Source organism: Xanthomonas cannabis (assembly GCF_040616535.1).
Classification (GTDB): Bacteria; Pseudomonadota; Gammaproteobacteria; order Xanthomonadales; family Xanthomonadaceae; genus Xanthomonas; species Xanthomonas cannabis.
On sequence record NZ_CP136580.1, the window covers coordinates 576,716 to 691,434 of the forward strand.

At 66.2% G+C, this 114,719-nt stretch carries 97 protein-coding genes, 2 tRNA genes, 1 other RNA gene and 2 pseudogenes (2 of these 102 running past the window's edge); 63 read left to right on the plus strand and 39 right to left on the minus strand.

The genetic code is table 11. The features are described from left to right. The 8 genes from trpE to RZV17_RS02470 all read left to right on the plus strand — a co-directional run. Positions 1-502: the final stretch of an anthranilate synthase component I gene (trpE, locus tag RZV17_RS02435; protein WP_184553271.1), read on the plus strand. Its footprint begins 974 nt before the window's first position; the window shows 502 of its 1,476 coding nt (coding positions 975-1,476); its start codon lies beyond the left edge, outside the window; the stop codon is at positions 500-502. Beyond that, entirely contained in the window at positions 502-1,578 is a 1,077-nt protein-coding gene (locus RZV17_RS02440) for a beta-eliminating lyase-related protein (RefSeq protein WP_355606951.1), read from the plus strand. Before trpE ends, RZV17_RS02440 begins: the two co-directional genes overlap by 1 nt. An 18-nt stretch (positions 1,579-1,596) precedes the next feature. Beyond that, positions 1,597-2,379: an SIMPL domain-containing protein gene (locus tag RZV17_RS02445; protein ID WP_184553267.1), complete on the plus strand. Its 783-nt coding sequence runs from the start codon at positions 1,597-1,599 to the stop codon at positions 2,377-2,379. Positions 2,380-2,389: 10 nt separating this feature from the next. Continuing rightward, positions 2,390-2,968: an aminodeoxychorismate/anthranilate synthase component II gene (locus RZV17_RS02450; protein WP_039413282.1), complete on the plus strand. Its 579-nt coding sequence runs from the start codon at positions 2,390-2,392 to the stop codon at positions 2,966-2,968. Between the two features lie 190 nt (positions 2,969-3,158). Further along, positions 3,159-3,791, plus strand: a complete 633-nt coding sequence (locus RZV17_RS02455) for a flavin reductase family protein (protein WP_355606955.1) — start codon at positions 3,159-3,161, stop codon at positions 3,789-3,791. A 122-nt stretch (positions 3,792-3,913) separates the two neighbouring features. Then, positions 3,914-4,951: an anthranilate phosphoribosyltransferase gene (gene trpD / locus RZV17_RS02460; RefSeq protein WP_184553261.1), complete on the plus strand. Its 1,038-nt coding sequence runs from the start codon at positions 3,914-3,916 to the stop codon at positions 4,949-4,951. A gap of 141 nt (positions 4,952-5,092) precedes the next feature. Then, positions 5,093-5,890: an indole-3-glycerol phosphate synthase TrpC gene (gene trpC, locus RZV17_RS02465; RefSeq protein ID WP_047693413.1), complete on the plus strand. Its 798-nt coding sequence runs from the start codon at positions 5,093-5,095 to the stop codon at positions 5,888-5,890. Then, positions 5,883-6,599, plus strand: coding sequence for a haloacid dehalogenase-like hydrolase (locus tag RZV17_RS02470; protein WP_047693412.1), 717 nt, complete (start codon positions 5,883-5,885; stop codon positions 6,597-6,599). The genes trpC and RZV17_RS02470 overlap by 8 nt, the downstream gene beginning before the upstream one ends. A gap of 401 nt (positions 6,600-7,000) precedes the next feature. On the opposite strand, the gene crp is transcribed toward RZV17_RS02470, so the two are convergent. Continuing rightward, a complete protein-coding gene (gene crp / locus RZV17_RS02475) occupies positions 7,001-7,693 on the minus strand; it encodes a cAMP-activated global transcriptional regulator CRP (protein ID WP_029218612.1) in 693 nt (230 codons plus the stop codon). Between the two features lie 137 nt (positions 7,694-7,830). Between crp and speD the strand changes: the two genes are divergently transcribed. Together speD and RZV17_RS02485 are read left to right on the plus strand one after the other, a co-directional pair. Further along, positions 7,831-8,625 (plus strand): adenosylmethionine decarboxylase, encoded by a 795-nt coding sequence (gene speD / locus RZV17_RS02480; protein ID WP_005990692.1) that lies wholly within the window; start codon positions 7,831-7,833, stop codon positions 8,623-8,625. A 162-nt stretch (positions 8,626-8,787) separates the two neighbouring features. After that, positions 8,788-9,102: a multidrug efflux SMR transporter gene (locus RZV17_RS02485; RefSeq protein WP_166743688.1), complete on the plus strand. Its 315-nt coding sequence runs from the start codon at positions 8,788-8,790 to the stop codon at positions 9,100-9,102. 50 nt (positions 9,103-9,152) lie between these two features. On the opposite strand, the gene coq7 is transcribed toward RZV17_RS02485, so the two are convergent. Continuing rightward, positions 9,153-9,806, minus strand: coding sequence for a 2-polyprenyl-3-methyl-6-methoxy-1,4-benzoquinone monooxygenase (gene coq7, locus RZV17_RS02490; RefSeq protein WP_355606960.1), 654 nt, complete (start codon positions 9,804-9,806; stop codon positions 9,153-9,155). 182 nt (positions 9,807-9,988) lie between these two features. Here coq7 and rplM point away from each other — a divergent pair, with 182 nt between their 5' ends. Together rplM and rpsI are read left to right on the plus strand one after the other, a co-directional pair. Then, entirely contained in the window at positions 9,989-10,417 is a 429-nt protein-coding gene (gene rplM, locus RZV17_RS02495; protein WP_003483082.1) for a 50S ribosomal protein L13, read from the plus strand. Positions 10,418-10,419: 2 nt separating this feature from the next. Beyond that, positions 10,420-10,812 (plus strand): 30S ribosomal protein S9, encoded by a 393-nt coding sequence (rpsI, locus tag RZV17_RS02500; protein ID WP_005990700.1) that lies wholly within the window; start codon positions 10,420-10,422, stop codon positions 10,810-10,812. Between the two features lie 452 nt (positions 10,813-11,264). On the opposite strand, the gene RZV17_RS02505 is transcribed toward rpsI, so the two are convergent. Together RZV17_RS02505 and RZV17_RS02510 are read right to left on the minus strand one after the other, a co-directional pair. Next, positions 11,265-11,339 (minus strand) — tRNA-Gln (locus RZV17_RS02505). A gap of 52 nt (positions 11,340-11,391) precedes the next feature. Then, a tRNA-Met gene (locus tag RZV17_RS02510) sits at positions 11,392-11,468 on the minus strand. A gap of 118 nt (positions 11,469-11,586) precedes the next feature. Between RZV17_RS02510 and RZV17_RS02515 the strand changes: the two genes are divergently transcribed. The 3 genes from RZV17_RS02515 (at position 11,587) to bfr (ending at position 13,348) form a co-directional block, all read left to right on the plus strand. Next, positions 11,587-12,204, plus strand: coding sequence for an RNA pyrophosphohydrolase (locus tag RZV17_RS02515; RefSeq protein ID WP_047693410.1), 618 nt, complete (start codon positions 11,587-11,589; stop codon positions 12,202-12,204). An 80-nt stretch (positions 12,205-12,284) separates the two neighbouring features. Beyond that, positions 12,285-12,494 carry a bacterioferritin-associated ferredoxin gene (locus RZV17_RS02520; RefSeq protein ID WP_039408037.1) on the plus strand — a complete coding sequence of 70 codons (210 nt, stop codon included), beginning with the start codon at positions 12,285-12,287 and terminating at the stop codon, positions 12,492-12,494. 383 nt (positions 12,495-12,877) lie between these two features. Continuing rightward, a complete protein-coding gene (bfr, locus tag RZV17_RS02525) occupies positions 12,878-13,348 on the plus strand; it encodes a bacterioferritin (protein WP_039408039.1) in 471 nt (156 codons plus the stop codon). A gap of 531 nt (positions 13,349-13,879) precedes the next feature. Here the strand turns inward: bfr and RZV17_RS02530 are convergent. From RZV17_RS02530 to RZV17_RS02540, 3 genes are read right to left on the minus strand one after another with little or no spacing between them, the layout of a single operon-like run. Beyond that, on the minus strand, positions 13,880-16,144 hold the full coding sequence (locus tag RZV17_RS02530) for an ATP-binding protein (protein ID WP_355609123.1): 2,265 nt from the start codon (positions 16,142-16,144) through the stop codon (positions 13,880-13,882). Between the two features lie 39 nt (positions 16,145-16,183). Then, positions 16,184-18,148, minus strand: coding sequence for an EAL domain-containing protein (locus RZV17_RS02535; RefSeq protein WP_355606965.1), 1,965 nt, complete (start codon positions 18,146-18,148; stop codon positions 16,184-16,186). 38 nt (positions 18,149-18,186) lie between these two features. Continuing rightward, positions 18,187-18,813 carry a DUF4126 domain-containing protein gene (locus RZV17_RS02540; RefSeq protein ID WP_039408048.1) on the minus strand — a complete coding sequence of 209 codons (627 nt, stop codon included), beginning with the start codon at positions 18,811-18,813 and terminating at the stop codon, positions 18,187-18,189. 128 nt (positions 18,814-18,941) lie between these two features. Between RZV17_RS02540 and RZV17_RS02545 the strand changes: the two genes are divergently transcribed. The 5 genes from RZV17_RS02545 (at position 18,942) to ampE (ending at position 22,854) form a co-directional block, all read left to right on the plus strand. Continuing rightward, complete coding sequence (locus RZV17_RS02545; protein WP_355606969.1) at positions 18,942-19,679, plus strand: DUF6776 family protein; 738 nt, start codon at positions 18,942-18,944, stop codon at positions 19,677-19,679. 3 nt (positions 19,680-19,682) lie between these two features. After that, positions 19,683-20,135 (plus strand): polymer-forming cytoskeletal protein, encoded by a 453-nt coding sequence (locus RZV17_RS02550; RefSeq protein WP_039408055.1) that lies wholly within the window; start codon positions 19,683-19,685, stop codon positions 20,133-20,135. 80 nt (positions 20,136-20,215) lie between these two features. Beyond that, a complete protein-coding gene (gene erpA, locus RZV17_RS02555) occupies positions 20,216-20,602 on the plus strand; it encodes an iron-sulfur cluster insertion protein ErpA (protein WP_039408059.1) in 387 nt (128 codons plus the stop codon). A gap of 319 nt (positions 20,603-20,921) precedes the next feature. After that, a complete protein-coding gene (nudC, locus tag RZV17_RS02560) occupies positions 20,922-21,821 on the plus strand; it encodes an NAD(+) diphosphatase (RefSeq protein WP_355606973.1) in 900 nt (299 codons plus the stop codon). 139 nt (positions 21,822-21,960) lie between these two features. Beyond that, positions 21,961-22,854, plus strand: a complete 894-nt coding sequence (ampE, locus tag RZV17_RS02565; RefSeq protein ID WP_039408063.1) for a cobalamin biosynthesis protein — start codon at positions 21,961-21,963, stop codon at positions 22,852-22,854. 206 nt (positions 22,855-23,060) lie between these two features. Here the strand turns inward: ampE and RZV17_RS02570 are convergent, their stop codons facing one another. From RZV17_RS02570 to RZV17_RS02585, 4 genes are all read right to left on the minus strand, one after another. Further along, positions 23,061-23,471, minus strand: coding sequence for a DUF2752 domain-containing protein (locus RZV17_RS02570; RefSeq protein ID WP_355606977.1), 411 nt, complete (start codon positions 23,469-23,471; stop codon positions 23,061-23,063). After that, positions 23,471-23,815 carry a CD225/dispanin family protein gene (locus tag RZV17_RS02575; protein ID WP_006450995.1) on the minus strand — a complete coding sequence of 115 codons (345 nt, stop codon included), beginning with the start codon at positions 23,813-23,815 and terminating at the stop codon, positions 23,471-23,473. The genes RZV17_RS02570 and RZV17_RS02575 overlap by 1 nt, the downstream gene beginning before the upstream one ends. A gap of 287 nt (positions 23,816-24,102) precedes the next feature. Then, on the minus strand, positions 24,103-26,025 hold the full coding sequence (locus RZV17_RS02580; protein WP_355606981.1) for an MFS transporter: 1,923 nt from the start codon (positions 26,023-26,025) through the stop codon (positions 24,103-24,105). 67 nt (positions 26,026-26,092) lie between these two features. Continuing rightward, positions 26,093-26,995 (minus strand): LysR family transcriptional regulator, encoded by a 903-nt coding sequence (locus tag RZV17_RS02585; RefSeq protein WP_166749690.1) that lies wholly within the window; start codon positions 26,993-26,995, stop codon positions 26,093-26,095. A gap of 97 nt (positions 26,996-27,092) precedes the next feature. Between RZV17_RS02585 and RZV17_RS02590 the strand changes: the two genes are divergently transcribed. Then, the gene (locus tag RZV17_RS02590; protein WP_355606984.1) at positions 27,093-28,283 is read left to right on the plus strand and encodes an MFS transporter; all 1,191 of its coding nucleotides are present in this window, start codon (positions 27,093-27,095) and stop codon (positions 28,281-28,283) included. Between the two features lie 131 nt (positions 28,284-28,414). On the opposite strand, the gene yccS is transcribed toward RZV17_RS02590, so the two are convergent. From yccS to purH, 3 genes are all read right to left on the minus strand, one after another. Then, positions 28,415-30,628 (minus strand): YccS family putative transporter, encoded by a 2,214-nt coding sequence (yccS, locus tag RZV17_RS02595; protein ID WP_166751865.1) that lies wholly within the window; start codon positions 30,626-30,628, stop codon positions 28,415-28,417. 303 nt (positions 30,629-30,931) lie between these two features. Continuing rightward, positions 30,932-32,227 carry a phosphoribosylamine--glycine ligase gene (gene purD / locus RZV17_RS02600; RefSeq protein WP_355606987.1) on the minus strand — a complete coding sequence of 432 codons (1,296 nt, stop codon included), beginning with the start codon at positions 32,225-32,227 and terminating at the stop codon, positions 30,932-30,934. A gap of 135 nt (positions 32,228-32,362) precedes the next feature. Continuing rightward, positions 32,363-33,946 carry a bifunctional phosphoribosylaminoimidazolecarboxamide formyltransferase/IMP cyclohydrolase gene (purH, locus tag RZV17_RS02605; protein WP_104579274.1) on the minus strand — a complete coding sequence of 528 codons (1,584 nt, stop codon included), beginning with the start codon at positions 33,944-33,946 and terminating at the stop codon, positions 32,363-32,365. A 73-nt stretch (positions 33,947-34,019) separates the two neighbouring features. Between purH and RZV17_RS02610 the strand changes: the two genes are divergently transcribed. The 6 genes from RZV17_RS02610 (at position 34,020) to RZV17_RS02635 (ending at position 40,063) form a co-directional block, all read left to right on the plus strand. Next, complete coding sequence (locus RZV17_RS02610; RefSeq protein ID WP_047693389.1) at positions 34,020-34,634, plus strand: CDP-alcohol phosphatidyltransferase family protein; 615 nt, start codon at positions 34,020-34,022, stop codon at positions 34,632-34,634. Between the two features lie 76 nt (positions 34,635-34,710). After that, positions 34,711-36,465 (plus strand): bifunctional alpha/beta hydrolase/class I SAM-dependent methyltransferase, encoded by a 1,755-nt coding sequence (locus RZV17_RS02615; RefSeq protein ID WP_355606992.1) that lies wholly within the window; start codon positions 34,711-34,713, stop codon positions 36,463-36,465. Continuing rightward, complete coding sequence (locus RZV17_RS02620; protein WP_355606995.1) at positions 36,462-37,796, plus strand: phosphatase PAP2/dual specificity phosphatase family protein; 1,335 nt, start codon at positions 36,462-36,464, stop codon at positions 37,794-37,796. The genes RZV17_RS02615 and RZV17_RS02620 overlap by 4 nt, the downstream gene beginning before the upstream one ends. After that, a complete protein-coding gene (locus tag RZV17_RS02625) occupies positions 37,793-38,236 on the plus strand; it encodes a hypothetical protein (protein WP_355606998.1) in 444 nt (147 codons plus the stop codon). Before RZV17_RS02620 ends, RZV17_RS02625 begins: the two co-directional genes overlap by 4 nt. Before the next feature lie 223 nt (positions 38,237-38,459). Beyond that, on the plus strand, positions 38,460-39,092 hold the full coding sequence (locus RZV17_RS02630) for a 1-acyl-sn-glycerol-3-phosphate acyltransferase (RefSeq protein ID WP_104579268.1): 633 nt from the start codon (positions 38,460-38,462) through the stop codon (positions 39,090-39,092). Then, positions 39,089-40,063 (plus strand): phosphatidate cytidylyltransferase, encoded by a 975-nt coding sequence (locus RZV17_RS02635; protein WP_047693384.1) that lies wholly within the window; start codon positions 39,089-39,091, stop codon positions 40,061-40,063. The genes RZV17_RS02630 and RZV17_RS02635 overlap by 4 nt, the downstream gene beginning before the upstream one ends. Positions 40,064-40,149: 86 nt before the next feature. On the opposite strand, the gene fis is transcribed toward RZV17_RS02635, so the two are convergent. From fis to RZV17_RS02650, 3 genes are all read right to left on the minus strand, one after another. After that, on the minus strand, positions 40,150-40,422 hold the full coding sequence (gene fis / locus RZV17_RS02640) for a DNA-binding transcriptional regulator Fis (RefSeq protein WP_047693382.1): 273 nt from the start codon (positions 40,420-40,422) through the stop codon (positions 40,150-40,152). Between the two features lie 116 nt (positions 40,423-40,538). After that, on the minus strand, positions 40,539-41,555 hold the full coding sequence (locus RZV17_RS02645; RefSeq protein WP_166743701.1) for a DUF3426 domain-containing protein: 1,017 nt from the start codon (positions 41,553-41,555) through the stop codon (positions 40,539-40,541). A gap of 326 nt (positions 41,556-41,881) precedes the next feature. Beyond that, on the minus strand, positions 41,882-42,259 hold the full coding sequence (locus tag RZV17_RS02650) for a helix-turn-helix transcriptional regulator (RefSeq protein ID WP_039564907.1): 378 nt from the start codon (positions 42,257-42,259) through the stop codon (positions 41,882-41,884). 149 nt (positions 42,260-42,408) lie between these two features. Between RZV17_RS02650 and RZV17_RS02655 the strand changes: the two genes are divergently transcribed. Next, the gene (locus RZV17_RS02655) at positions 42,409-42,900 is read left to right on the plus strand and encodes a hypothetical protein (protein WP_355607003.1); all 492 of its coding nucleotides are present in this window, start codon (positions 42,409-42,411) and stop codon (positions 42,898-42,900) included. A gap of 15 nt (positions 42,901-42,915) precedes the next feature. Here the strand turns inward: RZV17_RS02655 and prmA are convergent, their stop codons facing one another. After that, positions 42,916-43,836 (minus strand): 50S ribosomal protein L11 methyltransferase, encoded by a 921-nt coding sequence (prmA, locus tag RZV17_RS02660; RefSeq protein WP_355607006.1) that lies wholly within the window; start codon positions 43,834-43,836, stop codon positions 42,916-42,918. 323 nt (positions 43,837-44,159) lie between these two features. Between prmA and RZV17_RS02665 the strand changes: the two genes are divergently transcribed. After that, on the plus strand, positions 44,160-45,086 hold the full coding sequence (locus RZV17_RS02665) for a hypothetical protein (RefSeq protein ID WP_184441102.1): 927 nt from the start codon (positions 44,160-44,162) through the stop codon (positions 45,084-45,086). Further along, complete coding sequence (locus RZV17_RS02670; RefSeq protein ID WP_039405049.1) at positions 45,083-45,448, plus strand: hypothetical protein; 366 nt, start codon at positions 45,083-45,085, stop codon at positions 45,446-45,448. The genes RZV17_RS02665 and RZV17_RS02670 overlap by 4 nt, the downstream gene beginning before the upstream one ends. Positions 45,449-45,693: 245 nt before the next feature. Here the strand turns inward: RZV17_RS02670 and accC are convergent, their stop codons facing one another. The 8 genes and pseudogenes from accC to RZV17_RS02710 form a co-directional block, all read right to left on the minus strand. Further along, a complete protein-coding gene (gene accC, locus RZV17_RS02675) occupies positions 45,694-47,061 on the minus strand; it encodes an acetyl-CoA carboxylase biotin carboxylase subunit (protein WP_039405052.1) in 1,368 nt (455 codons plus the stop codon). Next, complete coding sequence (locus tag RZV17_RS02680) at positions 47,051-47,428, minus strand: four helix bundle protein (RefSeq protein WP_236726975.1); 378 nt, start codon at positions 47,426-47,428, stop codon at positions 47,051-47,053. The genes accC and RZV17_RS02680 overlap by 11 nt, the downstream gene beginning before the upstream one ends. Positions 47,429-47,505: 77 nt before the next feature. Continuing rightward, the gene (accB, locus tag RZV17_RS02685) at positions 47,506-47,988 is read right to left on the minus strand and encodes an acetyl-CoA carboxylase biotin carboxyl carrier protein (protein ID WP_047693373.1); all 483 of its coding nucleotides are present in this window, start codon (positions 47,986-47,988) and stop codon (positions 47,506-47,508) included. Between the two features lie 97 nt (positions 47,989-48,085). Further along, entirely contained in the window at positions 48,086-48,532 is a 447-nt protein-coding gene (gene aroQ, locus RZV17_RS02690) for a type II 3-dehydroquinate dehydratase (RefSeq protein ID WP_184441107.1), read from the minus strand. Between the two features lie 476 nt (positions 48,533-49,008). Further along, positions 49,009-51,054 (minus strand): annotated as a pseudogene (locus RZV17_RS02695) (prolyl oligopeptidase family serine peptidase); the annotation flags it as partial. Positions 51,055-51,509: 455 nt separating this feature from the next. Further along, a complete protein-coding gene (locus RZV17_RS02700) occupies positions 51,510-53,834 on the minus strand; it encodes a protein-disulfide reductase DsbD (protein ID WP_355607012.1) in 2,325 nt (774 codons plus the stop codon). Positions 53,835-53,839: 5 nt separating this feature from the next. Continuing rightward, complete coding sequence (gene cutA, locus RZV17_RS02705; protein ID WP_039405072.1) at positions 53,840-54,172, minus strand: divalent-cation tolerance protein CutA; 333 nt, start codon at positions 54,170-54,172, stop codon at positions 53,840-53,842. 491 nt (positions 54,173-54,663) lie between these two features. Continuing rightward, a complete protein-coding gene (locus RZV17_RS02710; protein ID WP_184441111.1) occupies positions 54,664-56,457 on the minus strand; it encodes an endonuclease in 1,794 nt (597 codons plus the stop codon). A 452-nt stretch (positions 56,458-56,909) separates the two neighbouring features. On the opposite strand from RZV17_RS02710, the gene RZV17_RS02715 reads away from it, so the two are divergent. The 3 genes from RZV17_RS02715 to RZV17_RS02725 all read left to right on the plus strand — a co-directional run bounded on the left by RZV17_RS02715 (position 56,910) and on the right by RZV17_RS02725 (position 62,823). Continuing rightward, on the plus strand, positions 56,910-57,197 hold the full coding sequence (locus RZV17_RS02715) for a co-chaperone GroES (RefSeq protein WP_003483210.1): 288 nt from the start codon (positions 56,910-56,912) through the stop codon (positions 57,195-57,197). A gap of 134 nt (positions 57,198-57,331) precedes the next feature. Further along, on the plus strand, positions 57,332-58,972 hold the full coding sequence (gene groL / locus RZV17_RS02720; RefSeq protein WP_039405128.1) for a chaperonin GroEL: 1,641 nt from the start codon (positions 57,332-57,334) through the stop codon (positions 58,970-58,972). A 1,037-nt stretch (positions 58,973-60,009) separates the two neighbouring features. Continuing rightward, positions 60,010-62,823: a TonB-dependent receptor domain-containing protein gene (locus RZV17_RS02725; RefSeq protein ID WP_355607015.1), complete on the plus strand. Its 2,814-nt coding sequence runs from the start codon at positions 60,010-60,012 to the stop codon at positions 62,821-62,823. Between the two features lie 87 nt (positions 62,824-62,910). On the opposite strand, the gene yjjJ is transcribed toward RZV17_RS02725, so the two are convergent. Beyond that, positions 62,911-64,296 (minus strand): type II toxin-antitoxin system HipA family toxin YjjJ, encoded by a 1,386-nt coding sequence (gene yjjJ, locus RZV17_RS02730; RefSeq protein WP_355609128.1) that lies wholly within the window; start codon positions 64,294-64,296, stop codon positions 62,911-62,913. Between the two features lie 771 nt (positions 64,297-65,067). On the opposite strand from yjjJ, the gene RZV17_RS02735 reads away from it, so the two are divergent. Then, on the plus strand, positions 65,068-66,141 hold the full coding sequence (locus RZV17_RS02735; RefSeq protein WP_039405138.1) for a 3-deoxy-7-phosphoheptulonate synthase: 1,074 nt from the start codon (positions 65,068-65,070) through the stop codon (positions 66,139-66,141). 503 nt (positions 66,142-66,644) lie between these two features. Here RZV17_RS02735 and RZV17_RS02740 read toward each other — a convergent pair. Beyond that, positions 66,645-68,159 (minus strand): acetyl-CoA hydrolase/transferase family protein, encoded by a 1,515-nt coding sequence (locus RZV17_RS02740; protein ID WP_104579254.1) that lies wholly within the window; start codon positions 68,157-68,159, stop codon positions 66,645-66,647. A gap of 283 nt (positions 68,160-68,442) precedes the next feature. Here RZV17_RS02740 and RZV17_RS02745 point away from each other — a divergent pair, with 283 nt between their 5' ends. Further along, positions 68,443-70,632, plus strand: a complete 2,190-nt coding sequence (locus RZV17_RS02745) for a hypothetical protein (RefSeq protein ID WP_355607020.1) — start codon at positions 68,443-68,445, stop codon at positions 70,630-70,632. Positions 70,633-70,971: 339 nt separating this feature from the next. Further along, positions 70,972-73,443 (plus strand): hypothetical protein, encoded by a 2,472-nt coding sequence (locus RZV17_RS02750; RefSeq protein WP_355607023.1) that lies wholly within the window; start codon positions 70,972-70,974, stop codon positions 73,441-73,443. A 285-nt stretch (positions 73,444-73,728) separates the two neighbouring features. On the opposite strand, the gene RZV17_RS02755 is transcribed toward RZV17_RS02750, so the two are convergent. After that, positions 73,729-74,649, minus strand: a complete 921-nt coding sequence (locus RZV17_RS02755; RefSeq protein WP_355607026.1) for an SMP-30/gluconolactonase/LRE family protein — start codon at positions 74,647-74,649, stop codon at positions 73,729-73,731. Further along, positions 74,649-75,167 carry a hypothetical protein gene (locus tag RZV17_RS02760; RefSeq protein WP_355607029.1) on the minus strand — a complete coding sequence of 173 codons (519 nt, stop codon included), beginning with the start codon at positions 75,165-75,167 and terminating at the stop codon, positions 74,649-74,651. Before RZV17_RS02760 ends, RZV17_RS02755 begins: the two co-directional genes overlap by 1 nt. 210 nt (positions 75,168-75,377) lie before the next feature. Between RZV17_RS02760 and RZV17_RS02765 the strand changes: the two genes are divergently transcribed. The 7 genes from RZV17_RS02765 to glnE all read left to right on the plus strand — a co-directional run bounded on the left by RZV17_RS02765 (position 75,378) and on the right by glnE (position 84,989). Further along, complete coding sequence (locus RZV17_RS02765) at positions 75,378-75,887, plus strand: sigma-70 family RNA polymerase sigma factor (RefSeq protein ID WP_184390890.1); 510 nt, start codon at positions 75,378-75,380, stop codon at positions 75,885-75,887. Positions 75,888-75,896: 9 nt separating this feature from the next. Further along, a complete protein-coding gene (locus RZV17_RS02770; RefSeq protein WP_355607032.1) occupies positions 75,897-76,940 on the plus strand; it encodes a FecR domain-containing protein in 1,044 nt (347 codons plus the stop codon). A 223-nt stretch (positions 76,941-77,163) separates the two neighbouring features. Next, a complete protein-coding gene (locus tag RZV17_RS02775) occupies positions 77,164-79,692 on the plus strand; it encodes a TonB-dependent siderophore receptor (RefSeq protein WP_355607035.1) in 2,529 nt (842 codons plus the stop codon). Between the two features lie 124 nt (positions 79,693-79,816). Continuing rightward, a complete protein-coding gene (locus tag RZV17_RS02780; RefSeq protein ID WP_355607038.1) occupies positions 79,817-81,352 on the plus strand; it encodes a PepSY-associated TM helix domain-containing protein in 1,536 nt (511 codons plus the stop codon). Next, complete coding sequence (locus RZV17_RS02785) at positions 81,349-81,672, plus strand: hypothetical protein (RefSeq protein ID WP_355607041.1); 324 nt, start codon at positions 81,349-81,351, stop codon at positions 81,670-81,672. The genes RZV17_RS02780 and RZV17_RS02785 overlap by 4 nt, the downstream gene beginning before the upstream one ends. Continuing rightward, on the plus strand, positions 81,672-82,016 hold the full coding sequence (locus tag RZV17_RS02790; protein WP_355607044.1) for a DUF3325 domain-containing protein: 345 nt from the start codon (positions 81,672-81,674) through the stop codon (positions 82,014-82,016). The genes RZV17_RS02785 and RZV17_RS02790 overlap by 1 nt, the downstream gene beginning before the upstream one ends. Positions 82,017-82,163: 147 nt before the next feature. Then, entirely contained in the window at positions 82,164-84,989 is a 2,826-nt protein-coding gene (gene glnE / locus RZV17_RS02795) for a bifunctional [glutamate--ammonia ligase]-adenylyl-L-tyrosine phosphorylase/[glutamate--ammonia-ligase] adenylyltransferase (RefSeq protein WP_355607047.1), read from the plus strand. A 195-nt stretch (positions 84,990-85,184) separates the two neighbouring features. Here glnE and RZV17_RS02800 read toward each other — a convergent pair whose 3' ends face one another. Both RZV17_RS02800 and RZV17_RS02805 read right to left on the minus strand, forming a co-directional pair. Then, positions 85,185-85,742 (minus strand): VUT family protein, encoded by a 558-nt coding sequence (locus RZV17_RS02800; protein WP_184553183.1) that lies wholly within the window; start codon positions 85,740-85,742, stop codon positions 85,185-85,187. A gap of 305 nt (positions 85,743-86,047) precedes the next feature. Beyond that, positions 86,048-86,995 (minus strand): mitochondrial fission ELM1 family protein, encoded by a 948-nt coding sequence (locus RZV17_RS02805; protein ID WP_355607051.1) that lies wholly within the window; start codon positions 86,993-86,995, stop codon positions 86,048-86,050. A 132-nt stretch (positions 86,996-87,127) separates the two neighbouring features. Here RZV17_RS02805 and RZV17_RS02810 point away from each other — a divergent pair, with 132 nt between their 5' ends. The 3 genes from RZV17_RS02810 to RZV17_RS02820 all read left to right on the plus strand — a co-directional run bounded on the left by RZV17_RS02810 (position 87,128) and on the right by RZV17_RS02820 (position 88,928). Beyond that, complete coding sequence (locus RZV17_RS02810) at positions 87,128-87,718, plus strand: malonic semialdehyde reductase (RefSeq protein ID WP_355607054.1); 591 nt, start codon at positions 87,128-87,130, stop codon at positions 87,716-87,718. A 341-nt stretch (positions 87,719-88,059) separates the two neighbouring features. Beyond that, positions 88,060-88,791: a YceI family protein gene (locus RZV17_RS02815; protein ID WP_081422286.1), complete on the plus strand. Its 732-nt coding sequence runs from the start codon at positions 88,060-88,062 to the stop codon at positions 88,789-88,791. 61 nt (positions 88,792-88,852) lie between these two features. After that, positions 88,853-88,928, plus strand: a non-coding RNA gene (locus tag RZV17_RS02820) — sX9 sRNA. A gap of 383 nt (positions 88,929-89,311) precedes the next feature. Here RZV17_RS02820 and RZV17_RS02825 read toward each other — a convergent pair. Together RZV17_RS02825 and RZV17_RS02830 are read right to left on the minus strand one after the other, a co-directional pair. Then, positions 89,312-90,100: a siderophore-interacting protein gene (locus RZV17_RS02825; protein ID WP_355607058.1), complete on the minus strand. Its 789-nt coding sequence runs from the start codon at positions 90,098-90,100 to the stop codon at positions 89,312-89,314. A gap of 434 nt (positions 90,101-90,534) precedes the next feature. Continuing rightward, complete coding sequence (locus RZV17_RS02830) at positions 90,535-91,068, minus strand: PadR family transcriptional regulator (protein WP_355607061.1); 534 nt, start codon at positions 91,066-91,068, stop codon at positions 90,535-90,537. Between the two features lie 198 nt (positions 91,069-91,266). Between RZV17_RS02830 and mdcA the strand changes: the two genes are divergently transcribed. The 10 genes from mdcA (at position 91,267) to RZV17_RS02880 (ending at position 100,245) form a co-directional block, all read left to right on the plus strand. Beyond that, complete coding sequence (gene mdcA / locus RZV17_RS02835; protein ID WP_047693341.1) at positions 91,267-92,913, plus strand: malonate decarboxylase subunit alpha; 1,647 nt, start codon at positions 91,267-91,269, stop codon at positions 92,911-92,913. 9 nt (positions 92,914-92,922) lie between these two features. Next, a complete protein-coding gene (mdcC, locus tag RZV17_RS02840) occupies positions 92,923-93,240 on the plus strand; it encodes a malonate decarboxylase acyl carrier protein (protein WP_104579238.1) in 318 nt (105 codons plus the stop codon). A gap of 268 nt (positions 93,241-93,508) precedes the next feature. Then, a complete protein-coding gene (locus tag RZV17_RS02845; protein WP_355609130.1) occupies positions 93,509-94,414 on the plus strand; it encodes a biotin-independent malonate decarboxylase subunit beta in 906 nt (301 codons plus the stop codon). Next, the gene (mdcE, locus tag RZV17_RS02850) at positions 94,405-95,109 is read left to right on the plus strand and encodes a biotin-independent malonate decarboxylase subunit gamma (protein WP_355607066.1); all 705 of its coding nucleotides are present in this window, start codon (positions 94,405-94,407) and stop codon (positions 95,107-95,109) included. Before RZV17_RS02845 ends, mdcE begins: the two co-directional genes overlap by 10 nt. 2 nt (positions 95,110-95,111) lie before the next feature. After that, positions 95,112-95,753, plus strand: a complete 642-nt coding sequence (mdcG, locus tag RZV17_RS02855) for a malonate decarboxylase holo-[acyl-carrier-protein] synthase (protein WP_355607069.1) — start codon at positions 95,112-95,114, stop codon at positions 95,751-95,753. 251 nt (positions 95,754-96,004) lie between these two features. Then, positions 96,005-96,904, plus strand: coding sequence for a triphosphoribosyl-dephospho-CoA synthase MdcB (gene mdcB, locus RZV17_RS02860; RefSeq protein ID WP_355607072.1), 900 nt, complete (start codon positions 96,005-96,007; stop codon positions 96,902-96,904). Beyond that, positions 96,901-97,086: a hypothetical protein gene (locus RZV17_RS02865; RefSeq protein ID WP_184374650.1), complete on the plus strand. Its 186-nt coding sequence runs from the start codon at positions 96,901-96,903 to the stop codon at positions 97,084-97,086. The genes mdcB and RZV17_RS02865 overlap by 4 nt, the downstream gene beginning before the upstream one ends. After that, positions 97,083-98,003 carry a malonate decarboxylase subunit epsilon gene (gene mdcH / locus RZV17_RS02870; RefSeq protein ID WP_355607076.1) on the plus strand — a complete coding sequence of 307 codons (921 nt, stop codon included), beginning with the start codon at positions 97,083-97,085 and terminating at the stop codon, positions 98,001-98,003. The genes RZV17_RS02865 and mdcH overlap by 4 nt, the downstream gene beginning before the upstream one ends. An 87-nt stretch (positions 98,004-98,090) precedes the next feature. Continuing rightward, positions 98,091-99,446 (plus strand): SLC13 family permease, encoded by a 1,356-nt coding sequence (locus RZV17_RS02875; protein WP_047693332.1) that lies wholly within the window; start codon positions 98,091-98,093, stop codon positions 99,444-99,446. A gap of 79 nt (positions 99,447-99,525) precedes the next feature. After that, positions 99,526-100,245: a GntR family transcriptional regulator gene (locus tag RZV17_RS02880; RefSeq protein WP_184374652.1), complete on the plus strand. Its 720-nt coding sequence runs from the start codon at positions 99,526-99,528 to the stop codon at positions 100,243-100,245. 305 nt (positions 100,246-100,550) lie between these two features. On the opposite strand, the gene RZV17_RS02885 is transcribed toward RZV17_RS02880, so the two are convergent. The 4 genes from RZV17_RS02885 to RZV17_RS02900 all read right to left on the minus strand — a co-directional run bounded on the left by RZV17_RS02885 (position 100,551) and on the right by RZV17_RS02900 (position 104,064). Then, positions 100,551-101,174 (minus strand): HAD hydrolase-like protein, encoded by a 624-nt coding sequence (locus RZV17_RS02885; RefSeq protein WP_184390858.1) that lies wholly within the window; start codon positions 101,172-101,174, stop codon positions 100,551-100,553. A gap of 93 nt (positions 101,175-101,267) precedes the next feature. After that, positions 101,268-101,687 carry an STAS domain-containing protein gene (locus RZV17_RS02890; protein WP_104579229.1) on the minus strand — a complete coding sequence of 140 codons (420 nt, stop codon included), beginning with the start codon at positions 101,685-101,687 and terminating at the stop codon, positions 101,268-101,270. Then, positions 101,684-102,115, minus strand: a complete 432-nt coding sequence (locus RZV17_RS02895) for an ATP-binding protein (RefSeq protein ID WP_047693326.1) — start codon at positions 102,113-102,115, stop codon at positions 101,684-101,686. Before RZV17_RS02895 ends, RZV17_RS02890 begins: the two co-directional genes overlap by 4 nt. Beyond that, entirely contained in the window at positions 102,112-104,064 is a 1,953-nt protein-coding gene (locus RZV17_RS02900) for a SpoIIE family protein phosphatase (protein WP_355609132.1), read from the minus strand. The genes RZV17_RS02895 and RZV17_RS02900 overlap by 4 nt, the downstream gene beginning before the upstream one ends. A 296-nt stretch (positions 104,065-104,360) precedes the next feature. On the opposite strand from RZV17_RS02900, the gene RZV17_RS02905 reads away from it, so the two are divergent. The 7 genes and pseudogenes from RZV17_RS02905 to RZV17_RS02935 form a co-directional block, all read left to right on the plus strand. Then, positions 104,361-104,960 carry a hypothetical protein gene (locus RZV17_RS02905; protein WP_355607080.1) on the plus strand — a complete coding sequence of 200 codons (600 nt, stop codon included), beginning with the start codon at positions 104,361-104,363 and terminating at the stop codon, positions 104,958-104,960. Further along, the gene (locus tag RZV17_RS02910) at positions 104,957-106,282 is read left to right on the plus strand and encodes an XVIPCD domain-containing protein (RefSeq protein WP_184374654.1); all 1,326 of its coding nucleotides are present in this window, start codon (positions 104,957-104,959) and stop codon (positions 106,280-106,282) included. Before RZV17_RS02905 ends, RZV17_RS02910 begins: the two co-directional genes overlap by 4 nt. A gap of 421 nt (positions 106,283-106,703) precedes the next feature. Then, positions 106,704-107,717, plus strand: a complete 1,014-nt coding sequence (locus RZV17_RS02915; protein ID WP_228313448.1) for an arabinogalactan endo-1,4-beta-galactosidase — start codon at positions 106,704-106,706, stop codon at positions 107,715-107,717. A gap of 400 nt (positions 107,718-108,117) precedes the next feature. Continuing rightward, on the plus strand, positions 108,118-110,805 hold the full coding sequence (gene aceE / locus RZV17_RS02920; protein ID WP_355607084.1) for a pyruvate dehydrogenase (acetyl-transferring), homodimeric type: 2,688 nt from the start codon (positions 108,118-108,120) through the stop codon (positions 110,803-110,805). 216 nt (positions 110,806-111,021) lie between these two features. Further along, positions 111,022-112,944: a DUF3696 domain-containing protein gene (locus RZV17_RS02925; RefSeq protein ID WP_355607087.1), complete on the plus strand. Its 1,923-nt coding sequence runs from the start codon at positions 111,022-111,024 to the stop codon at positions 112,942-112,944. After that, positions 112,941-113,957, plus strand: coding sequence for a hypothetical protein (locus tag RZV17_RS02930; protein WP_355607090.1), 1,017 nt, complete (start codon positions 112,941-112,943; stop codon positions 113,955-113,957). Before RZV17_RS02925 ends, RZV17_RS02930 begins: the two co-directional genes overlap by 4 nt. 195 nt (positions 113,958-114,152) lie before the next feature. Next, positions 114,153-114,269: pseudogene (locus tag RZV17_RS02935) on the plus strand (transposase); the annotation flags it as partial. Between the two features lie 28 nt (positions 114,270-114,297). On the opposite strand, the gene RZV17_RS02940 reads toward RZV17_RS02935, so the two are convergent. After that, a protein-coding gene (locus RZV17_RS02940; RefSeq protein ID WP_355607093.1) for a transposase crosses the window boundary here: on the minus strand, positions 114,298-114,719 show its 3' portion. Its footprint extends 274 nt past the window's final position; the window shows 422 of its 696 coding nt (coding positions 275-696); its start codon lies beyond the right edge, outside the window — the gene reads right to left on this strand; the stop codon is at positions 114,298-114,300.

Genomic DNA, 114,719 nt, shown 5'->3' on the forward strand with positions numbered 1-114,719 from the left:
ATTGCTGGCCGACCCCAAAGAGCGCGCCGAGCACGTGATGCTGATCGATCTGGGCCGCAACGATGTGGGTCGCGTCGCCGAACCGGGCACGGTGAAGGTCGGCGAGCAGTTCGTGATCGAACGCTATAGCCACGTCATGCATATCGTCAGCGAGGTCACCGGCACGCTCAAGGCCGGCCTGAATTACAGCGACGTGCTGCGCGCCACGTTTCCGGCCGGCACCGTCAGCGGCGCGCCGAAGATCCGTGCGCTGGAAATCATCCGCGAGCTGGAGCCGGTCAAGCGCAACGTGTACTCCGGCGCGGTCGGTTACATCGGCTGGCACGGCGATGCCGACACCGCCATTGCCATCCGCACCGCGGTGATCCAGGACGGCTATCTGTATGTGCAGGCCGGCGGCGGAGTGGTTTATGACTCCGACCCCGATCTGGAATGGCAGGAGACGATGAACAAGGGCCGCGCACTGTTCCGCGCAGTCGCCCAGGCGGCCAAGGGCCTGTGATGGACGGGCAGGGTAGTGGAGCGCGCATCAGTTTCCGCAACGACTACAGCGAAGGCGCGCATCCGCGTCTGCTGCAGGCGTTGGCGCAGGCCAGCGCCGAGCAGCACGCCGGTTACGGCACCGACCGGCTGAGCGCACGTGCTGCAGAGTTAATACGCACTGCCGTTGCGCAACCGCACGCGGATGTGCATCTGCTGGTCGGTGGCACGCAGACCAACCTGATTGCGATCAGCGCGTTCCTGCGCCCGCACCAGGCGGTGATTGCGGTGGAGGCCGGGCACATCGCCACGCATGAAACCGGCGCCATCGAAGCCACCGGCCACAAGGTGCTCACCGTGCCTGCGCTGCACGACAAGCTGACCCCGGCATTGATCGCGCCGGTGCTGGAGGTGCACAGCAACGAGCACATGGTGCAGCCGCGCCTGGTCTATATCTCCAACAGCACCGAAAGCGGCACCATCTACACGCACACCGAACTCGACGCGCTGTCGCGATTCTGCCGCGCAAACGATCTGCTGCTGTACCTGGACGGCGCGCGCCTGGGTGCCGCGCTGACTGCCAACGGCAACGATCTGGATCTGCCCACCATTGCCGCACTGACCGATGCGTTCTACATCGGCGGCACCAAGAATGGCGCGCTGCTCGGCGAAGCACTGGTCATCGTCAATCCCGCATTGCAGGCCGATCTGCGTTACCTGATCAAACAGCGTGGCGCATTGCTGGCCAAGGGTATGGTGCTCGGTTCGCAATTCGCAGCGTTGTTCGAAGACGGCTTGTTCTTCGAACTGGCCGCGCACGCCAACGCCATGGCGCAACGCCTGCGCGCCGGCCTGCTCGCGGCCGGCGCGCACTTCACCAGCGATTCGCCGACCAATCAACAGTTCATCGCCGTCAGCGCGCAACACGCTACGCAGCTGGCACAACGCTACGACTTCGAGTGCTGGGAACTGCGCGCCGACGGCAGTCATGTGATCCGCTTCGTGACGTCGTGGGCCACCACGCCCGAAGCGGTGGATCGCCTATGTGCGGATGTTGCAGCTCTGCTGCAGGGTCCTGCCGTGCAGGGCCATGAATAGACATCAAGGAAGACGACAATGAAAAAGATCATCGCTTGGGTGCTTGCCGCTGCCCTGATCCTGCCCGCCGTGGGCGCAGCGCAGATCAATACCTTGCCTTCGCAGCCGCATTTGCTGGTGAAAGGTCAGGCGTTCCGCACGGTGGACCCGGATCGCTTCATCATCGACCTTAAGGTCAGCAAGACCGATCCGCAGCCCGATCTGGCGCGCAAGTTCGTTGAAGACCGTGCACGGGTTGTTCTGGATGGATTGCAGCGAAATCACGTACTCAAAGATTCGCTTTATGCTTCCGCGCTGACGATTGCCCCGCAGTCGCGTTACGAGGCAGGCAAGTCCGTCTTCGAAGGGACCCGGGTGGAGCGCAAGATCCGCGGCACCTTTACATCGTTGAAGGATGTACGTGCTTTTCTGGGCGGCTTGGACGCCAGTGAGTCCGTGCAGGTGCTGTCGATGCAGACCGCCTACGGTGATGCAGCTGCATTGCGCGCTGAGCTCAAGCGCGAAGCTGCCACGCAGTCGCGCGAATCCGCCCAAGGGCTCGCGGCCGCCTATGGCGTGCGCCTTGGTGGGATCTACAGCATTTCCGATGTCGCCCCCAGCTTTGCCTACGGCGTCGAAGCAGGCACCTGGTCGGCCCCCAATGCGCCAAGGCCGGGCTCGGTGGTGTCTCCGCCATCTCCACCGGCCCCACCGCCGCCGCCCGCTCCAAGCGCGGGTGCGCAGGGCATTGGCGAAAGTCTGCTGACCGGCACCATTACCTATACCGAAAACATCTATGCGGTCTTCCTGATCGCGCAATGAGTCCTTTGCCATGCTGCTGATGCTCGATAACTACGACAGCTTCACCTACAACCTTGTGCAGTACCTGCAGGCGCTGGGCGCCGAGGTGACGGTGGTGCGCAACGATGCGATGAGCGTCGACCAGATCGCCGCGCTCAGGCCCGAGCGCATCGTGATCTCGCCCGGTCCGTGCACGCCGAACGAGGCCGGCATTTCGCTGCAGCTGATCGAACAGCTGGGGCAGACCACGCCGATCCTGGGCGTGTGCCTGGGCCACCAGAGCATCGGTCAGGTCTATGGAGGCGATGTGATCCGGGCGGGCAACATCATGCACGGCAAGACCTCGCCGATTCGCCACGAAGGCAAGGGCGTGTTCGCCGGCCTGCCGGACAGCTACGAGGCCACGCGCTATCACTCGCTGGTGGTGGACAAGACCACTCTGCCGGACGCGCTGGAAGTCACCGCCTGGACCGAAAATCCGGACGGCTCGGTGGAAGAGATCATGGGCCTGCGCCATCGCCAGTTTCCGGTGGAAGGCGTGCAGTTCCATCCCGAGTCGATCCTGACCCAGCACGGTCATGCACTGCTGAAAAATTTTCTGCAGCGTTGATCGCGATGGTCCTCGCGCACATGGTCGTCATCGGCGCAGCTTGCATCGGCATCCACGCACCAATGGGGAGCGCGGCTGTCTACGAGACGCTGCGCCGCTGCTCGCGGACGGGGTCGCCGACGCATGCAACCAGCGCTTTTCCCACCCAGTAATGCCTGCGCGCGTCGCAGTCACCCGAGATCGCTTCACGATGAACCAGCCCGACGACAACGTCCATTTCTATGAGCCGACCCAAGGCCACGGTCTGCCACATGACCCGTTCAATGCCATCGTCGGCCCGCGACCGATCGGCTGGATCGGCTCGCGCAGCGCCGAGGGCATTGCCAATCTGGCGCCGTACAGCTTTTTCAATGCCTTCAACTACACGCCGCCGATCGTCGGCTTTGCCAGCATCGGTCGCAAGGACAGCCTGCGCAATATCGAGGCCAATGGCGAATTTACCTGGAACCTGGCGACCCGCCCGCTGGCCGAAGCAATGAACGCCAGCGCGGCGATGGTGCCCTCCGAAGTCGACGAATTCGATCTTGCCGGCCTGCAGATGGCGCCATCACGCCTGATCGCTGCGCCACGGGTTGCCGCCAGTCCGGTGAGCTTCGAATGCCGGCTCAGCCAGCTGCTGCCGCTGCAGACCGCCACCGGCCACGCCATCGAGACCTGGTTGGTGCTGGGCGAGGTCGTCGGCGTGCATCTGGCGGCGTCGGCACTGTACGAGGGCATCTACGACCCGGCCGCGGTGCAGACGATTCTGCGCGCAGGCGGGCCGGCCGATTACTACGAAGTGCAGCCGCAGGCACGCTTTCGCATGAAGCGTCCAGGCCAATGATCGCCACAGGTGCAGCTGCTTGGCCTTGGTACATCTGCTAGCTTCCGCGCGTTCCCACACTGATCGAGCGCGGCGCACGTCGCCTGCGTAGCCACCCATCACGTTCTGCCACGGTTGTTCCCATGCCCATCACACCGCAAGAAGCCCTGCAGCGCACCATCGAACACCGCGAAATCTTCCACGACGAAATGGTCGAGCTGATGCGGCAGATCATGCGTGGCGAGGTGTCGGACATGATGGTCGCCGCCATCCTCACCGGGCTGCGGGTCAAGAAGGAAACCATCGGCGAGATCGCCGGCGCCGCCACCGTGATGCGCGAGTTCTCGCGCCGCGTAGAGGTGAGTGATCGCCAGCACATGGTCGATATCGTCGGTACCGGCGGCGATGGCTCGCACACCTTCAATATTTCCACCTGCGCGATGTTCGTGGCTGCGGCCGGTGGCGCGAAGGTGGCCAAGCATGGCAACCGCAGCGTGTCGTCCAAGTCCGGCAGTGCCGATGCGCTGGAAGCGCTGGGCGCGGTGATCGAGCTCCAACCCGAGCAGGTGGCGGCCTCGCTGGCGCACACCGGTATCGGCTTCATGTATGCGCCGGTGCATCACCCAGCCATGAAGGTGGTGGCGCCGGTGCGTCGCGAAATGGGCGTGCGCACCATCTTCAACATTCTCGGCCCGCTGACCAACCCCGCCGGTTCGCCCAACATCCTGATGGGCGTGTTCCACCCGGATCTGGTCGGCATCCAGGCGCGTGTGCTGCAGGAACTGGGCGCCGAGCGCGCACTGGTGGTGTGGGGCCGCGATGGCATGGACGAGCTTTCGCTCGGCGCCGGCACCTTGGTGGGCGAACTGCGCGATGGCCAGGTACGCGAGTACGAAGTGCACCCGGAAGACTTCGGCATCGCCATGTCGGCCAGCCGCAACCTCAAGGTGGCCGATGCTGCGCAATCGCGCGCGATGCTGCTGCAGGTGCTGGACAACGTGCCCGGCCCCGCCCTGGACATCGTCGCGCTCAACGCCGGCGCTGCGCTATACGTGGCCGGTGTGGCCGAGAGCATCGCAGACGGCGTCGTGCGCGCCCGCGCGGTGCTGGCCGATGGCTCGGCGCGCGCGCGGTTGGACGGCTATGTCGCCTTCACCCGCCAGATCGCCGCATCGGCCTGACCATGCACCTGCCAGCACTGCGCCGGCCATCACACCGCGGCATCCTCACCAGTGCGCAGGCATGCTGCGCAGGTGGGCGCGCAGCGACGGTGCGGTGTCGCCGTCTTGACCGATAATGCCCGCCCGCCAGGACCCGATACGATGAGCGACATCCTCAACACCATCCTTGCCCGCAAGGCCGACGAAGTGGCCGAGCGCAGCGCGCGCGTGCCATTGGCAGAGCTGGTCGCGCGCAGCGCGGATCTGCCGTCCACGCGCGGTTTTGCCGCCGCCATGCAGGCCAGCATCGCCGCCGGCGACCCGGCGGTGATCGCCGAGGTGAAAAAGGCCAGCCCGTCCAAGGGCGTGATCCGCCCGGACTTCCACCCGGCCGACATCGCGGTCAGCTACGAATTTGGTGGCGCCAGCTGCCTGTCGGTGCTGACCGACGTGGATTTCTTCCAGGGCGCCGATGCCTACCTGCGCCAGGCGCGGGAGGCCTGCACGCTGCCGGTGTTGCGCAAGGATTTCACCGTCGACCCGTACCAGGTCTACGAGGCGCGCGTGCTGGGGGCCGACTGCATCCTGCTGATCGTCTCGGCACTGGAGGATGCGCAGTTGGCCGACCTGTCCGGTCTGGCCATGCAGCTGGGGCTGGACGTGCTGGTGGAAGTGCACGACATCGACGAGCTCGAGCGCGCGGTGCAGGTGCCGGTGCCGCTGATCGGCATCAACAACCGCAACCTGCGCACCTTCGAGGTGTCGCTGCAGACCACCCTGGACATGCGCGCCGCGGTACCGCGCGACCGCGTCCTGGTCACCGAGAGCGGCATCGTCACCCATGCCGACGTGCAGCTGATGCGCAGCCACGGCGTGAACGCGTTTCTGGTCGGCGAGACCTTCATGCGCGCGCCCGAACCCGGCGAGTCGCTGCGTCAGCTATTCTTCGCGCATGACTGAGTCGTTTCCCGCACCGCGCGACGATGCACCGCTGGTGGTCTTCGACTTCGACCACACGTTGTACGACGGCGATTCCGGCAGCCATCTGTTCGCCTGGCTGATCAAGCGCAACCCGTTGCGCCTGCTGGTAGCGCTGCTGGCATCGCCCATTCTGGGGCCGATGGTGGCGATGTTGCCCACCCGCCGGCGCGGCGTGTCCGGCTACGTCTGGATCGCCACGTTCGGCCTGCACCGCGCGCGCGAGTTCAACCGGTTCATCGACGCCTACGTGCTCAAGCATGAAGCACAGATCCGGCAGCGCCTGCTGCCCCACGCCTTGAAGGTGTTCACCGACCATCGCGCCGCCGGCGATCGCGTGGTGGTCGCCACGGGGGCGCCGCCCGAGCTTGCGCGCGCCATTCTCGGCTTTGTCGCCCACCAGGATGTACCGGTGATCGGCAGCCTGGTCGGCCCGCGCCTGGGTGCGGTCACCGCGCGGCGGCACTGCCACAACGAAGAGAAGATGCGCATGTTGCGCGAGCGCGGCTACGCCGACATTGCCATTGCCTATTCCGACAGCACGGCAGACCTGCCGCTATTGAAGGCGGCCCGCGCGCCGGTGGTGGTCAATCCCAAGGCCAATCGCGAAGCGTTGTTCCGCCAGGTGCTGCCTGCCGGCACGCCGATCCTGAACTGGGGTTGCCGCGACCGCGGCGGCAAGGCGCTCTAAGGCCCGCTTGTTTCTACACAGCGGGACGCGATGCACATCTGAGGGCTCGCAAGCCCAAGCCATGCAGCACCGCGTCAGGCACAGGCGTAAGCACTGAGCAGACGCAAGCAATGAAACCAGCGTGTCGCGGCGGCGGCAGTCAGCGCCACCGCAGCGGCTCGCGAAGGCGCAGCCACCAGTGCAAGCACACGTCGATGCACAGACTGCGTTGGGCCTGCACTACTGACGACGCGCAACGTACGCACTGCGCACCAGCTCGACACGAGCTCCGCGCAGCGGTGTGTGTGGGGGGGGGCGCAAGCATCAGCCCGCTGCAGCCTGGATTGCAGCAGCCCGGTTTGCCGTTCCGGAAACCACGGTCGGTGCTACTTCCGCACCGACCGTGGATCGCTGGCGGTTTCTTAGCGCGTGCCGTACAGCACCACGGTCTTGCCGCGTGCATGCAACAGGCCGTCGGCCTGCAGCTTCTTGAGTACACGGCCGGCCATTTCGCGCGAGCAGCCGACCAGGCGTGCCAGCTCCTGTCGCGACACCCGCAGCTGCGTGCCCTGCGGGTGGCTCATCGCCTCGGGCTCCTTGGACAGATCGTGCAGGGTGCGCACGATGCGGTCGGTCACGTCCAGGAAGGCCAGGCGGCTGGCTTTCCTTGTGGTGTCGAGCAGTCGTTTTGAAAGCTGAACACCCAGTGCGTACAAGATGCGCGGTGCATCCGGTGACAGGCTGGTCTGGAACAGCTGCTGCAGGCGCTCGTAGCTGATCTCCGCCAACTCGCACTGGGTGCGGGTACGCAGAATCACTTCGCGGGTATCGGATTCGATGAACAACCCCATCTCGCCGACGAACTCGCCGCTCCCGAAGTAGCCCAGCACCAACTCACGATCGTCATCTTCTTCGGCAATGATGCTCACCGAGCCGCTGATGACATAGTAGAGGGTGCCGGCCGGGTCTCCTGGCCGGAACACATCGGTCCTGGTCGGATAGCGCCTGCGGTGGCTGTGCGCCAGAAAACGCTCGATGGTGCCCGCGTCCAGCGCCAGGGAAGGGGTAGCGTTACGTACCGTCGTAGTCACAACCGTCGTGTTTCCTGGGCTCATGGTAGTTCCGCGTGTAATTCCTGAAGCTTAACGGCATGAGTCATGCAAGGTAAACCATTCTCAACATCGGCATTTCGTTGCTGGGATCTTTGGCTCATAATTGACTCCTTTCCCGCTTTCCATAAGGACAGACCGACGTGGTCAAGCCGTTGCCTCGCCTGAGGCTACAGGGGTTCAACAACCTCACCAAGGCGCTGAGCTTCAACATCTACGACGTCTGTTATGCGCGTACCGAAGAGGAGCGTCAGCGCTACATCGAGTATATCGATGAGCAGTACGACGCCGATCGCCTGACGCAGATCCTGACCGATGTGGCCGAGATCATCGGTGCCAACATCCTCAATATCGCACGCCAGGACTACGATCCGCAGGGCGCATCGGTGACGATCCTGATCTCCGAAGAGCCGGTGATCGACAAGAAGCAGGCCGGCAAGGAGCTGATCTCCGATGCCGTGGTTGCTCATATGGACAAGAGCCATATCACGGTCCATACATATCCGGAAACGCATCCGCAGGAAGGCATCGCCACCTTCCGCGCCGACATCGACGTCGCCACGTGCGGGGTCATCTCGCCGTTGAAGGCGCTGAACTACCTGATCGAGAGTCTGGAATCGGACATCGTGATCATGGACTACCGCGTACGCGGCTTCACGCGCGACGTGAAGGGCAAAAAGCATTACATCGATCACAAGATCAACTCGATCCAGCACTTCCTGGCCAAGAACGTGAAGTCGCGTTATGAGATGTTCGACGTGAACGTCTATCAGGAAAACATCTTCCACACCAAGATGCACCTCAAAGACTTCGATCTGGATCAGTACCTGTTTGAAGAGCGTGCCAAGAACCTTTCGTTCAAGGAGCGCATGAAGATCGAAACGCTGCTCAAGCGCGAGATCGAAGAGCTGTTCCACGGGCGTAACCTGAGCGAGTAAGCGCAGCGAACGACCGATGCGCGCCTGTTTGCAGGTGCGCAACCGAATCAAGGCGGGACGGCCCGCCACGCGATGACCTCGCGTTCCACAGCCGACGGCGGCCCAGTGTGCACACACTGGGTCGCTTTTTTTTTGTCCGTTTTTTCTGTGAGGAGTACTGCAATGCCTTGGATCTATCTCGTTCTGGCCGGTGTGTTCGAAATCGGCTTCGCCATGGGGCTCAAGTACAGCGATGGCTTCACCCGACTGTGGCCAACCGTGCTGACCATTGGCTTGGCCGGCATCAGCCTGTGGTTCCTGACCCAGGCCCTGAAGACCATTCCGGTAGGCACCGGCTACGCGATCTGGACCGGCATCGGCGCGCTGGGCGTGACCATCGCCGGCATCGCACTGTTCGGCGACAGCGCTTCATGGTCACGGCTGGCCTGCATCGGGCTGATCGTCGCCGGCGTGATCGGGTTGAAGTTGGTCAGTTAGTCAGCCCGCTGCACGGGCCGGCGCCCCACTTTCGACAATCCCGACCCCGGCTAGAGCCGGTAGGCCACCGTCTTCATCAGCTTGGACGCCAGGGCCATGGCGGTGGGGATGGGGGGCGGCAGCAGGCGTGCGCCGGCCTGCTCGGCCTGATCGGCGTGGCGGGCTTCGTCGATCTTCATCACGCGCAGGATCGCGCGGCTGCGCTGGTCGGTCGCGGGCAGGGTTTCCAGGTGTTCGTCCAGGTGGGCTTCCACCTGGCGTTCGGTCTCGACCACGAAGCCCAGGCTCCAGTCGTCCCCGCGTAGACCGGCCAGCGCGCCGAGTGCGTAGCTGCCGGCATACCAGAGCGGGTTGAACAGGCTGGGGCGGCTGTCCAGCTCGTACAGGCGATCGGCACACCAGGAGAGGTGGTCGGTTTCTTCCTGCGCGGCCTCCAGCAGATGGTGCTGGGTGTGTGCGTCGCGGGCGACCGCGGCCTGCCCGAAATACAGGCCTTGGGCGCAGACTTCGCCGACGTGATTGATGCGCATCAGGCCGGCGGCATGGCGGCGCTGGTCAGGTGACAAGGCGGTCTCCGGGGTGTCGGCGGCGGGATTGGGGCGCTCGGCAGGCGGGTTGCCGAAGACGGTCTCCAGCGCGCGCTGGGCTTCGACCAGCAGCCGGTCGAGCGGACTTTGCAGTCGGGTAGGGGAGGTCTGGGTCATGCAGGGATTCTGGCCCCCGGCCGACCCGCTGCCAACCGCCCGCCACTCGTGGCGGGGGCAGCTTGCGCCGCGGTGGGCTGGCGCGTACAATCCTGCCTCTTCTGTTTCGCCTTCACAACGCGTGGCAAAGTTCCAGTGGTCTTCGGCCGCTGCAATCCGCCCGACCACTCAAGAGTTTTCTCATGACTACGTTCACCGCCAAGTCCGAGACCGTCCAGCGCGACTGGTATCTCGTTGACGCCGCCGGCAAGACGCTCGGCCGTCTGTCCACCGAACTGGCCCGCCGCCTGCGCGGCAAGCACAAGCCGGTTTATACCCCTCACGTCGATACCGGCGATTACCTCGTGGTGATCAACGCCGAGAAGATCGTCGTCACGGGCAACAAGCTGAAAGACAAGAAGTATCACCGCTTCACCGGCTACATCGGTAACCTGAAGACCGAGAGCCTGGAGCAGGCGCTACAGCGCCACCCGGAGCGCGTGATCGAAATCGCCGTCAAGGGCATGCTGCCGAAGGGCCCCCTGGGCCGCACCATGTACCGCAAGCTCAAGGTCTATTCGGGTGCCGAGCATCCGCACGCCGCCCAGCAGCCGCAAGTTCTGGATATCTAATCATGGCTATCACGCAAAACTACGGCACTGGCCGCCGCAAGTCCTCCACCGCTCGCGTGTTCCTGCGCAAGGGCACCGGCAAGATCACCGTCAACGACCGTCCGCTGGACGAGTTCTTCGGCCGTGAGACGGCGCGCATGATCGTGCGTCAGCCGCTGGAGCTCACCAAGAACACCGAGAGCTTCGACATCCTGGTCACCGCGTCCGGCGGCGGCACCACCGGCCAGGCCGGTGCGATCCGTCTGGGCATCGCCCGTGCGCTGGTCGAGTACGACGAAACCCTGAAGTCCGAGCTGCGCAAGGCCGGCTTCATGACCCGCGACGCCCGTGAAGTCGAGCGTAAGAAGGTCGGTCTGCACAAGGCACGTCGCGCGACCCAGTTCTCCAAGCGCTGATCCATCGCGTTTGCTGCGCCCCGGTTCGCCGGGGCAGCTGCTTCAAGGCCCGGCATTGCCGGGCTTTTATCGTTTTGGGCGATCCCGATGCGCGCGCCCGCGGAGGGCAATGGCAGGGCAGGGGCTTGCGCCAATCGATTGGCGTGGCACGGCAGTAGTCGCGGGCAGGAGGGGCGAAGCGGCATGGCGCGCATGCGTCGGTCGGTGTGGCCGTGCATCCGGAGGGCCAGACGGCAGCGCGGCGCTGCTTCGTGTGTCATGCGCCGATGGCGGTTTCGGTTGCCTGACGGTCGTTCCGTACGAGCGCGATCAGCTCGAGCGACGCCGTAGTGCCTGTCCTGGTATCGGTTGGGTGGAGGTGGCTGCGCTTGGGCGCGTTGCTCTGCGAACGGCCGAGCCGGGTCATGGCGGCAACAAAAAAGGCCCGATCTTTCGATCGAACCTTTTGTGTCTGGCTGCCCCGGATGGATTCGAACCACCGAATGCCTGAGTCAGAGTCAGGTGCCTTACCGCTTGGCGACGGGGCAATAAAAACATGTTGTCCCAGAGTATCGCATGCCTGGGCAGGCCTGGATACCTTGGTGGCTATGGGTGGACTCGAACCACCGACCCCAGCATTATGAGTGCTGTGCTCTAACCGGCTGAGCTACATAGCCTAGGGAGCCGGCAATTCTTACGAAGCATCCGGGCGTTGTCAAGCATTTCGTTTTCAGCTTGTGAGCCGGGCGTCGCCGTGGCAGAGTCGGTGACAGTAGATTTTCAGGAGTCCGCATCGTGATCGATCCGGACGGCTTCCGGCCAAACGTCGGTATTGTGCTGATGCGCAAGGACGGTCAGGTGTTCTGGGCACGACGTGTGCGCAGGGACGGCTGGCAGTTCCCGCAAGGCGGCATGAATACCGACGAGACGCCCGTCGAAGCCATGTACCGCGAGTTGCGCGAAGAAACCGGGTTGTTGCCTGAGCATGTGGAACTGCTCGGCGCCACGCCCGGCTGGCTACGCTATCGCCTGCCGAGCCGGGCGGTGCGCCGCAACGAGCGGCAGGTCTGCATCGGGCAGAAGCAGGTGTGGTTCCTGCTGCAGTTCACCGGCGACGAATCCCATCTCAAGCTCGACCATACCGACACGCCGGAGTTCGACCACTGGCGCTGGGTGGATTTCTGGTACCCGGTCGAGCACGTGGTGATGTTCAAGCGCGGGGTCTATGCGCGTGCGTTGCGCCATCTGGCGCCGCTCGCGCAGAATCTGGCGGGGCCGGCAGCGGTCGGGGTCATGCCGGAGCGTGCGCTGGAGGCATGGTTGCCGGGCAGCAGTGCGGCCGGTCACGACAGCCCGCGCAAACGCCCACGCAAGCGGGGCGGGCCTCGCCAAGTGCGGATTAATAATGATTAACGTTTGGAATTGACACCTATTCTCGTTTGCGGTGCAATCGGTGCCGGTCCTCTCCGGATCGCAAGCACCCGACCGATACCGTGTACGTCTGCATCTGTAATGGGGTCACCGACCACCAGATCCGCGAAGCGGCCGACAACGGCTGCGCCAGCCTGGCCGAGCTAACCATGCGAACCGGCTGCGGCTCCAACTGCGGGTCTTGCCTGGACATGGCAGCCGACCTGCTGCACCAGGCGCATGCAACACGTGCGCTGCCGCTACCGCTGGTGGGGCTGGCAAGCGCTGCCTGAGGTGTAACCTGCTGCGTGGCGGTCAGTCGTGGCAGCGTCTCCTGGCCCGCTGTGGATCGCTCCACTGCATAACCGCGCTATCGAGTCGCTGCCTCCGGACTTCTGCCCAAGCCAGAGACGAGGTCTCTGGGCTCCATCGTGGTGTGTGTCTCTGACTTCAGTATGGTGCTGTCGCGCTTGTGGCACTTGCGTTGATCGCAGCTCGCGCATCGGCGAGTGATTCGCTGCGGTCGTTGCGATGACTGCCAGGGGCCAGCCCGCTCGCCCTAGAGATGGCCTCGTTGGTCTCGGCGGGCATCACGCAACTGATCACGATTCGCGTTCCTTCATGCCTTGCGCCAACGCGTTAAAGTGCGCCCGGCTCACTGTCTCGGAGACATCGCATGAAGGGCGATACCAAGGTCATCGAGTACCTCAACAAGGTGCTCTACAACGAACTCACTGCGATCAACCAGTACTTCCTGCACGCCAAGATGCTGAAGAACTGGGGCCTGAAGGAACTGGCCGAGCATGAGTACAAGGAATCCATCGACGAAATGAAGCATGCGGACAAGCTGTCCGACCGCATCCTGTTTCTCGAGGGACTGCCGAATTTCCAGGCGTTGGGCAAGCTGCGCATCGGCGAAAACCCGACCGAGATGTTTCGCTGCGACCTGACGCTGGAGCGCGAGGCGGTGGTCGTATTGCGCGAAGCCGTGGCGTATGCGGAAACCGTCGGTGACTACGTGAGCCGCCAGCTGTTGGTGGATATCCTGGAGTCCGAAGAAGAGCACATCGATTGGCTGGAAACCCAGCTGGATCTGGTGGCGCGCATCGGCGAGCCGAACTACCTGCTGACCAAGCTGGATGACTGAGCGCGCTGAGCGCCCGGTGGGTGCAGGTTGTTGAGTTGGTGATGGGCAGTTGGGCCGGGTAAGAGCGGTTGGCTACTGGTCGTTGTTTCGCTTCGGGCGTCTGGCTTCGCGCCTGAATTGCATGCTTCGCGCGTAGCTGCACCTCATGCATCTTCCGGTGGGAGTGGACTTGGTGCATCCCTATCGTGTGATGCGTTCTTTGTTGTTCGGTGCGTCGTCGCGATGGTTCCGCAGGCGGGAATGCGCGTGGGGGCGAATGAGTGTTTATCACTTGATGCGCTGTTGGCAGTGGTTCGCGTTGCGTGTTGGTGCGGAGCTCGGTGCGTCCATAGTGATGGGTGTGAATTACGGGTGGCTTTGCCCCGTACCCTCACCCCAACCCCTCTCCCGGCGGGAGAGGGGCTTAGTCATGCGCCAGCTTCTAGCAACATCTGACTGACGTCAGACGTCAGACGTTAGACGTTAGACATCCCGAATCCCGGATCCCGGATCCCGAATCCCGGATCCCGAATCCCGTAAAGATGGCGATCGTCAGCCGGCTGCGCGGGTTGCGGCCTGCAGGCGGGCGACCTGGCCCAGCAGGGCGAGGCGGGCGCGGGCGTATTCGGCGATGACCAGGGCGACCATGACCGAGGGCCGTTCGATGGTGCCGGTACGCGCGGCCAGTTCGATGCGGCGTGCGGCATTGGACACGGTCAGGGCGCCGACGTTGGCGCTGGACGACTTGAGGGTGTGGGCCAGGTCGCGCAGCTGCATGCTGTCGCGGTTGGCGGCCGCAGCTTCCAGCTGTTCGATGATGCCCGGGGTGTCGTCCAGGAACAGCTGCAGGATGGTGATGGTGTCGGCGCCTGCCACTTCGTACAGCTCGTCGATGACGCTGCTGTCCAGGATCGGCAGCGCGCGGGCCTGGGCGCCGGCGCTGGCGCTTTCGGGATCGGCCGGGGCTGCACCGCTGGTGGGGCCCGGGAGCAACGGCTGACGGGGCAGCCAGCGCTGCAGGCAGGCATCGAGCTGCTCGCGGGCGACCGGTTTGGAGAGGTAGTCGTCCATGCCGGCAGCCAGGCAGCGCTCGCGGTCGCCGGCCATGGCATTGGCAGTCATCGCCACGATCGGGATCGGGCGGCCGCCGCTTTCGGTTTCCATCGCACGCCAGCGGCGGGTGGCGGCATAGCCGTCCAGTACCGGCATCTGGCAATCCATGAACACCATGTCGTAACGGGTCGATTCCATGCGGCTCAGTGCCGCTTCGCCGTCGGTTGCGGTGTCGGCCTCGAAGCCAAGAACCGCCAGCAGCTTCTGTGCCACCAGCAGGTTCACCGGGTTGTCCTCGACCAGCAGGATGCGCACCTCGCGCGCATTGGCCATGGGCGGCGCCAGCGGCTCGGGAATCATCGCCGACGTCAGTGCAGATCCATGCACGGGCTTGGGCTCCGGTGGCAGCACCAGCGTGCGCAGCAGCTCGTCCGGACTCTGCCGTGGGACCAGGGTGGCGTTGTGCTGCAGTTCGGTGGGCACCGGCTCGTCGCCGTAGAGCCAGATCAGCTGCAAGCCGCTGCTGTCCTCCGCGCGGGCCAGCGCGCGATGCACGGCGCGCGCGCTGTAGCGCAGGGTGTCGTGGTCGGCAATGACGCAGCGGAAGCCTTCGCCGTCGCTGTGGCGGCGCACGCGTTCCAGCGCGTCCTGGGTGGTTTCCATCAGCACATGCGACACGCCCCAGCTGTCGAGCAGGCGCTTGAGCCGCTGCGTCAGGCGCGCATCGGAGCTGATCACCATGACCCGCGCGGCATCGGCGCCGGTGGCCTGCTGCAGGTCGCCGATGACCTTGAGCAAGGGAATCTCGAACCAGAACGTGGCGCCGCGCCCGGGCTCGGATTCCACGCCGATGCGGCCGCCCATCAGGTCGATGATGCGCTTGCAGATGGCCAGCCCCAGCCCGGTGCCGCCGTACAGGCGGGTGGTGGAGGCGTCGGCCTGGGCGAAGGAGCGGAACAGGCGCGCCTGCTGGTCCGGGGCGATGCCGATGCCGGTGTCGCGCACCTGAAAGCGCAACAGATGCTGGCCGCGGGTTTCGCCCAGGCGGCGCAGCTGGATATCGATGCTGCCACGCTCGGTGAACTTGATCGCATTGCCGATCAGGTTGCCTAGCACCTGGCGCAGGCGGATCGGGTCGCCGCGTACCAGCAGGCGCACCGATGGCTCGATGTCCAGCCCCAGGCGCAGCTGGCGGCTTTCGGCGGTGCGCTGCAGCAGCTGCACGACGCCGTCGAGCAGCTCGCGTAGGTTGAAGGTGGTGATTTCCAGTTCGAGTTTGTTGGCTTCGAGCTTGGAGTAATCGAGGATGTCGTCGACGATGCGCAGCAACTGCAGCGAGCTGCCGGTGGCGGTCTGCAGCATGTCGCGTTGGTCCAGGCTGAGCTGGCCACTGGAGATGAGCTCCAGCATCGGAATGATGCCGTTGAGCGGGGTGCGGATTTCGTGGCTCATGGTGGCCAGGAACTCGCCCTTGGCCAGCGCAGCGGCTTCGGCTGCCTGCTTGGCGCGGAGCAGTTCCTGCTCGAGTTCGCCGTGGCGTTGCAGTTCCTGCTGCAGCCGCTCGCGCGCGAGGTCGGCTTCTTCCAGGCGCTGCGCCAGCAGTTGCTGCAGGCGGACGCTGCGATAGGCCGCCACGGCCGCGCAACCGGCAAACACCACCGCCAGCGCGGCAGCGGCGGCGGTCAGCGCGCGCCACGGGCCCGGGACGGCACTCCATTGCAGGCCTGCGCCCAGTGCTGCGGCGAGTGCGGCGACTGCAACCAGGATGCTCCAGCCGCGAAGGCGTCCTGCCTGTACCGTCACTCAGAGCACCGCGTTCGTGAAGTCGAAGTCCAGTTCCTTGCCGACGGTCTGCACCAGGTTGCCCTGGATGAAATCCACGCCGCTCATCCACATGGCGGCCGCTGCCTGCGGGTCTTCGATGCGTTGGCCGATGATCAGCAGGCCGCGCTGGTGGGCGATGTCGATGACGCCGCGCAACTGGTCGCGCACCGTGGCATTGCCATGCGCATCGGCAAAGCGATTGGCCATGCGCACGAAGCTCAGCGGCAACTGGCTCAGCAGCGCATTGGCTTCGTCGCCGGGCTCGAACTGGCTCAGGCAGAACTGCACGCCGGCGGGCATCAACCTGGCGCAGAACTGCTGCACGGTGACGGCGTGGATCAAGGCATCGTCCAGGCGCAGGTCCACGATCAGCGATTGCCCGGCCACGCCACGTTCGACCAGTGCCTTGAGCAACCAGTCGGCAAACGCGTCGCGCGCCAGCGTGCGCGGGGATTGCGACACGAACAGGCGTAGCGGCGGGCTGGCGTGCTGGTACAGGTGCAGCAGGCCCAGCGCGTGGTCCATGACCTGCTGGTCCAGATCAGCGATGCGCCCGGCCGCTTCGGCGGCAGGAATCACCTGGCCGGCCGACAGCAGCGTGCCGTCGGCCTGGCGCAGCCGCAGCAGCACCTGGTACTGCGCGGTGTCGCCGCCGGCCACGGCGACGATCGGCTGATAGGCCAGCTCGAGCTGGCCTTCGACCAGGCGCAGTTGCTCCTGCTGTTCGGCCTGGCTGGGGGCCAGATAGGTCTGCACGCCGTTGCTGCGCAGGCGCGCCTGCAGGGCGGTGCGTTCCACTGCTTCCAGCGCGCTGCCGGTATCGTCGAAGCCCAGGCTCAACGCTGCCGCGCCGATGGCGCAGCGCACGTGCACGGATTCTTCTTCGCGCACCGGGAAGCCGTTGGCGGAAAGCCGCTCGCGGATCTCCAGCGCGCGCTGTTCCAGGCCGGCTTCGTCCATGTCCACGGCCAGCAACAGGAAGCTGTTGTCGTTCAGACGCGCCAGCGGGTACGGCTGGGCGGCGGTGGCCAGACGATGGCCGGCCTGGGTCATCAGGCGCTCGTAGGCGGCATAGCCATAACGCTCGCGCAGGCCGAGCGCACTGGCGATCTCGATGAAGAACAGCCCGCCGGACTGCTTGCGCTCCAGCGCATCGGCAAGCAGCTGCATCACGTGGCCACGCGTGGGCAACCCGGTTTCCGGGTTGCTGCGCACGCTGACCTGCTCGCCGGCCTGCTGCAGCGCCTGCTGGCGTGCGCGACGGATGCGGTTGGACACCGCGGCGATCAGGTGGCGCGGGCGGATCGGCTTGGTCAGGAAGTCGTCGGCACCGCTGTCGAGCACTTCGAACTGACGCTCCGGGTCCGGGTCGCCGGTGAGAAAGACGATCGGCAGCAGGTGCTGGCCGGGTTGCTGGCGGATCAGGGTGGTCAGGCGGATGCCGTCCAGCTCGGGCATGTGCAGATCCATCAGGATCAGATCCGGGTGATAGTCCTGGATCGCCTGCGGCACGCTGGCAGCGGTCATTTCCACCTGCGCATGCATGCCGGCGCCGTGCAGCACGCTCTGTGCGAACAAGGCCTGCGAACGGTCGTCTTCGACGATCAGCACCCGATACGGCGCGTCGGCAGCGATGGTGTCGCTGCCGTCGAGGCTGGCGCCAGCCATCGCCGCGGTGGGGGACGACGCCGCTGCAACGGGCGAGTGGCCGGCCTGGCTCACCGCCCGCACTGGCGCGACCATTGGCGTGAGGCCCGGGGCGGCAGCGAGGATGGGGGCGGGAATGATGGCGGCGCTCACCGGCGCGGCAGCGTCGGATGCGCCGGCGGCCTCATCGGCCCAGCGGCGCCAGTAGTCGGCCGGCGGTGTCTCGGCGCGCAGCGGGCGATTACGCGTGGCGGTGTCGTCACGGGTGGTGAAAGGAACCGGATCTCGGGCGGCCATCGATACTCCCTGCAGTCGCGATGATTATGCGATGAACTTCACGATAGCGGGGAGCGGCGTGGAGCCGGCGTGCTGGCAGCGCGCATCGGCGCCACCAGCCGGCGCATGCCACGCCACAACAGTCGCCACACCCACCACACCACCAGCGCGGCCACCACGCTGGAGCCCACCGCAACACCCAGTGCCAGCCACGGGTGCGCCAGGGCCAGCGCCAGGGCGGTGGTGGCGATGGTGTCTTCGGCCAGCGAGGCGACCCAGTTGCTGGCCGGCTCAGGCGAGGTATTGAGCAGGGCGCGGGTGCCGGCCTTGAGCGTGTGGCTGGTCAGCGCCACGCCGGCACCGGCCGCCAGGGCGCCGGTGCCCAGATCGCCATCCGGCGACAGCGTGGCGGCGGCCAGAAATGCACCGGCCGGCACGCGCGCCAGGGTCTGCAGCAGATCCCAGCCCGAGTCCACGCCGGGGATCTTGTCGGCGAAGAATTCGGCCACCGCCAAGGCGCCGGAGGTACCCAGCACCCACCACGACTGCGCCGGATGCAGGGCGGGCGGCAGCTCGATCCAGCCGAGCAGCCCGGCCAGGCCGACGCCGAACACGGTGAGGTAGACGCGGATGCCGGCCAGCCAGGCCAGCAGGATGCCGATCACGAACAGATGGGCTTCGCTCATGGCGTTGCTTCCTGCGGACAATGCGGAACTATCGGATAACGGCCGTTCCAGCGCCAGCGCGACGGTCGACAAGGCTCTGGCACACTACGCCGCCGACCACAGCGCCGGCCCGTCCGGACCCGATGCCCATGAGACCAGCCGCACGCGTTCAGATCGTCCACCGGAAGTCGGGCGGTGGCCGTGCGACCGGCCGCTGGCTGTGGATCGTGCTGGCCCTGGTCTGGCTGGCGTCATTGGCCGGGGCGTGGTGGATGGCCACGCGCACCGCCGCACCGCGCCTGGTCCAGGCCGAGGCGGCACTGCAGCAGGCCCAGCGCAGCCAGGCCCAGCAGCGGCGGACCATCGAGCAATTGCAGCAGCGCCAGGTCAACCTGGCGATGTCGGACAAGATCAGCCGGGCCGCCAATACCGAAGTGCAGGCCTCGCTGGCCGAGCGCGACGAGCAGATTGCCGCGCTGCGCGCCGATGTGGCGTTCTACGAGCGGCTGGTGGGCTCCACGGCGCAGCGCAAGGGGCTCAACGCGCATTCGGTGCAGTTCACCGCCGAGGCCGGCGGCACCTGGAATTACAGCGTGGTGCTGACCCAGAACCTCAACCGCGGCGCGATCAGCCAGGGCCAGCTGCGCTTTGCGGTGGAAGGCGTGCGCGCCGGCAAGCTGGTGACGGTGAGCTGGAACGAGTTGCACCAGACGCCTGATGCCGCCGGCCAGCCGTACTCGTTCCGCTATTTTCAGCAGCTCGATGGCAGCGTCATCCTGCCGAAGGATTTCACCCCGCAACGTGTCAAAATCTCCCTGAGCGGCGATGGGGCGCCGGTCACTCAGACATTCGACTGGAAAGTCGCCGGCAATGGCGCGGGGGAGTAGCTCATGTTCGGAAACAAATCCAACCGTGGTGCGCAGACCGTGGTCGACACCTTGATCGGCCCGCAGGTGGTGATCCGCGGCGATGTGCTGTTCAGCGGTGGCCTGTACGTGGAGGGCCGCATCCTGGGCAAGGTGATCGCCGAGGACGGCGCCAGCGCCACCTTGACGGTGGCCGATCAGGGCAGCATCGAGGGCGAGGTGCGTGCACCGGTGGTGATCATCAACGGCCAGCTGACCGGCGATGTGCATGCGGCCGAGCGGGTCGAACTGGCTGCCAATGCGCGCGTGCAGGGCAATGTGCATTACCAGGTGGTGGAAATGAGCGCCGGTGCGCAGCTCACCGGGCGCCTGATCCATGCGGCCGCCGCGGCGGGCGTGACCGCTGCATTGCCGGCCCCGGACCCGAGCCGCGCCGAGCCGGCCAAGGCCTTGCAGGCCGAAACCGCCGAGGCCTGAGCCGGTGGGCGGCTGAAGCGCGGCGCGCTGGCCGTCGGGAGCGGCTTGAAGTAAGGCCGCCCGACCCCCATGCTGGGGCCATGAGTACGCTCGTTTCGCTTCCCACCGCCGCCCCGGCGCCGGACTACCAGTCCATCGACCGGCCGCTGAACTTTTCCGGAGCCGCCGCCGCCAAGGTGCGCGAGCTGATCCAGGAAGAAGGCAATGCCGACCTGGCCTTGCGCGTGTACATCGAAGGCGGCGGGTGTTCCGGCTTCCAGTACGGGTTCGAGTTCGACGAGAACCGTGCCGAAGACGATCTGGCCGTGGCCACCGATGGCGTGACGCTGCTGGTCGATCCGCTGAGCCTGCAGTACCTGATGGGCGCCGAGGTGGACTACACCGAAAGCCTGACCGGGGCGCAGTTCGTGATCCGCAACCCGAATGCCAAGACCACCTGCGGGTGCGGTAGCAGCTTCAGCGTCTGACGCCGGCTGGCCGGAAACGTCCGGTCAGGGGCGGCGCGCGATGGGTCCGGCACCGCCATGAACCCGCGACGCCGGTTCAGCCGGGTTGGCCAGATGCGCCATGCGGGTTCGTCCGTGTCGATGGCATAAACCATCCGTCGATCTGCCGGTGGCTCACGCCATGGCTGTAGCGCACACGTCATGGCGATGACGCCGCGCACCTGCTGCGCGGACCTGCGGCCTGGTGCGGTGGTCACCATCTGAACGCGCGTCGCGAGATGTCCGGCGACCGTGCGCTGCATGGTTGCGGGTGTGGCCGATTATCGGCAGGCTTGCGCCGATGTCAGAGTCCACTTTTCCGTTGTCCGGTTTTGCCTTCAGCCACGCGCCGCTCGACCGCGGCGATGCGCTGCGTGACGATCCTGCCGCGCTGGCGCAGCTGTGGCCGCAGGGCCGCGTGCTGTTGATCGATGCCAAGGGCACCGCCCTGGCCGATGCACAGGGGCAGCCGCTGGTGCTGCAGGGCGCGGCGCTTGCCGATGGCCCGGAGGCGGCGATCTTCCTGGGGCTACGCGGGGAGGAGGGCTGGTTCTGCCTGTCGGCCGATCCGCTCGACCTGAAGGCGCCGCAGCGGGTGGATCTGCGCCAGGCGGCGGCCGAGTGGCCGGCGGAGATCGCCACCGCAGTGGCGTATGCGCGGGCGATGCTGCATTGGCAGTCGCGCACGCGTTTTTGCGGTGTGTGCGGTGGGGCGATCGTGTTCCGCCGCGCCGGCTTCATCGCACACTGCACGCAGTGCCAGACCGAGCACTATCCACGCGTGGACCCGGCGATCATCGTGGCGGTCAGCGACGGTGCGCGCCTGCTGCTGGGCCGCCAGGCCAGCTGGGCGCCGCGCCGTTATTCGGTGATCGCCGGCTTCGTCGAGCCGGGCGAATCGCTGGAGCAGACGGTGGCGCGCGAGGTGCATGAAGAAACCCGCGTGCGGATCCGGCACTGCAGTTACCAGGGTGCGCAGCCCTGGCCGTTTCCCGGCGCGCTGATGCTGGGCTTCAGTGCCCATGCCGACGCCAGCGAAGTGCCGCAGGTGACCGGCGAACTGGAAGATGCACGCTGGTTCGGCCATGCCGAGATCGGCGCCGCGCTGGCCGGGCAGGGCGGCGAGGAGGGCATTGGCCTGCCGCCGGCCATCTCGATCGCCCGTGCGCTGATCGAGCACTGGTATCGCACCCATGGCTGAGCGCATCGGCGGCGCGCGCACGCGTCGGGTGGGCAGCGCAGCCCATGGGTGCCTGGCACAGGTGGGTGGTATGTGGCCGCCCTGCCCGTTGCGCGGCGGTTGCGCCCGCTCGGCTAGACTCGGCTGAGGAGGGACACCCATGTTCACGACCCTGGTTGCCGTTGTCGTTGCACTCACGCTGGGCCATCTGGTGCCGGCGCAGGTCGCCAGGTTGCGACGGTTCGACTGGTTCGGCCATTGGCTACGCCGGCTGGACAGCCATGCCGCCGGCCGCGGCGCCTGGCAGGGCCGCTATGGCGTGCTGCTGGCGCTGCTGCCTGCGTTGTGTGTGGTCCTGCTGCTGCAATGGCTGCTGGACGATGTGTGGCACGGCTTTCTGTCGCTGGTGTTCGGGGTGGCGGTGCTGGCCTGGACCTGGGGCCCGCGCGATCTGGATCGCGATGTGGAAGCGGTGATCGATGCCGACGAGCCCGGCGCGCGACGCGAGGCCATTTCGCACCTGCAGGCGGCCGGTGGCAGCGTGCACGAAGACGCGCCCTCGCTGGTGGAGGCGGTGGTGATCAACGGACTGCGTCGCTGGTTTGCGGTGCTGCTGTGGTTTCTGCTGCTGGGGCCATTCGGCGCGGTGCTGTACCGGCTGACCGCACTGGCGGTGGAAAGCCCGCTGTCGGTGTTGCTGCCGCCACGCAATCTGGCTGGCGCGCGCTGGCTGCTGGCGGCGCTGGAATGGCCGGTGGCGCAGTTGATCACCGTGTCGATGGCATTGGTGGGCAACTTCGACACCGTGTTTCGCGCATGGCGCGAGGCGCATGGCAATCGCTGGACGTTGGAGCCGCATTTTCTTGGTGCGGTGGCGCGTGCCAGCGTGAGCGCCGAGCTGCGCGAGGAAGCGCACGACTACACCGATTCGGGCCTGGTACCGGTATGGCGCCGCCTGCCGGAAGTGCGCGATGCGATGAGCCTGGTCTGGCGCGTGCTGCTGCTATGGATGGTGGTGCTGGCGTTGCTGGTGATTGCGGGGTGGGTGCGGTAACGCCGTGCCCGATGAGAGGCAGTCAAACAGCTGCGCCATTAGTGGAAAGCGCAAGCGCATCGCCATCGACGCCCACGAAGAGCCGGCTTCCATCGTCGAACCCGATGACGACTTTGCCAGGTGGTGACCTCTGGCAGTCTTCCCGGCTAATCGTTCGATAGCGTGCCTGGATTCTTGCACGGGACCGCGGAGTTGATTCTGACGACCTAACCCGGCGCCAGCAGCGTGAACGGGTACCACGGCAAATTGCGGGCGATCCAGTAGGTGGGCAAGGCCCATAGCCAGAACTTCGGTTCGGACATCGTCTGCACGACCGGGGCGAACCAGCGCGCGCGCCAGCCGGCTTTCCAGGCGATCAGGCCGGGCAGGGTGAACAGGCCGAGCACGGCGGCCGGATTCATTGCGAAGGCGCCGGGGAGATCGAAATGCACCAGCGCATGGAGTGCGCGGGTCATGCCGCAACCGGGGCAGTAGCAGCCGGTGACGGCGCGGAACACGCAGGGCGGGAACGGGCTGTTGCTCGCGTTCGGGTCGAAGCGATACAGCAGCGACACGCCAAAGGCGGCCACGCTGGTGGCCGCCCCCAGTCCAAGCCAATGGCGTGGACGCAGCTGCATTACTGCATGTGCTGCAACTGCTGCATGTAGTCCATGTAGCCCTGCATGCCGCCGGTGGCGACCATGCCGATGTTGATCAGCAGGCCGATGACGGCCAGCACGCTGGTCACGATGCACCAGGTCTTGGCGGTGTTGGAAGCGCGACGCGCGCCGTCGATGTCGCCCTGGTTGAGCAGGCCGTTGACCTTGCTGGAAAACACGATCGCCACGATGCCGGAGATCAGGGCCGGGCAGCACAGGCAGAAGCCGAGCACGGTGGACACGATCGCCCAGATCAGGTGATTGGGCACCGGGCCGGGTGCGGCGCTGGACGAGGGATGGATCGGCGGTGGGATGGCACTCATGGTGAAGCTCCTTGGGTGGTAAACAACAGCGAACTGATGGGTGAGTGGGGTGACTTATCCGGTGACGAGTGCATCGGTATGCCCACCGCCGCCGGCACGACAGCCAGCCGCTGGAATGAGCAACGCCCGCCGATCACGGCAGACACCTCAGGCGCGATGATGTTGAGCACAACGACTTCCCCCGGTGCGGCCTGTCGCGCTCGCTTGGCGAACGCGGCGGCAAAGCGTGCAGTGGCGCACAGGCTACTCGCGGTGCGCGACGGACGCAAAGCCCGCGCCCGCCAGACTCAGGCGCGGTCCTCACGCAATGCGCGCACCTGCTGTTCGAGCGATGCGGCGCTGGCCTGATCGCCGGCCACGGCGGGGCCGGCCACCACGTCGATCCGGGCGCGCATCCGGCGCGGCACGCGCATGCGGCCCAGGCGGGTGTCGCGGCGGCTCCACATGCTCGACCACATGCCGCGCAGCGCCAGCGCAATCACCGGCACGCTGCGGCGCGCCAGGATTTTTTCGACGCCGGACTTGAACGGGGCGATCTCGCCGTCCTTGGTCAACGCGCCTTCCGGGAAGATGCACACCAGTTCGCCATCGGCCAATGCCGCATCGATGCGGTCGAAGGCCTGCTGCATCAACGCGGGGTCTTCGCGCGCGCCGGCGATCGGGATGGCCTTGGCGGTGCGGAAGATCCAGCGCATCACCGGGATGCGGAAGATCTTGTAGTACATGACAAAGCGCACCGGGCGGGGGATCACCGCCGAGAGGATCAGCGCGTCCATGTAGCTGACGTGGTTGCACACCAGCAACGCGGCGCCGTCGTTGGGCACGTGCGCGTCGATGTCGCGCGCACGCAGGCGGTACAACACGCTCACCAGCACCCAGCTGAGGAAGCGCATCAGGAACTCAGGCACCAGGGTGAAGATCCACAGCGCCACCAGCGTATTGGCGATGGCCAGCGCCAGGAACACCTGCGGAATGCTCAGGCCGGGCAACGGAATACGCACGCCGAACAGCACCACCTGCGGCAGCTGCAATGCGATACCGATGACGGCCGCGGCCACGATGAACAGCGAGTTCTGGATGTTGAGCCCGGCGATCACGCGCGACAGCTCGGCCTTGGGCGTGCGGCTCTGGATCAGCGCGAACAGCGGCACCACGAACAGGCCGGTGAACAGGCCGATGCCGACCAGATCGACGATCAGCCGCACGCTGCCGGGCTGCTGCACGAACTGGCCGATCGACAGCCCGATGACCGGCGCTGCACCGGGACGGGCGAAATACAGATCCAGCAGAAACGCGCTGATGCCGAACGCGCCCAGCGGCACCAGACCGATCTCTACGGTGCGCCCGGACAGCCGTTCGCACAGCAGCGAACCGACGCCGGTGCCGATCGAAAACAACGCCAGCGCAAACACGTACAGGTCTTGCTGGCCGCCGAGATTGAGCTGCGCGTAGGTGGGCAACTGCGCGGTGAGCACGGTGCCGACGAACCAGAACCACGACACGCCCAGCACCGAGTTGCGCACCGCCGGCGTGCGCCGGGTCAGGCGCATGATGGCGCGCGACTCGGGGATGGGGTTCCAGTTGATGGTCAGCTCGGGCGCGCCGGCATCGACCTTGGGCACCAGCCGCGCCACCAGGTTGCCGGTGACCGCAATCGCAATTACCGCCGTGGCCGCCGCCTCCGGGCCATGGCTGCCGGCAATCTGGAAGATCAGCCCGCCGAAGATCATGCCGCACAGGATCGAGATGGAGGTGCCCATCTCGACCAGGCCATTGCCGCCGGTGAGTTCCTCGGGTTTGAGCACCGAGGGCAGGATCGAATATTTCACCGGCCCGAACAGGGTGGACTGCAGACCGGTGCAGAACAGCGCAATCAGCAGGATCACCATGTTCTCGGCGATGAAACCCACCGCGGCCAGCGACATGATGGCGATCTCCATCGTGGTGGTGATCACGATGAGCTTCTGTTTTTCCAGTTTTTCGGCGATCTGGCCGGCCAGCGCGGAGAACAGGAAATACGGCAGGATGAACAGTGCCGGCGCCAGATTGGTGTAGAGCGTGCGCTGCGCGGCATCGATGCCGAGATAGAACAACAGGCCGATGATGGCCTGCCGGTAGACGTTGTCGTTGAACGCGCCCAGCGCCTGGACAGCGAAGAACGGCAAGAAGCGGCGCTGCCTGAGCAGGGCGAACTGACTGTGACCGGACATGCAGTTTCCTTTGCGAACGCGCGCAGCCTAGCAGGCTTCCACGGCGCGCTGGTGGATGCCGCCTCGCTCAGCGCGATGCACGTGCTGCCGGCGTGCGGGGCGCGTGTTGGGCGCGCAGCAAGGCGACGAAGGCGCGCGCGGCCGGGGTGGGGTCGGGCCGCCACACGGCGTAGGTGAGAAAGCGGAAACGCTCCTTGAGTGCGACCGTGACCACGCCGCGCATGGCGCCGGCCATGGTGTGCGGCACGATGCCCACGCCCAGGTTGGCGGCGACCAGTTCGCGCACCAGGTCGGCATGGGTGACCTCGTATTGCTGGCGCTGCCGCAGGCCGGCCTGCGCGAAGGCGGCATCGATGATGCCGCGCACGCCGGCACCGGGAATCAGCCCGGCCATCGGTTCGTCGTCGAGCTCGGCCAGCGCCACCCGTTTGCGCGCGGCAAAGCGGTGGCCGGGGGCCACGATCAAGGCCAGCGCCTCTTCATGCAGCAGCAGGCGCTGCGCCGGCACCGCGACCTGCGGGCCAACGCCGACCAGGGCCACATCCAGCCGGCCTTCGCCCAGATCGAGCAGCAAGGCCTCGCTCATGGCCGTGCGCAGGTGCACGTCCACCCGCGCGTGCGCACTGCGGAACTGATGTAGCAACGCCGGCAGCTGCACGGTGGTGAGCGAGGAAATCTGCCCCAGCGTGAGCCGCCCGCGCACCGTGCCCAGCGCCTGGGCCATTTCCTCGTGCAGGCGCTCGGCCGCGCGCAGGGTTTCGCGGGCGTTGTGCAGAAAGACTTCGCCGGCGGCGGTGGGCCGCACCTGGCGGCTACCGCGTTCGAACAGGCGCGCGCCGAAGGTCTCTTCGATCTTGGCGACCTGGTGGCTGAGCGCCGATTGCACGGTGTTGCAGCGGCGTGCGGCCGCGGTGAAGCCGCCTTCTTCGGCCACGGCCACGGCAAATTCCAGTTGGCGCAAGGTCAGCATGCAATCTCGAAACGCGATGGACACGGTGAAAACAATACATTGGAAAGATGCATCGCCGCTGCCCACACTGCGCCCATCCTTTCGCCAGGCACACGCCATGACCCCCGAGCCGACCTCCCACCCGCCCTTGCCGCGCCGCCTGGTGCTACTGATGGCCGCCGCCACCGGGCTGGCGGTGGCGAGCAACTATTACGCCCAGCCCTTGCTGGAGACACTGGCGCAGGCGTTCGGAATCCAGGTGCGCAGCGCCGGTGCGGTGGTGACCGCCGCGCAGCTGGCCTACGCGGCCGGCCTGCTGTTGCTGGTGCCGCTGGGCGACCGGCTGGAGCGGCGCAGCCTGATCGTGGGCCTGTTCGTATTGAGCGCGCTGGGCCTGCTGGTGAGCGCCAGTTCGCACAGTTTTGCGATATTGCTGGTGGGCACGATCGTGACCGGCGCCAGCTCGGTGGCGGCGCAGATCCTGGTGCCGTTCGCTGCCACCCTGGCCGCACCGCACGAGCGCGGCCGGGTGATCGGCACGGTGATGAGCGGGCTGCTGCTGGGCATCCTGCTGGCGCGTACCGCGGCCGGCGTGCTGGCCGGTGTGGGTGGCTGGCATACGGTGTACTGGATCGCGTCCGGGTTGCTGCTGGTCACCGCCTGGCTGCTGTGGCGTGGGCTGCCGCGGCATCCGGGCAATGCGCAATTGTCCTATCCGCAGCTGGTGGGCTCGGTGCTGACGCTGCTGCGCGACGATGCGGTGCTGCGCTCGCGTTCGGTGCTGGGCGGGTTGATCTTTGCCGGCTTCAGCATGTTCTGGACCACGCTGGCGTTTCTGTTGTCCGGGCCGAGCTATGGCTACGGCACCGCGGTGATCGGGTTGTTCGGCCTGATCGGTGCGGCCGGTGCGCTGGCCGCCAATCGCTCCGGGCATTGGTCCGATCACGGCCATGGCGACCGCGTGAGCTGGGGCGGGCTGGTGATGTTGTTGCTGTCGTGGGGTTTGCTGGCGTTTGCGCCGCAGTCGATCGCGCTGCTCATCGTGGGCGTGTTGCTGCTGGATATCGCGGTGCAGGGCGTGCATATCGCCAACCAGAGCGTGATTTATCAGCGCAATCCCACTGCGCGTAACCGCATCACCTCGGCCTATATCACCTGCTATTTCATCGGCGGTGCGGTGGGCTCGACGTTGGGCACGGCGGCGTATGCGCAGGCCGGCTGGATGGGGGTGGTGATCGGTGGCGCGGTGCTTGCTGCAGCGGCGCTGGGTTGGGTGGGGCTGAGCGTGGCGCGCGGTCAGTGGAAGTAGGCGTGGCTGATGAGGCGACGACGTGGCAATTGCACGAATGTGGCAGTTGCGCGGCATTGCATGGCTCGGTGTCGCCTTGCACAGGGACGCTGCGTTGGCTGCACGGCCACGCACCTGTGGGCAACACGCCGCTAAGCCTTGTTGATCGCCAGTCGCGCCGTGTTCTCTGCCGGCGCGGTGGTCACCGCCAGCGCCGCAGCGCGCAGTTTGGGCAATAAGCGCAGCGTCAACGCCAGCTGGTCGCGCACCAGGCGCTGTTTGGGTGGCAATTGCGCGGCGTGGTGTTCCAATGCGTCGGCGGTGGCGAGTTCTTCGCTTTCGTCGTGCACCGGCAGCGGATGGCGTTCGCGCAAGGCAGTGGCGATTTCACCCAATGCGCGCTGCAGGTAGTCGCCGGCCTGCGCGATGGCGGGATCGTGTTCGCCCTCCAGCGCGGCGCGGTGCGCGCCCAGTGCGGAGAGATACCCGAGCAAGGTGTTGGACAACGCCAGGAAGCGGAAACCCGCGTCCAGATTGCGCCGGTAACGACCCGGTTCGCGCAGCATGTTGGACAGGGCCACCGACAACGCGGCATCGGCGTTGTGCATGTCGCGGCGTGCGATGCGGTAGGGCAGATCGTCGCGCATGCCGCTGGCGTACTGCTCCAGCACCTGGGTGAGATAGCGCGCGCAACTGGCCAGCACCGTGGCCATCACCTGGTTGAGGCGGCGGCCCTGCCAGTCCGGCAGGATCAGGAACGAGGCCGCCGCGGCAATCGCGCAGCCGATCAGGGTGTCGATCAGGCGCGGCCAGATCAGCACGAAACCATCGCCGAGCAGGTTGAAGCAGAACAGCGCCATCACGGTGATGCCGGCGGTGGCAAGCATGTAGCGATCGGTGCGGGTGATGAAGAAGATCAGCGCAGCGGCCAGGGCCAGCAGCAACTGCACTTCGGTGCCCGGGAACAGCTGCATCAGCGCCCAGGTGGCGACCAGGCCGATCAGGGTGCCGGCGATGCGTTGCACCAGCCGCAGGCGGGTGGCGCCGTAGTTGGGGCGGCACACGAACGCGGTGGTGAGCAGGATCCAGTAGCCGTTGTCGGCATGGATGGACTGCATCACCGCATAGCCCACCACCAGCGCGATGGCCATGCGCAGGCCATGGCGGAACAGCACCGAGCCGGGCGTGAGCTGCTGGCCGAGCCGGGCGGCCATCTCGCGCAGGGTATGCGGCGAAGAATCGCGCAGGCGGGTGTCGAGGTTGTCGCTGGTGGAATCGAATTGCGCCGCTTCGGACAACTTGCGCTCGATGGTCTGCAGATTGGTGACCAGCAGTTCCAGCGCGCCGAGCAGGCGGGCCAGCGCCGGGTCGGCGCGCGCATGCAGGTAATCCAGCGACTGGCGCAGGTCTTCGGTGGCCAGGCGGCTGTTGTCGCCGTAATCGAACGGTTGGCGCAGCCGGATCGCCTCGCCCAGCGCGGCGCAGGCCTTGCCCTGCAGCGCGAGCAGGCGTTGGCAGCGGTACAGCACATCGCTGTGGAAGAACGCGTCGGTCAGCGCTTCATACGGGTAATGCGAGGAGCTGGCGCGCTCGTGGAATTCCTGCGCCATGTAATACAGCCGGAAATACAGGCCCGATTGCACGCCCGGCCGCCCCGAGCGACCGAAGCGGCTCATGATCGCGGTCTTGGCGGCGTTGAGTGCGCCCACCACCCTGGCATTCTGTTCGGCCAGCGCCAGCCGGCGCGCGTGCAGGTCGCTCTGGCGCACTGGTTCGAACAGATCGGCCTTGAGCCTGAGGTAGCGGCCCAGTTCGAAGAACAGCCGCGACAGCCGCTCGCGCACCGGGCGATTGGCAAACAGGATGGTCCACAGGATCGACAGCACGCCGTACCAGGTGGCGCCGATCATCAGCAGCGCTGCGCCATGCCAGGCAATACGCGGATCGTGGCTGCCATGCTGGTCCATGCCGATCATGGCGTAGATCGACAAGGCCACCGTGGCCTGCGCGATGGACGCGTAGCGCTCGCCCAGCGCGCCCAGCAGGGTGAGCGAAAAGGTCGCCAGGGCCATGCCGATTACGAACGCCAGCGGATACGGGAACAGCAGCGTCACTGCAGCCGCGGCGGCTGCAAAACACAGCAACGACAGCAGCACCGATTTGATACGGCCCAGCCAGTTGTCGTCGGTCTCGGCGATGGCGCTGGCGATGGCGCCCAGGAACAACGCCGGCACCGCGGTGAGTTGATGCCAGTGCCAGCACACGCCCATCGCCACCGCCAGCGCGATGAACACGCGCAGGCCGTAGCTGGCCTTTTCATGGGCCCACAGGCGGCTGAGGCGGGTTTCGAAGGTAGTGGCGGCCACGGTCTCGGCAAGGGCAGGCGTGACCGGCATTATTGCCGCACGCGCACGCTGCCGGTGTGGACAGGCGCTAGTCCTTTGTCAGTAGCCGGCATGGGTGCGGACTGGAGCGACATGCGCGATTGCACCGCAGCCCCGCTGCACGACCGCTTACCGCGCTTGGTGACCTTGCAACCTGTTGAACACTGCCTTCTCGACGACCACAAGCGAGCTGTTGCTCTATTCGGCCGACAACCAGCGGATGTCTGTGCTTGCCCCCATCCGCCCTCCGGGCACCTTCCCCCGCCGGCGGGGGAAGGACGCTGCTCAGCCCTGCGCGTCGCGCTCGCGGGCGATCGCGCGCCAGCCGATGTCGCTGCGCTGGAAGGCGTTGGGCCAGTGGATCGGCTGCAGGCCTGCGTAGGCGTTGCGCTGCGCTTCCAGCACGCTGTCGCCCAGCGCGGCAACGCACAGCACGCGGCCACCGGCGCTGATCACCTGGCCATCGGCGTTCAACGTGGTGCCGGCATGGAAGACCTTGGCGGTGGCCGGCACTGCGTCCAGACCGGTGATGACGTCGCCGGTGAGCGGGGTTTCGGGGTACGGCCTGGCGGCGATGACCACACCCAGCGACGGGCGCGGGTCCCACTGCGCCTGCGCGCTGTCGAGCGTGCCGTCGATGGCCGCGTCGAGCAGATCGACCAGATCCGACTGCAGGCGCAGCATCACCGGCTGGGTTTCCGGGTCGCCGAAGCGCACGTTGAACTCGATCACCTTGGGCGCGCCGTGCGCATCGATCATGAGCCCGGCATACAGGAATCCGGTGAACGGCACGCCGTCGGCGATCATGCCCTGCACGGTCGGCTCGACCACTTCGCGCATCACCCGTGCATGCACCTCGGGTGTGACCACCGGGGCGGGCGAGTAGGCGCCCATGCCACCGGTGTTGGGGCCGGTGTCGCCGTCGCCCACACGCTTGTGGTCCTGGCTGGTGGCCATTGGCAGAGCGTGTGTGCCATCGACCATGGAGATGAAGCTGGCTTCTTCGCCATCGAGAAATTCCTCGATCACCACGCGCGCGCCGGCATCGCCGAACGCATTGCCCGAGAGCATGTCGCGCACCGCGTCTTCGGCTTCGGCCAAGGTCATCGCCACGATCACGCCCTTGCCGGCCGCCAGGCCATCGGCCTTGACCACGATCGGTGCGCCTTTTTCGCGCACGTAGACCAGTGCGGCGTCCACGTCGGTGTGCACGGCGTAATACGCGGTGGGAATACCATGACGCGCAAGAAAATCCTTGGCGAAGGCCTTGCTGCCCTCCAGCTGCGCGGCCTTGGCGGTGGGCCCGAAGATGCGCAACCCGGCGGCGTGGAAGCGGTCCACCACGCCCAGCACCAGCGGCACTTCCGGCCCGACCACCGTGAGCGCGACATCTTCGCGTTGCGCCAGCGCGAGCAGGCCGTCGAGGTCGTCGACCTTGATCGCGACATTGCGGCATTTGGCTTCCGTGGCAGTGCCGGCATTGCCGGGTGCCACCAGCACCTCGCTCACGCGCGCGGACTGCGCGATCTTCCAGGCCAGGGCATGTTCACGGCCGCCGGAGCCGATGACGAGGATTTTCATGGAGGTACCGGGAATGGGGAATGGGGATTAGGGAATGGGAACAGCAAAGTCCCTGGTTCTGCGGGCCGACGATGTGGAGTGGCATAGGGAACCGCTCTTACGATTCCCGATTCCCCACTCTCCATTCCCGGCACGTCAGTGCCGGAAGTGACGCACGCCGGTGAACACCATCGCGATGCCGTGTTCGTCGGCGGCGGCGATCACTTCGCCATCGCGCATCGATCCGCCGGGCTGGATCACTGCCTTGATGCCGGCGGCAGCGGCGGCATCGATGCCGTCGCGGAACGGGAAGAACGCGTCCGAGGCCATCACCGAGCCGGCTACGGTGAGCTTGGCCTCTTCGGCCTTGAGCGCGGCGATCTTGGCGCTGACCACGCGGCTCATCTGCCCGGCGCCCACGCCAATGGTGCGGCTGTCCTTGGCATACACGATCGCGTTGGATTTGACGTACTTGGCCACGCGCCAGGCGAACAGCAGATCGCCCAGTTCCGCCTCGCTGGGCGCACGCTGGGTGACCACGCTCAATTCGCCCAGCGACATGCCGCGGTTGTCGGCCGACTGCATCAGCAGGCCCGAGCCGATCCGCTTGGTGTCGTAATTGTTCAAGCCGTTGCCATGCGGAATCTTGAGCACGCGCACATTGGCTTTCTTGGTGGCGTATTCCAGCGCGCCGGCCTCGTAGTCGGGCGCGATCAGCACCTCGACGAACTGGCGATCCAGAATGGCCTTCGCCGTCGCGGCATCCAGGGTCTTGTTGAAGGCCAGGATGCCGCCGAACGCGCTGGTGGGGTCGGTGGCGTAGGCCAGTTCGTAGGCATCGCCGCAGGCCGCGCCCACCGCCACGCCGCAGGGGTTGGCGTGCTTGACGATCACGCAGGCCGGCGCATCGAACTGCCGCACGCATTCCCACGCCGCATCGGCATCGGCCAGGTTGTTGTAGCTGAGCTCCTTGCCCTGCAACTGCTGGAAAGTGGCCAGCGTGCCCGGCACCGGATACAGGTCGCGGTAGAACGCGCCGGACTGGTGCGGGTTTTCGCCGTAGCGCAGGTCCATCACCTTGACGAAGTTGGAATTGATCTGCGCCGGGAACGGGCTGCGCGTGGGCACGCTCTCTGCGCTGTCGGCCACCGCCGACAGATAGTTGCTGATCGCCGCGTCGTACTGCGCCACGCGGTTGAACGCGGCCACCGACAGCGCGAAGCGCTTGGCCGCCGAGAGCTGGCCATCGTTGGCCTCCAGCTCGGCCAGCAGCTCGGCGTACTGCGCCGGGTCGGTGGCCACCGCCACGCGCGCGAAGTTCTTGGCCGCGCTGCGCAGCATCGCCGGGCCGCCGATGTCGATGTTTTCCACCGCATCGGCCAGCGTGCAGTCGGCCTTGGCGGTGACCGACTCGAACGGATACAGGTTCAGCACCAGCAGGTCGATCGGCACGATGCCATGTTCGGCCATCACCGCCTCATCGACGCCGGCGCGCCCGAGCAGGCCGCCGTGCACCAGTGGGTGCAGGGTCTTGACCCGGCCGTCCATCATTTCCGGGAAACCGGTGAGATCGGCCACGTCGGTGACTGGCAGGCCTGCCTCGCGGATCGCCTTGGCGGTGCCGCCGGTGGACAGCAGCGCGACGTTGCGCGCTGCGAGCGCGCGGGCCAGATCGATCAGGCCGGTCTTGTCGGAAACGGAGAGCAGGGCCCGGCGCACGGGCAGCAAATCAGTGGCCATCGGTGGGGGATGTCGTTGCGGAGCAGCCGATATTGTAGGCTGCGCCAGCGCTCGAATGGACTCAACACCCCGTATGGCCTCGATCTATGCTTTGAAAGGACGCTTCCAGGCGTTGCTGCGGCCGATGGTGGGCGCGCTGTACCGCGGCGGGATCACCGCCAACCAGGTGACGCTGGGCGCGGCGGCGGTGTCGTTGCTGGTGGCAGCGGTGGTCTACCGTGCCGGCGCCGGCTGGCCGCTGCTGTATCTGTTGCTGCCGGTGTGGATGCTGCTGCGCATGGGGCTCAACGCCATCGACGGCATGCTGGCGCGCGAGTTCGGCCAGCAGTCGCGCCTGGGTGCCTACCTCAACGAACTGTGCGACGTGGTCGCCGACGCGGCGTTGTACTTGAGCCTGCTTGGCGTGCCCGGGGTGGGTGCGCACTGGCTGTGGATCTTCGCGCTGCTGGCCGCGCTGACCGAATACGCCGGCGTGCTCGGCCTGATGGTCGGCGCCAGCCGCCGCTACGACGGGCCGATGGGCAAGAGCGACCGCGCCTTCGTCATCGGTGTGGTCGGCGTTGGGCTGGCGTGCGGGCTGCTGGGTGGGCGCGGCGTCGGCTGGGTCGCCATCGCGCTGAGTCTGGCCTGCATCGCCACGGTGTGGCGACGGGTGCGCGCCGGGCTGGCGGAGGCGCCGGCCGGCTAAGCGCGCTGCCTGCGCGCGGCAGTGCGCATGCGGTGTCCGCTGCGCTCTTTCACTTTCTTCTTTTCAGGATGATCCGATGCGTGATGTCGTCGAGCGCGAGTTCGCCAGTTTCGATGGTGTGCAGTTGTTCTATCGGCACTGGCCGGCCCCGGTGGCAGGTGGCGCGCCCAAGGCGGTGGTGCTGCTGCATCGCGGGCATGAGCACTCCGGCCGTGTGATGCATCTGGCCGAGGAGCTGGACCTGCCCGACGCGCAGTTTTTCGCCTGGGATGCGCGCGGCAATGGCCGCTCGCCCGGCGTGCGTGGCGATGCGCCGGGCTTCGAGGCGCTGGTGCGCGATCTGGACAGCTTCATCGCGCACATTGGCACCACCCACGGCATCGCGGTGCAGGACATTGCGGTGGTGGCCCAAAGCGTGGGCGCGGTGGTGGCCGCCACCTGGGTGCACGACTATGCCCCTCCGCTGCGCGCGCTGGTGCTGGCCTCGCCGGCGTTCAAGGTAAAGTTGTACGTGCCGTTCGCACGCGCCGGGCTGGCGCTGATGTATGCGCTGCGCGGCAACTTCTTCGTCAACAGCTACGTCAAGCCGCAGTGGCTCACCCACGATGCGCAGCGCGTGGAGAGCTATCGCACTGATCCGCTGATCACCCGCCCGATTTCGGTGCGCGTGTTGCTGGGCCTGTATGCGGCGGCCGCGCGCGTGGTGGACGATGCGCAGGCGATCACCGTGCCGACCCAGCTGCTGGTCTCCGGCTCGGATTTCGTGGTGCATCGCGGCCCGCAGGACCGCTTCTACGAAAACCTGCGTTCGCCGATCAAGCAGCGGCATTGGTTGCCGGGCTTCTTCCACGACACCCTGGGCGAGCGCGATCGCGCGCTTGCGCTTGCGCCGATGCGCACGTTCATCCAGGCGCGTTTCGCAGCGCCGCCGGTGCGCGTGCAGTTGCGCGACGCGCATCGCAGCGGCCCCAGTTTCGAAGAAGCCGAGCGGCTGGCCTGGCCACCGCCGCGCAACAGCCTGCAGGACCTGCGCTGGCGCGGCGTGCGTGCCGGCCTGCGGCTGGGCGGCACGCTCTCCGAGGGCATCGCACTCGGCCTGCAGACCGGTTTCGACTCCGGCAGCACCCTGGACTACATCTACCGCAACCAGGCGCGTGGTCGTGGGCCGCTGGGCCGCATGATCGATCGCAATTATCTCAACGCGATCGGTTGGCGCGGCATCCGCATCCGCGGCGCGCATCTGGGTGAATTGCTGCGTGATGCCGCAACACGGTTGCGTGGTGCCGGCATGCCGGTGCGCGTGCTGGACGTTGCCGCAGGGCACGGGCGTTATGTGCTCGACGCCTTGGGCAGCGGCGCGCAGCGTGCCGATGCGATCGTGCTGCGCGATTTCAGCCCGCTCAACGTGACCCAGGGCACCGCGCTGATCCAGGCGCTGGGCGCTGGCGAGATCGCCCGGTTCGAGCAAGGCGATGCCTTCGACCCGGCGGCGTTGGCAACAGTGCAACCGGCGCCGACGTTGGCGGTGGTGTCGGGCCTGTACGAGCTGTTTGCCGATAACGACCAGGTGGCGCGCTCGCTGGAAGGTCTTGCCGCCGCAGTGCAGCCGGGTGGCTATCTGCTTTACACCGGCCAGCCCTGGCATCCGCAGCTGGAATTCATTGCGCGCGCGCTCACCAGCCACCGCGATGGCGTGGCCTGGGTGATGCGTCGGCGTAGCCAGCAGGAAATGGATGGCTTGGTGGAAGCGGCGGGCTTTCGCAAGGTGGCGCAGCGCATCGATGCGTTCGGCATCTTCACCGTGTCGATGGCGCAGCGGATCCGGGCATGACGCACGGCGCACGCCCCACCGCTCGTGCTGCACTGTGGCTGGCGTTGCTGGGGCCGTTCTTCTTCCTCAGCTATGGCCTGGCCAACACGCTGGCCGGGCGGGCCACGCAGGTGCCATCGGTGGTGTTCGGCTGGGAGCACGGCATGCCGTTCTGGCCATGGACCATCGTGCCGTATTGGTCGATCGACCTGTTCTACGCGGTGTCGTTCTTTGTCTGCCGCACGCGGCGCGAACTGGACACGCACGCGTTGCGCCTGCTCAGCGCGCAGCTGCTGTGCGTGGCGTGTTTTTTGCTATGGCCGTTGCGCTACAGCTTCGTCCGGCCCGATACCGATGGCGTGTTCGGCTGGTTGTTTGCGGTGCTGCTGGGCTTCGACAAGCCCTTCAATCAAGCGCCATCGCTGCACATCGTGCTGCTGGTGGTGTTGTGGGTGCGCTATGCGCAGCATCTTTCCGGTGTGTGGCGCTGGCTGTTGCATGGCTGGTTTGCGCTGATCGGCGTGTCGGTGCTGACCACCTATCAACATCACTTCCTGGATATCCCCGCCGGCCTGGCGGCGGGTTGGCTGTGCGTGTGGCTGTGGCCGGAGCGCAGCGCTGCGCCGTTTGCGCAGGCACGGCTGACAGGCGACGCGCGCCGTTGGCGATTGGCCGCTGCGTATCTGGCCGGCGCGTTGGTCAGTGGCGCGCTTGCGCTGTGGAGCGGTGGCACCGGGCTGTGGTTGCTGTGGATCACCCTGGCCTTGTCGCTGGTGGCCATGAATTACGCGCTGCTCGGCCCGCTCGGATTCCAGAAGCGCAGCGATGGGCGCTTGAGTCTTGCCGCGCGCTGGTTGTATGCGCCGTATCTGCTGGCGGCATGGTGCAATTCGCGGCTATGGACACGGCGCGATCCAGTGCCGCGCCTGGTGGCCGATGACGTATGGCTGGGGCGGATTCCGTTGCCCGGGCAACGCGGTGACATTGCCGCAGTCGTGGACGTGTCTGCAGAACTGTCGTTGTACGCCGCATGCGCGCAGGACCAGGTGGTACCGATGCTGGATCTGGTCGCACCGTCGCCAACGCAGTTGCGCGCGGCGGCGCAGGCGATCGAACAGGCGCGTGCGCACGGGCCGGTGCTGGTGTGTTGCGCCCTGGGGTATTCGCGCAGTGCGGCCAGCATCGCAACCTGGCTGATCCACAGTGGGCGGGCTGCCGGCGTGGACGCTGCCATTGCGCAACTTCGGGCGGCGCGGCCGGCGATCGTGCTGCGTGCGCATCACCGTGCGGCCATTGCGGCAGCCTGCGCGGTGGACAGCCGCGATGCAGTCACCGGGCAGGTGCCCGCATGAGCGCGACCATGACCCTTGCCAGCATGCGTGCGGTGTTGCGCCAGGGCGCTGCACTGGACCGGTGTTCGCTGCTGCTGTTGGCCGCCGTGATCGTGCTGCTTGGCATCACCGATGCACCCGCCTCGATCCAGCTGTGCTACGCGCTCAGTGTGGCTGCCGGCTTCTTGCAGCGCGTGTGGGCATTCCGGGTCGGCCTGGATGCGGACCTGCTGGAGGCCGTGCTGCAGCAAATCGCCATCGACAACAGCGACGAGCATCGCGCCGCGCAACAGCTCGATCAGGCGTTGCAGACGATCGCCCTGCTGCGCACGGCGCCGGCGCCACGCGACTGGCTGGCGCGCTGGGCCGGCATGCGCCGTCTGCTGTTGAGGCAAGTGGGTAGCGTGGTGGTGCAGGGGCTGGCCCTGTGCGCCGCACTGATCGGCAAGGCGCTGCTGTGAGCGGGGCGCACGCGGCACAGGCTCTCACCGCGCCGCTGGCACGTTTGCAACGGTTGCTACCGGCCACCGCTCAAGCCAGCGCATTGCGCGGATGGGGCCATGCCCTGCGCGCAGCGTGGCATGCGCCGGGTGCCTCGGCATCGACGCCGGCGATCTCGCCCGCCGCTGCAGCACCGATCGTGAAGTTAGCGCTGCGCACACCCGTGCGCGCATTGGAGTGGACATGATTGCCCGTTTGATCGCGCGTGGCTGCAGCGGCGCCATTCGTACCCTGACCGGCGCGCGTGCGCTGTGGCGTGGGTGTGCGCCCTCCAACGAACGCCGCGTGTATTACGGCAATCACGCAAGCCACGGCGATTTCGTGCTGATCTGGTCGTCGCTGCCGGCCAGCCTGCGGCATACCGTGCGTCCGGTAGCCGCTGCCGATTACTGGCAGCGCACTGCACTGCGTCGCTACCTGATCCATGCGGTGTTCAACGGTGTGTTGATCGAGCGCGATGCCGCGCAGCGCACCCGCGACCCGATCCAATGCCTGTGCGATGCAGTGGACGCCGGCGATTCGTTGATCCTGTTTCCCGAAGGCACCCGCAACCCGGACGAAGGCGTACTGCCGTTCAAGAGCGGGCTGTATCACCTGGCGCGGCAACGCCCGGAACTGGAGTTCGTGCCGGTGTGGATCGACAACCTCAAGCGCGTGATGCCCAAGGGCAAGTGGCTGCCGTTGCCGCTGTTGTGCACCACCACCTTCGGGGCGCCGTTGCGGCTGGGCGCCGATGAGGACAAGGATGCGTTTCTGGCACGCGCACGCGTCGCGCTGCTGGCGTTGTCGCCGGAGCAACTGGAGGCGCGCGCATGAATCCTTATGTCTTCAGCGGGCAGCTGCAGCAGTCCTCGATGCATCAGCAGACGCTGTGGTTGTTCAGCGGCATTGCGCTGGTACTGGTGATTGCCACGCTGATTTCCGAGACGCTGCGCTGGCGCGCGCGTGAACGCCCGAGTGCGGTGCTGGACAACCTGGTCGCACGCATCCGCGCATGGTGGGTGATGGCGGCGGTGGTCGGCATTGCGTTCGTGTTCGGCCGCGCCGGCGTCATCGGGCTGTTCGCGCTGGTGTCGTTGTTTGCGCTGCGCGAGTTCATCACCCTGACCCCCACGCGGCGCGGCGATTACTACGCGCTGCTGGCCGCGTTCTACATCGTGCTGCCGTGGCAATACGGACTGGTGTGGACCGGCTGGTACGGCATGTACACGTTGCTGATCCCGGTGTACGCGTTCCTGGTGCTGCCGATCCTGGCCACCATCGGTGGCGATACCACCGGCTATCTGGAACGCACTGCCAAGGTGCAGTGGGGGCTGATGATCTGCGTGTTCTGCATCTCGCACGTGCCGGCGTTGTTGAACCTGGACATTCCCGGGTACGCCGGGCGCAATCTGCTGCTGATCGCGTTCCTGGTCATCGTGGTGCAGTCGTCGGACGTGTTGCAGTACGTCTGGGGCAAGCTGGCCGGCCGCCATCTGATCGCGCCGAAGCTGTCGCCGTCCAAGACGGTGGAAGGCTTCATCGGCGGCGTGCTGTCGGCCAGCCTGCTCGGCATGGCGCTGTGGTGGATCACGCCGTTTGCGCCGTGGCACGCATTCGGGCTGGCGCTGGTGGCCAACCTGATGGGCTTTTTCGGCGGGCTGGTGATGTCGGCGATCAAGCGCGATCGCGGTATCAAGGACTGGGGCCACATGATCGAAGGCCATGGCGGCGTGCTCGATCGCCTGGACTCGGTGTGCTTCGCCGCGCCGGTGTTTTTCCATCTGATCCGCTACGGGTGGGCGTGAGGCCGCAGCCCACCATCGCGCACGTCGCCCATCAGCGATGCAGCGCCGCGCTTACGATTCCCGATTCCGCACTCCCGATTCCAGGCTTAGGTCAGCCCGTACTCTTTCAGCTTCTTGCGCAACGTGGCCCGGTGAATGCCCAGCATCGCCGCGGCGCGGCTCTGGTTGCCTTCGCAGTGGTTGAGCACTTCGACGAACAACGGGATTTCCATTTCGCGCAGCACGATCTCGTATACATCGTCCGCGTCGCTGCCATCCAGGTCGCGCAGATAACGGCGCACGGACTGCGCCACGTGTTCGCGCAGGGGCGACTTGGGGGCGCCACGACTGGTGTCAGGACGGGAGGAGGCTGCGTTCAAAGGAAGTTCCCAGTGTCACGAAGCCGGGACGCGTGGCCGGCGAGGGGGAGTGAGTCTAGCGCGTGACCTCACCGCTCGCCACGCCCATGTGCGCGACGAGTGCGGGTCGCGTCCGCTTAGCGGAAGTCGAAACTGAAGGCGGCCGTGCTTGCGGCCGGTTCGCGCACCGCGAACGCCACCTGCACCGCCTGGCCCGGCGCAAGCGTGTCCTGCGCGGCCGGCGCCTTGCCCAGATACTCCTGCGGTGTCAGCACGCGGGTGCCGATCACCCGCCCATCGGCATCGGACAACGACAGCTGCAGCCACGGCCAGGCCTGTGCCCAGCGTGCATCGTTGCGGAAACTGGCCTGGATCTGCAGCACCCCGGCCGCGCCGGGCAGCGGGCGCACATCGCGGGTGAGCAGGGTCAGCGCGGCCGGCTCGCGCCAGGCCGGCAACGTGCAGCGCGCCAGCGTGCAGGCCGCGCTGACCAGCGGCCGCCAGCGCGCGTTGCCGGCCAGCTGGGCGCGGTCGGCAACGACGATCTGCAGCCCCAGCAGCGCCACCAGGCTGATCAACACCGCCCACTGCCGGCCGCTGGCGCGCAGGCGCGGGCGGGCGAACCCCCGGCGTGCAAACGTGGGAGCCGCGACAGCGGGTAGTGGGTGGAACGGCGACGCAGGGGAGGCCGGATCGCCTGCGTCGTCGGTGGCGATGGCGGCCTGTACGGTGGGGTCGGCCTCGGCAGCCGGGGGGCGCGGGAGATCGGCATTGGGCGCGCGCGCGTCGGGCCGGTCTGCGGCACCGACCGCGGCATCCGCAGTGCCGTGCATGCCTGGCGTGCCTGCGACATGGTCCGGTTCGGCGTCTGCACGTGCGGGGATGGGTTCGTGCGGCGCTGCCGGCGCGCGGCTGGGCTGGTTGGCCGGCAGGCCGGTCACCGGCGCAGCCGGTGCGGAGATGACCGGTGCCGGCGGTGGCGGCACCACCGGCTGTGCGGGTGCGGGCGGCAGCGCGGGCGCTGGCACCGGCAACACCTGCTCCGGCGGCTCGGCGGCGGGCACCGTTGGCGTCGGGATCAAGGTCGGCGCGGCGGGCGGGGTTGCCCGCAGGAAGGTGGCCAGCGGGCGGCGCGGTGGCGGGGTCTGGGACATCGGCAGGCGTGCAGCGGGAAGAGCGCTATTCAACCACGCGCGCAGCGGCCGGCGAACCTGGATGCATCAGCCCGGGCAACGCCACGGTGCAGGTGGCGGCGTGCGCAGTCGCTGCTGCAGCGATCCCGGCTACCGCATCCGCTCCCTGGCACAACAAGCAGTGCGACAACCACGCTCCCGCCGACTCCGGACTCCGGACTCCGGACTCCGGACTCCGATTCCCGACTCCCGATTCCCGACTCCCGATTCCCGATTCCCGACTCCCGACTCCCGACTCCCGACTCCCGATTCCCGATTCCCGATTCCCGATTCCCGATTCCCGAAACTCAGCGCCGCCGCCGCGTCTTGCCCTCGGCCAGCAACAGATCCAGCAGCCCGCTGCGCTGGCGCGGTGCCAGGGTATCGAAGCGGGCCAGCAGCACGCGTTGCTGGTCATCCAGGCGGCGGTACTGGGCAGGTTCTTCGGCGATGGCCGGGACCGGCGGGCCGAACACGCGCTCGCCGCGGCCGGTAGCCAGATATTCGAAGGCCATGCCGCTGCGCCTGGCCAGGCCGATCAGGTTCTCCACCGACGGTGCGGTGCCTTCGGCCATTTCCCACTGGGCCACCGCGCTGCGGGTGACGCCCAGCTCGCCGGCCAGGGCTTCCTGGGTCAGCTTGGTGAAGCTGCGGGCTTCGCGTACTCGTTCGTACAGCTTGCTCACACGGCACCGATGGAAGGCAGACGGGGCCGGGAGATATAGCCCTAGCAGCCCTCGGGGATAGTTCGTATAACTTTCATATAGGCATATGTTTGCGATACTGTCGGTGAGATGTCGATGAAGAGATCACAGCGAACTCAAGGAGGAAGTTCATGGTCGAGCCTGTCACCCCAAAATCCCGGCCCACCGGCGATCAACGCCCACCCGCCAGCACGCGCTGGCCTGCCGACTCGCCGCTGGATCCGTCGGTCGAACGCTTCCGCGGGGCGGCCGTCTACCAGGTCTGGCGGCGCGGGCAGGACTGGACCGCCGTCGCCGAGGGCGTGCAGTGGTCAGCGGCGCTGGCGCCACGGGGCTGGGCGCTGCGGTACCGGCATTGGCCGCTGCTGACGAGCGGGATGCTACTGGCCACCATCGCCGTGGGAGTGGCGCTCGCTGGCGCGCCGCCGTGGGTGGCAGGCGGCTGGGCCGCGCTGCTGGTGGCCGAGCTCGCGCTGCGTGTGGTCGCCGGGCTGCAGGCCGGGCGCTGGCGCAATCAGGCATTGCAGCGCAGCGGCTGGCAGGCGGTGACCCGCCTGCGCGCGATCAGCGTGAACGATGCGCTGACCACCGCGCAGATCCGCGCCGGCCGGGCGCAGCGGTGAACCCGCCCGGCCCGATCAGTGGCGGCGGACGCCGTCGATGCGGATCCAGTCTTCTTCGCGTTCGCAGCGCAACTGCTCGAACCACGGCGCATAGCGCTCCAGCAGTTCGTCTTCCTGCCCCTGCAGGATGCCGGACATCGCGAAACGTCCACCCGGCGCCACGCGTGCGGCCAGCAGCTCGGCCAGCGCGTCCAGCGACGTCGCCAGGATGTTGGCCACCACCACCGAATAGGTCTGCACCGGCTCATCCTCCGGCATGCAGGCGGTCAGTTGCGCCTGAAGGCCATTGCGCTCGGCATTCTCGGCGGTGGCCAGCAGCGCCTGCGGGTCGTTGTCCACGCCCACCGCGCTGGCCGCGCCCAGCTTGAGCGCGGCCAGCGCCAGGATGCCCGAGCCGCAGCCGAAATCGAGCACGCGCGCATCGCGCAGCACGCCACTGCTGCCCAGGCTGTCGAGCCAGCGCAGACACAGCGCAGTGGTCGGGCTGGCGCCCGAGCCGTAGGCCAGGCCCGGGTCCAGCCGCACCACGGCCGCCTCCGGCGTGCTGGCCGCCTCGGGCAACGCCTGATCCCAGGGCACGATGAAGGTGCGCGTGCCGAACTGCATCGGCTTGAACAGGTCCATCCACGCGCGGATCCAGTCGCTGTCTTCGACCATGCGAAACGACACCTGGCTCCAGTCCAGTTCCGGGTCGAACGCATCCAGCGCGGCCAGGACCTGCAGCGGGTCGCTCTCGCTGTCGAACAGCGCGGTCAACTCCAGCTCCTTCCACAACGGGGTTTCGCCGACGCCCGGTTCCAGGATGGCGTGGCTATTGCTGCCATCGTCGTTGCCGTCGAGCGAGGTCACCGCCAGCGCGCCGACTTCCTCCATGGCGGTCTGGAAACGGGGCTGATCGGCATCGGTGCAGGGCAGGGTCAGTTGAAGAAACGGCATTGTGGCAGTCGGTAACAATGAAGGCGTGCATCGTAGACCATTCGCGCAGGCCGGCTGCCGTGCAGTTGGTCATGCGCCGCCACTGCCAGCGTCGGCCCAGCGCGGCGGTTGCGGCGATCTGGCCGCGTGTGCCGCTGCCGTCTGCGTTGCATCTGCCCCCGGCACTGCGTGCCCACTGCATGCGACCCACCCATCTGCGTCTGGCGCTGTTCGTCGCCGCGCGAGCAGCCATGGCAGCGTTCGCCTCGCCGCCATGGCCCGCGCAACCGGGTGCTAGACTCCGCGCCGTCGCTGCGGCGTCTCCGCCGCTGGTTGCCGCTGTCATGCCGCTTGCTCGTGCCCGCCATCTCTGGCTGTTGCTCGCTCCCGTCGCGCTTGCGGCGGCGGGCTGGTGGCATGTGCGTGCGCATCCGGCCACGCCAGCCACCACGACCACCGCGCCGGCCACTGCCGCCACGCAGCCGGCCGTCGCCACGCGGCCGGTGCATGCGGCCTTCGAACGTGGCACGGCACTGCAGTTGCGTGATCGCGATGCGGTGGATGCACAGCCGGATCTGTATCGCTACGCGCAGCACCTGCAGCAACGCGTACAGGCCGGCGATGCGCAGGCCGGCTGGCGCTTGAGCCGGGTCTACGATTACTGCGCACCGTATGCCGCCAGCCCGGCCGGCTATGCCGCCGACAGCGCGTGGATCGCCGCGCATGCCACGCCGGGCGTGGCGGCCATGCATGCCGCGCGCGACCGGGTAGCGCAGCGCTGCGCCGGTTTCGCGCCCAGCGACGGGCTGAGCCCGCGGCTGGTGGCGCAGCAACGCCTGCGCGCGGCGCGCGCCGGCAGCCTGGCCGCCGAGGCCGCCCTGCTCGCGCTGGGCGAACCCCTGCAGGCCACCCCGGCCTACAAGCGCACGCTGGTGCGGCGTGTGCTGGCCTCGCGCGACCCGGAGGCCTATCTGGCCCTGGCCCCGGCGATGGGCGCGCGCGCCAGCGGCGATGACAGCCTGGACGGTTATGTGGCCGGCGATCAGTTCGCCGAACTGGCCTGGCAGGTGGCGGCGTGTCGGCTGGGCCTGGACTGCAGTGCCGACAGCACGCTGGTCACCAGTTATTGCGCCAACGCGGGCATCTGCTCGCGCGCCGGCGCGCAGGATTTCGTGTCGTTCGTATTCGACGCCGCGGTGCCGCGGCAGGGAGCAGACAGGGTGGATGAGATGGTCGATACATTGGTGTCCGATCCGGGAGCACAGTCATGAATTACCGTCGGTTGGCGCATGGCGCCAAGTTCTGGTTCTGGGTGGCCCTGTTCGTGGCGTATTCGGCCGCGGCGGTGGGCATCGTGATGATCGATACCGCCGATCACCGCTACCAGCCGCTGTCGGTGAAGTCCACCAGCGTCACCGCCGACGAACAGCAGCGACGGCACGGCGCAAGCCAGGTCGCCGCGCTGTACCGCGCCAGCAGCGCCATGCCGTTTTCCACCTTGCCGGCCGGCTCGACCTTTCAGGTTGTCTGGCCGGACGGTTCCACCGAAACCATGACCGTGGTCGATCCGTCATCGGCCAGCGGCATCGTGCCGGTACCCGGCAGCCAGCAGGCGCCTGCGCCGCGGCGTTGAACGGTGCGAATCCGCGCGGACGACTGAAGATGCGCAGCGGATCCGTTAGCACCCAGGATCCCGTAGGAGCGCACCCGGGCGCGACGAAGTTCCGCCGATAAAGCGCGGTCGCGCCCGGGTGCGCTCCTACGCATTGACCGGTTGGCTTGCAGGGCTGGCGGTGCGAGGCAGTCGCGGCGCGATGCACCAGGGTGCAACGAAAAAGCCCGGTTTCCCGGGCTGTTTCGTTGCCATGGCGCTTGCGATCAGGTCAGCGCGATCGACTTGTTCTTGCGCTCGGCCAGGCGCTTTTCCAGGTAGTGGATGTTCTGCCCGCCGGCCTGGAAGCCCTTGTCGCGCATGATGCGCTGCTGCAGCGGGATGTTGGTCTTGATACCGTCCACCACCATCTCGCTCAGCGCCACGCGCATGCGTGCGATCGCGGTTTCGCGATCGGGGCCATGCACGATCAGCTTGCCGATCATCGAATCGTAGTTCGGCGGCACCTTGTAGCCGGCGTAGATGTGCGTATCCACGCGCACACCCGGGCCACCGGGCGGATGGAAGGCGGTGATCAGGCCCGGGTTGGGCATGAAGGTTTCCGGATCCTCGGCGTTGATGCGGCATTCGATCGCATGCCCGCGCAGCACGATGTCGCTCTGCTTGATGCTGAGCTTGTGGCCGGCGGCGATGCGCAGCTGCTCGCAGACCAGGTCGATACCGGTGATGCGCTCGGTCACCGGGTGCTCCACCTGGATACGGGTGTTCATTTCGATGAAATAGAAGCGCCCGCCTTCGAACAGGAATTCGAAGGTGCCCGCGCCGCGGTAGCCGATGCGGATGCACGCATCCACGCAGACCTTGCCGATCTCGTTGCGCAGTTCTTCGGTGATGCCCGGGGCCGGCGCTTCTTCGACCACTTTCTGGTGACGGCGCTGCATCGAGCAATCGCGTTCGCCCAGATGGATCGCACCGCCCTGGCCGTCGGCCAGCACCTGGATTTCCACGTGGCGTGGATTTTCCAGGAACTTCTCCATGTAGACCTGATCGTTGCTGAAAGCGGCCTTGGCTTCGGACTTGGTGGTTTCGATCGCGGCCTTGAGCGCCGCCTCCGAATGCACCACGCGCATGCCGCGCCCGCCGCCGCCGCCGGCGGCCTTGATGATCACCGGGTAGCCGATCTCGCGCGCGATCTTGGTATTGGCGACGATGTCATCGCCGAGCGGGCCGCCCGAACCGGGCACGCACGGCACGCCGGCGGCCTTCATCGCGCGGATCGCTTCGACCTTGTCGCCCATCAGGCGGATGGTGTCGGCCTTGGGCCCGATGAAGATGAAGCCGGATTCTTCCACGCGCTCGGCAAAGTCGGCGTTTTCCGACAAGAAGCCGTACCCGGGATGGATGGCCTGCGCATCGGTCACCTCGGCCGCGGCGATCAACGCCGGAATGTTGAGGTAACTGTCGCTGGAAGCGGCCGGGCCGATACACACCGACTCATCGGCCATGGCGACGTGCTTGAGGTTGCGGTCGACCGTGGAATGCACCGCGACCGTGCGGATGCCGAGCGTGTGGCACGCGCGCAGGATGCGCAGCGCGATTTCACCTCGGTTGGCAATGACGACTTTATCGAGCATGGGATTCGGGATTCGGGATTGGGGATTCGTAGAGGGCGCTGGGTTCGCGGAGAGAGCGCGACTGTTCCAACGTGCGGATCAATGCGTTGAGCTTGGCAAACGTGCGATTCAGCAGGTCGGCAATTGCCGCATCAGGCGAAGCGAACTGCAGCCGTGTTGCGATCTGCAGCTGTGTGTCCAGCTCCGCCAACGAGCCGCGCGCCATCGACAGATAGCGCAGGTACTCGGCCGTGGAGCGGCGTGCAGCCCCTTCGGCGATGTTGGATGGAATGCTGATTGCGGCGCGGCGCATCTGTGCCGTCAGCCCGAAGCGTTCGGAATCAGGAAAGTCGTGGGTCAGGCGATAGATCGCTTCGACAAGCGACATCGCATCGCGCCACACCGTCAGGCGCTCATGCGGTCGCTCTTGCGAATCCCGAATCACGATTCCCTAATCCCGGCGCTTCAGCCAATCACGAACAACGGCTGATCGAACTCCACCGGCTGGCCGGTTTCGCCGAGGATGGCGACGACGGTGCCGGAGACGTCGGCTTCGATCGGGTTGAACATCTTCATCGCTTCGATGATCGCCAGGGTGTCGCCGGCCTTGACCGCCTGGCCCACGGTGACGAACGCCGGCTTGTCCGGCGAGGGCGAGGTGTAGAACGTGCCGACCATCGGCGCGCGCAGCACGTGGCCCTCGGGCAGCGCGGCCGCCTGCTTGGCGCCGCCGGTGGAGGCCTCGGTGGGCGACTGCATCGGCATGCTGGCCGCCGGCGGTGCGGCGGCCGGGGCGGGTGCGTACTGCTGCACCGGTGCGCTCATCACCTGGGTGCCCTTGGGCACGCGCGCCAGGCGCACGCTTTCTTCGCCTTCCTTGATCTCGATTTCGGCGAGATTGGATTCTTCGAGCAGGTCGATCAGTTTCTTGATTTTGCGGAGATCCATAAGGGCCTCTTGAGGTGAATCGGTGGAGAGTGCCGGCGGATGCCGGCGGAATGGGGTCAGGCCGTTGGCGTGGTCGCCGAGCCCGGAACAGCAAGGGTCATGGCGCGCGCTCCAGCCGCGCGATCACCGCTTCCAGCGCCAGCCGGTAGCTGTCTGCGCCAAAGCCGCAGATGACGCCGTCGGCCTTGTCGCTGAGATAGCTGTGGTGGCGGAACGGCTCGCGCGCATGCGGATTGGACAGATGGATTTCCACGAACGGCAGGCCCACGCCCAGCAGCGCGTCGCGCAGTGCCACCGAGGTGTGGGTGAAGGCGGCCGGGTTGATCAGGATGTAGGCGGTGCCGTCCTCGCGCGCGGCGTGGATGCGCTCCACCAGCACGTGCTCGGCATTGGATTGCAGGCAGGCCAGCACATGTCCGGCGGCCTGCGCACGGTCCACCAGGGCCGCATCGATCTGCGCCAGCGTGGTGCGCCCATAGACCTCCGGCTCGCGGGTACCGAGCAGGTTGAGGTTGGGGCCGTGCAACAGCAGCAGGTGGGCCATGACATCCAGCGCAGCGGAAAGGCCGGAAGTCTGCGCGATGCTGGCGATGCTGTCCAGATAGCAGAAGTTATAGCTGTTTTAAACGAACGATTGAATTTCTGCGGCGCACGCATGCCGCGCCAGTGGCGGCGGCCATTGGCGGGTGCCGATGCAGCGGCATGCCGTGGCGTTCTGCAGTGCCGGGTCCGTGCCCCGCCGCTGCCGGGGCGCCTTTTTTGGATGCGCGCCTCCAGTGCGCAGCGGGCGCCGACATCGGCGGTTTGCGGCGCTAGTCCTGGCGCATCTGCCACTGCCTCCGCGTCGGGATTCTGTGTCCGCGGCAGCAAGTTCGGCCGTCCCGGCCAACGGGCGCAAGGCGCCCTGGGTTAGGCCGCGCTTGCCCAGCCGGCCTGCCGCAGGCGGCACCCACGCAGCCCGCTCGTGCCCACAGTGCACGATGGACGCAGTTGCCGGCCCGATGGCAGTACGGACGGACCCTAGCGGCTCTCGGTTGCCGCGGTGTCGCGCCCGAGGTGCCGCCACAGGAAGGCGTACATCAGCGCAGCACGATGCGCAGCCTGGGCATTGTCGCCAGGGTTGGCGTGGCCGCCCTCCATGCTTTCGTAGAACACCGCGTCCTTGCCCGCATCCAGCATCTTGGCGGCCATCTTGCGTGCGTGCCCGGGGTGAACGCGATCGTCGCGGGTGGAGGTCAGGAAGATCGTGGGCGGATAGGTCTTGTTCGGATCGAACAGGTGATACGGGGAAAAGGTCTGGATGAACGACCAGTCCGCAGTGTCCGGGTTGCCGTACTCGTCCATCCATGACGCGCCGGCCAACAGGTGGTTATAGCGGTGCATGTCCAGCAGCGGGGCTTCGATCACTACCGCCCCGAACAGCTGCGGATATTGGGTCAGCATGTTGCCGGCCATCAATCCGCCGTTGCTGCCGCCGCGCACGGCCAGATGCTTGGCCGAGGTGACCTTGCGTGCGATCAGGTCCTGCGCAATGGCGGCCATGTCCTCGTAGGCCTTGTGCCGGTTCTGCTTGAGTGCAGCTTGGTGCCAGCGCGGGCCATATTCGCCGCCGCCACGCATGTTGGACAGTGCGAAGACCCCACCCTTCTCCAGCCACGCTCGTCCCATGACACCTGAGTAGTACGGCAGCATCGGGATCTCGAAACCGCCGTAGCCATAGAGCTGGGTCGGGGCGCTGCCATCGAATGCCAGCGCCTTCGGGCGGACCAGGAAATACGGGACGCGGGTGCCATCCTTGCTGGTGACGAAGTGTTGCTCGATGAGGAACCGGCTGGCATCGAAGAACGCCGGCAGCGCTTTGAGGCGCTGCGGTTGCTTGCCGATCTGCGCCAGCGACAGCGTGGGCGGAGTGAGGTCGTCCGCGACGGTGAGCCAGACCGCGTCGCTGTCGACGTCGTCCAGCGCCTTTATCTCTGCAGCGCCGAAAGTGGGGGCACCGACAAACGCGCTACGCTTCCAGCCGTGCACACCGGGGGTCAGCACGCTCAGCCGTGTTTTGACGTCATCCAAGATGTTGAGCACCAGGTGCGAACGAGTCCAGACGGCACTGCTGAGCGAGGCGGTGTCGGTGGGCTGGAAGACCACCTCGAACGCGCGCTTGCCTGCCATGAAATCGTCGAACCGGGTGGCCAGTAGCGTGCCGGCTGCATAGGTCTTGCCGCCGACGCTCCACGGCTCGCGCAACTCCAGCGTGAGCCATTGGCGATGCAACTGCTTGGTCGCCGAGTCCGGCACCTCGATCTGGGCCAAACGTCCGTTGCGGTCGCGCAGATACCAGCGCTTGTTGCGGATGCCCAGCTCGCGAATCACGATATCCCGTTCGAACCCCGGGGTGTCGTCATGGAAGGCCCTCACGCGCATATCCTGCGGGCTGCCCTCGTAGACGGTCGTGGCGGTGTCCAGGGCGGTGCCGCGTTTCCATTGTTTGATCACGCGCGCGTAGCCCGAATCGGTCGTGGTGCCAGCGCCGAAATCGGTACTGACATAGACGGTGTCATGGTCTATCCAGGAGAGCTCACCCTTGGCTTCGGACCGGACGAAGCCGTCCTGCACCCACTGTTTGTCGATCAGATCGAACTCGCGCGTGACATCGGCATCGGCACCGCCGCGCGACAGTGTGATCAGGCAGCGGCGATAGGCCGGACGCAGACAGTTGATGTCCTCGTGCTGCCATGCCCAGTCCTTGCCCTCGCTCTGGTTGAGGGCATCCAGATCCAACACGGTTTCCCACTTCGGTGACGGCTTGCGGTATTCGGCCGGTGTGGTCCGTCGCCAGATGCCGCGCTTGTGTTGTCTGTCCTGCCAGAAGTTGTAATAGCTGTCGCCGATCTTCTGCACGTCGGGAATCTTCGCATCCGAATCCATGACTTCACGGATACGTGTTTCCAGTTGCTGGAATTCGGCAGTGCCGGCCAGCTGCTGCTCGGTGCGTGCATCTTGATGCTTCACCCAGTCGAGCGCCTTTGTGTCGGTGACATCTTCCAGCCAGAGATACGGGTCTGTGTTGGCCGTGCCGGCCGCAGCAATCGCAATGCCGGGCGTCGCAGGTGCTGCATCGGCGCCTGCAATGCCGGCAAGAAGCAATGCTGCGCCGAAAAGGGTGCGGGTGGACGTGGGGGTCATTATGTCGCCATCGCCGATAGGGGGCGACAGCATAAAGTCGAATATCGTGCTGTGACCGCGCGGTGAGAAATGTTGAGAAATGCGCTCTGAGAGCAAGCGCTTCACGCTGCGGTGACTTTCTAAAAAAAGCAATTGCTGGATGCTATCGAGTTAATCGCCTGCGGGCTCGGACGCGACGAAATGATGGTCGTGGGCATGTCCGGCGTCAGGCGGGGCGCCGGCAAGCGGGCAGGCTGCCGGTGACAGCAAGGCGCACACGTTCCTGGGATCGCCTCGAAGGCACAAGGTATGCCGGCGCAGCCCCCCTCCAGACGCATTGGGGCGTCGAAGCCGCCGCCTCAGCGCGCTGCGCGCAGCAACGCGTCCTCGGTGATCGCGCCGGTCAACACCGTGGGCAGGATCGCCGGTGGGGCACCGGGGCCGTACACCACGTAAAGCGGCACGCCCACGGCCTGGTGCTGGTCCAGGAAGGTGCTGATGGCCGGGTCGACGTTGGTCCAGTCGCCTTTCATGTAGACCGCATCGACGCGGCGCAGGGCATCGCGGAATTCGGCACTGCTCAGCACGTTCTTTTCGTTGGCCTTGCAGGTCACGCACCAGTCGGCGGTCATGTTGACGAACACCACGCGGTTGTCGGCGCGCAGGCGGTCCAGCAATTGCGGCGAGAACGCCACCGCGCCTTCGCTGGCGGCGGTGGCCGCCGGTAGCCGCAGGCGGGTGACGCCGACCACCGGCACGATGGCCAGCACCAGCATCACCACCGCCAGGCGCATGCCGGTGCGATGGCTGTTCCAGCGGCTGCGCTCGAAGCACCACAGGCCCAGCGCCAGCAGGGTGGCACCGACCAGCATCAACGCCAGCGCATCCACGCCGCGCTGCTTGCCCAGCACCCACAGCAGCCAGATCGCGGTGAGATACATCGGGAACGCCAGCACCTGCTTGAGCGTCTCCATCCACGCGCCGGGCGTGGGCAGGCGCCGCGCCAGCGAGGGGACGAAGCCGATCAGCAGGAACGGCAGCGCCAGGCCCAGGCCCAGCGCCAGGAATACCAGCATCGCCAGCAGCGCCGGCGCGGTGAACGCATAGGCCAGCGCGGTGCCCATGAATGGAGCGATGCAGGGGCTGGCGACCACGCAGGCCAGCACGCCGGTGAAGAAGTCGCCCAGCGGCCCGTTGCGCGCGGCCAGCGACTGGCCGATGCCACCCAGGTTGCTGCCCAGCGTGAACACCCCCGACAGACTCAGGCCCACTGCAAACATCAGGTACGCCAGCGCCGCCACGAACCACGGCTGCTGCAGCTGGAAGCCCCAGCCGGCCGCCTGGCCGGCCGCGCGCAGGCCGATCACCAGCCCGCCGATGGCGGCGAACGACACCAGCACGCCCAGCGAATACCAGATGGCATGGCTGCGCGCATGGCTGCGGCTCTCGCCGCTGTGCGCCAGCCCCAGCACCTTCAGCGACAGGATCGGCAGCACGCAGGGCATGAGGTTCAGCACCAGCCCGCCGAGCAGGGCCAGCGCCAGCATCGCCAGCAGGCCCTTGTCGGTATGCGGCGGCTGGGTGCGCTGCGGATTGTCGGCCGCGGCACTCGCAGCCGGCGGCGCCGCGGAGGCGCTGGCTTGGGCGGGCGCGGGGTCGGCAGGTGTCTGCCCTGCGGCCAGCGGCGAAATCATCAGCGGCGCGGCCTGCGCCTGGTTCTGCGGCGAGACCGTGCCGGCAGGCAGGTCGAGCGCCACGCGGCGGGTCATCGGCGGGTAGCAGATGCCGTCGGTTTGGCAGCCCTGGAAGGTGGCCACCAGGGTCACGTGCGCCGGCTCGGCGCGCTCGCGCAGCAGTGGCAGGGTGACTTCGGCCTGGTCGAAATACACCACCACGTCGCCGAAATGTTCGTCGCGGTGGGTCTTGCCCTGCGGCCAGCGCGGCAGCCCGGTGCGCACGCCGGTGCTGCCTTCCACGGCCAGCGAGGTGCGGTCGCGGTAGAGGTAATAGCCCGGTGCCGGGGTAAAGCGCAGCAGCAGGCTGTTGCCGTCGCCGACGATGGCCTCGAAGGTGAAGGCTTGCTCGGCCGGCAGCGGCAGCGCGTCCACGCCGGCGGCCTGGCCGGTGGCGCCGAACAGGCGCGGACCCGACGCGCCGCGCGGCACCAGTGCGCCCAGGTTCTCGCGTTGCGGTGCGGCGGTGGGCGCGCCGGCGGCCGCTGCCTCGGGCAGCGCGACGCGGATCTCGCGCCGCTGCGGCGGGTAGCACACCCCGGCATCGGCGCAGCCCTGGTATTGCACCTGCAGGACCGCCGTCTTCAGCGCCGGCTCTGCCCTGCCGGCCAGGGTGGCCTGCAACTGCTTGCGGTAGGTCTGCACCTGGCCGAAGAACTCGTCGTGCTTGCTCTCGCCCTCCGGCAGCGCCAGTTCGCCAACGGAAAAGCCCTGCCCGGACTTGACGCTGATGCGATGGCGATACAGGTAGTAGCCCGGCGCGATCTTCCAGTTAAGACCGATGCTGTCGCGGCTGTCGGCCTGGGCGGTCAGCGCGAAGGCCTGGTCCACCGGCAGCAGGTCGGCCTCGCTGACCGCCTGCGCGGGTGGCGCCACCAGCGCCAGCGGCGCGGCGAACAAGGGGGCGGCCAGCAGCGCGCAGCGGGCGATCCAGCGGGACAGAGACTTCATGGACGTCAGGATTCCTTGCGGGTGTCGGCCCGGACCCAATCGAGGTAGGCCGGCAGCCCGGCGCTGGCTTGGACAGCAACCGCCTCCGGCAGTTCATACGGATGCAGCGCCTGCAGCCGCGCGATGGCGTCGGGCAGGCGGTCTTCCCAGGTCTTGATCAGCAACTGCACTTCCGTGCTGCGCTCGATGGCGCCGTTCCAGCGGTACAGCGATTGCGCGCCGGGCAACTGGGTGACGCAGGCGGCCAGGCGCTCGTCCAGCAAGGCGTGCGCGATGCGGTCGGCGCTGTCGGCATCCGGGCAGGTGCTGAACAACAGATGGAGGGAAGAGGCGCTCATTGCAGCTGCGCAGTGTAATGCCCCGCCTGCGGGGGATCGACCGCCGATTCCGGAACAGGGCGTCAACTTCGCTGCCTTCGCAATGCCGGTAGGCAGGGTGCCCATGCCTCGGTGCAGCTGCGCAGGGAGGTCGGTAGAGCACCTGCCACACTGCGCCGACCTTGCCGTGGCGCGGAGCGCGGCGCCGGATGCCAAGACCGGCCGACAACGGTTGGGAGATGCATTGCGCCGGTGACCCGGCGGTCACTTCGCCCAGCGCGAGGAGGCCGGGATCCTTGGCAAGGCGATCTTGGAAGCCTGCATGTCGGTGCGGAGGCGACGCATTGCCACGCCCGCGGTATTCAGCAGCGGCGTCGGATCCGATCGAGGGCGTTTCGCCTGCTGCGACCCACGCCGTCGGCACCGGCGCCTGGCCGCCATCAGGTGCCGTACGTTTTTCCGCGTGACCGAACCCCACCGGCCCGACGCATCACGCGTCGGGCCGGTGCAGCTCAGTTGGCCAGCTGGCAGCTGGCCGGCTTGGCCGAAGTGAACAGGCCGGCAGTGGCCCATTCGGGATGATCCACGAACGGGTTGCGGTTGCCCTGGAAGCTGAAGATCACCTGGTTGCGGGCACGTTCGGCATCGTCCGGCGGGTCGGCCTGATGCCAGGCCAGCAGCGTGGACAGCAGGCCCATATACGCGGGCGAAGACGAGGTCTGCACGATCCGGCTGCGGTCGTCGGTGAGCTCCAGGTCCGGCTCGGACTGCCCGGTGGCTGCATCGGTGCCGCCTTCGTAGCGAATGGCCATGTACATCACCGCACGCGCCATGTCGCCCTTGCGCCGGCCCCACACTTCGAAGGTGCCGCCGTTGCCGTCGGGCGTGCGCACCCAGTTGGAATTGCCCGGGTAACGCCCGCTGCCGCCGCCACTGCCGTCGTTGACCTCGGTCACCCGCTCGCCGCAGCTGCTGGTGCAGGTGGCATAGGGCTTGTTGCCGCGGTCGGCGTTGAAGGTGGTGTCGGTCAGGTACAGCATGTGGGTGTCGGTGTAGGGCGCGTACGGCAGGCCGCGGTCGCCGGTGGCGCTGCCGAAGCCCAGCGAGTTGGGCCAGGTGTGCTCGCGGTTGTAGGTCAGCCCGCTGCCGGTCCCGGCCCGGTCGCTAACCTTGGCGTAGCTGCGGTTGCGGTACGCGTCCAGGATGCGGCCGCTGTTGTTGGGGTCTTCGTCGGCCATCTCCAGGATGGTCCAGGTATTGGTGCCGGTGCCGCTGTACGGGTAGACCGTGTGGCCGCGGATGGTGGCGTTGAGCGAGCAGCGCAGCTGGCTGGGGCTGGTGGTGTTCACCCGCGAGTAGTAGCCGGTGGCGCCGCCGCTGGCGGTGGCCACGGTGAAGGCGATGGACTGGTTGGCCGCCGGGCTCAGGCCGCTGGCATCGCGGATGGCGCTGGCGGTGATGGCCAGCGTGCAGCGCTCGCCGCCGACCAGGGCGGTGTTGGTGGACAGGGTGAAACGGGTGCCCGTCGTTGCGTAGCTCAGTGCCACGTTGCCGGAACTGGCGCAGCTCAGCGCGAACGCGCCGCCGCTCAACGTCACCGCCTCGCTGAAGCCCACCGCCAGGTCGCCGGCCGCCGGGAAGCCGGTGGCGCCCTGGCTCGGCGTGGTGCTGGTGATCGTCGGCGCACCGGTGGTGCCGCCACCGCCGCCGCTGCCGTTGAAGGTCTGGCTGCGGTTGCAGGCGCCGAAGGTCTGCGCCGCCGAGCCGGCCCAGCTGAAGTTGGCTGCCGCGCTGCCGGTGCCGGTGAGTTGCAGCGAGCTGCCGACCGCGCTGCTGTTGCTCTCGCTGACCGGCAGATTCTGGCTGGTGACCCCGGCCGCCGGGCCGCCGCTGCCGGTGATGGCGCCTTCGTAGCTGAGGAACTGCACCAGTTGCCCGTTGGGGTCGACCAGCGCCACGCCATCGTTGGGCCCGTTCTGCACGCCGTTGCTGGCGTAGCTCACGGTGGCCAGGCGGACCTGGCTGCCGCAGCTGACCAGGCTGCCGGCCGGCACCGCGGTGTTAGCGTAGACCGTGGCTGCGCTTGGGGCGCTGCCGTTGTACAGATAGATGCGGTAGCCGCTCAACGATTCGCCGGCGGTGGCCACCACTTCCACGCCTTCGCCGCTGTCGCCGGAGGCGCCTGCGTCGTCGTAGTGCAGTTCGTTGATGAAGACCGCCGCATTGGCGGCGGTGGCGCTGAGCGCGAACGCGCAGGCCAGGGGCAGGGTGCAACGCAGGGACACAACACGGGACGGCAACCTCATCGACAGCTCCTTGTGATCGGGGAATGCGATCCCGACTGTAGAGCGTGCGCATGACAAGCGGTGGAACCTGGTTCCATTTTTCTAGAGTGCGGCTGGATGCGCGCCTGGTAATGAGCGGGATGAGGTGGCTGCGGGGAATCAGCGGCGCTGCTGCTCGCGCGGCGGCGCCTGGGCACGGCCGCTGGCATGGTTGGCCCTGTAGCCGCTGCCAACGCGCACCGCCGGGATGCCCCGCAGGCCGTGCGCCGCAGTCGTCCTGGCCCCTGGATGAGACCGCGCAGCCGAAAAATTTTTTACGCCCAGCCCTTGAAAGCTGCCCGCGCAGCACAATCTCTGGCCCGCACCCGCTCTGTCGGGTTTTTTCCGCGCGCTGTGCTGGCAGTCGTCATGTGCGAGTGCTAACATCGCCGATAATTTCCAGACCAATCAATCACTTAAGAGGGTCTTTCTCTATGAGCATCAAGCCGCTTCACGACCGCGTTGTAGTCAAGCCGATCGAAGCCGACGAAGTTTCCGCCGGCGGCATCGTGATCCCGGACTCCGCCAAGGAAAAGTCCACCAAGGGTGAAGTCGTCGCCATCGGCGCCGGCAAGCCCCTGGACAACGGCAGCCTGCGCGCGCCGGTGGTCAAGGTTGGCGACAAGGTCATCTACGGCCAGTACGCCGGCAGCAGCTACAAGTCCGAAGGCGTCGAGTACAAGGTGCTGCGCGAAGACGACATTCTGGCCGTCATCGGCTGAAGCCGTTGACGGCGGGATTCGGGAGTCGAGATTCGGGATTGGTCAGTGCGCTTCGCGCAGCTGGTCCCGCATCCCCCCGGAACCCGCTCTAGCCAATCCCCAATCCCCAATCTCAAATTCCGGAGTTTCAGACAATGGCTGCTAAAGACATTCGTTTCGGTGAAGACGCACGTACCCGCATGGTCCGTGGCGTCAACGTGCTTGCCAATGCCGTGAAGGCAACCCTCGGCCCGAAGGGCCGCAACGTCGTGCTCGAGAAGAGCTTCGGCGCGCCGACCATCACCAAGGACGGCGTCTCCGTCGCCAAGGAAATCGAACTGGCTGACAAGTTCGAGAACATGGGCGCGCAGATGGTCAAGGAAGTCGCTTCCAAGACCAACGACAACGCCGGCGACGGTACCACCACCGCCACCGTGCTGGCCCAGGCCCTGATCCGCGAAGGCGCCAAGGCCGTGGCCGCCGGCATGAACCCGATGGACCTCAAGCGCGGTATCGACCAGGCCGTCAAGGCCGCCGTCGCCGAGCTGAAGAACATCTCCAAGCCCACCACCGACGACAAGGCGATCGCCCAGGTCGGCACCATCTCGGCCAACTCGGACGAGTCGATCGGCAACATCATTGCCGAAGCGATGCAGAAGGTCGGCAAGGAAGGCGTGATCACCGTTGAAGAAGGCTCGGGCCTGGAAAACGAGCTGGACGTGGTCGAGGGCATGCAGTTCGATCGCGGCTACCTCTCCCCGTACTTCATCAACAACCAGCAGAGCCAGTCGGCCGACCTGGACGACCCGTTCATCCTGCTGCACGACAAGAAGATCTCCAACGTCCGTGACCTGCTGCCCGTGCTGGAAGGCGTGGCCAAGGCCGGCAAGCCGCTGCTGATCGTGGCTGAAGAAGTCGAAGGCGAAGCGCTGGCGACCCTGGTGGTCAACACCATCCGCGGCATCGTCAAGGTCGTGGCCGTCAAGGCACCGGGCTTCGGCGACCGTCGCAAGGCGATGCTGGAAGACATGGCCGTGCTGACCGGCGGCACCGTGATCTCCGAGGAAGTGGGCCTGGCGCTGGAGAAGGCGACCATCAAGGACCTGGGCCGCGCCAAGAAGGTGCAGGTCTCCAAGGAAAACACCACGATCATCGATGGCGCCGGCGATTCGGCCGCGATCGAGTCGCGCGTCGGCCAGATCAAGACCCAGATCGAAGACACCTCGTCCGATTACGACCGTGAGAAGCTGCAGGAGCGCGTGGCCAAGCTGGCCGGTGGCGTTGCAGTGATCAAGGTCGGCGCGTCGACCGAAATCGAAATGAAGGAAAAGAAGGCCCGCGTCGAAGACGCCCTGCACGCCACCCGTGCAGCCGTCGAAGAAGGCGTGGTCCCGGGCGGCGGCGTGGCCCTGGTGCGTGCGCTGGTGGCCGTCGGCAACCTGACCGGTGCCAACGAAGACCAGACCCACGGCATCCAGATCGCCCTGCGCGCCATGGAAGCCCCGCTGCGCGAAATCGTGGCCAATGCCGGCGAAGAGCCGTCCGTGATCCTGAACAAGGTCAAGGAAGGCACCGGTAACTACGGCTACAACGCCGCCAACGGCGAGTTCGGCGACATGGTGCAGTTCGGCATCCTGGATCCGACCAAGGTCACCCGTTCGGCGCTGCAGAACGCAGCCTCGATCGCCGGCCTGATGATCACCACCGAAGCCATGGTGGCCGATGCACCGAAGAAGGACGAGCCGGCGATGCCGGCCGGCGGTGGCATGGGCGGTATGGGCGGCATGGATTTCTGATCCACGCCACTTCGGCTGTTGCAGTGCAAAAGGACCCCGCCGCAAGGCGGGGTTTTTTGTGTCCGACGAGCTGGATGGCAGCACGCGATTGCTGGGATGATCGGCCCGAAGCAGGTGGCCGACGCACGCATTCCACTGGTCATGCAAACCGCATGCCCGGTAGGAGCGCACCTGGGCGCGAACGGCTTCACCGATAACGCCCCAGTCGCGCCCGGGTGCGCTCCTACGCAAGGTCGATGCGGCCCGCGCAGCCAGCTCGCGGCCCCAACCGTGTCGAATCCTGCGCAGGCATGACCACACAGTCCCCCATGACCTCGTAGGAGCGCACCTGGGCGCGAACGGCTTCACCGATAACGCCCCAGTCGCGCCCGGGTGCGCTCCTACGCAGGGTCGATGCGGCCCGCGCAGCCAGCTCGCGGCCCCAACCGTGTCGAATCCAGCGCAGGCATGACCACACAGTCCCCATGACCCCGTAGGAGCGCACCTGGGCGCGAATGGCTTCACCGATAACGCCCCAGTCGCTCCCGGGTGCGCTCCTACGCAGGGTCGATGCGGCCCGCCCAGCCAGCTCGCGGCCTTAACCGTGTCGAATCCTGCGCAGGCATGACCACACAGTCCCCCATGACCCGTAGGAGCGCACCTGGGCGCGAACGGCTTCACCGATAACGCCCCAGTCGCGCCCGGGTGCGCTCCTACGCAAGGTCGATGCGGCCCGCGCAGCCAGCTCGCGGCCCCAACCGTGTTCACCATCGCAAAAGCTCGCAGATCGCGACGTCAATCACACTTGCGTGACAATGTGTTGACACCGATGTCATCGCAGTTCTAGCGTCGTTCGCGCAGGCGTTTGCGCCGAGCGGTCGGGGGGCCATCGGACAAGGGGCAGCGGTGCATGCATCGCTGGCGGACGTCGTTGCAGTGCACTGCCACGCCGGCCACGTCCGGCTTCTCCCGGGGATCTTATGAACTGCCGCAGTCATCGTCTTGCCTTGTCGATTTCCGTGTCCTTAGCGCTGACGGCTGCCGTCGCGCCACCGCTCATGGCCCAGCAAACCGAGCCGGATACACCGCGCGCCACCTCCACCCTGGATGCGGTCAGCGTCACCGGTTCGCGCATCAAGCGCGCGCAGGTCGAAGGCGCCCAGCCGGTGGTCACCATCTCGGCGCAGCAGATCCAGCAGGAAGGGTTTGCCACCGTCTACGACGTGCTCAACAGCATGAATCAGCAAGGCTCGGTGGAAGCCGATACGCAGTGGGGCTCGCACACGCCCAACGCCTCGCCGATCAATCTGCGCGACCTCGGCCCGGGCCGCACCCTGCTGCTGGTCAACGGCCACCGCGTGGCCGATTACCCGCTGCCGTACGGCGGCGAAAGCAACTTTTCCAACTACAGCAATATTCCCTCTGCAGCGGTGGAGCGCATCGACATCCTCACCGGTGGCGCATCGGCCATTTACGGCTCCGACGCGGTGGCCGGCGTGATCAACGTGATCCTCAAGCGCGACTATCAGGGTGACCAGGTGCGGCTGCGTGGTGGCACCGCCACCGAAGGGGGGCGCGACAGTTTCGACGTGTCCTGGGCAGGCGGGCGCACCGGCGAGAACTGGAGCCTGACCTACGCGCTGCAGGCCACCAGGCGGGACCCGTTGAGCGGGCGCGATCGCCCGCAGATGGACGATTCGGACGACATGTCCTATTCCAACTGGACCGGCCAGAATCGCCTGTACGGCTTCAACCCGTTCACCGGCCTGAGCCTGGTCGATGCCAACACCAACGAGCGCCTGGCACCACCTGCGGGCACCTGCGCGCGCTTCGGCGGCGAGTTCATCGACGGGCAGCGCCTCAGCTACAACCAGAACACCGGCGCGCTCGCCAATGCCGGCAATTATTGCGGCGTGGCGCGCGACTACGGCGACTGGGGCCTGGTGACCGGCAGCGAAGATTATTCGGCCTATCTCTACGGCACCTGGAAGTTCGGCGAGGCCACCGAAGCCTGGGCCACGCTCTCGGCCAACCGCAGCATCGGCCGCTGGACCTACGACCCGCCGTACGCCTATCTGGGCCCGTTTCAGGATGCGGCCACTGGTCGCTCGTTGAACCTGATCCGTCAGCTCACCCGGCGCGAAGCCGGCGGCTGGGACCGGCTGGCCAACTACAACAAGGAGCAGTCCTGGGATCTGAGCGCCGGTTTGCGCGGCGTGTGGGCCGACCGCTTCGATTGGGAGCTGAGCGTGGGCCGCTCGCGCTACACGGTGGACGAATACGTACGCACCGTGGATACCGCACGTGCCACTGACTATTTCCTCGGCAGCCCCGTCGGCACGGCCGCCGATGGCGCGCCGATCTATGCGATCAACGAAGCGCGGTTGTACTCGCCGCTGTCGTCGAACCAGTACGACGACCTGGTGGCCAAGTCGCACAACTCGGCGTATTCGTGGGTCAATCAAGCCAGTTTCAGCTTGAGCGGCGATGTGGTGCAGGGCTGGGCCGGGCCGATCCGCTTTGCCACCGTGGCCGAAGTCGCCAAGCAGGGCTATCAACTCTCGCCGGACCCATGCGCCAACGAATGCTACCCGGTGGACGTGGTGGACAGCGGCGGCGGCGAACGCATGCGCAGTTCGGCCGGGCTGGAATTCCAGATTCCGTTGCTCTCCACATTGAGCGCGAATGTGGCCGGCCGTTACGACCGCTACGGCAACTATCGCTCGTCTGCCGCGATTCCGACCGATGTCGGCACGCAGAGCGACACCACCTGGAGCGCGGGCCTGGAATGGCGGCCGGTGGAAAGCCTGCTGGTGCGCAGTACCGTGGCCACCAGCTTCCGCGCACCGGACATGCACTACGTGCTGGGCGAACCCAGTTCCGCCAATCAGACGGTGATCGACCAGTACCGCTGCATTTCCTCCGGCGCCTACCTCACCGGCGGCTGCAACGACGAGAACAACAACATCTTCTACACCGTGGATGTGAACCGTCGCGGCACCCCGGATCTGCGCTCGGAAACCGGCCGCTCGTTCACCGGTGGCGTGGTGTGGGACATCGCACAAGGGCTGTCGTTGAGCGTAGATTACTACCGCATCCAGCTGGAGGAAATGATCAAGGACCTGGATCGCGACGAGATCCTGTCAGCCGAAGCCGGCTGCCGCACCGGCACCACCATCAGCGGTGGCGCCTGGAATAATCCGGGCGGCGCGGGCTATTGCGACACCATCACCTCGCGGGTGACGCGCAATGCCGACGGCACCCTGGCCAGCATCGAGCGCGGCCCGATCAACCTGGCGCAGATGGAAACCTCCGGCATCGATGCCGCGCTGAAATACCGCCTTGCCACTGCAGGCTGGGGCAACTTCCAGCTGTCGCTGGACTACAACAATCTGATTGCCTACCGCGAGCAGATCTACCGCACCGACAGCGACGAGAACCGCCGCGACGAACGCGTGCGCAGCCGTGTGCGCGGCAGCGTGCATTGGGACAACGGCGGCGCCTGGGACTGGACGGTGTACTTCCGCCGGCTCGGCTCGATGCGCGCCGTCAACTGGGGCACCTGCGCCCGCTTCGACGACGGCTATCAACCCAGCGCCTCCGACGAGTGCCTGGTGACCGATACCGCCAACGTGCATCTGGGCGAAACCAGCAAACGTTACTTCGGCCGCGTGGGCCCGGCGATCTACTGGAACCTGAGCACCGGCTACAAGATCACCGACCATGCCAAGGTCAATTTCTATGTCAACAACGTGTTCAACGAAGTGGGCTACGAAAACAAGGAGCGCTTCTACGGCTACGGCTTCTACAACACCACCTTGTTCAATCCCATCGGCCGTGAAGTGGCGGCGGAGTACGTGTTTACGTTTTGAGTAAGGTTTGCCGCGTGGCACGCCACGGCCTCGTTGCCGTGGCGTGCAGCGGCGCGTCGCGGTGGCACGCTTGGCGCAAACGCGTCATCAGGCAAGACGCGCCGCGGTGTGGCGCAGGCTCGCCAACGCGCGCGTGGCGATGCCATGCATCTGATCGCTCAAGGCGTCGTCGTCGATGCAGCGCTGCCAGAACTGTTCGGCCATCTCTGCGGCGCGCCGCCACTGCGCAAACTGCCCGACCGTGGGCGCCGGGATCTCGATGTCCCTGGGCACGATTTCGCCACTGGATGCCGGCCGCAGCGCCATCGGCAACATGTCGTACACCGGTGCAAGCCGCAATGGCAGCGTGTCGGCAAGGATCAGTGCTGCGTTGCCCAGGTGCATGTCGGTGTTGCCGATGAGCGCGCCGAACCAGCTGATCACCTCCAGGTGCTCGGCATCTTCCGGACTCAGCCAACCATCGCGCTTGAGCAGCGGCGCGAGCGCGCGCCAGGTGCCCAGCTCCGACTGCCCATAGAACGCGGCGTAGATCGCCATCAACGAAACAAAACCGCGTCGGCCCAACGTCGGTGTGCGATCGAAGCGTGTGGATTCGAGAAAGACGCGCTCGCCTGCCTGCAGCCGCTGCGTCGTTGCCGCAGCAATGCCACCGGCAAGCAGCACCTGGCTGGCCAGGTGCTCCATCTGCAGCAGGTCCGCCCAGCGGCGCCCGGCAGGGTGATCGATGCGGTCGGAAAACTTCACGATGACCGGGCGGTACACGCCCTCTTCGCGCAGCACCGCGGTGAACTTCGGCTGCTCGCCTGCAGCGGACGAGCCGACGTCTTCACCGCGCAGTGCGGCATCGGCCTGCTCAAGATAGGCCTGCGGGCGCGCGTGGATGTCGATGTCATCAGGCTGGTCGATCGACGACAGTGCGCGCGCCAGCGCCTGCTCGCCCACGAGCAGGTCGCCGAGCTGGTCGTGACCATCGGACAGCAGTGCGATGAGCGCGTCACTGGGCGACCACAGCGTGAGATTTTCGGGCAGCCGCAACGGCCCGGAGATGCGATGTGCCAGGTTGCGCCCGAGAAATCCCTGCGGGCGTTGGTCATCCAGAAACCAGGGCAGCGACGCGAACTCGCCCAGATGCAGCGGCGGATGCAGGAGCACGGGGTTGTCCTGCAGCAGCTCCACGAAGAAGTGGTCGCGATGGAGTGCATGCAGCTGGCCCAGCGCCACGACGCGGGCATGGCTGTCGATGCGGTAGAGCGGCCAGGCGCGCTCACCGCGCACCGCGCCTGTGGCGATGTAACTGGTGGCGCGTGCGCTGCCGTAGCGCCGCACCGCCGTTCCTGCAGCGGCAACCAGACGCGAAAGGGTTGCCTTGCTCACCCCCAACCGCGCCGCGAGTTCGGCGCCGCGCAGCGGGCCGTCGATGCGCAACGTGGTGACCAGGCGTTCTATGGCATCGGGCTGTGGCATGCGGATCAGCGATGAAACGATTGGTGAAACGATACATTAGGGCGGATGGCGCCGCAAATAACTGACTTGTATCGATAATTTTAACTTCAGGGAAAGATGATGCATTAAAAATGAAACGATACGTTCGGTGCCCCCTTGAGCTGGCCTCGGGGGGCCGGACCGCAGCGCCTGCACGGCGCTGGACAGCGCCAGAAACGCCAGGCGAGTCACGCGCATGCAGCGATGGAAGCTGCGAGATCGGTGTGCGTCTCCGCTTGCCGCAGGGAGCTGATCTGGAACGTCGCGGGGGGTCTGCCGTGCGCCGGCGCAGCCTGCCTTCATCGCGTCCGGTTTCAGAGCAGGTGCACCTCCATGCCGGCGCAACGATCGCATTGCGCCGGGCACGCAGTACAACAGCGCATGACACGGCTGCTCTGCGGAAGGCACGACCGCCGCACCCCCGATCGGTTTGCGCCACGCGGCCCTGACCAGCACGTTGGCGCCATGCGTCCGCCGCTCTACTGCAGTACCTGTCGATTGCGTCGGCGCGCCCGTCCGTTGCCGATGAAACAGTGGCAACGCGCAAAAGTGCGTGGTATCAATGCATCCCATGAACGCACCCCGCAGCCAGTTTTATTTTTGGTACTACGGTTTTCCGATGCCGCTGGCGGAGGAAGGAGTGCGCTCACCCTGAAGGACACTTCAGCAGCATTCCCGAAAAGCCGCCAGCGCACACTGGCGGCTTTTTTGTTGCCGCAATGCCTGGCTCCCTGATGCAACACCGCCCAACGAGACACTGTTATGCCGCCTGTGACCGATGACCTGCGTATCCGCAAGATCGAAGCCCTTGCACCGCCTTCGCAGCTGCTGTCGCTGCTGCCATGCGATGAGCGCGCCTCCGACACCGTGACCAACTCGCGTGCCGCGCTGCACGAGATCCTGCACGGGCGCGACGACCGCCTGGCGGTGGTGATCGGGCCATGCTCGATCCACGACCCGGTGGCTGCGATGGAGTACGCGCAACGCCTGCGCCCGTTACGCGACCAGTTCGGCGATGCGCTGGAGATCGTGATGCGGGTGTATTTCGAGAAGCCACGTACCACCATCGGCTGGAAAGGGCTGATCAACGACCCGGAGATGGACGGCAGCTTCCAGATCAACAAGGGGCTACGGGTGGCGCGCGGATTGCTGCGCGATATCAACAACCTCGGCCTGCCGGCGGGTGTGGAATTTCTGGACATCATTTCGCCGCAATACATCGCCGACCTGGTGGCCTGGGGCGCGATCGGCGCACGCACCACCGAGAGCCAGGTGCATCGCGAAATGGCCTCCGGGCTCTCGTGCCCGGTGGGCTTCAAGAACGGCACCGGCGGCGACGTCAAGATTGCGGTGGACGCCGTGGGCGCGGCCTCGCATCCGCATCATTTCCTGGCGGTGACCAAGGACGGCCACACCGCGGTGGCGGCAACGGCGGGCAATCCGGACTGCCATGTGATCCTGCGTGGCGGCAAGGTGCCCAACTTCGATGCGGCAAGCGTGGATGCGGCCAGCCAGGTGCTCAACAAGTCGGGGTTGCCGGCGCGGTTGATGATCGATGCCAGCCACGCCAACAGCGGCAAGAATCCGGACAACCAGCCCAAGGTGGTCGACGACATCGCGCTGCAGCTGGAAGGTGGCGAGACGCGCATCGTCGGGGTGATGGTGGAGAGCCACCTGGTTGGCGGCCGCCAGGAGCTGGTCCCCGGCTGCGCACTGACCTACGGCCAGAGCATCACCGACGGCTGCCTGGGCTGGGACGCATCGGTGCAGGTGCTCGAACGCCTGGCAACGGCAGTGCGCGCACGCCGCGCAAGGCGGATTGCCGAGGCTGCGTGAGCCGGGTGGTGGAGAACGGGCCGATGCTGACGGAGTGCGCTGCCGCCGAACGACGTGGCGGGGTCACCCATCCAATCCCGTGCGACCAGACCAGACAAAAAAACGCCGGGCCGGCGCAGGGAGCCGGCCCGGCGTGGTGAACACCACCACCCACTGGTGACCCGTCGCTGCGGCAGCCAGGAGCCAGAGCACCGTTCTGCACCGCCAGCGAGCGGTGCAGCCGTTATCGCCCACGCGCGTGGCCTGCGAATGTCGCTGCGTAGCGCAGGCAGACATGAAGTGTCGAAAGCGCTGACCGGCCGCAACGACACCACCGCAGGCAATGGCGCCCAGCAAGGCGTTAGACCGCCGCCCGCATTCGTCGCGCGGGCCGCAGCCATGGCGCTTTTCGCTGCCAGATCAACGACTGCAGCGCACGTCGAGTCGGCCGCATCGATCTCCGTGGCGAACAGGCTCTAGCCCCACGGCACTGCGCGTTACCTCGTCTATCGACGTGCAACCTCTCAGCCCAGCATGTCGCCGCTGTCCAGCCAGCGCTGGTGCCACGCCAATGCCTCGGGCAACAGGTGCGGGGTGTGCTTGCCGTAGCTGTCGCGGTTGGCGCGTGCCACATAGTCTTCCAACGCATCGCGATAGCGCGGGTGCACGCAGTGATCGAGCAGCTGGCGCGCGCGTTGCTTGGGGGTCAGGCCGCGCAGATCGGCCAGGCCCTGCTCGGTGACGATCACCGAGACATCGTGCTCGGTGTGATCGACATGGCTGACCATCGGCACGATCGATGAAATGCTGCCGGCCTTGGCGATGCTGGGGCTCAGGAAGATCGACAGAAATCCATTGCGCGCAAAATCGCCAGAACCGCCAATGCCGTTCATGATGCGGCTGCCCATCACGTGGGTGGAATTGACGTTGCCGTACAGGTCGGCCTCGATCATGCCGTTCATGCCGATGCAGCCGAGCCGGCGCACCAGCTCCGGGTGGTTGGAAATCTCCTGCGTGCGCATGACGATGCGCTGCCGGTAGAACGCGATATTGCGCTTGAACTCTTCGTTGCCTTCCGGGCTGAGCGCAAAGCCGGTGCAGGAGGCATACCGCAGCACGCCATCGCGCAGCAGCGCGAGCATGCCGTCCTGGATCACCTCGGTGAACGCTTCCAGATCGCGGAAGCCGCTGCGTGCAAGCCCCGCCAGCACCGCGTTGGGGATATTGCCCACGCCCGACTGCAGCGGCAGCAGGTTGGCCGGCAGCCGGCCCTTGCGCACTTCATGGCGCAGAAACTCGATCAGGTGCTCGGCAATGCGTTCGCTGTTGTCGTCGGCAGCGGCAAACGGGCTGTTGCGGTCCGGCCCATGCGTGCGCACCACCGCCACGATCTTGGCCGGGTCGCAGCGCAGGCTCGGCTCGCCGATGCGGTCGTCGCCATGCAGCAGCGGGATCGGTTTGCGCTGCGGCGGCAGGGCGGTGCCGTAGTAGATGTCGTGCATGCCGTCCAGGCCGGCCGGCTGCCAATCGTTGACCTCGACAATGACCTTGCTGGCCAGGTCCAGCCAGGTCTTGTTGTTGCCGATCGAGGTGGACGGCACCAGGCTGCCATCGGCGCGGATGCCCGACACTTCCACCACTGCGGTGTCGATCTGTCCGTAAAAACCGAACCACACGTGCTGCGCCACGTGGCTGAGATGGATGTCGATGTAATCCAGCGTGCCGGCGTTGATGCGCTGGCGGGCGTCCGGGTCGGACTGGAACGGCATGCGCATGGCGATGCCGTCGGCCTTGGCCAACGCACCGTCGAGCTCGGGCGCGGTGGAGGCGCCGGTCATCAACTTGATCTGGAACGGTTGGCCCTGCAGGTGCGCCGCCTCGATGCGCTGCGCCAGCGCCATCGGCACGGCCTTGGGATAGCCGGAGCCGGTGAAACCGCTCATGGCCACGGTTTCGCCAGGCTGGATCAGCGCGGCGGCCGCGTCGGCAGACACCAGTCGGTCGCGCAGCGGCGCGTACAGGATGCGTTCGTCGGACATAGGGCAGGCACGGCGGCAACAGGGGGAGCGCGATTATCGCCGCTGCAGGCAGCGGCCGGGGTGCGACCTTGGTGCAATGGCCAAGCGCACGGCGCAGTCCCCGCGATCGCTTCCGGAGGGGAAGTGCCGGCGAGCGCGACCGCTGTCGGCGCCTGGCGCCGCTCGCTGCGGAGCATCCATCCGCTGCGCCGCTCACCCCGCCGGCACGCGTCGCGTCCAGTGTTCACGCGTCGCCGCCGGCCCAACCGCGATAGTGGCGACAGATTCCTGCCTGCCTGCGCCCATGCCCTCTGTTCGCGATCGCTTCCAGCGCTGGCCCCGGCCGTGGCGTGTTGCAGTGTGCGTGTTGCTGGTGCTTTACGCGCTGTATCTGCTGGCCGGTAACATGTTTCTCAACACGCCGTTGTTCGATGCCACCACCAACCGGCAGCCGCACAAGTTCACCATGCAGACCGGCCCGGCGCTGACGCTGTTTCCGGGCCAGGTGATGGCCTGGAACGTGCGCATGCGCGGGCAGGCCAATCGCACCGTGTACGTCTTCCATGCCGACCGCGCACATGCGCGGGTGGCGCTGCTGCCGCTGTTCCGGCGCGAGGTGCGTCTGCCGTGGCTGCACGCCACCGGCCTGAGCGCCGAGGTGGAGACCGCCGACACGCCCATCCCGCCGCCGCCGCGCGGCGATACCGGCTGGACGCTGCGCTTCGATGCGATCACCAGCAACAGCATCCGCAGTGCGCGCCTGGGCAAGCTACTGATCGCCGGCAATGGCCACGGCACGGTCGGCTTCCTGAAGCAACTCAAGGGCGGGCCGTCGGAGCTGTTTCCGTCCGAAGCGGGCTTCAGCGACGCGGTGGTCAGCTACGACGGTGTGCAGGTGTTCAACGGTGCCGAGGTGGACGCGCAGTTCCAGTTTCCGCGCCACTACCGCGACCAGGCGCCGGGCCTGCGCAAGCTCGGGATCACCCACGCGCGCCTGCAGTTGAAGGCCGCGACGGTGGCGCTGAAGATCGATACCGGTGCGCCGCACGTGGATATCCGCAGCGGGCCGTCTGCTGCGCGCGTGGAGGCCGACATCACCCTGGACCGCGGTGCCCTGCAGCCGGGCAGCCACGCGGTGTGGCGGCTGCCGTTGCTGGCCGGCGTCGGTGCCACCGACCGCGGCATGCTGGCATTGCAGCTGGATGTGGCGCGCGACATCCGCGTGCAGGCACGCCTGCCGCGCGACGACACGACCGGTAGCGAACTGCAGGCCGATCTACGGATCGCCGGGCGCAGCATTCCGTTCGAGCAACCGGCGCAGGTGTTGCCGCGTCTGTCGGGTCAGGTGCGCGGGCGCTGGAAGTTCGAATCCTTGAACTGGATCGCCGAGCTGTTCGTGCGCAAGCCGTGGTTTCAGCTAGAAGGCGGCGGTCTGGTCGAAGCGGATCTGCGTCTTGCGCAGGGGAGGCTGACCAGTGGCAGCACCCTGGATATCCCGCGTGTCGAGGCCGTGGCGCAGGTATTCGACACGCGCCTGGCAGGCATCGCCAAGGCGCACGGGCGCATCGATGATGCCGCCACGCCGCAGGCGCATCTGGACGTCAGCATTCCCACGTTCAAGGCGGCGCCGCGCGACGCGCCGAAACAGATCTTGCTGGATGGCCGCGATCTGCAGCTGGCGATGCATGGCGATGCCGAACTGGCCCGCTTGAGTGAGACGCTCAAGGCGCAGCTGCGTTTCAGCGATGCGCGTGTGCCCGACCTGACCGTCTACAACCGCTACCTGCCCGGCAACAACGTGCGCCTGCTCGGTGGCAGCGGCAGCCTGACCGGCGATGTGGCGCTCAATGCATCCGGCGAGGTTGGCAACGGGCATGCGAATCTGCGGGGGCAGGGCGCGCACCTGGCAGTGGCTGGCGTGCAGATGCGTGGCGATGCGCAGTTGCAGGCCAGGCTGCAACGCGCCGATTTCAAGAACAAGTTCTTCGACCTCAGCGGTACGCGGGTACGCCTGCGCAATATGCGCGTGGGCGACGATGGTAGCGATGCCAATTGGTGGGGCGAACTGCAGGTCGGTGCCGGTACCATCCAGGCCGACGCACCGTTCCAGGTGGATGCCGATGCGGCCATTCGCATGCGCGATATCGCGCCGTTGCTCTCGGTGTTCGCGCAGCGCGCAGACTACCCGCGCTGGGTGCTGGGCTTGCTGGATTCCGGCGAACTGGATGCCACCGGGCGCGTGCGCTGGCGCAAGCAGCAACTGACGGTGGACGACCTTCATGCGGAAAACGCGCGTCTGTCCTTGCGGGCACGGCTGGCGCTGGACGATGACCAGCGCCGCGGCGATCTGTATCTGCGCTGGGGCGTGCTGGGTGCCGGTATCGAGCTCGATGGCAAGCAGCGGCAATGGCATCTGGCCGGCGCACGCGAGTGGTACGACAAACAGCCGGGCTTGTTGCCACCGGTGTCCAAAAGCACGTCGAGCACGCGCTGACAAGCGCGGTGAGCGCCGTCGGGTAAGCACGCTGCAGAGATGGAGTAGGGTGCGCGGAGATGTGGTGCTGGATCGCGGGAGGGCGCCCGGAACGCTGCGGACTGGTTGGCCGACGATGGATCCGGACGTTCTGTGCGCCGTTGCAAGGCGTACCCGCTGACAGTCGCACTGCTGGTACATCCAGCACACCGAACATCGAGTACACCCAGCACACCCAGCACATCACGCGCATGAGGCGCACCACGCGTATGAGGCGCATGAGGTGGTTGCGCGCCGCGCTCACGGCCGGCTTGGCACACTGCGCGGCGCCGCGTGCGCGGTCTTCAGGAGCCTGCCGTCATGACGATGCCCGTCCGCGCCCGTTGGCGCGCAGCGCCCGCCGTACTGCGTTGGCCGATCCTGGTGGCCATCGCGTTGTATGCCAGCTACCTGGTGCTCGGCAATCTGCTGCTCAACACGCCGCTCGGCCCGGCAGCGCTCAATCGCACGCCGGACAAGTTCGCGATGCATTGGGGGCCCGCAGTCACCTGGTGGCCGGGGCGGCTCGTGCTCTGGGACGTGGCGCTGCACGGCCAGTCCACGCGCAACCGCTGGGATGTCAGCGCCCGACGCATGAGCGGACAGATCCGTCTGCTGCCGCTGCTGAAACGGCAATTGCTGGTGCCACACCTGCAGGTGCAAGGTGTGCGCGCCGGCCTGCAGGCGGCAACGGCCGTTCCGGATGCAGCCAGTGCCACGCGGCCGGCCGCGCCGTCGCGGGCGCAGCGGGCAGGCAGGATGCCAGACCCCACATCAGGCCCGGCCGTGGCGGGCACCGCTGAGCCTGGCGCCCTGGCCGCAACCGCAACAACCACTTCGTCGTACGCGACTGCGAGCCCGTCGCACGCTGCAGCGCCATCAGCAAGCGCGACGCCGGTCGCGGCATCGGCATCAGCCAAGGCGCCAGCAGCAACTGCATCAGCCACTGCAACACCCACCACCTCAGCCAGCAGTTCGCCAGCCGTCACCCAAGGCGCCAGGCCTGCCTGGACCCTGCAATTCGACCGCATCGAGGCGCAGCAGGTGCACGCGCTGTCGCTGCGGCAATTGCAGATCGAGGGCGATGGCCAGTTGCAGCTTGGCCTGTTCAAGCAATTGCGCGGCGGGCCGCTGGAAGTGTTTCCGTCGCGCGCTGCGTTCGACAAGGCGCGGGTGCGCTGGGCCGAGACCGAAGTGCTGCGCAATGGTCAGCTGCGGCTCGAAGCCAGCATTGCGCGGCATGCGGCCGATCAGGCGCGCGGGCTTGCGCTGTTGCAACTGACAGACGCATTGGTGGCCGTGCATGGCGACACTGCGGCGCTGGATGTCACGCGCACGGCACAGGGCCGCCACACGGTTGCCACGCGCCCGGGCAAGGGACGTGCCGATGGCGAACTGCGCTGGACACGCGGCGCATTGCAGCCGGGTAGCCAGCTGCATTGGCGGGCGCCATTGCACGACAGCACGCGCACTCCGGCAGCAGTGCTGGGCGAGCTGGCTGCGCAGCTGCAGGTGGACGACAACATGCGTCTGAGCATCCGGATGCCGGAAGCGGCCGATGCCGGGCTCACGCTGGATGCGGACCTGCGCGTGCAGGGCCGCCAATTGCCCTTGCAATCCATGCGTAGCCTGCTGCCGCGCACCTCCGGGCATGCGCGGCTGCATTGGCAGCTGGCCTCGCTCAGCTGGATCCCCGCGCTGTTTCCCGATGTGGACTGGCTCACGCTGGAAGGCGATGGCCTGGTGGATGCGGATTTGCGCATCGCGCGTGGCCAGCTCGGTGCCGGCAGCCGCCTGCAGGTGCCGCATGTGCGCGCGCATGTCGGGGTGATGGGGCATGCGATCGACGGGCAAGCCAGTGCCGATCTGCGCGTGGACGCCGATGCAAACGGTCAACTGCTGCCTGCACTCGCGTTGCAGATGCAGCAGTTTTCAATCGCTCATGGCGAGTCACCAGCGCGCCCGTTCGTGCAAGGCCGCGATCTGCGCCTGGACCTGCAGACGCGCGCCGACGCCCGCAACCTGACCACCCTGCGCGATGCCACGCGTGCGCACCTGACCTTTGCCAATGCACGCGTGCCGGACCTGCGTGCCTACAACCGCTATCTGCCGCAGCAGCAATTGCATTTCGATGGTGGCAACGGAGTGCTTAGCGGCGATCTGCAGATCGAGCCGGGCGGCCGCATCGGCAAGGGCGGCCTGCGCATCGGCGCGCGTGCGGCGCGCCTGCAGTTTGCCGGGCTGGCGTTGCGCGGCGATGTGGATGCCGATCTGCGCCTGCAACGCGGCGATCTGCGTGCGGAGCAATTCAGTCTCGATGCCAGCACCATCCAGTTGCGCAATGTCGGATTCACCGGGCCCGATGGACAACGGCGCGATGGCTGGTGGGCGCGCATCGCGCTGGAGAACACGCGCATGCAATGGCGGCAGCCGATCGGCGTGGATGGACGCGTGCGCATCCAGGTGCGCGATCTGGCGTTTTTGATGGCGCTGTACGCACGCGATCGCTCGATCCCGAACTGGATGTTGCGCCTGGTGGATGCAGGGCAGGCACAAGTGACTGCCCGTGCGCAGTGGCAAGGCGAGACCGTGGTGATCGATCGCTTGCAGGCACGCAACGATCGCTTCCAGGTGGATGCGCGTTTGCGTCTGCAGGGCAGCCAGCGCAGCGGCAGCCTGCTCGCGCGCTGGGGTGTGTTGAGTGCGGCAGTGGGGCTGCGCAACGACACGCCGGAATGGCATCTGCTGCACGCCCCGCAGTGGTATCAGGCCCAGCCCGATCTGCTGCGGTGACCGCAGCAGCGCCATCACCGCGTGAAGAAACTCCGGCCAGTTCTGTACTGTCTGGTGTTGTTTTGCAGTGCAGCGTGCAAGTCGGATTCGGGGCGCGCACTATGATCCTGCATCCCGACGTGGGGGAGGGAGCAAAGCCCGCTGGCAGTTCGCTGCAAGCGGGCTTTTTTATTGCCTGAACGTTGCCGGGTCAAGCGCCGACCCGCGGGTGGCAACCCGGCAAGCTCTCGCCACGCCACACGAGGCTGCGGCCCGTATGCAGTGCAATGGCCAGACTCGCAAGGCTTATTGCGGCAGCTCCAGCAGCCACAGCGCGCTGCCGCCGGTAATGAACAGCCGCCGCTGTTCCAGATCGAACGTGCAATTGGAGGCCGTTGCCGGCGTGGGCACCAGGCCGAGCCATTGCCCATCGCGGTCGAAGATGCACACGCCGGCGCTGGAGCTGCTCCACAGCCAATCGTGGCGGTCCACGCAGAAGCCGTCCGCCAGGCCTTCCGGCACCACCGCGAACCGACGCTGGTTGTGCAGTGCGCCATCGTGCCAGTCGAAGGCGGTGATCTCCGGCTCACCCGGGCCGCCTTCGGGCGTCTGCGAGACGTACAGCACGCGTTCGTCGGGCGAGAACGCCAGCCCGTTGGGGTGGTCCAGCGTGGTCATGCATTGCAATGCGCCGCCATCGGGCGGCAGCCGGTAGACGCCGTGATGGTCCAGTTCCTGCGGGGCCGGGCAGCCCTGGCTGGGCTTGCGCAGGCCGAAGGGCGGGTCGGTGAACCAGATCGCGCCATCGCGCGCCACGATCAGATCGTTCGGCGAATTGAGCCGTTTGCCCTCGAAGCGGCTCACCAGCACGTGCGCCTGGCCGTCGCCGTCGCTGCGGGTGATGGCGCGGCGCCCGTGTTCGCAATGCACCAGCCGTTGCTGCGCATCCACGGCATTGCCGTTGGTGAACGCGGTCGCATCCAGCAGCACATCCACCGCGCCGTCCTCGCGCCAGCCCAGCACACGGCGGCCCACCACATCGCTCCATACCAGGGTGCGCTGCGCCTGCCACCAGGCCGGGCCCTCGCTCCAGGTGGCCTGGTCGTAGAGGGTCTGCAGGCGCGAGTCACCCAGCCGCGCAGCCAGGGCTGCGTGCTGTGTGGTGGGTGGCGGGCAATCGGCTGGCTGGGCAGCGCCGGGTGCGCGAACGCGGCAGTAGCTATCCATCAACGTGGCGCCGGATGCCCGAACGGATGCGCAGTGGCGGCCCCAGGCGATTGCGCAAATTGCACCATCATCTGCAGGCAAGGCTCATCGCCCAGTTGGCCGGAGCGGTGGCCACGCTGATCGGTGGTGCCCTGATCCTGGCCGAAGTGGATGTCGCCAGGCCCCATTTCCACCCGTGTGCCGTCGCCGGTTTCGATGAACCAGCGGCCGCGCAGCGGGATCACCCATTGCGGGTGCGGGCTCTCGTGCCAGTCGCCTACCCAGCCCACCGGCAGCACCGCAAACTGGATGCCGAGCACTTCGCCCGGGAACGGCCGCAGCCACTGTGGTGCCGCCCCGCCACCCACGCTCTTGCTGCCGAAGCCGGGCAACTGCGAGGGATTGAGGCGGCTGTTGCCATCCGGACCGGTCCACAGATGCAGGAACGGCAAGCTGGGCGGCAGTGCGGGATCGTTGCCGTCGGTGTCGAGCGGGATCTGCGAGGGTAGCAATGCGGCGGGCAACAGCGTGGGGGACATGACGGGACCTCCTGCTAAAACCGCAGTGCAGCATGGGGGTCGTCAGGGCTTCGTCAGCGGAATGTTCAATCCACCGAACACGCTCACGCCGCGCCGGATAGCCGAGTCGTAGCGGATGCCTGCAGCTGCTGCCCGCTTTCGATAGAATGAGAGCAATTCTCATTCCCGTCAGGCGCCGTGTCGCCGGGCTCAGTCGTCTAGGAGGTCTCCGTGTCGGTCACGCAAACGGCGCTGCAGCAGCAGGTGGAGCGCCTGTATGCCGACCACCATGGTTGGCTGCAGGGCTGGCTGCGGCGCAAGTTGGGCGACGGGTTCGTCGCGGCCGACCTGGCGCAGGACACCTTCATCAGCGTGATCAGTGCAGGTGCGGCCGACCAGATCCGCGAGCCGCGGCCGTTCCTGGCCACCATCGCGCGCCGGCTGATGGCGCATCGGCACCGGCGCAAGGTGCTGGAAACCAGCTATCTGGAGCTGCTGGCGGCCCTGCCGGAAGAACTGGCGCCATCGCCGGAGTCGCAATGCCTGGCGCTGGAGGCCATGCAGCAGCTGGATCAGGCATTGGATGGCCTGCCGCCTAAAGTGAAGGAAGCCTTCCTGCTAGCGCATCTGCAGGAACTGAGCTACGCGCAGATCGCGCAACGGCTGGGGGTGTCCAGCAGCTCGGTCAAGCAATACCTCACACGTGCCAACCGGCAGTGCCTGTTCGCGTTGTCGGTGTGAGCGTCGTGCATGGCTGATACCGGCTCCGACGCTGCGCCGCCCCTCAATGGCCAGCGACCGCTGTTGGCCGGTGGCCAGCCGATCAGTGCCGAGGTCGCCGACCAGGCCGCCGACTGGCTGACGGTGCTGATGTCCGGCAATGTCAGCGATGCGCAGCGGCACCAGTGGCAGCACTGGCACGATGCGCATCCGGACCACGCGCGCGCGTGGGCGCATATCGAATCGGTGACCGGACGGATGAAAACGCTGGCGCCACAGGCGGCGTACCGCAGTCTGTCGCCGTATGCGGGCCACCTCGGCGAGGCATCGCCGGGCCGACGCAAGGCGCTGAATGTGCTGCTGTGGGGTGGGGTAGCTGGCGCCACCGGCGTGCTGGCCACGCGCACCGAGCGTTGGCAGCGTGCCACTGCCGATTACGCCACCGCCACCGGCGAACGCCGCGCGCTGCGGCTGCCTGACGGCAGCCGCATCACGCTCAACACCCATACCGCCATCGACGTGCGTTTCGATGCGCACCGGCGGCTGGTGCGCTTGCTGGAAGGCGAAATCATGGTGGCCACCGCGCATGCGCTGGGTGCCGCGCAAGATGCAAGGCCATTTGTGGTTCGCACGCAGCAAGGTGACATCCGTGCGCTGGGCACCCGCTTTAGCGTGCGCCAGGATGTGGCCGACACCCAGGTGGGCGTGCTGGAAAGCGCGGTGGACGTGCGTCCGCTTGCAGCCACGCAGCACGCCGGGCGGGTGCAGGCTGGCCAGCAATGCCGCTTCACCGCCGTCGCGCTCGGCGCGATCACCAGCGCCGATGCACAGGCCTCTGCATGGGTGCAGGGACAATTGATTGCCGACGAACTGCGCCTGGATGTCTTTGTCGCCGAGTTGAACCGGTATCGCCCCGGCCTGTTGCGCTGCGACCCGGCGGTGGGTGCGCTGCGGGTTTCCGGAGTATTTCCGCTGGACGATACCGACCGCATCCTGGCCATGCTGCCCAGCGTGCTGCCGGTGCGCGTGAGCCGGCGCAGCCGTTACTGGGTGACGGTGCAGGCTGCCGGTTAGAGGTCAGCGCGCTGATCGAAGCGATGGCGGGGGTGGCAATCGGCCACCTCAAATGGCCGCGTGCATGGCGGTGTCGGCCGCGGATGACTTGAGGAAATCAGCCGTGCGAGGCTGATGACAAGTGGCCGATCAAAAAAAGCGTGATTCGGTCTGCCCGATCGCCGCAGTTGCGGCACCTCCTTGGTGACGGTGTCAGTGCGACACCAAACCTTGTGGGAACAGCATGTCGATCATTGCCCGCCGCCGCAGCGCCCTTTCTTCGTTGTCTCAGTCCGTTACCGCGCCGCAGCCTGCACGGTGGCCGATCAGTGCTGCGGTTGCAGTCGCGCTGTGCGGGTTGGCCCTGTGTGCGGCAATGCCTGCCGCCATGGCGCAAGACGCCGCCGCCGCGCAGGATGCGCGACAACGCCACCGCATTCCTGCCGGTCCATTGGCGCCGGCGCTGCGCACGCTGGCCGGCTCGGCCAACCTGTTGTTGAGTTTCACCGCCGCGCAGACCGAGGGCAAAACCACTGCCGGGCTCGATGGCACTTACACCGCACCGGCCGCACTGAGTGCGCTGCTGGCCGGAAGTGGCCTGCAGGCAGTGCGTCTGGAGACCGGCGGCTATGTGCTGCGCCCGGCACCGGCCCGGCCGGCCGCCCGCAGCCAGGCGGATGCGTGGTTGCTGCCCACGATCAACGTAACCGCGCAGGCCGATCGCAGTGCGGCCACCAGCGGCACCGGCAGCTATACCGCGCGTGCGGTGAGCATCGGGCGTGGCGAGCAATCGCTCAAGGACATTCCGCAGTCGATCAGCGTGGTGACCCGGCAGTTGATGGACGAGCAGAACATCACCTCGGTGTACGACGCGCTGGCCAGCACCACCGGCATCACCATCGTGCAGAGCCCGCAAGGCGGCAAGTACATCTATTCGCGCGGGTTCGACATCACCACGGTGCAGTACGACGGTGTGCCGCTCAATCGCGGCATGTACGGGCGGGCCAGCAACTACAGCGCCAACATGGGTATCTACGATCGCGCCGAAGTGCTGCGCGGTGCAGCGGGTTTGCTGCAGGGCGCAGGCAACCCGGGTGGCGCGGTCAACCTGGTGCGCAAGCGTCCGCTGGATGTGCCGGGCGTGAGCGTGATGGTGCAAGGCGGCAGCTGGGACCGCTACGGTGCATTGATCGATGGCAGCGCCACGCTCACCGACGATGGCGCGCTGCGCGCGCGCGGCGTGATCGATTACCAGGATCAGCGCTCATTCGTGGACGGCGTCGAGCGGCGCACGCCGACGTATTACGGCACCCTCGATTACGCGGTCTCAGCGCAGACGCAGCTCAGTCTGGGCGTGAGCTACGAACAGGTCGACGGCCGGCCGTTCTTCGGCGGTTTGCCCAGTTTCACCGATGGCCGCGATATCGGGCTGCCGCGCCACACCAATCTGGGCGCGCGGTGGAACCGGCAGGCGTCATCCAACCGCGGTCTGTACCTCGATGTCGATCACCGCTTCAATGCCGATTGGGCGTTCAAGCTCAGTGCGGTGCAGGTGCGCGAGCAGCACGACCTGAAATTCGCCAGCTCCAGCCGCGCAATCAACCCCGCAAACGACACTGGCGCGCTGCTGGCGGCACGCACGATTTCCGATGCGGATGCGTTCGGCTTCGATGCCAACCTGATCGGCCACTTCGCCGCATTGGGGCGCCGTCACGAGCTGGTGCTGGGCAGCAATTTCGCCGAAACCACCGTGGATACCGTGTACGGCAACAAGAACAATTTCCAGACCTTCACTGTGTTCGATCTGCAGCGCAGCGTACGGCCGATCAGCGATGCTGAAATTTTCGCCAATGCGCGTGAGGCGCGACGCGGCACGGCGCGCGAATTCGGCGTGTACGGCGCCTTGCGTTGGCAGTTGAGCGACCCGTTGAGAGCCATCGTCGGCACGCGCGTGAGCTGGCACGACACGCAATGGAACACCGCCACGACCGGCATCTCGCCCTCGCAATCGATCGAACACACCCGCGAGACCGGGCAGGTCACGCCGTATGCCGGCCTGCTGTATGCGTTGAACCCACACTGGTCGGCGTATGCGAGTTACGCGGACATCTTTCAACCGCAGAACGCACAGGCCGAAGCCGGCGAGATGCTCAAGCCCATGACCGGCACCAACTACGAGCTGGGGGTGAAAGGCGAGTGGCTGGATGGGCGCATCAACACCGCTTTTGCGCTGTTCAAGATCGAGCAGAAGAATCGCGCCCAGGCCGACCTGAGCACCAGCCCCACCTGCCGCAACAACGATTTCTGCTACACCGACAGCGGCAAGGTGCGCAGCCGTGGACTCGATGCCGAAGTGAGCGGCGAGGTGCTGCGCGACTGGAATGTGTTTGCCGGCTATACCTTCAACCGCACCACCTATCTGCAGGATGTCAGCAGCCAGGGCCAGAGTTTCAACAGCTACACGCCCAAGCATCTGCTGCGGGTGTGGACAACCTACCAGCTGCCCGGAGCGCTGCATGACTTCACCGTGGGCGGGGGCGTGAGCGCGCAAAGCCTGGCGTACCGGCAGATCGGCACCGCCACTGCCGACATCAGCGGCCGTGCGGTGTGGAATGCGTTGGCGCGCTACCAGCTCAATCGGCAATGGTCGTTGGCGGTCAACCTCAACAACGTCTTCGACAAGCGCTACTACACCACCTTGTCCAGCTTCGTGAACGGCCGCTATTACGGCGAACCGCGCAACGTGATGGTGACCCTGCGCGGCGCGCTGTGATGGGCCGCGTCTGGATGGGGCCGGGTGGGGCGGTTAGCGCATGAAGGAGGGCTTTCGCCAAAGCATGGCGTGGTTGCACACCTGGTGCGGTCTCAGCTGCGGCTGGTTGCTGTGCGCAATCTTTTTGACAGGCACGCTCAGCGTATTTCGCGACCCGATCACGCAGTGGATGCAGGGCACACCTGCGTTACCCAGTGCGGCCAGCCACGCGGCCCTGCACGAAGACAGTCTGGTGCCGCATGCATTGGCACAGTTGCGACAGCTGGCGCCACAGGCACGCGTGTGGCGGATCGCATTGCCTGTCGAGCGTGGCGATGCGCTCACGCTGTTCTGGCGGACGCTGGACGGGCAGGGTCAGGCCGCGTTGGATCCCGGCAGCGGCGAGCTGTTGCCGGCGCCGTGGGGCCGGCAGACCGAGGGTGGCCGGCATTTCATGAGCTTCCATTACACCTTGCACGGCGGCATTCCCGGCTATTGGCTGGTGGGCTGGGTGTCGATGTGCGGGCTGATCGCGCTGGTGTCCGGTGTGATCGTGCACAAGCGCATCTTTCTGGACTTTTTCACCTTTCGCCCCGGCAAGGGCCAGCGCTCGTGGCTGGATGCGCATAACGCCACCGCGGTACTGACGCTGCCGTTCCTGCTGATGATCGTCTACACCGGCCTGGCCTATTTCTCCACCAGCTATATGCCTGCCCCGCTGCAGGCGGTGTACGGCAGCGACGATGATGCATACGCGCGCTACGGTGCGGATCTTGCGCCGACGCTGGCAGCCCGTACAGACGCACCGCCGGCAAACGCGCTGCCCGCCTATCTGCCGGACCTGGTGCAGCGTGCCGCCTTGCTCAATGGCGCGCCGGCGCAGACAGTGGTAGTTGAGCGACCCGATCAACCCGGCAGCACGCTACGCGTCATTGCGCGCGCTGCCGACACCGACAGGTCGCGGCGCCTGCTCAATCCCTCCCACAGCGTGGTGTTCGACGCATCCACCGGCGCGCTACTCGAACAGCACGCGGACGGGTCACGTGCCACGGTGGAAACCCGGGATGTGGAAGAAGCCATCAAGACCCTGCACGTGGCCGGCTTCGGTGGCTGGACCGCCAAGTGGCTGTACTTCATCAGCGGGATCGCCGGTACCTTGATGACGGCCACCGGCACGCTGTTGTTTTCGATCAAACGGCGTCGGCGCAGCGAGCAGGAATTCGGTGCCGCCACGGCCGGCATCTACCGTATGGTGGAAGCGTTCAACGTGGCTGCATTGGCTGGCACCGCACTGGCCAGCAGTGCGTACTTCTATGCAAACCGCTTGCTACCACCGGCATTGGATGGCCGCGCACAGCTCGAAATCCGCGCGTTTCTGTGGGTCTGGGCCGCAAGCCTGGCGCATGCAGTAGCGCGTGCGCCTGCGCGCGCATGGGTCGACCAGTTGAGCGCCACCGCACTGCTATGCCTTGGCCTGCCGCTGCTCAATGCGATCACCACCGGCCAGCATCTTGGTGTCTATCTGGCGGCGGGCGCTTTGCAGCCTGCAGCGGTCGAGCTGACGGCGCTTGCGCTTGGCCTGGCCTTCGCCTATGCCGCGTTGCGGGTACACCGCAATGCGGCGCGGCCGGCACCGACGCCTGCCAGGCGTGGCGCGGCTAGCCCCGTGGACACCGCATGAGACGTTCTCCGGCGCTCGCAGCGGTTGCACGCTATCGCTGGTCGGTGGCAGGCCGTGTGCTGGCCGCCAGCGTCGGCGGCTACGCGTTGACATCCACTGGCTGCAGCGTGATGGCGCAGCTGCTGGTGCATGGCGCGGGCGTCGCACCCGCGGTGGCGGTCCTTAGTGCGACGCTGCTCAGTTTTGTCGTCTACACCGTGGTGGCGCTGTGGATGTTTCGCGCGCGCGATGCATTGCACATGTGGCGATGGTCGGGCGCGTGGCTGGCAATGTTGGCGGGCGCAGACTGGTTGCTGCGGAGCGCGTCATGGACGGGCTGATGACCGCACTTGCAGGTGCTGCGCTGTGCCACGCCGGGCTGATGGCACTGTGCCTGGCGATGCATCGTCATCATGAGCAACTCACCGGCCAACGCACGGCGCCATCTGCGCGACGCTGGCAGTTGCGCATGATCGGCGCCGGCCTGCTGACCACCGCACTCGCGGCGTGCGTGCAGGGGTGGGGTGGCAGCGTCGGCACGCTGCTCTGGCTGGGCTTGCTGAGCGTGGGCGCACTGTGGGTCGCGTCAGGCATGGCGTACGCGCCGCGGCAGAGTGCATGGCTTGCGCTGCTGGTCGGGTGCCTGGCCTGCCTGCTGCTCGGCTGGCGTGCGATGCCGATGTAGTGACCCCCGCTGCAGGTGTGGTTGCCGATGCGACGGCGTGGCAACAGTGGGGGAAGGCCTTGATCGACAGCACGAGGGAAGCAGCTGCCGGGCGAGATAGCGCCGCGTGCACATGCCGCCATCGTGCAGGGATGCCAGAATCGGCGCATGTCGCTGCCTACTGCCTCGGTGTCTCCTGCGCTCACCGCTCTGATCGAGCGGGCGGTGGCGCGCGTCCGTCATTCGCTGCCTGTCGAGCAGGCGTGGCCGGGGGGCGATTTCGATCGGAAGCTTGCCCAGGTCGCGCTCGTCAGCGATTTCGCGCTCGATACATTGGCGCGGCAACCGGCATTGCTGCAGCACCTGGCGCAGCCCGACCCACCACCGTTGCCAGTGCCTCAGCTGGATCCAGCGCAGCCGCAGCTGTGGCCTGCCCAACTGCGGCGCTACCGCAGCGCCGAATCCACGCGCCTGGTATGGCGCGATGTGCTGGGCCTGGACAGCGTGGATGCCACCCTGGCTGGCGCGACCAGGCTGGCCGAAAACTGCCTGCAATGCGGCCTGCGGGCGTTGCAGCAGCAATTCGACGCCCGCCATGGCCAGGTCATTGCCGCGGACGGCAGCGTGCAGCGGCTGGTGGTGTTCGGGCTGGGCAAGCTGGGCGGTGGCGAGCTGAATTTTTCCTCGGACGTGGACCTGGTGTACGCCTATCCGCAGGGCGGCCAATCCGATGGCGCGCGCCCATTGGCGGCAGAAGAATACTTCGCGCGGTTGGGTCAGCAGCTGGCCAGGTTGCTCGACGAAACCACGGCCGATGGTTTCAGCCATCGGGTGGATCTGCGCCTGCGTCCGTTCGGTACTGCCGGCCGCGTGGCGTTGTCGTTCACCGGCATGGACCAGTATTTCCAGCGCGAAGGCCGCGATTGGGAACGCTACGCCTGGCTCAAGGCGCGCGCGGTGGCCGGCGATATCGATGCCGGCGAAGCCTGGCTGGAAACGCTGCGGCCGTTCGTCTACCGGCGCTATCTGGATTTCACCGCGCTGGATGGCCTGCGCGAGATGAAGGCGGCCATCACCGCCGAGGTGGCACGGCACGACCGGCTGGACGACATCAAGCGCGGGCCCGGTGGCATCCGCGAGATCGAGTTCCTCGCCCAATCGCTGCAGCTGATCCGCGCCGGCCGCGAGCCGGCCCTGCGCGAGCGGCGCTTGTTGCCCGCGCTGCAGGTGCTGGTCGCCGCCGGCCAGATCGAAGCCGACAACGGCGCCGCGCTCACCGCGGCCTACCGCTTCTTGCGCCGGCTGGAAAACCGCCTGCAGATGCTGCGCGATGCGCAGACCCACGCCTTGCCGCAGGCGGAGATGGATCGCGAACGCATCGCGCTGGGCCTGGGATATGCCGACTGGCCCGCCCTGCTGGACGCGCTGGCCCCGCACCGCCGGCGTGTGGCCGCCGAATTTGCCGAGTTGCTGGCGCCACGCGTGCGGGCCACCGCGCCGGACGCGCTGGCCGACTACTGGCGCGCGCTGCCCGATGGCGATGCAACGCCGCTGCTGGGCATTGGCCTGCACGACCCGGGTAGCGCGCATCAGGTGCTGGGCGATTTTGCGCAGTCGGCCGGTGTGCACGCGCTGTCGGACACGGCGCGGGCGCGGCTGGATCGCGTGGTGCCGGCACTGCTGCACGCCGCCACGCGGGCCAGCCAACCCGATGCCGCCGTGCGCCGCATGCTGGGCCTGTTGCAGGCCACCTTGCGCCGCACCAGCTATCTGGCCTTGCTGGACGAGCAGCCCAGCGCGCTGGCCCGCCTGGTCGATGTGCTCTCGCGCAGTGCCTTGCTGGCCGAGCGGCTGGCGGCGCACCCGTTGTTGCTGGACGAGTTGCTGGATACGCGCATCGGCGGCCCGTTGCCGGATCGCGCGGCGCTGCAGGCTGCCAGCGTGGAGACCTTGCAGATCGCAGACACCGAGGCGGCCTTGCGCGAGCTCAACGAGCGCCGGCTCGCGCTGAGTTTCCGGATCGCCCTGGCCACGCTCGACGGCCGCCAGCACGCGGTGCAGAGCACCCGGCAACTGGCCTGGCTGGCCGAGGCCGTGGTGCAGGTGGTGCTGCACCTGGCACGCAGCGAGCTGGTTGCCGCGCACGGACAGGTGCCGGGCGGCCTGTTCGCCATCATCGGCTACGGCAGCCTGGGCGGGCTGGAGCTGGGGTTCGGTTCGGATCTGGATCTGGTGTTTCTTTACGACCACCCGCGCACGGTGGACAGCTCCGACGGCAAGCGGCCACTGGATGCGGCGCGCTGGTTCGCCCGTCTGGCGCAAAAGGTGATGGCCTTGCTCGGCGCCGAAACCGGTGCCGGCCGCCTCTACGACATCGATGTGCGGCTGCGTCCGGACGGTGGCCAGGGCGCGCTGGTGTCGTCGCTGGCCAGCTACCGTGAGTACCAGCGCGAGCGCGCCTGGACCTGGGAGCATCAGGCGCTGGTGCGTGCGCGCCCGGTTGCCGGCGATGCCGCGCTATGCGAGGCCTTTGCGCAGGTGCGCCACGACACGCTGACCCGCACACGCGACCCCGCGCTGCTGCACGACGACGTGCGCAAGATGCGTACGCGCATGCGCGCCGAACTCGATCGCAGCGATGCCGGCCGGCTGGATCTCAAGCAAGGTGCCGGCGGCCTGGTGGATTTGGAATTCGTGCTGCAGGCCGGCGTGCTGGGGCAGGCCGCGCAGCATGCGCGGCTGCTGGCATGTTGCGATACGCCTGGCGTGATCGATGCGCTGGTGCAGGCGCAGTGGTTGCCCGTCGAGATGGCGCAGCCGCTGCATGAGGCGCATGCCGCGCTGGTGGAGGCAGGGCTGGCGTGCACGCTGGACCGGCGTCCACGCTTGATCGCACCGACACCGGCCATCCAGCAGGCGCGCAGCGTCATCTTCAACGCAGCGCGTGCGCAGGGGCTGGCATTTCCGGCCGGCAAGGACGCGGCCACGCTCTAGCGGGGCGGCGGGCGCCGGCTGTCCGCAGTCGCCGGTCGTGCACGCCAGGCCGATGCCGCCGGTGCGCGCAGGCAAGGCAACAGCGCAGGTCAGGCGTTGCACTCGGCGCGTCCGGTTGCGCATCGCTCTGCCGGAGGCGGGCAGGGGTGTGGTGCTGTTGCCTGGCGCGCCTCGGTAGCGACAGCGCACCGCGCCTCAGACAGGGCGGCGTGGTGCGCTCCGCCACAGCAACGCGCGAAACGGCCCAAGCAGAAACACGCCCATGCCCAGCTTCACCGCCAGATCGCCGGCCGCCCAGCTCACCCACGGCAGCGCCGCACCGGCGAAGGCGATGCTCCAGAAGATCGCCGTATCCAGCGTGGCGCTGCAGGTGGTGGCCACGATCGGCGCACGCCACCAACTGCCATTGCGCAGGCGGTCGAACACGGTGATGTCGAGCAGCTGGGCGGCGATGAAGGCGGTGCACGAGGCCGCCGCAATGCGCGGCGTCGCCAGCCACACCGACAGCACCACCGCCAGTGCAAAGCCGCACCACGCCACAGTGCGTGCCGCTCGCGGCCCGAAGCGACGGTTGATCAGGTTGCTGACCAGAAACGCCAATGGATACGAAAACGCGCCCCAGGTCAGCCAATCGTTGATCGGGTACTGCACCAGGACGTTGGACAACAGCACCACCGCACCCATTGCCAGCACCGCCCAGGTCAAGGCACGGGCGGTGAGCGGGGCAAACAGCGGGGCGGGGGCAGCGGACATGACGGCAGGGCAAAGGCGGTGCGCGGATTATCCGCGGGTCGGTGGCAGTGGGCCAGTACATAAGGCCGCAGCAACTCACCGGCGCGCGCCGTGGCGAGGGCGTGGTTCGCCGTGCCATCGCTGCCCGATGGCGCCGCGAAACAGCCGACACGACCACGGTGGCACGTGCACGCAACCCGGACGCGATCGCCAACGTACATGTAGCAGATCGGCCGCCGCGCATCGGTCGGCGTGCTCACCAGTGCGACGTTGCACGGCGGTGGCGTGCACATCGCGCGTGTCGTGTGCCACCGTCAGGCGCGTGGTCATACCGACAGGCGTGCGCGCACCTGCAGGGCGATGCGCTCGGTTTCGCGCACTGGAGTGATATCGACAGCGGGCGCGAGAACTTCATCGGCTGCCTGCAAGCGCTGGCGTTGCCGCAAGGCCTGCAGATAGCTGCCTACGCGCCCGCTCGCGCGCTCGCCGAACGCGGCCGCCACCGGCACGCGTGTGGCGCAGGCTTCGGAGAGCAGGTTGACCGAGTCGGCGGTGGCGATCAGCGCATCGGCCCAGCCCAGCAGGCCGGCATACGGGTTGGGTCCGTCGCGCGCGTCGCACCACAGCAGGTGAGGCAGGCCGGCGCAGGCCGCACGCAACGGAGCGATGGCCGCGGGCGGGGTACGCCGGGAAACGGTGACCAGCAGGCTGCCGCCGGCCGCATGCAGCTGGTCGCGCAGCGGCGCGCACAGCGCCGCCAGGTCCTGCACGGTCCAGGGCACCTGGGCGGTCGGGCCGCCGATCAGCAGCGCCAGACGCGGGCCGGGCAGGGCGCCCAGCTCCGGGAAGGTGGCCCGCCCGGCGGCCAGCCAGGCATCGTCCACCGGGTGCAGGCTGCCCAGCAGGGTCAGCACGTTGGCGCCGCGCAACCCATCGTGCTCGGGCACGATCAGCAGGTCCCAGTGGCACGGGTCCAGGCGCGGGTCCAGGATCTGCACGCTGCGGCTGCCGCGTGCACGCAGCAACCGCGTGGCCAGCGCGGCCTGGCGCCCGCAGCCGATCGCCAGGGCCGGTGGGTGCTGCAGCTGCTGCGCAAATGCAGCGCCGAAGGCGGCCCGTGCACCGGGTAACCGGCGCGGCGCCGCCCAGCGCCAGGGCGCCTGTGCGTGCAGATGGATTGGCTGGAAGGCGCCAGGCTGCAGTGCCCGCGCCAGCGCTTCGGCCTGGCGCGCGTTGCCGGCGCGGCCGTCGCTAAGCGCCCAGGTCAGCCTCATCGTTTCAGATCCGACATAGATTTGTTTCAGATTGAACGCGTGTGACGGCAATCGCACCACTCTACACTGCGGGTCTTCACACTGACGCCGATGCCGCCCGGCCTGGCGCCTTTCCCCTCTTCTGGAGTGCTCATGTCCGACTCGCTCAACGCCGCCGCACTGGACCAGCTGTTCCGTACCGCCCGCACGCAAAACGCGTTTGCCGACACGCCGGTCAGCAAGGACGTGCTGCGCGAGCTCTATGAGCTGGTGAAGTGGGGCCCGACTGCGGCCAACAGCTCGCCGGCGCGGTTCGTGTTCGTGACCAGCGCTGAAGGCAAGGCCAAGCTCAAGCCGGCCCTGTCCGAGGGCAACGCGGCCAAGACCCTGGCCGCGCCGGTGACGGTGATCGTGGCGCACGATGAGGATTTCCACGAGAAGCTGCCGTACCTGTTTCCGCATGCCGATGCCAAGAGCTGGTTCGACGGCCCGCGTGAGGGCCGCGCCGAGTCCGCATTCCGCAACAGCTCGCTGCAGGGTGCGTATCTGATCCTGGCCGCGCGCGCGCTGGGGCTGGATGCCGGCCCGATGTCCGGCTTCGACAATGCCAAGGTCGATGCGGCGTTCTTTGCCGGCACGCCGATCAAGTCCAATTTCCTGGTCAATCTCGGCTACGGCGAACCGGCCGGGCTGTTCCCGCGTTTGCCGCGTCTGAGCTTCGACGAAGCCGCGCGCTTCGAGTGAGCGTGGCAGCGCGCAGTGCGGCCTGTGATGCAACATCGGCGCTGCACGCGGGGTGCCGGTGATCGCACGCACGGGGTGTGTGCTTTTGATGCGTGAGTGCTGCGTTGTTTTGCCTGCGTGTGGAATGTTGTGATCAGCACGTGCGCTCGTGTCCGCGTGAGCGCAATCGGTGCCCGCAGGCGGTCAGGTCGTGCGGTCAGCTCGCTACCGAGCCTGCCGCGCATCCGCGCTGATCACCGCATGCAAGAAGTGTGTGTCGCCCAGTTTCCTGCAGTCCTCGTCCGTCTGCGTTTCGCCCCATCCGCGTTGATCCAACGCGTCTCTCATCACATGGAGTTCCAATGAAGATCACCCACAAGCTGTTGCTGCCGCTCGCCCTCACCGTGGCCATCGCCGCCTGCTCCAAGCCGGCCGACAACACCGCCGCACCGGCGGCCGACGCCCCGGCCGCGACCACTGCACCGGCGGATGCCGCTGCTGCCCCGGCCCCGGCCGCCGACGCGGCCGCTTCGACCGCCCCGGCCGTGCAGGTTGCCTCCGGCACCTACACCCTGGACCCGAGCCACACCGACGTGATTGCGCAGTGGAGCCACTTCGGCTTCTCCAACCCGAGCGCGCATTTCGGCAATGTCGACGGCACCCTGGTGTACGACGCAGCCGACGTGACCAAGTCCACCGTGCAGGTCACCCTGCCGCTGTCGGGCTTGAACAGCTTCACCGCCAAGTTCGACGAGCACCTGAAGAGCGGTGACTTCTTCGACGCGGCCAAGTTCCCGACCGCCACCTTCAAGAGCACCAAGGTCGAAGCGGCCGGCACCAACAAGCTGACCGTCACTGGCGATCTGACCATCAAGGACCAGACCAAGCCGGTCGTGCTGGACGTCACCCTCAACGGTGCCGGCGAGCACCCGATGAAGAAGGTGCCGGCAGCCGGTTTCGATGCCACCACCACCATCAAGCGCAGCGACTTCGGCGTGGGCCAGTACGCCCCGAACGTCAGCGACGAAGTAAAGATCCGCATCACCACCGAAGCGCTGCAGGCCAAGGCCGGCGACGCCGCCGCCGCGAAGTAAGAGCAGCTAGCAAAACTGCTGCGCGGCCGCCAGGCGGGCGCGGTCGGTGCTCGGAACCCTCATGTAACACTCGTACACTGCAGTTCCTCCGCGCCGCCCGCACCCACCTGACGACCGCTCGCTACGTGTTGTTAGCCGCTCCAAGACCCGCGCAGATCGCGGTATCGGTGCGCGCAGCCGCCCGATGCCGCAACCCAAAAGCCCGCCAATCGGCGGGCTTTTGCTTGTGTGCGCAAACGCGTTGCCACTCCGGGCGCGCGCTTGTGTAGGAGCGGACCTGGCCGCGACTGCGTTACCGACGCGCTCTCCGACAACGCGCGACCATCTCGGGGAAGCCCGTCGCGCCCGGGTGCGCTCCTACGCGAGGATGCTGCACGCCATCCGTGACAGCGACCACGCCAGCCCTACGTAGGAGCGGACCTGGCCGCGACCGCGTTACCGATGAACCCGCCACAAGGCATGCGATCTCGATAAAACTCCCTCTCGCGCCAGCGCGTCCCAACAAGAGGCGCGTGTTGCATCATTCCTCTGCAGAATGTGCCTTCCAGTAGCCCTTCGCGCGAATCCATTCCTTGTCCACGCCCAGGTGTTCTTCGATGAACTTGCGCATTGCACGGGCGCGCATGGACTCGGTGCCGATCCAGTAGAACGTGTCGCCGTCGTGAGGCTCGTAGTCGCGCAGGCTATCTTCCAGCAAGGTGCTGCTGGCTGCATCGAAGCCGTTGCGCTCCAGCCAGTACACATCGACATCGGCCGCACTCAGTAACGCCTGCCGCTCGGCGGCATCGGCCACTTCGATGAACACCTCTGCCTGCAGGTCGGCCGGCATCGCCTCCAGCCAGCGGCCGATTGCCGGCAATGCGGTTTCATCGCCGATCAATACATAACGATCGAAGTCGTCGGCCACCAGGAACGAGCCGCGTGGGCCGCCAATGCGCAGTTCGTCGCCTGGCTGCGCCTGGGCAGCCCAACCGGAGGCCACCCCGTCACCGTGCAAGACGAAATCGATGCTGAGCTCGCCGGTTTGCGGGTCGAACAGGCGCGGCGTGTAGTCGCGGCCGGGCGAGGGCAGGGCGTCGTCGGCGTAACGCGGTCCTTCCGGTGTCATGGTCGGTAGCACGAACGCGCCGTCGGCATTGGGGAAAAACAGTTTGACGTGATCGTCCGGTGCGTCGCTCTGGAAGCCGGCAAGCTCGCTGCCACCAAAGACAATGCGGCGCATCTGTGGCGTGATCGACTCGCAACGCACCACCTGTACGGAGCGCAGGCGCGGGTCGCGACGGATTTGGGTGCTGGTATGCAGTGCCATGGGGTGCAGTTCCTGGAGATACTTTGCAGTTGCGTGGTGGGGGAGGTGGGAGGTCAGGAGCAAAACTGACGGGGTGACAAGCAGTAAGTAATCAGTGACGGGCAGCGGCTGTTGGCGATTCCTTCTCCCATCGGGATACTGTCCTCCTTTATGGGGGAGAAGGTGCCCCAGAGGAGAGGATGAGGGTACGAGCGAAGCCTCGTGCAGTTGCAATAACGCGTGGCTTCGTCCGTACCCTCACCCCAACCCCTCTCCCGAAGGGAGAGGGGCTTCAAGCCACCGCGAAGAGACACGATCGCCGTGGCAAATTTGCAGAGTGATGAACTCGCAAACGGCGCATCCGCCGCGGTTCCTGCACGCCACTCGCATCAGCAACACAACCTGTCGTAGTGACGCAGCCGCAGTGACATGTTGTAGTCGCGAAGCACACCCACTCAGCCGTCATCGCGCTCCATGCCGTCGGCGGCGGCGTTGAGTAAAGCCGCAATGCGGGTAGTTTCTGCTTCGCTCCACTGCCCGTGCCGTGCAAACAGGCCGTGCTTGATGCGGTGAATCGCATCGCGAATCGGCGCCGGCGTCTGCGCCTTGATCAATTCGCGTGCGCGCCGATGCGTGCGTGCCAGCGCTGCGTCGAGTGCATCGCGTTGCTGCGCGACATGCGCGCGGCCGGCATCGGTGACCTGATAGCGCTTGCGGCCGTCATCCAGCGAGGTCTGCACCCAGCCGGCGGCTTCCAGCTGCGCCAGCGCGGGATAGATCGCGCCGGCACTTGGGGTGTACAGCCCTTTGAACAGCGCGGCGATCTGCCGCATCAACTCGTAGCCATGGCGCGGGCGCTCGTCGATCAGCGCCAGCAACAGCAGGCGCAGATCGCCGTGCTCCAGCGGCCGCGCCCGCCCGCTCCCCGCGCGGCCACGTGCGGCGAGCGGAGACGGATCGAGATCATCTGGAGGGCTGGATTGGCGCAAGTGCGGTCTCATTCGATATATCGAAGCATGCCGAAACGATATATCGAAGCTTGGCTGCCGGCAAGTGCTTCGCCGTCGCGTCGATGACCGGCCACGGGGCGCAAGCGCAGATGCTGCAACGCGGCTGGACAGTGCCTGTTTCCATAATTACGATGTAATTACTTAGGCATGACGGGCTCGGCCCGGTGAGGCAGCAGCATGAGTCGACAGTGGGACACCCAGGCCGAGAGCCGGCGTCAGCGCCTGCAGCGCGCCGCTGCACTGGCGCCTCAGGGGCGCGTGGTGGCCGCCGACGATGTGGTGGCGTTGCTGGAGGCGGTCATCGAGCCCGGCGACCGTGTATGCCTGGAAGGCAACAACCAGAAGCAGGCCGATTTCCTGGCGCGCTGCCTGACCGAGGTAGACCCTGCGCGTGTGCACGACCTGCACATGGTGCAGTCGGTGCTCTCGCTGGCGGCACACCTGGATGTCTTCGAGCGTGGCATCGCCAAGCGCCTGGATTTTTCGTTTTCCGGCCCGCAGGCCGCGCGCCTGGCCGGGCTGGTAGGCGAGGGCCGCATCGAGATCGGCGCCATCCACACCTATCTGGAATTGTTCGGCCGCTATTTCATCGACCTGACGCCGCGTATCGCACTGGTCACCGCGCAGGCCGCCGACCGCCACGGCAATCTCTACACCGGGCCCAATACCGAAGACACGCCGGTGATCGTGGAAGCCACTGCGTTCAAGGGCGGCATCGTCATTGCGCAGGTCAACGAGATTCTCGACACCTTGCCGCGCGTGGACATCCCGGCCGATTGGGTGGACTTCGTCACCCAGGCGCCCAAGCCCAATTACATCGAGCCGCTGTTCACCCGCGACCCGGCGCAGATCTCCGAGATCCAGGTGTTGATGGCGATGATGGCCATCAAGGGCATCTACGCCGAATACGGCGTGGACCGGCTCAATCACGGCATCGGTTTCGATACTGCCGCCATCGAGTTGCTGCTGCCCACCTACGCCGAATCGCTGGGGCTGAAGGGCAAGATCTGCCGGCATTGGGCGCTTAATCCGCACCCTGCGTTGATCCCGGCGATCGAATCGGGCTTCGTGCACTCGGTGCATTCGTTCGGTTCCGAACTGGGCATGGAAAACTACATCGCCGCACGCCCGGATGTGTTTTTTACCGGTGCCGACGGCAGCATGCGCTCCAACCGCGCGTTGTCGCAGACCGCAGGCATGTACGCCTGCGACATGTTCATCGGCTCCACCTTGCAGATCGATCTGCAGGGCAATAGCTCCACCGCTACGCGCGACCGCATCGCCGGCTTCGGCGGTGCGCCCAACATGGGCTCGGATGCACGCGGCCGCCGGCATGCCAGCGCCGCCTGGCTCAAGGCCGGGCGCGAAGCGGCAAAACCGGGTGAGATGCCGCGCGGGCGCAAGCTGGTGGTGCAGATGGTGGAAACCTTCCGCGAGCACATGGCGCCGGCCTTCGTCGACAGGCTCGATGCGTGGGAACTGGCCGAGCGCGCCAACATGCCGCTGCCGCCGGTGATGATTTACGGCGATGACGTCAGCCATGTGTTGACCGAAGAAGGCATCGCCAATCTGTTGTTATGCCGCACGCCGGAAGAACGCGAGCAGGCGATCCGGGGTGTATCCGGCTACACCGCCGTGGGCCTGGGGCGCGACAAGCGCATGGTTGAAAACCTGCGCGATCGCGGCGTCATCAAGCGGCCGGAAGACCTGGGCATTCGTCCGCGCGATGCCACGCGCGACCTGCTCGCTGCGCGCACGGTCAAGGACCTGGTGCGCTGGTCCGGTGGGTTGTACGACCCGCCGAAACGTTTTCGCAATTGGTAAGGGCTCAGCATGGAAACCCTGCGATATCGCTTTGACGGCCAGCACGGTGCACGTGTTGGCGTGGATCACGCACTGGTCGGCGTGGTCGCCTCCGGCAACCTGGAAGTGCTGGTCGAGCGCGTGCCGCTCGACGGCGCGATGGAGATCGAGATCCTCACCGCCGCACGCGGCTTCGGCGCGATCTGGCAGGCGGTGCTGGACGATTTCGCCGCGCGCCATCCACTGCGTGATGTGCGCATCAGCATCAACGATGTGGGCGCCACGCCCGCAGTGGTGAGCCTGCGCCTGGAACAGGCCATCGACGTGCTGCAAGGAGCCGACGCATGAGCCACCCCATCCACCTCCCCGTAGGAGCGCACCCGGGCGCGACGGGCATTGCCGGTAATGCCGCAATCACGCCCCGGTGTGCTCCTAGGCACGTTGTCGCCAGCGCCAGCGTCACCGCGGCCGAGCGCAGCCACAACGAACCCGCAAACCAAGTCCATCCCGTAGGAGCGCACCCGGGCGCGACGGGCGTTCCCGGTTACGCCCCGGTCGCGCCCAGGTGCGCTCCTACGCATGTCGTCGGGAGACGCGTATGAGCACCACCATTCCCATGGCCGAGCGCAGCTACTACGAAGCCGATGCGCGCGAGCGGATCGACGGGTTGCTGGATGCCGGCAGTTTCCGCGAATTCGTCGGTCCACGTCGCCGCTTGATCAGCCCGCATCTGGCCCAGCTCGACACGCCCGGCGCCTTCGACGACGGCATCGTCGTCGGCGAAGGCACGCTGCGTGGCCGCACCGTACTGGTCGCCGCACAACAGGGCGCTTTCATGGGCGGCGGCGTCGGCGAGGTGCACGGTGCCAAGCTCACCGGCCTGCTTGAACGCGCTGCAGCCACGCAACCGGCTGCGGTGCTGTTGCTGCTCGACACCGGCGGCGTGCGCTTGCATGAAGCCAACGCCGGCCTGATCGCCATTTCCGAAATCATGCGCGCCACCTTGAACGCGCGCGCCGCCGGCGTGCCGGTGCTGGCCTTGATCGGCAGCGGCAACGGCGCCTTCGGCGGCATGGGCATCGTGGCGCGCTGCTGCAGCGCGGTGATCATGTCCGAAGAGGGCCGGCTGTCGTTGTCCGGCCCGGATGTGATCGAAACCGTGCGCGGGGTGGAAGAGTTCGACGCGCGCGACCGTGCCCTGGTGTGGCGCGTGACCGGTGGCAAGCACCGCTACCTGCTGGGCGACGCGCAGACCCTGGTGGCCGACCGCATCGCGGCGTTTGCCGATGCGGCGCTCACCACACTCGACACACTCGCAGAACCCGACGACGGCGATGCCGCCTTGCAGGCCCTGGAGCACGCGCATCAACAGCTGGCCGCGCGCATCGATAGCTACGGCGACTGCCGCGATGGCCTGGAGATCTGGCAGCGCCAGGGCATCGTCGACGCGCAGCGCCTGCCGTTGCTGGACACCGACGCCTTCCTCGCCGCCACCGCCGACCGGAGCACGCCATGGAACTGAGCCAACTGCTGGACCAGCTGTTCCCGCTCGGCCACGCCATCGCCCGCAACGCCGATGTGCTCGCCGGCAGCGCGACCACCGCGGCCGGCGAGGTCACCGTGATCGGCACCGCCAACAAGCTGGAAGTCGGCGTGGACCATGCGCTGGCATTGGCGGCCAGCATACTTGCCAGCACGCGCGCGCATCCGCAGCGCCCCATCGTGATGCTGGCCGACACGGCCGGGCAACGGCTCGCACGCCGCGACGAACTGCTCGGCATCAATGGCTATTTTGCGCATCTGGCACGCGCGCTGGATCTGGCGCGCAGGCGCGGCGCGCGGCTGGTGACCCTGGTCTATGGCGAAGCGGTCAGCGGCGGGTTTCTGTCGTTCGGGTTGATGGCCGACCACATCCACGCGCTGCCGGACGCGCAGGTGCGGGTGATGGATCTACGTGCGATGGCGCGTGTGACCAAGCAATTGGTAGACACCTTGCAGGCGCTGAGCAAGAGCTCGCCGGTGTTCGCGCCGGGCGTTGAAAACTACGTGCGCATGGGTGCGGTGGAATCGCTGTGGGATGGCGATCTGGCAAAAGCATTACTCGATGCATTGGCCGCGCCCACCGATGGCGACCAGCGCCGCGCACTCGGCGCGCAGCGCAGCGGGCGCACCCTGGCGCGCGATGTCGCCGCCGCCGTCGCCGCAGGCGAGGTCTGAGCATGCCCGGCCGCCACGCACTGGTGTGGTTGCGTCCCGGCGCGCGCTGGCAAGCGCTGACGCCGGGTGCGCAGCCACGGCTGCAGCAGTGGTTTGCTGCGGGCCTGCCGGCAGTGGTGGCGCGTGGGGATGGCAGCCAGGCACCCGGTCGCATGCGGCTCGGCGTGCCGTTGCCGCCGGACGAAGGTAAACAACGCCTGGCCTTGAGCGCCGGGCTGGACGACATCGCACGCAGCACCGCCCCGATGGCGCTGGATGCCGTGATCGCTACCGCCCCCATGTCGGTGCAGCCTGCACTGCGGGCCCTGCTGACGCAGGCCAATGTCAGCGGCCTGCAGCCGCGCGTGTTCGGCAGCGTTGCCTGGCAGGCCCTCACCGGGCTTGCGTATGTGCATGCGCAATCGGATCTGGATCTGCTGTGGTCCGTCGCCACACCCGAACAGGCGCACAGGGTGGTGACGTTGCTGCAGCGCTGGGAACGGGACCACGGGCTGCGCGCAGACGGCGAGCTGCTGCTGCCCGACGACACCGCGGTGAACTGGCGCGAATACGCCGGCAGCGCACAGCAGGTCTTGGTGAAATCCAGCGACGGCTGCCGCTTGCTGCCGCGCAGCGCGCTGTTTCCGGTGGGGTGCGCGGCATGAGGACGCTGGTCGAACGCACCACCGATGCCAGGCCCTCGGCGACGCAGTGCAATGCGGCCGGGCGGCAGCCACCCGCACCACCGTCAACAGACAGCCGTGTTGCACCACACCTGGCTTGTGCGGCTCGCCCGTCGACAGGCCTGGCACGTGCGGGGCACCCGTTGGCACCGGTACCGGCACCTGCAGCACCGCAGGACTCGCCGTCGCAGCCAGGCCCGGGCCTGGCTCCCGCAGACGGCGGCAGGGGCCTCATGCGTACTGCGGCTGTGCGTGGCGATCTGCAATACAACGCAGTGCTGCAAGGCACATCGCATGCGGTTGCCGGCACCGACAGCGCACTGGCGCATCGGCTGGGCCGGCTCGCGGTCGCCGCCTTGCATGCAGAACTGAGCTGCGCACCCAAGCCCGGCCTGGTCACGCCGTTCGACTGCGGTAGCCATACCGATATGGACGCGTCGACGTTTCTGCGCAGCCTGTTCGCCCTACGCGGCTACTTCGTTGCGATTGCGCAGGCCGGTATCGACAACGCGCCGTTCGAGCAATTGCGCCAGCTCGGCATCGCGGCCGAAGCGGCGATGCTGCGTGCCACCGGCGGTATCAACACCCATCGCGGCGCGATCTTCAGCCTGGGCCTGCTCACCGCGCAGGCCGCGCGCCTGCGTGTCGCGCACGGGAGCCGCCCCCTCGGCGATGCCGTCTGCACCGCGGTGCAGGTCTGGCGCGACCCCTTGCGCACCGCACCGCTGGATCCCCACAGCAATGGCCAGCGCGTGCGCGCAACGTTGCAGATCGGTGGTGTGCGCGAGCAGGCCGCAGCCGGTTATCCATTGCTGCGCGAAATCGCATTGCCGTCGCTGCGCGGCGCACTGCACAGCGGCGCCACGCGCCAGGCTGCACTGGCGCAGACCTTGATGCACTTGATTGCAGAGGTCGACGATCTCAACCTGTTGCATCGCGGCGGGCAGGCCGGGCTGGCCTACGCAAGGGCGCAAGCACGTGCATTTCTTGCCGAGGGCGGTGTCGCACAAGCGCAGTGGCGCGATCGTTTGAGCGCCATCGGCAGGCAATTCGTCGCGCGTCGTCTGAGCCCGGGTGGCAGCGCCGATCTGCTGGCCTGCGCCTGGTTCCTGCACTGTCAGGAGACCGCATGAGCACGCAGCAGCCACCGGCAGCGGCGAAGACGCTGTACGTGCGCACGAGCGGCAACGGCGCGAATTCCATCGCCCCAGGAAACGGCGTCCTGCGCTGGCGCGCGGAAGAACAGGCCCGCAGCGCGGATACGGGTCACGCGCGCATGGCGCACGGCGTGACCTGCACGCAGGCCACGCCATGAGCCTGGCCGTGCTCTGTCCCGGCCAGGGCGGTCAGCACGCCGCGATGTTTGCGCGTGTCGCCGATGCGCCTGCCGCGGCCGACGTACTCGCTGCAGCGGGTCAGGTGCTTGGCGCCGCGCCGCAAATCCTTGCCGCAGACCCGGGCCGCTATGCCAACGCCATTGCGCAGCCGCTGGTGTGCGCGGGCACCCTGGCGCAGTGGCAGGTGTTGCGCCAGCAGCTCCCCGTGCCGTTGCTGGTGCTCGGCTACAGCGTGGGCGAGCTGGCGGCGCATGCAGTGGCCGGCAGCGTCGACATCGACACCTGCCTGCAGCTTGCAGCCACCCGCGCCCGCCTGATGGATGCCGCCAGCCCCGACAACGCCGGGCTGATGGCCGTCATCGGCCTGCCACTGCCCACGCTCACTGCCCTGTGCACCGCGCACGGCGCAGCGCTGGCCATCGTCAATGGCGATGACCATGCGGTGCTTGGCGGTCCACGTCTTGCGCTGCAGGCGCTGGGCGACGCAGCGCAGGCGCGTGGCGCACGCGTCACGCTGCTGCCGGTGAGCGTGCCGGCGCACACCCCGTGGCTGCGTAGCGCCGCCGCTGCATTCGCCATCGCATTGAACACCGCCCGCATCGGTGCCCCGAAGGTGCGCGTGCTCGCCGGCATCGATGCACGTGCGGTCGGCACCAAGGCGCAGGTTGTCGACAGCCTGGCCGCGCAGATCGCGCAGACCGTGCGCTGGTACGACGTACTGGTGCAGGCCGCCGAGCGCGGCGCGCGCGTCTTTCTCGAACTCGGGCCCGGCAGCGCCTTGGCGCGCATGGCGCGTGAGATCTTGCCGGCGTGCGAGGCGCGCTCGGTGGACGACTTCCACAGCACCGACGGTGTTGTGGAGTGGGTCAACGCCGCGTGCGAGCGTGCGGCATGACGATCAGGCAGGTGCTGCACACGGTGTGACCCTGGGGTGGCGGGTGGCCATCCGTGCTGTACGCGTATCAGGTGTCTGGGAGGGCGCATGACCCCGCAAATTGCAACGATTCTTGGCTTGGTGATCATGTTCATCGTCGCCACCGCATTGCCCATCAACATGGGTGCGGTGGCCTTCGCGCTGGCGTTCATCGTTGGCGGCGTGTGGGTGGGGCTGGATGGCAAGGAGGTGCTGGCCGGCTTTCCCGGCGACCTGTTCCTCACCCTGGTCGGCATCACCTATCTGTTCGCCATCGCGCAGAAAAACGGCACCATCGATCTGCTGGTGCACTGGGCGGTACGCGCGGTGCGTGGGCGCATCGTCGCCATTCCGTGGGTGATGTTCGTGATCACCGGCCTGCTCACTGCCTTCGGTGCGCTGGGGCCGGCCGCGGTGGCCATCATCGGCCCGGTGGCGTTGCGCTTTGCCAAGCAGTACCGCATCAACCCGTTGATGATGGGCCTGCTGGTGATTCACGGCGCGCAAGGCGGCGGTTTCTCGCCGATCAGCGTGTATGGCGGCATCACCAACAAGGTGGTGGAAAAGGCCGGGCTGGACGTCACCGAAATGGCGGTGTTCCTCACCAGCCTGGGTTTCAACCTGATGATGGCCATCATCTGCTTCTGCGCCTTCGGCGGGCTCAAGCTGATGCGCCGGCAAGAGGTTTCGCTGGCCGATGCGCAGTACGTGCCGGTCAGCGGCGATCAGGCATCGCAGCGGCGCTTCGCCATCGAAGGGCATGGCGCGCTGGTGGCACCGGGTGGCGGCACCTTGTCCACCGACCCACTGGCACTGGAAGCGGTCTCCATCACGCGCGACCGCGTCATCACCCTGGTCGGCCTGCTGGGCCTGGGCGTTGCGGCGCTGGTCTACAACCTCAATGTCGGGCTGGTGTCGATCACCGTTGCGGTGGCATTGGCGCTGATCTCGCCCAACGCGCAGAAGGGTGCGGTAGACGGCATCAGCTGGTCCACGGTGCTGTTGATCAGCGGCGTGGTCACCTATGTCGCCGTGCTGGAAAAGGCCGGTGCGGTGGACTACATCGGCACCGGCGTGTCGCACATCGGCATGCCGCTGCTGGGCGCCTTGCTGGTCTGCTATGTGGGCGGCATCGTGTCTGCGTTCGCGTCGTCGGCGGCGGTGCTGGGCGCCACCATCCCGCTGGCGGTGCCGTTCCTGATGCAGGGCCAGTTGGGCGCCGCCGGGGTGATCTGCGCGCTTGCCGTGTCCTCCACCATCGTCGATGTCAGCCCGTTTTCCACCAATGGCGCGCTGGTGGTGGCCTCGGCCGCCAAGGAAGAGCGCGACGGCCTGTTCCGCCGCTTCCTGGTCTACAGCGGGCTGGTGGTGTTGCTGGGGCCGCTGGCAGCGTGGCTGCTGTTCGTGGTGCCGGGCTGGCTGTGAGGGTGGCGGCGTCGGGCAGGTGCAAGGGGCGCCCCGCTAGAATGGGCGCCCCAGACCCGATGCCGACGACCTGCCCGCCATGACCCTCGCCCCTGATTCGCGCGTGTCCAAAAAGCGCGTACCGCTGTACGAGGAAGTGGCCGAGCGCCTGCGCCAGAAGATCTACGACTACGCGCTGCCGCCGGGCGAATGGATCGACGAGCCGGCCCTGGCCGAGGAACTGGGCATCAGCCGCACCCCGCTGCGCGAGAGCCTGAAGTTGCTCGCCGCCGAAGGCCTGGTGCAGCTGGATGCCGGCCGCGGCAGCCGGGTCACGCGGCTGACGCTGGAAGACCTCAACCAGCTGTTCCCGGTGATGGCGATGTTGGAAGGCCGCTGCGCGCACGATGCGGTCAAGCGCCTGGATGCGGCCGGCGTGCAACGGCTGGAAGACCTCCATGCCGCGATGGAAGCCGCATCGGCGGCCGGCGACCTGGCCGAGTACTACCGCAACAATTATCTGATCCACGAAACCGTGCAGCAGTACGCCGGCAATCCTTGGTTGATCCGGGTGACGCACGATCTGCACCGCATCTTGAAGATGCACCGCGGGCGGCAATTGCTGACCCCCGGGCGCATGGCGCAATCGCTGGCAGAGCATCGCGAACTGATGGACTGCGTGCGCCGCGGCGATGCCGAAGGCGCCGAGCGCACCATGCACGGGCATCTGCTGAGCCAGGGCCAGGCGCTGGCAGCCTATGTGGCGGCCGGCGGAGTGCTGAATGTACCGGCGCCGTTGCCGCGCTCGGGCGGGGTGTAGTCGTCTGCTTGAACGGGGCGGCGTGCTGCGCCCGGTATCACGTGCGGCAGCTGGGTGCCCGCGTAGCTGATCGAGAGCACCACGACCATGCAAGGCACGCGCAAGGAAGCCATGCGCGCGGACGTGATGTCGAAACGGGCGTTCGCTTGGCGAGCGACCAACCGGATGCTTGCGGCGAAAGACGGAACGGCTAGACCGCTGCCCGACCACACCGCTGGCACGTCCAGCCCCAGCAGCTGTCGCCACGTCCTTCTCCCACCTGTGGGAGAAGGTGCCCGAAGGGCGGATGAGGGCTGCGCCTGGTGCTAGCGCACGCCCAGCGCAAGCAAGTCTTCCACGCGCTCGATCAGCTGCGTTCCGGCCAATCCGGCAAATACCTCCGGATGCGCGTAGCCCCAGGCTACCGCGGCGAATGGCAGGCCCAGCACCTGGGCCGCTTCCCAATCGGCGACCTGGTCACCCACATAGATCGCCTGTGCTGGGGTGTGTGATGTGGCGCGCAGCACGCGTCGCAGGGCGCGCTGTTTGCCCAGCAGATGCGCGCCGCCTTCGATGAGGGCGAACTTCGTACTCAGCTCTTCGCCCAGTACGCGTTGCACGTTCTCTGCCGAGTTGGACGACACCACCGCCAGCCGCGTCCCCCCGGCGTGCAACGCGCTCACTGTCTGCGCAATGCCTGGAAACAACGCCGCCGGCGGCGCGGCGCGCATCAGGCGGATGAAGTCAGCCGCCACCAGTGGAACCTTCCAGGCGGGCAATCCGGACTGCTTGATCAGCGCGCGCGTGCTCAACCTGCGCGCGGCGTCCACTTCATGCGTTTCGGCCGCGCGGAACCCGTGCCGCGCAGCCAGGTCGCGCTGTGTGCTCAGGAAGAAGCCGAACGAATCGGCCAGCGTGCCGTCGAAATCGAAAATGATCAGTGCAGCCATGGCAACGCACGCAGCGGGGCGCCATAGCCTAACCAGACGCGTGCAGCTGGCGCACGCGCACACGTCCCCACGTGTACGCGCACGCGATGCCGATTACGCTTCGGCGAAATGCGGCAAGATCGGCGTATCGCTTTGCGCGCTCTGCTCGATCACCTTGCGCTGCATCGCGGCCAGGTACGCGTCCAGCTCTTCGGTGGAGGCGAACACATCGCTCAACGGCACCGCCTTGACCATGTCGAAGACCTTGCGGATCTGCGGCTGCGGGTTGCTCACCAGCACCTTGCCCTGGCGCGTGGCCAGCGCCTTGCGCGCCTTGAAGATGCAGCGGATGCCGGCGCTGGAAATGTATTCCAGTGCGCTCAGATCCAGCACCAGGGTGGTGATGCGGGTGCCCAGCAACGGCGACAGCGCCGCGTCCAGGTCCTGATAGGTGTGAGTGTCCAGCCGCCCGGTCAGGATGACGCGTTGACGGGTGTCTTGCGGCGGGTCGATCTGGATGGCGAGCGTGGTCATGACAGGGCCTCGGGGACAGGGGCGTACGGGTGGAGCAGGGTGACGCGCACGATGTTGTATGCACCATCGCGGCGGTAGTCGATGTGATCGGCGAACTGATGCACCAAAAACAACCCCAGCCCGCCGATCTGGCGGTCGTCGAGCTCGCTGGCGACATCGGGCATGTGCGCCGCGCAGGGGTCGAACGCGATGCCGGCATCGTGCATTTCCAGCACCAGCGCCTGTGGGTCCAGCTGCAGTTGCAGGCGCAGCGGCTGCTCGGCGCACTGCCCATGGGTGAGCGCGTTGCAGCCGAGCTCTTCCACGATCAGCCGCACCTGGCCGATGCGCTCGGCGTGCAGGCCCTCGCGCGTCAGCGAGTCTTCCAGCGCGTCGTTGGCGCCGGCCAGCTGGGCCAGCGACGGGGCAATGGCCAGATCGAGCTTCATGGAGCCGTCACCTCTCCGGGAACGCCCCGGCCGGTCTCTGCGACCCGTCCAGCATGCTCCTGGCGCAGCCGGATCGCCAGCAGCGTGATGTCGTCATAGGGGTCGGCCTGGCCAGTGAAACGGGCGATGTTGGCCACCACCGCCTTGCACTGCGCGGCGGCGCTGCGGCGCGGGTGCAGCGTGGCCAGCAGCCGCTCCAGCCCGTAGCTGGCGCCGTGTTCGTCCATCGCCTCGGTCACGCCGTCGGTGTAGCCCAGCAGGGTCTGGCCGGCGGTCATGCGCCCGTGCAGCACCGGAAACGAAACCTGCGGCTCGATCCCCAACGGGGCGCCGGTCTCCAGCGGCAGGACGCGTGCCTTGCCATCGATATCGATCAGCAACGGCGGCTCGTGCCCGGCGCTGGCCAGCCAATAGTCGCCGCTCACCACATTGATCAATCCGCACAACACGGTGGCGAACATGCAGGTGTCGTTGTTCTCGGCCAGCCGCGTGGACGCGGCAATCAGGATCCCGTCCGGACGTGTATAGCGGCGCGCAGCGATCTCCAGCACGCTCACCGCGCGCGCCATGAACAAGGCCGCCGGCACGCCCTTGTCGGACACATCGCCCACCACGAACCACAGCAGCCCCGGCTCGGTTTCGAAGAAATGATAGAAGTCGCCGCCCACCGCCTTGGCCGGCTCCAGCCACGCGCAGGTTTCCAGATGCGAACTGGCGCGGTCGAAGGTGCGCCCGGAGGGCAGCATGGCCTGCTGGATCTCGCGCGCAATCTGCAGCTCGCTGTGCATGCGCTCGCGCGCGGCGGTCATCTCGCCGATCTCGCCGATGTGGTGACGGATCGCATCGCGCGCCGTGTCGAACGCGCGCGCCATCACGCCCACCTCGTCGTCGCGTTCGATATGCCGCAACGGGTACTCGAATTCGCCGCGCCGGAAGTGCTCGGCGGTGTCGGTCAGTTCCTCGATCGGCCGCGTCAACTTGCGCGTGATGCGCCCCATCAACCACCACCACACGCCCGCGCCCAGCAACGCCGCCATCGCCACCCACGCGACCAGCCAGTTCAGGCCGGACAGCACGTAGCGTTCGGAGGCGGACAGCACGAAGGTCCAGCCACTGCGGCCCACCGCCGCGCTGTGGGTCAGGAACCGCTCGCCATCTGGCGCGGTATGCGCAAACGAAATCGGCTGGCCGGCTGCCAGTGCGCGCTGCAACGGCCGCAGGTCCGGCCGCGAGCGCGCCACATAGCTGTCCAGGCTGTGGTGCAGATTCAGCGCCGGGTCGGGGCTGAACACCAGCATGCCTTCCGGCGACAACAGCATCGGCTGGATCCCGATGTCGCGCGGCAGCTGGTCGATGATCTCGCGCAGATGTTGCAGCGGCAGATCCACGCTTACCATTCCCACCGGCGCCGCATCCGGCGCGTCACCGGGGCGCCGCAGCGGCAGGTTGTAGCTGGTGTACAGGGCATTGCCGCCATTGCTGTTGAGGTAGGGCTCTGACCACCACGCACGGCCCTCGCGCTGGGTGCGCACATACCACGGCATCGTGCGGTAGTCGTAGCCCAGCTCCAGCGCCGATTTCTCCACCAGTTGGGTGCCATCGCGGCGCACGTACCAGACAAACCCGGTATCGCCGGCCTTCTGCGTGCGCGGCTCGATGATCAGGCGCGCCGCTCCGATATCCGGGTCGCCACTGAGCGTTGCCACCAGCAAGGCACGCAGATTGAACGGCTGCAGCCCCACCGCACCGCTGCTCGCGGCCAAGGTGCGCCCGCTCACCTGCACCGAATCCAGCATCGCCGCCAGGCTGCGCGCGGTCTGCTCGGTCAGCCCGTCCACTTCGGTGCGCGCCGCTTCCACCAACTCGGTGCGCGCCCCGACGTAGAACACCGTCCCCAGCACCACCAGCAACACCAGCAACACGGCAGTTGCCGCCAGCATCACCCGCATGCGCAGGCTGTTGCGCCAGTGAACACGCGGGGTGACCAGCGATGGCCGTGCGGGCGGGCGGGCAACGGTGGCGATGAAGCGCGCTCCTTGGCGGCGGCTGCGCCCGATCATGGCAGCTTTGCACTCATCCACAAGCGCGGCGAGCGGCCTCATCCTCACAAGCGTCCAATTGACCACCCGAACTCAAGCGGACTAGATTGGCGGCCCAACTGCCACGGAGGCCGGCCTTGCGCCAGATTCTGACCCCAAGCCTGCTGGCCCTACTGCTTACGGCCTGTAACGCCCCGGAGACCAGCATGACCCAGACCCTTTCCCCCGCCACCGAGGCCACCGCAGAAGCCGACGTCGAGGCCGGCGGCCGCGGCCTTGCCAAGTTGAATCCGAGCCCGCGCAAGGCGTATGAGGTCACCGTCAAGATCGACAAAGCACCGGGAGCGTTCGGAGCTGTCAATGGGTATGCGCAGTACGACGTCAGCAATGACAGCGAGTGTGGCCAGATTCATCCCCAGACCGGCGTTGGGCAGCGCATCACCAGCAATGAGCCGGTCGTGCTGAAAAAAGTCTCAGAGCAGGAATATCAAGGAATCGTCTACCTCGATCTGATGCTGGATGAGGACTACTACGGGCGCGGGACGTGTCATTGGGAAATGACCGGCGCACGTGTTTCCCTGAAGGCCAGTGGGAAAAAAGAGGAGACCGCATTTCTGCCCTTCATTGAAACCAAGGACCTCGTGGCGGGCAAGCCGGTCACGCTGTATTTCTGGAAGGGCGGTTACCCTAAGGAAGATATCGAAGACTACGCCGACAATGGTTTGCCTTCGGCTTCAGACTTCAAGCCGGAGCTGCGTGATCAGTTGTTCTCGGTCACCCTGGTCGCCAAAGAGGTTTCACCGTGAAGCCGACCTCGCAGCAATACGCCATTTTGTCCAATGAAGGCTACGTCGACCACAAGGTCGGCAAGCGCGGCCCTGGCGATCGTGAGCGAGTGGACGTTGGTGGCGTGAGTTACGAAATTCTGGAGCACGTCAATAATCGAAAGACGGGCTACCAGGGAACGATTTACCAACGCGTTGGCGGCGGAGACATCGTCGTCGCTCACCGGGGTACGGAGGAAATCTATCGCGACGCGCTGCAGGCAGATGGCTCGATGGTCTTTCAGCGCGTTAATCCCCAAGCCGAAGATGCGATAGCCCTGACAAAAAGTGCGCTTGGCTATGCGGCCAAGCAGGAGCAGCGCACCGGGCACGCGCCCGAGGTCACCGTCACCGGCCACTCGCTAGGCGGAGCGCTTGCGCAGGTCAGCGCGCACCACTTCGATTTGAAAGGTGAGACCTTCAATGCGTATGGCGCGGCGAGCTTGGCGTATCGCATTCCAGAAGGTGGCCACAGCGTGGTCAATCACGTGATGGCCGCCGATCCTGTGAGTGCAGCTTCCCCGCATTACGGAGAAGTGCGCGTTTACGCCAGACCTAACGAGATTGCAGCGCTGAGCGCCATGGGCTACAGCAACAGCAAAGTGAACTTTCTGATTCCCGATTCACCGGTGGCCTCTGCCGTCAATTCATTGGGGTCGCACACCATCAAAAATTTCCTGGATGAGCGTTCCCCGCTCAATGACCCGCAAGCACGTCAGCTTGCAGATCAGAACAAGAGAATGATCAACGAGTATCGATCCGATCTGGACGAGATCCGCGCCGGCATCACCTTGTTGAGTCGTGGCCCGAAGGGTCTCGGCCAGGACGCCATCGACGCCATCCGTGGCCCGCTTGCTCCGGGGGAGCCGGCCAAGCGCGACGCGCGCGAGCATGGCAACGGCCACACCTCGCTGCGTATCGATCAACCCGGGCACGTGGGTAACTCCTTGTTCCAGGATGCCCAGCGCGGCGTGCATGCCCAGGATGCCCGCGCCGGCCGCACGCCCGACCAGCAGAGCGCGCAACTATCTGGCGCGCTCGCCTCGGAGATGCACGCCGCCGGTGGCCAGCGCATCGACGCGGTGATGATGACCCCGGATGCCGCACGGACCTTTGCGGTGCAGGGGCGCGTGGACGACCCCGCGCAACTGCGCGTCAGCGTGGAGACGATGACCGCCATGAATACCCCGCTGGAGCAGAGCAGCCAGCGCGTGGCCGACAACGCCGCGCGTCAGTCGGTGGCATTGGAGCAGCAGCAGGCGCAGACCCAGCAACAGCAGCAAGGTGCGCGCGCCATGGGCTGATGGGTGAGGGTGGCATGCTGCCACGGCGGATAGTGTGCGGGTGTGCATCACCCCGGCGCGCGTTGCGGCGGCGCCCAGCCTGCCCAGCACCACCATCGCGTCTTCTATCGAAACGCCGGGCTTGCCCGGCGTTTTCGCGTTCAATTGCGCAGTAATACGCAGGGGTGCTGCTGCACCCGCACACCGCGCGCCTGCACAACCCGCGCGGACTCAATGTTTTCCTGCCCCGAGATATGCCGCAACACCCTTGCACCTATAGCGGCCTCAACCGCGCTGTACCACCGTGCTTGAATCGCAACCGCTGTGCAGCGACACACGGTGAAGCAGCAACGCTTGCGTGCACCGTGGCCGCATACACACCGCACGCAGGGATCACGCAAGGCGCCGCCCGGCGCGACATCCATCGATCGAGGAACGTTTCATGGCTATTTTTCGCATCCAGTACCACCGCGTGCTGCTCGTGCTGGCGCTGTGCCTGTGCAGCGCCGGCGTCAGCGCCCAGGGCATTGCCAAGGGCGCCGATGTCAGCTGGCTCAACCAACAAGCTGCCAACAATCCGCCGCAGGTATTTCGCGATGCGGCCGGCAACACCACCGACTTCATCAAGCTGTTCAAGGACGTGGGTGGCAACGCGATTCGCCTGCGCGTGTGGGTCAACCCGTCCGGCGGCTGGAACGATGGCCGCGACACCCTGGATAAAGCCAAGCGCGCCGCCGCCCAGGGCATGCGCATCATGATCGACTTCCATTACAGCGACAGCTGGGCCGACCCGGGCAAGCAGACCAAGCCGGCCGCCTGGGCCGGGCACAGCGTCGCCCAGCTCAACACCGATGTGTACAGCCACACGCAAGGCATCCTCAAATACCTCAAGGACAACGGCATCACCGTCACCTGGGTGCAGGTGGGCAACGAGATCAACAGCGGCATGTTGTGGAACGAAGGCAAGACGCCCAACTTCGCCAACCTGGGCCAGTTCATCAACAGCGGCTACAACGCCACCAAGGCGGTGTATCCCAACGCCAAGGTCATCGTGCATCTGGCCAACGGCTACGACAACGCCAACTTCCGCTGGTTCTTCGACAACCTGCGCTCGGCCGGCGGCAAGTGGGACGTCATCGGCATGTCGCATTACCCGCCTGTCGGCAGCTGGCAGGACTACAACAACCGCCTGGACACCAATCTGCGCGACATGATCACCCGCTACGGCAGCGACGTGGTGGTGGCCGAGGTCGGCATGGACTGGCAACAAGCGGCCACCACCCGCGCCATGCTCACCAACCTGCTCAGCCGCAGCAACGCCATCAACAGCAGCCACAGCAAGCAGGTGCTCGGCGTGTTCTATTGGGAGCCCAACGCCTACCCCGGCTGGCAGGGCTACACCATGGGCGCGGTCAATAACAACGGCCAGCTGACCGAAGCGCTGCAGGCGTTCTGACCAGTATGCTCCCACGGGGCGGCGCCCGCTGCGGGGATTTCCTGGCGCGCACCCACAGACACGCCATCGCGTAGGAGCGCACCCGGGCGCGACAGGCTTCACCGAGAAAGCCCCTCGCGCCCAGGTGCGCTCCTACGGGGGCATGCATATCGGCCCACCCGGTACGGCATCGGCCGGCCATCGCCTGCCGCTGGCTCTCATCCTTTGGTCGTACGCCAGCAGCGCCCGCTGTGCCAAAGCGTCGTTCCAGCCGGCGCCGATGCCCCACTCAGCGCACAACACCATCCCATTCCATACGCCACCGTAGCGAGGAATGGCAACAGGTGCGTGCGGTACACTTGGGGGTTCACGAATTCACGATGTCGACACACCCGCGGGGTGTGTCCCCCCGGGAGCGCTAATGAACTGGTTGAACGAAGTGCTGCACAACGATCCGAACCCGCTTGAGACGCAGGAGTGGCTCGAATCGATCAAGGCCGTCATCGACGTCGAAGGCCCGGAGCGCGCCCATCAGCTGCTGGAAGGCATGGTCGAACAGACCCGCCGCGCCGGCGCTTACCTGCCGTTCTCGCCTACCACCGAGTACGTCAACACCATCGCACCGGCCAACGAGGCCAAGCACCCCGGCGACTCCGCGCTGGAGTGGAAGATCCGCTCGATCATCCGCTGGAACGCCATGGCCACGGTCGTGCGCGCCAACCGCAAGCCGGGCGACCTGGGCGGCCACATTGCCTCGTTCGCTTCCAGCGCCACCCTGTACGACGTGGGCTTCAACCACTTCTGGCGCGCACCCTCGGACAACCATCCGGGCGATCTGCTGTTCATCCAGGGCCATAGCGCCCCGGGCATCTACGCCCGCGCCTTCCTGGAAGGCCGCATCAGCCAGGCCCAGCTGGACAACTTCCGCATGGAAGTGGACGGCCAGGGCATCTCCTCCTACCCGCACCCGTGGCTGATGCCCGAGTTCTGGCAGACCCCCACCGTGTCGATGGGCCTGGGCCCGCTGGCCGCCATCTACCAGGCGCAGTTCATGCGCTACCTGGAAAACCGCGGCCTGATCGAGAAGTCCGACCGCAAGGTATGGTGCTTCATCGGCGACGGCGAGAGCGACGAGCCGGAAACCCTCGGCGCCATCGCCCTGGCCGGCCGCGAAGGCCTGGACAACCTCATCTTCGTGGTCAACTGCAACCTGCAGCGCCTGGATGGCCCGGTGCGCGGCAACGGCAAGATCATCCAGGAACTGGAAGGCGTGTTCCGTGGCGGCGGCTGGAACGTCATCAAGCTGCTCTGGGGCGGCTACTGGGACGCCCTGCTGGCCAAGGACAGCGACGGCGTCCTGCGCAAGCTGATGATGGAAACCGTCGACGGCGAATACCAGAACTGCAAGGCCTTCGGCGGCGCCTACACCCGCGAGAATTTCTTCGGCAAGTATCCGGAGACCGCGGCCATGGTCGCCGGCCTGTCCGACGACGACATCTGGCGCCTGAACCGTGGCGGCCACGACCCGCACAAGGTGTACGCCGCCTACCACCAGGCCGTGAACACCACCGGCATGCCCACCGTGATCCTGGCCAAGACGGTCAAGGGCTATGGCATGGGCTCGGCCGGTGAGGCGCTCAACCCCACCCACCAGACCAAGAAGCTGGACGACGCGGCGGTCAAGCACTTCCGCGACCGTTTCAACATTCCGGTGACCGACGCCCAGCTGGAAGACGGCCAGGTGCCGTTCTACCACCCCGGCGAAGATTCCCCGGAAGTGCAGTACCTCAAGGAGCGCCGCAACGTGCTCGGCGGCTTCCTACCGCAGCGCCGTCCCAAGGCCAGCAAGTCGTTCGTCGCGCCCACGCTCGACAAGTTCGAGCGCCTGCTCAAGGACAGCGGCGAGCGCAGCTACTCCACCACCATGTCCTTCGTGCAGAGCCTCAACATCGCGCTGCGCGACAAGGAACTGGGCCCGCGCATCGTGCCGATCGTGGCCGACGAGGCGCGCACCTTCGGGATGGAAGGCATGTTCCGCCAGATCGGCATCTATGCCCCGTTTGGCCAGAAGTACAAGCCGGTCGATGCCGACCAGCTGATGTACTACCGCGAAGACCAGACCGGCCAGGTGCTGCAGCAGGGCATCAGCGAGCCGGGCGCGATTGCATCCTGGATGGCCGCCGGCACCAGCTACTCGGTGTCGGATGTGCCGATGCTGCCGTTCTACATCTACTACTCCATGTTCGGCTTCCAGCGCGTGGGCGACATCGCCTGGCAGGCAGCGGACATGCGCACGCGTGGCTTCCTGCTCGGCGGCACCGCCGGCCGCACCACGCTCAACGGCGAAGGCCTGCAGCACGAAGACGGCTTCAGCCAGGTCATCGCCGGCTCCATCCCGAATGTGCGTAGCTACGACCCGACCTTCGGCTTCGAAGTCACCGTCATCATGCAGCACGGCATGAAGGCGATGATGGAAGACCAGATCGACGAGTACTACTACATCACCCTGATGAACGAAAACTACGCCCACCCCGGCATGCCGGACGGCGCAGCCGAGGGCATCATCAAAGGCATGTACCTGCTCAAGGACGCCGGCAAGCCCAAGAAGGGCGAGCTGCGTGTCCAGCTGCTGGGCAGCGGCACCATCCTGCGCGAGGCCATTGCCGCGGCCGAGCTGCTGGACAAGGACTTCGGCGTCACCGCCGACATCTGGTCCTGCCCCAGCCTCAACGAAGTACGCCGCGACGGCTACGCCGTAGAACGCTGGAACCGCCTGCATCCGGAGGCCGAACAGCGCAAGCCCTACGTCACCCAGTTGCTGGAAGGCCGCCAGGGCCCGGCCATCGCCGCAACCGACTACGTACGCGCCTTCGCCGACCAGATCCGCGCCTTCGTCCCGATGACCTACACCGTGCTCGGCACGGATGGGTTCGGTCGCTCGGATACGCGTGCCAACCTGCGCCGGTTCTTCGAAGTGGACCGTTACTACATCGCACATGCGGCGATTGCCGCGCTCGCCAAGGACGGGAAAATGACCGGCAAGGATGTGGCCCGGGCGATCAAGCAGTACAAGATTGATCCGGAGAAGGCGAATCCTGTTGGGGTTTGAGAATGATCAGCTAGTAGAATAAAAAAGGGCGATCGAATGGTCGCCCTTTTTATTTTGCATGGTTAAACCCACTCCTCTTAAAGTATTGCGCTTTGAAGGTTACTATGTAAGAAACGTCGCCTCTGGAAGATGGGTGGTACTATAATGCAAAAAGATTAAATCTTACGAAGTTAAAGTACTCTAATTTGAAATTCACCCTTGTTAACTGGACCATGGATGATAAAGTCGATAAAAATCAGCAATTTCAAGTCGATAAAAAGCACTCAGAAAATAAATTTTGCGCCGCTGTCACTGATTTGCGGTGCCAACAGCTCGGGAAAAAGCTCTCTGATTCAATCTATTTTAATGGTAAGTCAAACTTTTTCGTCGAGGCACTTTAATAGCTCGGTATCACTAAATGGTAAAATGGTGAGGCTGGGGTCGTTCAAAGACATTAGAAATCATTCCGTAGGCAAGCAGTCAATTGATGTTTCGCTTGAGCTATCATTTTCAAAGTCTAAGAAATCGTTTTATGACGTAACCGAGGTGGAGTTTGATCTCCAGTTCGCCGGAAGTCAGAGCGACAAGGGAATGGATACCGATTTTCATCCCGAGATAATAAATGCAAAGGTGCACCAGCGGATAAGCGAAGGGAAGATTGAGGTTATTGGGTTTAGAAAACGCACGGACGAAAGACAGGAGGATTTGTTTGAGGTAACTAAAATAGAGAGCGAGCAAATCGACTCGCTTAGTAAATTATATCCAGACTATCGGATCGAGGGCGTCTCTAAGGATGAGCTCATTCCAAGCACACTTTATATTGATTATGACCATACAAGACGGTTGAGTATGTGTGTGGTTGGTTGCCTTATCGGTGAAAAAGCTTTCCTGAAGGATGCGGCTCGCAAAGACATTGAAGAGTTGGAAGGTGTCGGTATACCCAGCGAGGTGATTGGTCGTATTGCGGCGCTAGTTAACAAAGATTTCATTGAGCGAGTTGAGAGCTTTGTGATTCCAGATGAAGTTATCAAGTTGGTCAACAAGGCAGAACGTGGCGACAAAAGTAATCCTATAACCAAAAGGGTTAAGGAGCTCCTGATTACGCAGGCCATCCCACTCACGCCAGAATCGGTTTCGTTTCTTTCAAATATGACAAGGGCCGGAGGGGGCTTTCCCGAATGGAAGGTGCAAGTAGACGCACTTGAAGACAGAGTCAGAAAGGCGCTGTTTGAGTTCCTTTTGAGGAATAGAGACGAAATTCAATCAATTTGGTATGGCAGTAGCAAGAAAGTCCGTCGTAGAACAAAAATAGCACTTTTGAGTTTTCAGCAATTAGATATGTATTTAACCTACGTCTTTGATAGGGGGGTTAAGTATCTAGGGCCTCTCCGTAATGAGCCTCAGGCTATGTATCAGGCATTCAATCTATCTGAGCCGACTATGGTTGGGTTGAAGGGTGAATATACAGCCGCGGTTCTTCATATAAATAAAAACAAAAAAATAGATTATCCCTTCCCGATTATTAATGAGAAGGGTAAGCTAAATTTTGACAAGAGAAGGGAGAGCCTTGCTACCGCTTGTACTCAATGGCTTCGTTACTTAGGGGTTGTCGAAGAAGTTCAGACTTTTGATAGGGGTCGCCTTGGCTATGAACTACAGGTGAAAGTCCACACTGGAGATTCGTGGCAGGATCTCACGCATGTCGGTGTGGGCGTTAGTCAGGTTCTTCCAATTGTCGTGATGGCACTACTTTCATCATTGGATGATGTTCTGATTTTCGAGCAGCCCGAACTACATCTTCATCCAAAAGTTCAATCTCGGCTATTTGATTTCTTTCTTGCGATTACGGAAATTGGGCGTCAATGCATAATAGAAACGCATAGCGAGTATATGATTAATCGATTAAGGTTGAGGACGGTCGAAAGTCGGTTATCGGATTTCTCTAAAAATTGTTCGGTTCTATTCATTGATAAGATTGATGGGGTAAGTAAATTTAGATCTATAGACATTTCTAGGTTTGGATCAATCCTTAATTGGCCAAAAGATTTTTTTGACCAGACCGATCTTGAGGTCGAAAAAATTCTCATTGAAGCTTCCACGAAAAAGCGAGAAGAGAACAGCGCTGACTCCATTGGCCGAAACGAGAGGAGGGGAGCGTGACATATCTTGTCGTGAGCTCAGACTTCCTGGCCTCACCTGCATTTTGCGACGCGGATTCAATTGACGACTGTGTTACCGGACTCATTGCCATTCGGCGATGTATCGAAGAAGCAGATCAGAAGATCTTCTTAGAGCATGGAGCACTTGAAGGAATGGAAAGAAATGGGGTCTACCCACTTACCGAGTTGGTAAGAGAGAACTCAGAAAAAAGGAATTTTATCTCAGAATATTCTGCAAATGATATCTCGAGGGTCGTTAACAAAATTCTCAGTGCCTGTGTGGACGAAAATGTGAGCTTGCCTCAATACATAGGAGAATGGGAAGATAGGGAAATTCACCCGATGCTTATAGGGTTGGTTGGTGGCCGATCAATCGAATTAGAGTGTTTGATTGAACAGGTAAGTTTATTTGCAAGGCATAATCGTGCGATTGTTTCTATACTTCATCATCCAGTAGAAAAGGAGCGTTCAGCGGTCTGTGTTCGCGGCGTGCTTAAAGAAATATATCCGGATATTTGCGTTGATCTGCCTTGCCAATTTTCGGTAACGACTCCGGTCACATCTTTTTATTCTGATTTTGTTTCATCGTTAGATGGAGCGAGATTGTACGATGCGGCGATTCAAGACGACGAAAAATTTGAGTCTAAAATAATTGAAGCCATAAGAGTCGAAGTGGAAAGCTTGCGTAGACTGAAGGGTGTGAATGGGCCATCGTTTACTATCGGTGCGGGTTTTTTGGCTACATTGTCGGAGTTCCAGTGCGGCCCCGGAGAAAGGTTTGGGCGGACAACCTTCAGTACCATTTGCGAAATTATAGCTGATGCACGGTCCGCTCTTGCCCGTCCATTCTATGAGAATTATAATAAAAAAGTTCAGTTAGAGCGTGAGGGTAAATTTGCCTGGAGGGCCCATATTACAACAGGAAATCCCGCGTTGCGTTTGATGTTTTGGTCTACCGATACTGGAATTGAGCTGGCAAACGTCGGAAATAAAAAGGATCTTCTTATTATCTAACATTGTATAGGGTGACGGGGTCCGGGAATCGGGGCGGGGTTTAGGAATACCGGGGTCAGGTTAATCTGACTGCGTTAACACGACCCTGTTATCAAATAACGGGGTTATCAAATAGTGACCCACCCCTAAGAACAGACCCATCGTAAAGTAGAGACTTCGCCGACATGGGCCCCCGTCATCACGAGGAGTCAAGCGATGAAGAAGTCACGTTTCACTGAGGAGCAGATGGCCTACGCGCTCAAGCAGGCTGAGTTGGGGATGGCGGTCGGCGAGATCTGTCGGAAGATGGGAATTGCCGAGGCCACGTTTTACATTTGAATAACGGGGTCAGGTTAACTTATCAGTCGGCGGTGTTCGGTTTGCGTGGCCGATGAGCGGGCCTGACGCCTGCAAGGCGGTGGGTCTTGGCTTCGACCATTGCGCGGAAGGCGTCGTGGCCCAGGGCTCGCTGCTGCTGTAGGTGAAGGCGAATGCTGGTGAGCAGTTCGTCGGAGAGGGCTTCATCGAGTAGCGTGCGGTAGGCGTTGGATCGCTCGATCGGGTCGCTGCCAAGCGCAAGCCAACAGGGATGTGGTGTCAGTGCGGAGTGCTTGCGCTGGCCTAGGTTGGCTGGGCAGCTGGACCAACGATACGCTGCCGTATCGGTCAGGCGAGCACGCACCGGATTGAGCTCAATGTAGCGATAGCAGCGAAGGACGTAGTCCGCACTGTCCACAAGACACGCTTTGTACCGCCCCTCCCAGAGCGTACCAGTGCGCCCGT

Excerpts from the sequence above, each read along its gene's own strand:
- RZV17_RS02440 (WP_355606951.1), top strand. The coding sequence starts at position 502 with ATGGACGGGCAGGGTAGTGGAGCGCGCATCAGTTTCCGCAACGACTAC.
- RZV17_RS02445 (WP_184553267.1), top strand. The coding sequence starts at position 1,597 with ATGAAAAAGATCATCGCTTGGGTGCTTGCCGCTGCCCTGATCCTGCCC.
- RZV17_RS02450 (WP_039413282.1), top strand. The coding sequence starts at position 2,390 with ATGCTGCTGATGCTCGATAACTACGACAGCTTCACCTACAACCTTGTG.
- RZV17_RS02455 (WP_355606955.1), top strand. The coding sequence starts at position 3,159 with ATGAACCAGCCCGACGACAACGTCCATTTCTATGAGCCGACCCAAGGC.
- trpD (WP_184553261.1), top strand. The coding sequence starts at position 3,914 with ATGCCCATCACACCGCAAGAAGCCCTGCAGCGCACCATCGAACACCGC.
- trpC (WP_047693413.1), top strand. The coding sequence starts at position 5,093 with ATGAGCGACATCCTCAACACCATCCTTGCCCGCAAGGCCGACGAAGTG.
- RZV17_RS02470 (WP_047693412.1), top strand. The coding sequence starts at position 5,883 with ATGACTGAGTCGTTTCCCGCACCGCGCGACGATGCACCGCTGGTGGTC.
- crp (WP_029218612.1), bottom strand. The coding sequence starts at position 7,693 with ATGAGCCCAGGAAACACGACGGTTGTGACTACGACGGTACGTAACGCT.
- RZV17_RS02485 (WP_166743688.1), top strand. The coding sequence starts at position 8,788 with ATGCCTTGGATCTATCTCGTTCTGGCCGGTGTGTTCGAAATCGGCTTC.
- coq7 (WP_355606960.1), bottom strand. The coding sequence starts at position 9,806 with ATGACCCAGACCTCCCCTACCCGACTGCAAAGTCCGCTCGACCGGCTG.
- rplM (WP_003483082.1), top strand. The coding sequence starts at position 9,989 with ATGACTACGTTCACCGCCAAGTCCGAGACCGTCCAGCGCGACTGGTAT.
- rpsI (WP_005990700.1), top strand. The coding sequence starts at position 10,420 with ATGGCTATCACGCAAAACTACGGCACTGGCCGCCGCAAGTCCTCCACC.
- bfr (WP_039408039.1), top strand. The coding sequence starts at position 12,878 with ATGAAGGGCGATACCAAGGTCATCGAGTACCTCAACAAGGTGCTCTAC.
- RZV17_RS02535 (WP_355606965.1), bottom strand. The coding sequence starts at position 18,148 with ATGGCCGCCCGAGATCCGGTTCCTTTCACCACCCGTGACGACACCGCC.
- RZV17_RS02540 (WP_039408048.1), bottom strand. The coding sequence starts at position 18,813 with ATGAGCGAAGCCCATCTGTTCGTGATCGGCATCCTGCTGGCCTGGCTG.
- RZV17_RS02545 (WP_355606969.1), top strand. The coding sequence starts at position 18,942 with ATGAGACCAGCCGCACGCGTTCAGATCGTCCACCGGAAGTCGGGCGGT.
- RZV17_RS02550 (WP_039408055.1), top strand. The coding sequence starts at position 19,683 with ATGTTCGGAAACAAATCCAACCGTGGTGCGCAGACCGTGGTCGACACC.
- erpA (WP_039408059.1), top strand. The coding sequence starts at position 20,216 with ATGAGTACGCTCGTTTCGCTTCCCACCGCCGCCCCGGCGCCGGACTAC.
- nudC (WP_355606973.1), top strand. The coding sequence starts at position 20,922 with ATGTCAGAGTCCACTTTTCCGTTGTCCGGTTTTGCCTTCAGCCACGCG.
- ampE (WP_039408063.1), top strand. The coding sequence starts at position 21,961 with ATGTTCACGACCCTGGTTGCCGTTGTCGTTGCACTCACGCTGGGCCAT.
- RZV17_RS02570 (WP_355606977.1), bottom strand. The coding sequence starts at position 23,471 with ATGCAGCTGCGTCCACGCCATTGGCTTGGACTGGGGGCGGCCACCAGC.
- RZV17_RS02575 (WP_006450995.1), bottom strand. The coding sequence starts at position 23,815 with ATGAGTGCCATCCCACCGCCGATCCATCCCTCGTCCAGCGCCGCACCC.
- RZV17_RS02580 (WP_355606981.1), bottom strand. The coding sequence starts at position 26,025 with ATGTCCGGTCACAGTCAGTTCGCCCTGCTCAGGCAGCGCCGCTTCTTG.
- RZV17_RS02585 (WP_166749690.1), bottom strand. The coding sequence starts at position 26,995 with ATGCTGACCTTGCGCCAACTGGAATTTGCCGTGGCCGTGGCCGAAGAA.
- RZV17_RS02590 (WP_355606984.1), top strand. The coding sequence starts at position 27,093 with ATGACCCCCGAGCCGACCTCCCACCCGCCCTTGCCGCGCCGCCTGGTG.
- purD (WP_355606987.1), bottom strand. The coding sequence starts at position 32,227 with ATGAAAATCCTCGTCATCGGCTCCGGCGGCCGTGAACATGCCCTGGCC.
- purH (WP_104579274.1), bottom strand. The coding sequence starts at position 33,946 with ATGGCCACTGATTTGCTGCCCGTGCGCCGGGCCCTGCTCTCCGTTTCC.
- RZV17_RS02610 (WP_047693389.1), top strand. The coding sequence starts at position 34,020 with ATGGCCTCGATCTATGCTTTGAAAGGACGCTTCCAGGCGTTGCTGCGG.
- RZV17_RS02615 (WP_355606992.1), top strand. The coding sequence starts at position 34,711 with ATGCGTGATGTCGTCGAGCGCGAGTTCGCCAGTTTCGATGGTGTGCAG.
- RZV17_RS02620 (WP_355606995.1), top strand. The coding sequence starts at position 36,462 with ATGACGCACGGCGCACGCCCCACCGCTCGTGCTGCACTGTGGCTGGCG.
- RZV17_RS02625 (WP_355606998.1), top strand. The coding sequence starts at position 37,793 with ATGAGCGCGACCATGACCCTTGCCAGCATGCGTGCGGTGTTGCGCCAG.
- RZV17_RS02630 (WP_104579268.1), top strand. The coding sequence starts at position 38,460 with ATGATTGCCCGTTTGATCGCGCGTGGCTGCAGCGGCGCCATTCGTACC.
- RZV17_RS02635 (WP_047693384.1), top strand. The coding sequence starts at position 39,089 with ATGAATCCTTATGTCTTCAGCGGGCAGCTGCAGCAGTCCTCGATGCAT.
- RZV17_RS02645 (WP_166743701.1), bottom strand. The coding sequence starts at position 41,555 with ATGTCCCAGACCCCGCCACCGCGCCGCCCGCTGGCCACCTTCCTGCGG.
- RZV17_RS02655 (WP_355607003.1), top strand. The coding sequence starts at position 42,409 with ATGGTCGAGCCTGTCACCCCAAAATCCCGGCCCACCGGCGATCAACGC.
- prmA (WP_355607006.1), bottom strand. The coding sequence starts at position 43,836 with ATGCCGTTTCTTCAACTGACCCTGCCCTGCACCGATGCCGATCAGCCC.
- RZV17_RS02665 (WP_184441102.1), top strand. The coding sequence starts at position 44,160 with ATGCCGCTTGCTCGTGCCCGCCATCTCTGGCTGTTGCTCGCTCCCGTC.
- RZV17_RS02670 (WP_039405049.1), top strand. The coding sequence starts at position 45,083 with ATGAATTACCGTCGGTTGGCGCATGGCGCCAAGTTCTGGTTCTGGGTG.
- accC (WP_039405052.1), bottom strand. The coding sequence starts at position 47,061 with ATGCTCGATAAAGTCGTCATTGCCAACCGAGGTGAAATCGCGCTGCGC.
- RZV17_RS02680 (WP_236726975.1), bottom strand. The coding sequence starts at position 47,428 with ATGTCGCTTGTCGAAGCGATCTATCGCCTGACCCACGACTTTCCTGAT.
- accB (WP_047693373.1), bottom strand. The coding sequence starts at position 47,988 with ATGGATCTCCGCAAAATCAAGAAACTGATCGACCTGCTCGAAGAATCC.
- aroQ (WP_184441107.1), bottom strand. The coding sequence starts at position 48,532 with ATGGCCCACCTGCTGCTGTTGCACGGCCCCAACCTCAACCTGCTCGGT.
- RZV17_RS02700 (WP_355607012.1), bottom strand. The coding sequence starts at position 53,834 with ATGAAGTCTCTGTCCCGCTGGATCGCCCGCTGCGCGCTGCTGGCCGCC.
- cutA (WP_039405072.1), bottom strand. The coding sequence starts at position 54,172 with ATGAGCGCCTCTTCCCTCCATCTGTTGTTCAGCACCTGCCCGGATGCC.
- RZV17_RS02710 (WP_184441111.1), bottom strand. The coding sequence starts at position 56,457 with ATGAGGTTGCCGTCCCGTGTTGTGTCCCTGCGTTGCACCCTGCCCCTG.
- RZV17_RS02715 (WP_003483210.1), top strand. The coding sequence starts at position 56,910 with ATGAGCATCAAGCCGCTTCACGACCGCGTTGTAGTCAAGCCGATCGAA.
- groL (WP_039405128.1), top strand. The coding sequence starts at position 57,332 with ATGGCTGCTAAAGACATTCGTTTCGGTGAAGACGCACGTACCCGCATG.
- RZV17_RS02725 (WP_355607015.1), top strand. The coding sequence starts at position 60,010 with ATGGCCCAGCAAACCGAGCCGGATACACCGCGCGCCACCTCCACCCTG.
- RZV17_RS02735 (WP_039405138.1), top strand. The coding sequence starts at position 65,068 with ATGCCGCCTGTGACCGATGACCTGCGTATCCGCAAGATCGAAGCCCTT.
- RZV17_RS02740 (WP_104579254.1), bottom strand. The coding sequence starts at position 68,159 with ATGTCCGACGAACGCATCCTGTACGCGCCGCTGCGCGACCGACTGGTG.
- RZV17_RS02745 (WP_355607020.1), top strand. The coding sequence starts at position 68,443 with ATGCCCTCTGTTCGCGATCGCTTCCAGCGCTGGCCCCGGCCGTGGCGT.
- RZV17_RS02750 (WP_355607023.1), top strand. The coding sequence starts at position 70,972 with ATGACGATGCCCGTCCGCGCCCGTTGGCGCGCAGCGCCCGCCGTACTG.
- RZV17_RS02755 (WP_355607026.1), bottom strand. The coding sequence starts at position 74,649 with ATGGATAGCTACTGCCGCGTTCGCGCACCCGGCGCTGCCCAGCCAGCC.
- RZV17_RS02760 (WP_355607029.1), bottom strand. The coding sequence starts at position 75,167 with ATGTCCCCCACGCTGTTGCCCGCCGCATTGCTACCCTCGCAGATCCCG.
- RZV17_RS02770 (WP_355607032.1), top strand. The coding sequence starts at position 75,897 with ATGGCTGATACCGGCTCCGACGCTGCGCCGCCCCTCAATGGCCAGCGA.
- RZV17_RS02775 (WP_355607035.1), top strand. The coding sequence starts at position 77,164 with ATGTCGATCATTGCCCGCCGCCGCAGCGCCCTTTCTTCGTTGTCTCAG.
- RZV17_RS02785 (WP_355607041.1), top strand. The coding sequence starts at position 81,349 with ATGAGACGTTCTCCGGCGCTCGCAGCGGTTGCACGCTATCGCTGGTCG.
- RZV17_RS02790 (WP_355607044.1), top strand. The coding sequence starts at position 81,672 with ATGACCGCACTTGCAGGTGCTGCGCTGTGCCACGCCGGGCTGATGGCA.
- glnE (WP_355607047.1), top strand. The coding sequence starts at position 82,164 with ATGTCGCTGCCTACTGCCTCGGTGTCTCCTGCGCTCACCGCTCTGATC.
- RZV17_RS02800 (WP_184553183.1), bottom strand. The coding sequence starts at position 85,742 with ATGTCCGCTGCCCCCGCCCCGCTGTTTGCCCCGCTCACCGCCCGTGCC.
- RZV17_RS02805 (WP_355607051.1), bottom strand. The coding sequence starts at position 86,995 with ATGAGGCTGACCTGGGCGCTTAGCGACGGCCGCGCCGGCAACGCGCGC.
- RZV17_RS02810 (WP_355607054.1), top strand. The coding sequence starts at position 87,128 with ATGTCCGACTCGCTCAACGCCGCCGCACTGGACCAGCTGTTCCGTACC.
- RZV17_RS02815 (WP_081422286.1), top strand. The coding sequence starts at position 88,060 with ATGAAGATCACCCACAAGCTGTTGCTGCCGCTCGCCCTCACCGTGGCC.
- RZV17_RS02825 (WP_355607058.1), bottom strand. The coding sequence starts at position 90,100 with ATGGCACTGCATACCAGCACCCAAATCCGTCGCGACCCGCGCCTGCGC.
- mdcA (WP_047693341.1), top strand. The coding sequence starts at position 91,267 with ATGAGTCGACAGTGGGACACCCAGGCCGAGAGCCGGCGTCAGCGCCTG.
- mdcC (WP_104579238.1), top strand. The coding sequence starts at position 92,923 with ATGGAAACCCTGCGATATCGCTTTGACGGCCAGCACGGTGCACGTGTT.
- RZV17_RS02845 (WP_355609130.1), top strand. The coding sequence starts at position 93,509 with ATGGCCGAGCGCAGCTACTACGAAGCCGATGCGCGCGAGCGGATCGAC.
- mdcE (WP_355607066.1), top strand. The coding sequence starts at position 94,405 with ATGGAACTGAGCCAACTGCTGGACCAGCTGTTCCCGCTCGGCCACGCC.
- mdcG (WP_355607069.1), top strand. The coding sequence starts at position 95,112 with ATGCCCGGCCGCCACGCACTGGTGTGGTTGCGTCCCGGCGCGCGCTGG.
- mdcB (WP_355607072.1), top strand. The coding sequence starts at position 96,005 with ATGCGTACTGCGGCTGTGCGTGGCGATCTGCAATACAACGCAGTGCTG.
- RZV17_RS02865 (WP_184374650.1), top strand. The coding sequence starts at position 96,901 with ATGAGCACGCAGCAGCCACCGGCAGCGGCGAAGACGCTGTACGTGCGC.
- mdcH (WP_355607076.1), top strand. The coding sequence starts at position 97,083 with ATGAGCCTGGCCGTGCTCTGTCCCGGCCAGGGCGGTCAGCACGCCGCG.
- RZV17_RS02875 (WP_047693332.1), top strand. The coding sequence starts at position 98,091 with ATGACCCCGCAAATTGCAACGATTCTTGGCTTGGTGATCATGTTCATC.
- RZV17_RS02880 (WP_184374652.1), top strand. The coding sequence starts at position 99,526 with ATGACCCTCGCCCCTGATTCGCGCGTGTCCAAAAAGCGCGTACCGCTG.
- RZV17_RS02885 (WP_184390858.1), bottom strand. The coding sequence starts at position 101,174 with ATGGCTGCACTGATCATTTTCGATTTCGACGGCACGCTGGCCGATTCG.
- RZV17_RS02890 (WP_104579229.1), bottom strand. The coding sequence starts at position 101,687 with ATGACCACGCTCGCCATCCAGATCGACCCGCCGCAAGACACCCGTCAA.
- RZV17_RS02895 (WP_047693326.1), bottom strand. The coding sequence starts at position 102,115 with ATGAAGCTCGATCTGGCCATTGCCCCGTCGCTGGCCCAGCTGGCCGGC.
- RZV17_RS02900 (WP_355609132.1), bottom strand. The coding sequence starts at position 104,064 with ATGCGGGTGATGCTGGCGGCAACTGCCGTGTTGCTGGTGTTGCTGGTG.
- RZV17_RS02905 (WP_355607080.1), top strand. The coding sequence starts at position 104,361 with ATGACCCAGACCCTTTCCCCCGCCACCGAGGCCACCGCAGAAGCCGAC.
- RZV17_RS02915 (WP_228313448.1), top strand. The coding sequence starts at position 106,704 with ATGGCTATTTTTCGCATCCAGTACCACCGCGTGCTGCTCGTGCTGGCG.
- aceE (WP_355607084.1), top strand. The coding sequence starts at position 108,118 with ATGAACTGGTTGAACGAAGTGCTGCACAACGATCCGAACCCGCTTGAG.
- RZV17_RS02925 (WP_355607087.1), top strand. The coding sequence starts at position 111,022 with ATGATAAAGTCGATAAAAATCAGCAATTTCAAGTCGATAAAAAGCACT.